We start from the raw sequence: 111,596 nt of genomic DNA, 5'->3' as shown, positions 1-111,596 counted from the left end.
CGCCCTGGTTGGCCCGCATCACCGCCCTGCCCGCTTCGCCCATGCGCTGCGCATCCTGAGGCAGTTCGATCAAGCGCCGCACCGCTTCGGCCAGCCCGTCGGCATCATCAACCTGCTGCAACGCCCCCGCCTCGCGCAACATGGCGCTGATTTCGAGGAAATTGAACACATGTGGCCCCATGAGCACCGGCAATGCCAGTGCCGCTGGCTCCAATGGGTTATGGCCCCCCGTGGCCACCAGGCTGCCGCCGACAAAGGCGATATCGGCCAAGGCGTAGAGGAAAAGCAGCTCGCCCATGGTGTCGCCGAGCAATACGCGGGTCTGAGCTTCGACCGCAGTTCCAACAGAGCGGCGCACAGTGGTGAACTGGGCGGCACACAACGCATGTACCGCATCGAAGCGCTCAGGGTGGCGCGGCACCAAAAGCAATAGCGCATCACCATGTACCTGCAGCAGCTTCTGATGCGCCTGCAGGATCAGAGCGTCCTCACCTTCGTGGGTACTGGCGGCGATCCACACCGGGCGCTGCCCTGCGCCCCATTGTTCGCGCAACGCCTTGGCACGCGGCAACAGTTGATCGTCAATTTTCAGGTCGAACTTGATCGAGCCGGTTACCTGCACGCATTCAGCCCGTGCCCCCAGAACACGAAAACGTTGCGCCTCGGTTTCGGTCTGAACCGCAATCAGGCTCATCTCGGCGAGCATTGGGCGGGTCAGGTTGGCGAAACGCGCATAACCACGGGCCGAGCGCTCGGACAACCGGGCGTTGGCCAGGGCTACCGGAATGCCGCGTTTGGCACACTGGTGAATGTGATTGGGCCACAGCTCGGTTTCCATGATGATGCCCAGCCTGGGCTTCACATGATCGAGAAAACGCCCGGCCGCCCACGGCAGGTCGTAGGGCAGGTAGCAATGCTGGACGCGCGGTTCATTGGCGAACATCGCGCGAATGCGCTCGGAGCCGGTCGGGGTCATGCAGGTAAGCGTGATCGGCAAGTCCGGGTAGGCCTTGAGCAGCTCACGTACCATCGGTGCGGCGGCAATGCTTTCGCCGACCGACACCGCATGCACCCAGATCCCTCCTTGGCGCATGGCCGGCAGGTTGCGGGCAAAGCGCTCACCGATGCGCTGGCCGTAGGCCGGCGCCTTGCGCGCGCGCAGGTACAGGCGCAGCGCAACCAGCGGCAGGCCCAGGTGAAACAGCAAGGTATAGAGAGTTCTGTTCATGGCGGCGGAGTTTACCCGATCGCGCGCAGGTGCACCGCAAAGCGCTCGGCCAACCATTGCGCGGCCGGGCCCAGCGGTTCATCGCGGCGCCAGGCCAGTTCCGCCACCAGCGCTGGCGGGCGCCATTCGCTGTCGAGTTCGACCATGTGCGCCTGGTAGGTTGGATACTGCACCACATGCCGCGGCAACCAGGCCCAACCCAGCCCACGCATCAGCAATTCGGCCATGGCATAGAAGCTGTCGGCGCGCCACACGTGCGGGCTGATCGCCTCCCCGCCGGGATAACCACTTTGCTGCGGGGTGATCAGCAATTGCCGGTGCCGAGCCAGTTGCTGGCGGGTAACCCGGCCCTCGCGCGCCAGCGGGTGGCCGGCCGCGCACACCGTGACCATTTCCACACTGCCCAGGGCTCGCCGCTCAAGCGCTGCCGGGATGCGCTCGTGATGGAAGAACAGCCCCAGGTCGGCACGCCGCTCGGCCAGCTTGCGCGCCACGTCGCCTTGGGCGCCGCTGGCCAGTTGCACCTCCAGATAGGGATACCGGCTGGCCAGTTCGTCGAGGCTGTCGATCACCGGCTGATAAGGCATGGCCTCATCCTGGGCGACCCTGAGCAGTGCTTCCTGGCCACGCATCAGCGCCAGCGCGCGTCCATCCAGGCGCTCGCACTGACGCAACAGTTCACGGGCATCCTCGAGCAACGCTGTACCGTTTTCGGTCAGTTTCGGCTGCCGCCCGCTACTGCGCTCGAACAGCGTGACACCCAGGTCGGCCTCAAGCAGCGCGATGGCATTGCTGATGGCCGACTGCGCCTTGCGCTGTTCGCGGGCCACCGCGGAAAACGAGCGCAATTCGGCAACACGCAGGAAGGTGCGCAGCTGTTCAAGGTTCCATTGCTCGGCCATAAACCTATCTCCAATTCGGATAGGTAATGACTTTACCGCATCTGGGCAACCGCTAGAATGCCGAGCCAGTTACCGGAGGATCCTGCCATGAACGCCTATACCTATCTCGCCATCGCCATCTGCGCCGAAGTCATCGCCACTGCTTCCATGAAGGCGGTCAAGGGGCTGAGCACGCCGTTGCCGTTGCTGCTGATGGTGGTCGGCTATGGGATCGCGTTCTGGATGCTGACCTTGGTGGTGCGCAGCATTCCGGTGGGCATCGCCTATGCGCTCTGGTCCGGGCTGGGCATCGTGCTGATCAGCCTGGCTGCGCTGGTGGTCTATGGGCAGAAGCTGGATGTGCCGGCAATGCTGGGCATGGCCATGATCGTCGGCGGCGTGGTGGTGATTCAACTGTTCTCCAAGACTGCCGGGCACTGAGGCAGGCTGTATACTTGCCAGCTGTCCCAGTCTTCGAGGTACCGCCATGCCATCCGCCATTTCCACTGACGTGCTGATCGTCGGCGCCGGGGTCGCAGGCCTCTGGCTCAATGCCCGCCTGCGTCGCCTGGGTTACTCGACAGTGCTGGTGGAGCGCGCCAGTCTTGGTGGCGAGCAGACCATCAAGTCCCAGGGCATCATTCACGGCGGTACCAAGTATGCCTTGCACGGCGCACTGACCGGCGCCTCGGAAGCCATCGCCGACATGCCGCGGCGCTGGCGCGAAGCGATCAGTGGCAGCGGCGAGCTGGACCTGACCCGCACCCGCCTGCTTTCGGATGCCCATTACCTGTGGTCGCCAGGCACCCTGGCCGGCAACCTGACCAGCTTCTTCGCCAGCAAGGCCGTGCGTGGCCGGGTCGATCAGGTAAAAGGCGAGCAATTGCCGCCGGCCCTGCAGGACCGCGCCTTCAAAGGCAAGGTCTACCGCTTGGCAGAGCTGGTGATCGATGTGCCCAGCCTGCTCGCCAACCTGGCCGAACTGGCCGGTGACAGCCTGCTCGCAGGCGAACATATCGAACCGTTGCGCGAGGGCGACGAACTGGTCGGCCTGCGCGTCGACGCCCGCGAAATCCGCGCCCAGCGCATCGTGCTCAGCGCCGGTGCTGGCACCGCAGAGCTGCTGCATGCCCTGGGCCTGCAGCAACCTGCCATGCAGACCCGGCCATTGCACATGGTCCTGGCCAAGGGGCCAAACCTCAAGCCGCTGTATGCCCACTGCCTGGGCGGTGGACCAAAACCGCGTGTGACCGTCACCACCCACCCTGCCGCAGATGGCCAGTGGGTCTGGTACCTTGGCGGCGATATCGCCGAGGCCGACGGCGTAGCCCGCGAACCCGCCGCGCAGATTGCCGCCGCGCAAAAAGAAATCGCCAGCCTGCTGCCCTGGGTCGATCAAAGCCAGGTGCGCTGGGCGACCCTGCGCGTCGATCGCGCCGAGCCCGCGCAGTCCGGCCTGGTCCGCCCCGACAACGCCTTCCTCGCCGAGCAGCAGCGCCTGCTGGTGGGCTGGCCGACCAAACTCGCATTGGCACCGGACTTCAGTGACCGCGTACTGGCCAGCCTCGAGCGCGATGGTGTGCGCCCGGCGGCACAGGCCGACCTCGCCGGCTTGCCGCGCCCTGCCCTGGGTGTACCCGCCTGGGAGCAACTGCTGCCATGACCTTGCCAACCTTGCATGGCTTGCACCGCCCCCTGGGCAGCACCGGTTTCAAGGTTTCGCCGCTGGGTCTGGGCACGGTCAAGCTGGGCCGCGACCAAGGCGTCAAATACCCCAATGGCTTTACCATTCCCGGTGATGACGAAGCCCGCCTGCTGCTGGCCCAGGCCCGCGAACTGGGTATCAACCTGATCGATACCGCCCCGGCCTATGGGCGCAGTGAAGAGCGCCTTGGGCCGCTGCTGCGCGGCCAGCGTGATGAGTGGGTGATTATCAGCAAGGTGGGTGAAGAGTTCGAAGACGGCCAGTCCAGCTTCAACTTCAGCGCCGCCCACACCCGCCGCTCGGTGGAGCGCAGCCTGCGCCGCCTGGAAACCGACCGCATCGAGCTGGTGCTGGTGCACTCCGATGGCAATGACTTGGAAATCCTCGAGCAGCAGGAGGTCTACCAGACCCTCGCCGAACTCAAGCAGGAAGGCAAGATTCTCGGTTATGGGCTTTCCGGCAAGACCGTCGCCGGTGGCCTGAAGGCGCTGGAACAAGGCGATTGCGCCATGGTCACCTACAACCTCAACGAGCAGGCAGAACGCCCGGTGCTGGACTACGCTGCCGAACACGGCAAGGCCATTCTGGTGAAGAAGGCGTTGGCCAGCGGGCATATCTGCCTTGCCCCTGGGGTCGACCCGGTGCAGGCAAGCTTCGAGCTACTGTTCGCCCACCCGGGCGTGAGCAGTGCTATCGTCGGCACCATCAATGCGTTGCATCTGGCCCACAATGTGGCCACCGTCGCCCGCATCCTGGGCCGGCATTGAGTTGCCACCCAGCCAAGCTGGGCCTGGAGACTGACCCGACGCAAGGAGGAGCCTCGTGGCGCGTACGCTGATCCGCAAGAACCCGAGCAACTTCAAGACACTGCCGCTGCATGTCGAAGCCACCCCCGAAGGCCTGGTTTACCAGAGCATCGGCATGCCCCTGAACTTCGCCCAAACCCAGCAGCGACGGCGCGCCATCCAGCTTGCCGACCAGCAGCGTTTCGTGGTCGAACTGGCCAACCTGGGTGTTTCGGTGCGCCTGACCCTGCATTGGCAGCACCGTGATTACTGGGTGCTGGTGAGGCAACGTCGCCAGGATCGCGGTGACGTGGTACTGAAGCTGATTTCCGGGTATGTCCCCGCCCAGGAACTCAACCTGCCGCTGCACACCGCCGTCCAGGAAGTAGCTGAAGAATGCTTGCTGGAGACCCCGGAAGGCTGGTTGAGCGGGCGCTTCAACGATACCTGGCTGCCAGCACCCTATGCTGCCGCACTGCATTACCGCGAAGCCTTGCCCTTCGTGCTGACGCCCGAGTCGGGGGCTGCCCGCCCGGTGCACTGCGGCAATCTGATGTTGCTGGAACGGCCACGGGCCTATGTGCACTTGCCGACCGCTTCGCTGCAGTTGATCTACGACATGCGCCTGCAGGTACCCAGGGAAGCCAAGAAACTCAGCCTGTTCCACGTCGATGAGCGGCTGGAAGGCGACCAGCTGGTAGCGCGGCTCAACCGCAAGCGGCCGGATCTGTACCTGATGCCGGTACAGGATGGGCAGCCTTTGGCCGAGCTGTACACGCTGAAAAAAGATGAGCTGGTGCCGGCGAGCACCCGCGGGCTGTACCTGGCCGAGAGCTTTGCCAGGCAGGAAGGCTGGGTGGTGGCCGATGAGCGGATTCGCTGGAAGGACTGGGTCAAGCAGCAGGGGCTGGTGGAGCGCAAGGTGGCGCCGGCTTCGCATCTGCAGCGCTTTGGTGACAAAGCTCGCGCACTGCTGGAGCGCGCCCGCACTTCACTTCACAAGTAACAAGCTGGGGCCGCTTTGCGGCCCAGCAATAGATCAGTTCTTGCGGATCTTCTCGACGATGGCCGTGGTCGAGCTGTTCTCGACCAGCCCCAGTACCTTCACGGTTCCGCCATAGGCCTTGACGATATCGGCACCCACCACCTGGTCGATGCCGTAGTCGCCACCCTTGACCAGCACATCCGGCTTGACCTGGCTCAGCAGGTTCTCCGGTGTGCCTTCAGGGAAGCTGATCACCCAGTCCACCGCCCCGAGGCCGGCCAGCACAGCCATGCGCCGATCAACGCTGTTGATCGGACGGCCCGGCCCTTTCAGGCGGCTGACCGACGCATCGTCGTTGACCGCGACGATCAGCCGATCACCCTGCGCCCGCGCCTGCTCCAGATAGGTGACATGCCCGGCGTGCAGAATATCGAAACAGCCGTTGGTGAAGACGATCTTCTCGTTGTGCGCCCGCGCATCGTCGATGGCCAACAGCAGTTGCTCCAGGCCCAGCACACCGCGCTCGGAGCCTTCCTCACGCTGGATCGCCCGGCGCAGCTCCGGGGCGCTGATTGCCGCAGTACCCAGCTTGCCAACCACGATGCCTGCGGCCAGGTTGGCCAGGGCCACGGCGTGCGGCAGGTCTTCGCCTGCAGCAATGGCAGCCGCCAGGGTAGAGATCACGGTATCGCCGGCACCGGTCACATCGAACACTTCGCGCGCCCGGGCTGGCAGGTGCAGCGCAGGCTGGCCGGTGCGCAGCAGGGTCATGCCGTGCTCGCCACGGGTCACCAGCAGCGCCCCAAGGTCCAGGTCCTGCAGCAATTGCAGGCCTTTTGCGACCAGCTCGGCCTCATCGGCGCAACGGCCGACGATGGTCTCGAACTCGCTGAGGTTCGGAGTGATCAGGCTGGCGCCACGGTAGATGGAAAAATCCTTGCCCTTGGGGTCGGCCAGCACCGGGATGCCCTTGGCACGTGCGGCCTGGATCAGGCTCTGGTGGTTCTTCAGCGCGCCCTTGCCATAGTCGGACAGGACCAGGACCTTGACGCCCTCGAGCAACGTGTCGACTTCAGCACCCAGCGACAGCGGGTCGGTGGCGAACGGCTCTTCGAAGTCGATGCGCAGCAATTGCTGGTGACGGCTCATGACCCGCAGCTTGACGATGGTCGGCTGGTGGGCGATGCGCTGGAACACCGAACGCACACCAGCGGCCTGCAGGCTATTGGCGAGGCTGTCGGCAGCTTCGTCCTGGCCGGTGACACCGATCAGCGCGGCTGGCGCGCCGAGGGCGGCGATATTCAAGGCAACGTTGGCCGCGCCGCCGGGGCGATCCTCGATCTGATCGACCTTGACCACCGGTACTGGCGCTTCAGGCGAGATACGCGAAGTACCGCCATGCCAGTAGCGGTCGAGCATGACATCGCCGACCACCAGTACCGGGGCTTGATCGAAACGCGGCATGGACAACTTCATGGGCAACCCATATGAAAATAATGAACAGGGGCAGGATATTAGCACAGGGTAGGCGACGGCTTTACGGCCAGATACACCCTGGAACATTCCCGTGAAAACCGGGGCCGATACGGCCCCGATCAAGGCGGGTCAGGTGATATCGGCCTTGGCCGGCTCATCCAGGCCCATGGCATGCAGCCGGGCATAATGGCCATTGGCTGCGAGCAGTTCGGCATGGGTGCCGCGCTCGACCAGACGGCCCTGGTCCATCACCAGGATCTGGTCGGCCTTCTCGATGGTCGACAGACGGTGCGCGATCACCAGCGTGGTACGGCCCTGCATGACATGATCCAGGGCCGCCTGGATATGCCGCTCGGACTCGGTATCCAGCGCCGAAGTCGCTTCGTCAAGGATCAGCAGCGGTGCATTCTTCAGCAGTGCCCGGGCAATTGCCAGGCGCTGGCGCTGGCCACCTGAGAGCAGCACGCCGTTTTCACCGACTTCGGTGTCGAAGCCTTTTGGCAGGCGGTCGACAAACTCCTTGGCGTAGGCGTCTGCGGCTGCCGCTTCGATATCGGCACGCGGGGCGCCTGCCAGGTCGCCATAGGCAATGTTGTTGGCCACGGTATCGTTGAACAGGGTGACGTGCTGGGTCACCTGGGAAACATGGCGGCGCAGGTTGCGCAGGCGATAGTTCTCGATCTCCACGCCATCGAGCAGGATCTCCCCCTGATCGTGATGGTAGAAGCGCGGGATCAAGGCCGCCAGGGTCGACTTGCCGCTGCCCGAGCGCCCGACCAGGGCGATCATCTGCCCAGGCTCGGCGACAAAGCTGATATCGCTCAGCACTTCGCGCTCGGTGCCAGGGTAAGTGAAGCTCAGGTTACGCACTTCGAGGCGGCCTGCCACACGGTCCTTCTCGACGGTACCGGTGTCGACCTCAGGCTGCTCGTCCAGTTGCTCGAAAATGCTTTCGGCACCGGCCAGGCCTTTCTGGATGGTCGAACTGACTTCCGACAGCTGGCGGATCGGCTTGGGCAGCAGGCCTGCCGCCGTGATGTAGGCCACCAGGTCACCGGCAGTGGAATCACCCCGCAGGAACAGTACCAGGAACATCAGCGCCGCCATGGCGGTGTAGATCACCAATTGCAGCAGCGGCGTGTACAGCGAGCCGGTCTTGGTCATGTGCAGCTGCTTGTCGGTGTTGCTCTGGCTGGCGTTGCCAAAGCGCTGCTGTTCGTAAGCCTCACCGCCAAAGCTGCGGACCACGCGGTAACCCTGGATGGTCTCGGACGCGACGTGCGTCACATCGCCCATGGCGGACTGGATTTTCTTGCTCTGCTTGCGGAATTTCTTGCTGGCAACGCTGACCATCACTGCGATCACCGGCAGGATGGCGACCATCACCAGGGTCAGGTGCCAGTTCATCCACAGCAGGTAACCGAACAGGAACACTACCGTCAGGCCTTCACGGATAACGACCTTGATCGCATCGGTAGCGGCACCGGTGACCATGGTCACGTTGAAGGTAATCCGCGAAATCAGGTGGCCCGAGTTGTGGTTGTCGAAGTAGCGATTGGGCAGCACCAGCAGCTTGTTGAACAGTTCCACGCGCAGGTCATGCACCAGGCACAGGGAAACCTTGGCCAGGAAATAGTTGCCCAGGAACGAGCCCAGCCCCTGCCATGCCGCGATCAGGATGATCAGCAGCGGCACCGCCTGCAGCAACTGCAGGTCGCGCAGGTAAGGGACGTTGGGAAACAGGACCGCTTCCGGGTTGCTCAGCCCATCGACAAAATATTTGAGAATCCCGGCCAGCATGGGCTGAGTCGAAGCAAAGATCACAAAACCGACAATGCTCAGCAGGAAAATGCCGACATAGGGTTTCACGTAGCTCAGCAGCCGGAAGTAGATCCTCAGGCTGGAGGTGTGCTCCGCCGGTAGCGGTGTTTCGGCCATCATCGAGCTCGCTGTTCAGGTTGAACCGGAAATTTTACCACAGGCGTCATTTTCGGCACGCATCCATGGCAACAACATGACCAGCCCGACTGGCAGCCAGCTGACGAACCACTCAGCCCGTGGCGTCGCGGTGAGGCTGGCAGCGTCGAACTGCATGGCCATGGTCGAGTACACCCAGAGGCAAAGCAGGATCTTGCCAAAGGCAGTGTGGCGAGCACGAATAATCTCCGCCAAGGTGAACAACCACACAGCTATCCACAGCAGCATCCCAGGCAACCCGAGCTCAACTGCAACATGGGTAAACATGTTGTGGGTGTGATCGAACTGCATACCTGCAACCTCAACCCTGTAGTAGGCCCCCAGCCCCAGCCCGCCCCATGGGTGCTCACTGATCATGTGCAGTGCCGAGCGGAAAATTTCAGGGCGGAAGGACGAGCCGCGCAGGGCGATCAGTTCATATACGGCGCAAAACGCCAGCCCTGTGGCCGCCACGGCGAGCAGCGCGATGAGCTGACTGTACCTGTTACGGAACCACAGAGGTGCCAGTATCACGGGAATGACCAGTGCCAGCATCGCGCCACGGCTCTGGCTCAAGGCGACAAATGCACCCAGGCAGGCCAGTGCCAACAGCCAGCCCAGGCGCAAGGCGCACTGTCGCGGCCGATCGTAAAGCAGCAGCAACGCAGCTATTCCAACCACATAGGCACCAAGGATCGGGTGTGAAATCTCGCCAATACCTTCCAAGCGCGTAATCAGCGGCATGGCCTGGATGCCATAGAACCTGACAATCGATATCAGCGCGGCAATCGCGAGCAATACAGACCCTATGCGCAGCAACTGACGAATACGGGCCGTCCCCATTTGCCCTATCATTGGGAACGCCAGCAAGAACACCAGAATGTAAACCAGCCGTTTGCCCTCACGCCCGGATTCTTCATTAGTTGACCAGACCAGGCTCAGCGCCCCCCAAGCCAATAGCAACGCCAGCGCCCCCCAAAGCGCAGGCTGTTGCCGCCAGGCATCAGTCAGAATTCGTCTCGCCGACCATGCAATTACCAGAGTAGGCAACCACATGAACACGATCATGCCTTGCTGGTACAGCTTATTGCTGGGAGCCAAGGCAATGGCTGCCAGGAACCAGACAAAACCAATAGCTAGCCAGCCCTTGGCCCAGCTCTTCTGATACAACATCCAAACTCCCCAGTAACGCGAAATGACACCAGACATGGTGCAACAGCTTTATTTTCGGCATTATTGTCAGCCATTTTTGCTTGCAGACGACAAGGCCCTATACATGCAGTGCTCCCGCCTCTCCCAGGTCGACTTCGATCAGCTGACACTTGGAGCCCAGGTGCTAGAGGCAGATAGCCATGGCGCCAAAGTTTACCTGCTCGCAGATGGGAATTTCCTCAAGATATTCCGTAGGAAGCGCCTGATTTCATCTGCGCTGCTCCGACCTTACTCGCAGCGCTTCGTCGACAACGCCGCTCGCCTGAAGCAACTCGGCATCCCTACACTCGAAGTGATCAGCCAGCACAAACTGGATTTGCCCGGCAGAACAGCAGTGCTGTATCGCCCACTGCCGGGACGTACATTGCTGCAGTTATCGCGTGATGCCGGGTTCAGCTGGCATGCCTGGCTGCCCCGGCTTATCGAATTGATCCGTCAATTGCACCGCAGTGGCGTGTACTTCCGGTCGCTGCACCTGGGCAATGTAGTGGTAACACCTGACCAGCGCCTCGGCCTGATCGATGTAGCAGACATGCGTTTTCTGCGCCCGCCATTATCTGCACGGATGATCAGGCGCAATGTGCAACATATGGTGCGATACATCGAGCGAGAGAACCTGGGTGACCGGTTCCCCATCGCCGACTTCCAGGCGGCCCTCCTGGCTCGCTGACTTCACCCACGCAGCAGTTTCTGTGCCCCATCGCAGAACGCCTGCCATGCTGCCTCGGGCGCGAGCGCCTCGCGCTGACGAACGGCCAAGGCCTTTGCGCTAGGTGCATCGCAGCGCTCGATTGCCTTGGCCCAGGCTTCGACATTGCCAACCGGCAGGTAACAACCCTCTTGCTGCAACTGCTCACGAAACACTGGCAACTCGCTGCAAACCACCGGCAGATCCGCCATCACGGCTTCTTGTACCACCAGGCCCAGGCCTTCGGCACGCGACGGCACCAGCAGCCAGTCAAACGCCCGGTAGAGTCGCTGCAAATCGTTGTGGTGCCCGCATAGAAGCACGCGCCCCGTAAGCCCCAGTTCATCAACTTGCGCCTCCAAGCTGGCGCGCAGAGGGCCGTCACCGACAATCACCAGGCGCATGTCCGGCTTGCTGGCTGCACCCTTGGCGAATGCCTTGATAAGCGTTTCAAAGCCTTTGCTTTCCACCAGCCGCCCCACTGCTCCAAGCACCTGACCAGAGGTTTGGGGCAGCGCCAGCATCTGACGAGCCTGCTCGCAACTGAGCAACTTCCTGGCGAAAGCCTGCGGGTCGAATGCCATGCGCAGCGTCTGCACGGGACGACCGATGTCCCGCTCAAGCGACCGCGCCAAAGTCTGCGAGACCGCTGCGATACTCAGTCGGTCTGCAGGCAGCTCGTTCAACAAAAGCACATCATTGGCATTCAGCCGGGTCATGCCATGGAACAGCACCTTGGCCTGCAGCTGCGGGATGCGCTGCAGCACTGGCAGCACCAAGCGTGCGACCCCGACGCCGTCGAGCAAGATCACATCAGCTTGGGCCTCTCTCAGGGCCCTGTACAGACGCATGCGCTGCCAGGGCAGCAACAGGCGCCAAAAGCTCTTGCCCTTAAGTACACGCTGCGGCATGTGCCACACGCGGGCGGGGCTGCGGCCATGGCACAGCTCACCACCGAGCATTAACCAATCACTGATACGGGCGTCAGCTCCCGCATGCGACAGCACCTGTTGGTGAACCTTGTGAATGGACATGTACGGCGAACCGCCTGCCCACATCATGTTGACAATATTCATGGGGGATAGAGCCCCTCTCCCGTGCGAGCCAGGTGGGACTGCAACTTCAATCAACAAGAAATGAAATTTCCATATGGGTAATGGCGCCATCAACCAGCGTCAATGCCAGTCTTACCCTCCACGCAACGTCGGGCAAGCGCCTTTTTCCAGCATAGGCTGGAAATGTTAGACAGATTTGGCACTCTCTTGGACACCCCTGAAATCACGGGTTAGTGCCCAGAATAGCCATGGTTTGAAGCCGTGATCGGCCACGCTTGCGATCAGAAGCCCAGCTTCAGCCGCAAACGTTGCCAACCGGACAACGGCGGGTGGGGCCTGAGCGCCGGGCGCATGTGCTCCACGATGCTCTGCCCGACGGCTGCAAAACTGAAACGCGAAACGGCCAGTTCGCGCCCATTGCTGGCAATCTGCCTAGCCAGTTCGGGATTTTCACGCAAGATACGCAACTTGGCCTGCAGCGTCGGGATGTCGCCATAAAACACGACGTTGTGCATGTCCTGCAGACCCAGCGCGCGGTTCTCTGCTTCGCCCTGGTCGTACGCCAGCAGCACGCAGCCACAGGCCATGGCCTCGAAATTCTTGATCATGTACTCGCCCATACCAACGTCGGCGCTGACAAAGAACTGAATACGGTTGAGTGTGTTGCAGTAGTCCTCACCCGACTTGGTGCGGGTCACCACCAGGTTCTCTACCCGCCCCAGCTCATCCAGCAGCGCCTTGCGCCCGCTGTAGGCGACACTGTTGGTGCTGCCGACGAATGCCAGCTCAATGTCACGCTCACGGCCTTGATCGGCCAGCAGTTGCTCGTCGTAGCCCTTGGGCACGAACACCGCGTCAAAACCTTCCTGGCGCAGGCGCTCGCTGACCATGTAGCCCGAACTGATCACACGTGCCCATGGCAGCTTGCGGTAATGCGCGCTGAACTTGCCGGTGTATTTGCAAGGGATGTAATTCTGGTAGGCGTCGTGCTCCAGAATGACCAGGTTTGGCACCGTACGAATGAAGGCGACCTGACGGATTTCTTGCTTGAAGCGCAGGAAAAAGACAATGCGGTCATAACGTTCGACCTGCACTTCCCGTTTGAAATAACGGCGCAGGTTGCGCTGGTCTTCGCTGGTCAACCAGCGCAGGTCGCATTCACAGTTGGCCGCGACACCATCGTACAGGCGATCGAGGATCGCACGCTGTTCCTTCTGTACTAGAAATAGGACTTTCATTGCTTTCCTTGGGCGCTCTGCGCCATCCCGGTCAGGTTTACAGCTCACGCCGCCAGAACAATTCGTGCCGGCGCACGGCCTTGCGGAAGAACTCGTTCTCTCCGTAAGGCGACGCTCGGCGCCCTGCCAGCCAGCGCTGCAACAACCGGCGCAGGCGACGCTTGAACGGCGCCCGGGGCTGGAGGTCGTGCATCATGCCCAAGGCCATGGCCTTGTCACGCTGGGTAGCTACATCCAACAGCAACACGCACGGCGCCCAGGCCTGCTCGGCGCTCAGTTGCGGCGGCAAGGCCACGCCATCGCCGCTGTCGCCCATTGGCCAGCGGTCGTTGTCATGCAGGTGGTTGGCGTAACACAGCAGCGTCTGCGGCTGACAGGCCAGGCCTTGCAAGGCCTCCATGACTGCTGCCTGGGCACAGACATGATCAGGATGCGGATCGAGCTGCGGATGCGGCATGACCAGCACTTCAGGCTTGGCCATTTCCAGCAGGGCCCGCAGATCAGCCAGCAGGTTGTGCCAGGTTGGCTTACCGTCGCGGTCGGCCGGCAGCGGGAACGGGTTGAACTGGCGGAACGGGCGAATATCGACCATGTCCGCTTCGCGGGACGCGGCAGGCTGATCAGGGGCCGCCTGCATGGCGGGCAGCTGCAGGCAGAAATACCCTAACTGCACGCAGCGGGACTCTGGCACGCCAGCCCAACGCGGTACGGCGATACTGTCCCAAGCGCGCAGGCGACCCTTCAAGCGGGCAGCCTCCGGCTTGCCAAGGCCCATCTGCTGATAGTGTTCGGCCTCGATCTCACCCGCAGTCAGGGTCACGACCCAGGTCTCGTCCGCCTGGCTGTACAAGCCATAAGCAGCCAGCTCGGCATCATCGGCATGCGGCGCGATGACCATCACGCGGCGACGCTGCAGCTCGACGCTGGGGGTTATCCACAGCCGTGGCTCACCCTGCAGCCGGCAATATCGCCCGCGCAGACGTAGCGTGCCCGCCTGCAAAGGTGCGGCCATCCCGGTGAGGTTGAGGAAGCGCAGCCCATCGACACCGCGTTCGAACGTTTGCCGATCATCAGCTTCGCCGCCGAGCAGCTCTACAAGTGGATCGAGGAAACGCCCCAGCCATCCACTTTTCACCCGCACTTCAAGGATCAGGGTCTCATCGCCCTGCAACGCGGTGTCCACCTTGAGCAGCCCATCGTGCAGCACAGCCGGCACTTCGTGGCTCAGTTCGCCGAAGCGGTAGGCGTAATCCTCGCCTGGCGCATAGAACAGGTGGTCGGCGAACCAGGCTTCGTGTGCCGCCCAGAGCAGTGGCAACAGCAACAGCGGCAGCCACCACCAGGTGAAGACGCCCAGCGCCAGCAGCACGGCCAGGCTGGCCAGCAAACCCAGGCGTTTGTTGCGCCGGTGGCGCTTGAGCAACTGCTGCTTGCGACTCACGCCTGGAATACCGGCACAGGGTTGCACCAACGGTCCTTGTACTCCCGGTCGGCACGGCCGAACGAGAAGCGCAGGGGTTTGTTACGCGCACGGGCATCTTCCCAGGCTGCCTGGGTATTGAGGAAGCTCAGCACGCTACCCGGGCTGAAGGCCTTGGTTTCCGGATCGACGCCGCCGTTGATGTATTCGACGCTGATCCACTCGGGGGCCTCGACGCGATACACCAGTTGAATGGCGATCGGCTTGTCATCGAGCATCAGCACCGAGCCGATCAGCAGTTCACGCAGCCGCTCCAGCACATCGGCCATGCGCTCGGCACCGGTGGCCGGGAAGCCCCAGCGGCGCTGGAACAGGTCGCAGTACATGGCAGCGATGTGCTGCGCGCTGAAGTCGCTGATCGGGCGCACCACGCCACCCGCTTCTTCCAGCAGGCGCAATTCGCGGCGCTGGTTGTAGCGGAACTTCTTCGACAGGTCTTCATGGGCACGGGCCATGGCCAGCTGCTCCTTCTGCACCTTCAGGCCACTGAAACGGCCCTGGCTCAGTTCGGACAGGTAGCGTGCGGCATGGCGCAACGGCGCGCCGGCATCTGCTGCCGCCGGCAGGATGATCTCGGCATTGCCAAGGTCGAACAGGGCCTTCTTGCCCGCACGCTTGAGCACGTCTTTGGACAGCGCCAGATGACGGCCCCAGGTCGCAATGGCCGCGGTCAGCTCACCTGCCTGGTACCAGCCCAGATAACGCACGGGAATCTGCGCCAGATCCGCCAGTTGCTCGACCACCAATGGGTGGGTCGCTACGCTGCCACCAAAGCGCGCCCACGCCTCTGCATAGGCTGTCGCGTCGATGACCCGCCAGCCGCGCTCGCGGATGGCTTGAACATGATTGAGCATCAAGCCTTCCCCACCAACTCACGAACTTGTGGCAACTGCCAGAACGCTTCGCGCACAGCCTGGTCGGAAAAACGCTCGTGCAGGCGCCGCAGCATATGCATGGCACAGGCTTCACGTTGCTGTGCATCCAGTGCTGCCAGGTGCCGCAGCGCCTGCGCCAGTTGCGCGGCATCGGCCAGCGGAAACAGCACGCCAACCCCTTCGACCACTTCGCGTGCACCACCACAAGCCGTGGCCAGCACCGGTACGCCGGCGACCATGGCTTCGAGCAGGACCATACCGAACGGTTCATGGTCGGAACTCAAGGCAAAAACATCGAAGGCCCGGAAATAGCGACGGGCGCCCGCCACCTGGCCGAGAAAGTCCACCTGCCCGGCAATGCCAAGCTCGGCAGCCAGCGCCTTGAGCTCGGCCTCCAGGCGGCCCTTGCCAAGGATGGCCAGGCGTGCGCCAGCAGGCAGGCCAGGCAGTGCCTCGGCAAAGCCACGCAGCAAGGTCGCCTGATCCTTATCAGGGTGCAGGCGACCGACATTGCCGACCACCCATGCCTGGGCATCCAGGCCCAACGCCGCACGGGCCTCGGCACGGGGTACCAGGGCAGCTTGCAGGGCGTCGATATCGATACGGTTGTACAGCGTCTGGATTCGTTCGGCAGGCCACTGCGGCAGGCACCGGCGCATGTCGTCACGCACCGCATCCGACACGCCCAGCAGGCTCAGGCGCTTGCTGAACAGGTTGGCGAAAATCCGCCGGCCCTTGCGCTCGTAGTCGCCGAACGCATGGTGCACACCGATCACCGGCAAGCCTGTACCCAGCAGCGCGACATAGATCGGCTTGAAGCGGTGAGCAATGCAGAAGCTGAAATTGCGCTCGGCCGCGATGCGCCGCAGGGCACGAATTGCACCGAGTTTCAGACCACGCACGGCCTTGGAGCTGAATTCGAGAAACAGCACCTCGTCCGACGCACAACCGGCCGCAACCTGCGGGTCGGCGGCGCCAGTGAGGAACACAGTGGTGACCTTGTAGCCGCTGCCCTGGAACAGGCTGGCGTACTGACGGGCGCAGTCGAGGAACGGCCCGTCATAGCCATGGCAGAACTGCAGGATCCGCGCTTCAGAGCGGCTGGTCATAGGCGGCTGCGCCGTCCTTCACGACCAGGATATCTTCCATGATCAGGTACTGCAGGTCCGAACCGAAGAACATGTTCAGCGCATCGGTCGGCGAGCAGATCATCGGCTCGCCACGGCGGTTCAGCGAGGTGTTCAGCGACACACCGTTGCCAGTCAGGTCTTCCAGCGCCTTCATCATGTCGTAGTAACGCGGGTTGTACTCGCGCTTGAGCACCTGGGCTCGCGAAGTACCGTCCTCGTGGACCACTTCCGGCACACGGGTCTTCCACTCTTCAGCCACTTCGAAGGTGAAGGTCATGAACGGCGCCGGGTGGTCGACCTTGATCATCTGCGGGGCGACGGTGTCGAGCATCGACGGGCAGAAAGGTCTCCAACGCTCGCGGAACTTGATCTGGTGGTTGATGCGGTCAGCCACACCTTCGACGCTCGGGCAGCCGATGATCGAACGGCCACCCAGCGCGCGCGGGCCGAACTCCATGCGGCCCTGGAACCAGGCCACCGGGTTGCCATCGACCATGATCTGGGCGATCTGCTGTGGCATGTTGTCGAGCTTGCGCCATTTCGGCTGGTCCGGGTGACGGGCACAGGCGGCGATCACGTCTTCATTGGAGTACGAAGGGCCGAGGTAGACGTGCTCCATCTTCTCGACCGGTACGCCACGGGCGTGGGACACATAGGCGGCCGCACCGACTGCAGTGCCGGCGTCGCCGGAAGCCGGCTGAACGAACAGCTCTTTCACGTCCGGGCGGGCAATGATCTTCTGGTTGAGCTTGACGTTCAGCGCGCAGCCGCCAGCGAAGGCCAGCTTGCCGGTTTCACGCAGGGTATCGCCCAAGTAGTGGTCGATCATCTGCAGCGCCAGCTTCTCGAACAACGCCTGCATGCTGGCCGCGTAGTGGATGTACGGCTCGTCGGCGATGTCGCCTTCGCGCTTGGGGCCCAGCCATTCGATCAGCTTCGGCGAGAAGTAGAAGCCCTTGCCCTTCTCTTTGTAGCGGCGCAGGCCGATGACGTTGGCGTACTCGGTGTTGATCACCAGTTCGCCGTTTTCAAAGCTGGCCAGACGGGAGAAGTCGTACTTGCTGGCATCGCCGTAGGGCGCCATGCCCATGACCTTGAACTCGCCATCGAGCATTTCGAAACCGAGGAATTCGGTGATGGCGCCATACAGGCCACCCAACGAGTCCGGATCGAAGAATTCCTTGATCTTGTGGATCTTGCCGTTTTCGCCGTAGCCGAAGAAGGTGGTGGCGTACTCACCCTTGCCGTCGATGCCAAGGATCGCGGTCTTCTCTTTGAAGCCCGAGCAGTGGTAAGCGCTGGAAGCGTGTGCAAGGTGGTGTTCGACCGGCTCGATCTTGACCTTTTTCGGGTCGAAGCCCAGTTGCTCAAGGCACCAGACGATCTTCTTGCGGTAGCGCTTGTAGCGACGGTTGCCCATCAGGATTGCGTCAAGTGCGCGGTCCGGGGCATACCAATAGCGCTTGGCGTAGTGCCAGCGGGCCTTGCCGAACAGGCTGATCGGGGCGAACGGAATGGCCACCACGTCGACGTCGGACGGCTTGATGCCAGCTTGCTCCAGGCAGAATTTCGCCGACTCGTAGGGCATGCGGTTCTTCGCATGCTTGTCACGCACGAAGCGCTCTTCTTCGGCGGCGGCAATCAGTTTGCCGTCGATGTACAGGGCCGCGGAAGGGTCATGGCTAAGGGCGCCGGACAGGCCAAGAATCGTCAATGCCAAGGGATTAGCCTCTTCATTCGGTAGAGATGCGCCAGCGGCCTCATGGGCGGGTGGCGGCTAAAGGGCGAGATTATAACGCAAACATCGCAGGCTGCGCGGCCGTTGTAGGAGCGGCCTCGTGTCGCGAAAGGGCTGCAAAGCAGCCCCGGCAGTTTCTGCTGCGAAGCTGAAGATCCGGGGGCCGCTTCGCGCCCCTTTCGCGACACGAGGCCGCGCCTACAAGGGCTCGCACGGCCGGCTATTCGGCGATCAGCCAGTCCATGCGGAAGCTGCCGGCCGTCTGCGCCAGCTCCTTGGCCAGCCAGGGCAGCAGTTCGCGCAGCTCTTCTTCCAGCCCCCAAGGCGGGTTGGCGATTGCCAGGCCAGAGCCATTGAGGCCCTGCGGGCTATCCTGATGATGCACATACAGCTCGACCCGCAGCAGCTTCGGCGCGCCGGTACTGGTCAGGTCCTGATAGAAGCGGGTCAGCGAGCGTTGGTCCTTGATCGGGTACCAGATGGCTGCGACGGTCTGGCGCATGCGGCCGATCGCCTCTTTCATCGAGGTGGTGCAGCGCTTGAGCTCGTCGGCCTGCTCGAACGGCGGGTCGATCAGCATGATCGCGCGCTTTTCCTGCACGGGCAGCAAAGCCCGCGGCACATGCCAGCCTTCCCCTAGGTGCACGACCACACGCGGGTCTTTCTTCATGTTCTCTTTGAGCAGCGGCCCGTCTTCCGGGTGCTTTTCGTTGAGCAGTGCACGGTCCTGCTCGCGCATCAGGCGGCGGGCCAGCTCGGGCGAACCCGGGTAATAGCGCAGCTCACCATCGGCATTGAGGCGCTTGATGATACGCAGGTAGTCCGCGGCCATGGCCGGGATGTCATCGCGATTCCACAGGCGCGCGACACCCTCGAGGTATTCGCCGGTGCGGGTCGCCTGGTCGCCTTGCAGGTCGTACAGGCCTAGGCCGGCGTGGGTGTCGATGTAGGCGAACGGCTGCTCCTTGCGCGACATCAGGGCGATGAGGCGGGTCAGCACGATGTGTTTGAGGACGTCGGCATGGTTGCCGGCGTGGAAGGCGTGACGATAGTTCATGGCAACTCCTGCGAAGTCGGCAAGTTTACCTTGCCTTGCGGGCGGAGTCAGGTCCGGACTGCTGATCGGCGGCACCTGCTTCGCGGGTAAACCCGCCCCAGGGACTCCACGGCACTCAAGTGCTGCGCAGCCCCTGTGGGAGCGGGTTTACCCGCGAAGCAGGCGCCGCCGATTCAACGGCAATTACTTGTCGGCGTGGTACGCCGCATCAGCGGTTTCGAAGCGCTGCACCATCGCCTGCGACGGGCTGCCCAGCTTGCTCACCACGATGATGGCGATGCTCGCCAGCAGGAAGCCCGGGATGATTTCGTACAAGCCCCAGGTATCGATCTGCTTCCACAGGATCACTGTCAGCGCACCGACCACGATACCGGCCAGCGCACCATTACGGGTCATGCCCTTCCACAGTACCGAGATCAGCACCACTGGCCCGAAGGCAGCACCGAAGCCGGCCCAGGCGTAGGCCACCAGGCCCAGCACGCGGTTTTCCGGGTTGGCAGCCATGGCGATGGCGATCAGGGCGACGGCCAGCACCATCAGGCGGCCGACCCAGACCAGCTCACCCTGCGAAGCGTTCTTGCGCAGGAATGCCTTGTAGAAGTCCTCGGTCAGGGCACTGGAGCAGACCAGCAGCTGGCAGCTGAGGGTACTCATTACCGCCGCCAGGATGGCCGACAGCAGCACACCGGCGATCCATGGGTTGAACAGGATCTTGGCCAGCTCGATGAACACGCGCTCATGGTTCTCAGTGACCGGGCCCGCCAGGTCAGGGTGTGCCGAGAAGTAGGCGATACCGAAGAAGCCCACGGCGCAGGTGCCGGCCAGGCACAGGATCATCCAGGTCATGGAGATGCGACGGGCGTTGGCAATCGACTTGACCGAGTCGGCGGCCATGAAGCGCGCCAGGATGTGCGGCTGGCCGAAATAGCCCAGGCCCCAACCCATCAGCGAGATGATGCCAACGAAGGTTGCACCCTTGAGCATGTCGAAGTTGGCCGGATTCTGCGCTTCGATAGCGAGGAAGGTAGTATCGAAGCCACCGGTGGAGATCAGCACGATGACCGGCGTGAGGATCAGTGCAAAGATCATCAGCGAGGCTTGCACGGTATCGGTCCAGCTCACTGCCAGGAAACCGCCGACGAAGGTGTAGGCGATGGTTGCTGCAGCACCGGCCCACAGGGCGGTCTCGTACGGCATGCCGAAAGTGCTTTCGAACAGACGGGCACCGGCAACGATGCCAGAGGCGCAATAGATGGTGAAGAACACCAGGATGACGATCGCCGAGATGATCCGCAGCACGCCACTGCTGTCTTCGAAGCGGCTGGAGAAGTAGTCAGGCAAGGTCAGCGCATCACCATTGTGCTCGGTCTGCACGCGCAGACGGCCGGCGACGAACAACCAGTTCAGGTAAGCGCCGACGGTCAGCCCGATAGCGATCCAGGCTTCGGAGAGGCCGGAAAAGTAGATGGCGCCCGGCAGGCCCATCAGCAGCCAGCCACTCATGTCGGAAGCACCGGCAGAGAGCGCGGTGACCACGCTACCCAGGCTGCGCCCACCGAGGATGTAGTCGGAAAGATTGTTGGTGGAGCGATAGGCCGCGAAGCCGATCAGCACCATTGCCGCGATGTAGATCACGAACGTGATCGTGAGTGGATTGCCCATGCGTGTGCCCTGGCGTTTGTTTTTATCTCATGCGCAACCGCCCTCAAGACGGTTGCACCCAGGCGGCGAATGCTATGCAACAACGCAAAGTCGGTGCAACCATTTTTCATTTGCAAGTTGCACCCGGCCGTGCCGTTTCGGAAAAGTCCTCCTCCTTGCTTCTTTTTGGAGCAAAAACGACGTTATCCATAAGAAAATGCACCGTAATGGTTTCTTTTTAGCCTGCAAGAAATATCAACAGACGAGTTGCACCTTTTCCTCAAAAAAATCGGGTTGCACCTGGTTGCACCCAAAAACGGCTACAGCTAATCTTGGCGCAGCTTAAGCCACAACCGTGGCAATAATGAGGATAAGAAAATTGGCGACGACCACCCTTGGGGTCAAACTTGACGACCCGACCCGTGAGCGACTCAAAGCAGCTGCGCAGTCCATCGACCGCACGCCGCACTGGTTGATCAAGCAAGCGATCTTCAACTACCTGGAGAAGCTCGAGGGTGGCGCTACCCTGACCGAACTCAACGGTCACGCCAACAACCTGGCCGATGACGCTGGCGAAGTGCAGCCAGACCACGCCCACCAGTGCTTCCTCGAATTTGCCGAAAGCATCCTGCCGCAGTCGGTATTGCGTTCCGCAATCACTGCCGCCTACCGCCGCCCCGAGCAGGAAGTGGTACCTATGCTGCTGGAGCAGGCGCGCCTGAGCGCCCCGTTGGCCGAAGCCACCAACAAGCTGGCGGCCGGCATCGCGGAAAAGCTACGCAATCAGAAGAGCGCTGGCGGCCGCGCCGGCATCGTTCAGGGCCTCCTCCAGGAGTTTTCCCTGTCGTCCCAGGAAGGCGTTGCCCTGATGTGCCTGGCCGAAGCCCTGCTGCGCATCCCTGACAAAGGCACCCGCGACGCCCTGATCCGCGACAAGATCAGCAACGGCAACTGGCAGCCGCACCTGGGCAACAGCCCGTCGCTGTTCGTCAACGCCGCCACCTGGGGCCTGCTGCTGACCGGCAAACTGGTCTCTACCCACAACGAGGCCGGCCTCACCTCCTCGCTGACCCGCATCATCGGCAAGAGCGGCGAACCGATGATCCGCAAGGGTGTCGACATGGCCATGCGCCTGATGGGTGAGCAGTTCGTGACCGGTGAGACCATCGCCGAAGCCCTGGCCAACGCCAGCCGCTTCGAAGCCAAGGGCTTCCGCTACTCCTACGACATGCTTGGCGAAGCCGCACTGACCGAGCATGACGCACAGAAATACCTGGCGTCCTACGAGCAGGCAATCCACTCGATCGGCAAAGCATCCCATGGCCGCGGCATCTATGAAGGCCCGGGCATCTCGATCAAGCTGTCGGCCCTGCACCCACGCTACAGCCGCGCCCAGTATGAGCGCGTGATGGAAGAGCTGTACCCACGCCTGCTGTCGCTGACCCTGCTGGCCAAGCAGTACGACATCGGCCTGAACATCGACGCCGAGGAAGCCGACCGCCTGGAACTGTCCCTCGACCTGCTTGAGCGCCTGTGCTTCGAGCCAGCCCTGGCTGGCTGGAACGGTATCGGCTTCGTTATCCAGGCCTACCAGAAGCGCTGCCCTTACGTGATTGACTATGTCATCGACCTGGCCAAGCGCAGCCGCCACCGCCTGATGATCCGCCTGGTAAAAGGCGCCTACTGGGACAGCGAAATCAAGCGCGCCCAGGTCGAAGGCCTGGAAGGCTACCCGGTCTACACCCGCAAGGTGTACACCGACGTGTCCTACGTTGCCTGTGCCCGCAAGCTGCTGGCCGTGCCAGAGGCGATCTACCCGCAATTCGCCACCCACAACGCCCACACGCTGTCGGCCATCTACCACATCGCCGGCCAGAACTACTACCCGGGCCAGTACGAGTTCCAGTGCCTGCACGGCATGGGTGAACCGCTGTACGAACAGGTTGTAGGCAAGATCGCCGATGGCAAGCTGAACCGTCCATGCCGTGTGTACGCCCCTGTCGGTACCCACGAAACCCTGCTGGCCTATCTCGTCCGCCGCCTGCTGGAAAACGGTGCCAACACCTCGTTCGTCAACCGTATCGCCGACCACTCGATCTCCATCCAGGAACTGGTCGCCGACCCGGTAACCAGCATCGAACGCATGGGCGCCCAGGAAGGCAGCATCGGCCTGCCGCACCCACGCATCCCGTTGCCGCGCGACCTCTATGGCAGCGACCGCGCCAACTCGGCCGGCATCGACATGGCCAACGAACACCGCCTGGCGTCGCTGTCCTGCGCCATGCTGGCCACTGCCAACAACGACTGGAAAGCCACCCCGCTGCTGGCCTGCGCCGCCAGCGAAGTTGCTGCCGTACCGGTACTCAACCCGGCGGACCACCGCGACGTGGTCGGCCACGTGCAGGAAGCCACCGTTGCCGACGTCGACAATGCCATCCAGTGCGCGCTGAACGCCGCGCCGATCTGGCAGGCCACCCCACCGGCCGAGCGTGCTGCAATTCTCGAACGCACCGCCGACCTGATGGAAGCCGAAATCCAACCGCTGATGGGCCTGCTCATCCGCGAAGCCGGTAAAACCTTCGCCAACGCCATCGCCGAAGTGCGTGAAGCCGTGGACTTCCTGCGCTACTACGCGGTGCAGGCACGCAACGACTTCAGCAACGACGCCCACCGCCCGCTGGGCCCGGTGGTGTGCATCAGTCCGTGGAACTTCCCACTGGCGATCTTCACCGGCCAGGTGGCCGCAGCCCTGGCTGCCGGCAACCCAGTGCTGGCCAAGCCTGCCGAACAGACCCCGCTGATCGCCGCCCAGGCCGTACGCCTGCTGCTGGAGGCCGGTATCCCGGAAGGCGTGCTGCAATTGCTGCCAGGCCGCGGCGAAACCGTCGGCGCCGGCCTGGTCGGTGACGAGCGCGTCAAAGGCGTGATGTTCACCGGCTCCACTGAAGTCGCCCGCCTGCTGCAGCGCAACGTCGCTGGCCGACTGGACAACCAGGGCCGGCCGATCCCGCTGATCGCCGAAACCGGCGGCCAGAACGCGATGATCGTCGACTCCTCGGCGCTGACCGAGCAGGTGGTGATCGACGTGGTGTCCTCAGCTTTCGACAGCGCCGGCCAGCGTTGCTCGGCCCTGCGTGTACTGTGCCTGCAGGAAGACTCCGCCGATCGCGTGATCGAAATGCTCAAGGGCGCCATGGCCGAAAGCCGCCTGGGTTGCCCGGACCGCCTGGCCGTGGACATTGGCCCGGTGATCGACGCCGAAGCCAAGGCCGGTATCGAGAAGCACATCCAGGGCATGCGCGAGAAAGGCCGCGCGGTTTACCAAGTCGCAATCGCCGATGCAGCCGAGATCAAGCGTGGCACCTTCGTGATGCCAACCCTGATCGAGCTGGACAGCTTCGACGAGCTCAAGCGTGAGATTTTCGGCCCGGTGCTGCACGTGGTGCGCTACAACCGTCGCAATCTCGATCAGCTGATCGAACAGATCAACGCCTCGGGCTACGGCCTGACCCTCGGCGTGCACACCCGCATCGACGAGACCATCGCCAAGGTGGTGGAAAACGCCAACGCCGGCAACATGTACGTCAACCGCAACATCGTGGGTGCTGTGGTGGGCGTGCAGCCGTTTGGTGGTGAAGGCCTGTCTGGCACCGGCCCGAAAGCCGGCGGCCCGCTGTACCTGTACCGCCTGCTGTCGACCCGCCCGGCCGACGCGATTGGCCGCCACTTCCAGCAACAGGATGGCGAAGGCAAGCCGGACCGCACCCTGCACGATCAGTTGGTCAAACCGCTGCACGGGCTGAAGGCCTGGGCCGAGAGCAATCAGCTGGCCGACCTGGCGGCGCTGTGCGACCAGTTCGCCAGCCAATCGCAAAGCGGCATCGCCCGCCTGCTGCCAGGCCCGACCGGCGAGCGCAACAGCTACACCATCCTGCCGCGCGAGCACGTGCTGTGCCTGGCGGACAACGAAGTCGATCTGCTGGCGCAACTGGCTGCGGTACTGGCTGTCGGCAGCTCGGCGGTGTGGGCTGACAGTGAACCGGGCAAGGCACTGCGTGCCCGCCTGCCGCGTGAACTGCAGACCAAGATCAAGCTGGTGGCGGACTGGAACAAGGATGACGTGGCGTTCGACGCCGTGATCCACCATGGCGACTCGGACCAACTGCGCAGCGTGTGCCAGCAGGTGGCCAAGCGTGCCGGTGCGATCGTCGGTGTGCACGGGCTGTCCAGTGGTGATCACCAGATTGCGCTGGAGCGGCTGGTGATTGAGCGCGCGGTGAGTGTGAATACTGCGGCTGCCGGTGGTAACGCCAGCCTGATGACCATTGGCTGAGGCCATGGGTCGTTGATGAAAAGGAGAGCCTCGGCTCTCCTTTTTCATTTCACGCCGCGCTCGCGCTTTGCAGGCGCGCCCCTGCGCATGATCGAGCGACAAGCCTGCCCCGTCAGGCGTGGTTTCCAACTGCGTTGCCAAGCCAACTGAAGCGATTCTCGCCTGGCAACACACCCAAAACCACGGAGTACATGATCATGAAAAAACACTTCTACCTTTTCGCTTTCCAGTCGCCCAATACCGCCACTCGCTATGCACCTGTCACAGTAGGCCTACCCCACCCACGCGTTACAGCAAAGACCGTTGAATGGGCTAAAAAGCAAGTCAGGCCAAGCGGATACGTCACAGTACTGGTCAATGTCTCCTATTTGGGAGAGATGACCGATGAAGAGTTCAATAACGCTGAAAATTGATGCATCAGAGCATTGTCACCTCTCTGATAGAGCGGTTTGCTTAGATGCTGATGGTTGGCAGGGCCGGCGCGGTGCATAAAAAACTGACAGTCCCGTCTCTGCCCCCCCAGCACGGCATGGCAAGCACCCGCCCGCCATGCCACCTTCTACACACATATCACTCAAACCTATAAAACTGTCCCACGCTCTCACTGCGGCCCTAGACTCGCCCCAAGCCCGTTCAAGGACCGCCTCCCATGCCCGAGACCCTGCTCAGCCCCCGCAACCTCGCCTTCGAACTCTACGAAGTCCTCGAAGCCGAGGCCCTGACCCAGCGCCCGCGCTTCGCCGAACACAGCCGCGAAACCTTCGACGCGGCATTGGCCACAGCCCGCACCATCGCCGAGAAATTCTTCACCCCGCACAACCGCAAGGCCGACGAAAACGAGCCGCGATACGTAGACGGCCGCGCAGAGCTGATCCCTGAAGTGAAACCCGCCGTAGATGCCTTCCTCGAAGCCGGCTTCCTCAACGCCAACCGCGATTTCGACGTCGGCGGCATGCAATTGCCCAGCCTGGTCTCGCAGGCCTGCTTCGCCCATTTCCAGGCCGCCAACGCTGGCACCACGGCCTACCCGTTCCTGACCATGGGCGCGGCCAACCTGATCGAGAGCTTTGGCACCGACGAGCAGAAGCGCCTTTACCTGCAGCCGATGATCGACGGCCGCTACTTCGGCACCATGGCGTTGACCGAACCACACGCAGGCTCTTCGCTGGCCGATATCCGCACCCGCGCCGAACCCGCCGGCGATGGCACTTATCGCCTCAAAGGCAACAAGATATTCATCTCTGGCGGCGACCACGAGCTGTCGGAGAACATCGTGCACATGGTGCTGGCCAAGCTGCCGGACGCACCGCCTGGCGTTAAAGGTATTTCGCTGTTCATCGTGCCGAAGTATCTGGTCAACGACGACGGCAGCCGCGGCCCACGCAACGATGTGCTGCTGGCTGGACTGTTCCACAAGATGGGCTGGCGCGGTACCACCTCCACCGCACTGAACTTTGGCGACAACGGCCAGTGCGTCGGCTATCTGGTCGGCCAGCCGCATCAGGGCCTGGCGTGCATGTTCCAGATGATGAACGAGGCGCGCATCGGTGTTGGCATGGGTGCAGTGATGCTCGGTTACGCCGGTTACCTGTATTCGCTGGAATACGCTCGCCAAAGGCCACAAGGCCGCCTGGCGGACAACAAGGACCCGCAAAGCCCGGCCGTGCCGATCATCGAGCACACCGACGTAAAACGCATGCTGCTGGCACAGAAGGCCTATGTCGAAGGCGCCTTCGACCTGGGCTTGTACGCTGCGCGACTGTTCGACGACACCCATACTGCCAGCGACGAGAACGTACGCAAACAGGCTCAGGAGCTGCTCGACCTGCTGACCCCGATCGTCAAGTCCTGGCCCTCGGCCTTCTGCCTCAAGGCCAACGAACTGGCAATCCAGATTCTCGGCGGCCACGGCTACACCCGCGAGTACCCAGTGGAGCAGTACTACCGCGACAACCGCCTGAACCCTATCCACGAAGGCACCGAGGGCATCCAGTCACTTGACTTGCTGGGCCGCAAGCTGGCGCAGAACAACGGTGCAGGCCTCAAGCAACTGATCCGGCTGATCGCCGCCACTGCCGAACGCGCCAGCCATCATCCGGGCCTGGACACCCTGCGCCAACCACTGGAGCAACTGGTCAACCGCCTGCAGTCGGTAACGCTTGCCCTGCTCGGCGACCTGGCCCAGGGCAAGATCGCCGGTGCCTTGGCCAACTCTGCCCTGTATCTCAAGGCCTTCGGCCACTGCGTGATCGGCTGGCGCTGGCTGGAACAAGCCATCCACGCCGAACTAGGCCTGCTCAAGGGCAACCCCGTCGACCGCGATTTCTATCTCGGCAAACTGCAGGCCGCTCGTTATTTCCTGACCTGGGAAATTCCTGGCTGCCATAATGAGCTGGCATTGCTCGAGGCGCGCGACGACACGTGCCTTGCCATGCAAGACGGGTGGTTCTAGGGGGAGCCACCGTGAAAACGGAGGCTTGTGCATGTTCGATTCCAGCGCCCTGCTGCGCCAGCGCTTTGCTGCGCTACGCAGCACGGCCGAGTTGTTTTCCCTGCGCCATGTGAAACAGTCGCACCAGGCGCTTTCGGTTCGCCGCAATGTGGCCGAACCTCCACACTTCAGCCAGGACGAGGGCGCCATGCTCACGGTGCGGGTCAATGGCGTGGAGGCCTATGCGGCCACCGCCGACCTGTCACAGGCCGGCCTGCAGCGGGCACTGGAGCAGGCCGAGGCGCTGGCCCGGCAGGTCGCCCGGCACAGCCTGCTCGACCTGCGCGAGCAGCCGGTGACCAACGCCCGTCACGACCATGTTTCGCCCAATTTTGACCAACCCATGCCAAACCTGGCCGACTGCCTTGGCCTGCTCGCCGCCGAATCGGCCAGCGTGCCGAAGGACAGCCGCCTGGCGGACTGGCAGGCCAGCCTGGGCCTGAGCCTGGTCGAGCAGACCTACCTGAACTCAGCCGGCGCAGAATTGCGCCATGCCCAGCGCTTCCTGTTCCCGGGCCTGAGCGTCACCGCCAGCGACGGCCAGGACAGCCAGAGCCGCAGCCTGGGCCGCGACAACTTCGGCCAGCAAGGTGGTTTCGAGATCATCGAACGCTGCGGCCTGGTCGGTGCCGCCCGTCAGGTCGCCGACCAGGCGCTGCAGCTGCTGCTGGCGCCGAACACGCCAAGCGGCCCGCGTGACCTGCTGCTGATGCCCGACCAGATGATGTTGCAGATCCACGAGTCCATCGGCCACCCACTGGAGATGGACCGCATCCTCGGTGACGAGCGCAACTACGCAGGCACCAGCTTCGTCAAAGCCAGTGACTTCGGCCACCTGCAATACGGCTCCCACCTGCTCAACGTGACGTTCGACCCGACCATTGGCGAAGAACTGGCCAGCTACAGCTTCGATGATGACGGCACAGCAGCCAGCAAGCAGTTCCTGATCCGCGATGGCCTGCTGCTGCGCCCGCTGGGCGGCGCACTGTCGCAGTTTCGCTCGGGCCTGGACGGGGTTGCCAACAGCCGCGCCTGCGGCTGGAACCGCGCGCCGATCGACCGCATGGCCAACCTCAACATCGAGCCCGGCGATCAGCCCCTCGACCAGCTGATCCAGGGCATCGAGCACGGCATCCTGATGCGCACCAACCGTTCGTGGTCCATCGACGACGCACGCAACAAGTTCCAGTTCGGCTGCGAGTGGGGCCAGCTGATCGAAAACGGCGAGCTCAAGGGCATCGTCAAGAACCCCAACTACCGCGGCATCTCCGCGCAATTCTGGCGCAACCTGGTGGCGGTCGGCGACCGCAGCACCTTCCAGGTCCTGGGCACGCCCAACTGCGGCAAGGGCGAACCCAACCAGGTGGTGCGGGTCGGGCATGCCTCGCCCGCCTGCGTATTCCGCCAGATCGACGTATTCGGAGGGGACGCCTGATGAAACACCTTTTCCAGACCCTGGTCGCCGCCGTGCAGGATGCCCTGCAACCTGGCGAGCAGTTCACCCTGGGCTTCAGTGCCGAACAGTCGCAGTTCGTGCGCTTCAACCACGCCAAGGTGCGCCAGGCCGGCGAGGTGAGCCAGGCCAGCGCGCAACTGCGGTTGATCCGTGACGGCCGCCAGGCAGAACAGCAGGTGACCCTGAGTGGCGACGCACAACTTGACCTGCAACGCCTGAGCGCAGCCCTGGAGCAGTTGCGCCAGACCCTGCCACTGCTGGCCATCGACCCGTACCTGCGCCTGGATGACAGCGCCTGGCACAACCTCAGCCAGCAGGATCAACCGCTACCCGAGCTGGACCAGGTACTGGGTCTGCTCGACCGCGAGGCTGGCGACCTGGACCTGGTCGGCATCTACGCCGCCGGCCCGATCTGCCGAGGCTTTGCCAGCTCGTTCGGGGCATTCGGCTGGCACCAGGCCAACAGCTTCAATTTCGACTGGAGCCTGTTCCACAGCAATGGCCAGGCCGTGAAAGCCAACTATGCCGGCCAGCAGTGGAGCGCCGACGATTTCACCGCCCGCCTGCGCCAGGCTCGGGAGCAGCTGGGTTTCCTCGGGCGCCCGGCCGTTACCCTGAAACCTGGCAGCTACCGTGCCTACCTGGCGCCTGCGGCGATGGACGAAATCGCCGGCATGCTCTGCTGGGGCGGCTTCTCCGCGCAGGCACTGGCCACGGGCAACAGTGCCCTGCAGCGCCTGTACAACGGCGATGCGCAACTGCACCCGCTGGTCAGTTTCAGCGAGCAGGTCAGCGGCTCGCTGAGCCCGGCATTCTCCGACGAGGGCTCGCCGCGCCTGGATGTACCGTTGATTCAGCAAGGTAAAGCGTTGCAGCGGCTGGTCAGTGCCCGCAGCGCAGCGGAATTCGAGCTGCTGGCCAATGGTGCCGACAGCTACGAATCGCCCTGCGCGCTGAGCCTGGCGCCGGGCAGCTTGCCCAGCGAGCAGGTCCTTGAGCGGCTGGGCACCGGGCTGTACATCAGCAACCTGTGGTACCTGAACTACTCTGACCTGCCAGCGGCACGCATGACCGGGCTGACCCGCTTCGCCACGTTCTGGGTGGAAAACGGCGAGATCCAGGGGCCGGTGAGCACCATGCGCTTCGATGACAGCCTGTACAGCCTGCTTGGCAGCCAGCTGGAGGACCTGACCCAGGAGCGCGAGATGATCCTGTCGACCAGCACCTACGGGCAGCGTAGTACCGGGTCGAGCCATCTGCCGGGGGCGTTGGTCAAAGGGCTGACCCTGACATTGTGATTGGCATTACCGGCCCTTTCGCGGCTAAAGCCGCTGCTACAGGGGATACGCGATTCCTGTAGGAACGGCTTTAGCCGCGAAAGGGCCAGCACAGACAAAAGAGGACGTCATGCCTGATCGTGCACCGTTGGACCCCGTCACCGCCCGCTGGCTGCCCTGGGTGGTGGCCATCGCTTTCTTCATGCAGTCCCTGGACGGCACCATCCTCAACACTGCCCTGCCGGCCATGGCCCGCTCACTGGCCGAAGACCCGCTGCGCATGCAGGGCGTGATCATCGCCTACATGCTCACCGTGGCCCTGCTGATCCCCGCCTCTGGCTGGATTGCCGACCGCTTCGGTACCAAGCGCATCTTCTTCAGCGCCATCCTGCTGTTCAGCTTCGGCTCGCTGCTGTGTGCCACGGCCAACAGTCTCGGTTTCCTGATTTTCGCCCGCATCGTGCAGGGCCTGGGCGGCGCGCTGATGCTGCCGGTCGGGCGCCTGGTGGTGCTGCGCGCCTACCCGCGTACCGAGCTGGTGAGGATCATGAGCTTCATCACCATCCCCGGCCTGCTCGGCCCGCTGCTGGGCCCGACCCTGGGCGGCTGGCTGGTGGAAATCCTCAGCTGGCACTGGATCTTCCTGCTCAACCTGCCAGTGGGTGCGCTGGGCTGCTATGCGGTATGGAAGTTCATCCCCGACCTGCGCGGGGTCGAGCGCACCCGCTTCGACGGCCCCGGTTTCATCCTGTTCGGCGCCGCGATGGTGCTGATCACCATCGCCATGGAAGGCCTGGGCGAGCTGCACCTGCCACACCTGCGGGTGATGTTGCTGCTGTTCGCCGGCATGGCCTGCCTGGCCGCCTACTGGCTGCGCGCCGGGCGCGACCCAGAGCCGCTGTTCTCGCCCAGCCTGTTCCGCGTGCGTACCTTCGCCATCGGCATCCTCGGCAACCTGTTCTCGCGCCTGGGCAGCGGTGCCCTGCCGTTCCTGGTGCCGTTGCTGCTGCAGGTAGCGCTGGGCTATTCGCCGGCCCAGGCCGGCATGAGCATGATTCCGCTGGCCGCCTCGGCGATGCTCGCCAAGTCCGTCGCCCGGCCACTGATCGAGCGCCTGGGCTACCGCATCGTACTGACCGGCAACACCTTGCTGCTGGGCATCCTGCTGGCCAGCCTGGGCCTGGTCGACGAACAGACGCCCTATGCAGTGCTGCTGGTGCAGCTTGCCCTGCTCGGTGCGGTCAACTCCATGCAGTTCACGGCGATGAACACGGTGACCCTGATCGACCTCGACGACGCCAGCGCCAGCAGCGGCAACAGCCTGCTGTCGGTGGTCGCACAGCTGTCGCTAAGCCTCGGCGTGGCCTGCGCCGGTGCCTTGCTCGGCGGTTTCACCGCGGCGGGCAGTGCCGATGGCGTGGAGACCACCTTGGGCGCGTTCCAGCTGACCTTCGTCACCATCGGGGTGATGGCCATGCTGGCGGCAGCGATCTTCCTGCAACTGTCGCCGACGGACGGAAGGCGTGCCCGTCGTCCGGAACAACACATGGAGTCGTAGGGCGAATGGCCATGAGGCTGGTAGACTGTGCGGCATTTTTCGCTTCGCACCGCAGGCCCGCCTCGTGACCACCGAATCCACCGCCTTTGCCACCTTGCCGCTGTCCTCTGCCATGCTGGCCAACCTGGACGCCCTCGGCTATGCCTCGATGACGCCGATCCAGGCCCAGAGCCTGCCGGTCATCCTGCGCGGCCAGGACCTGATCGCCCAGGCCAAGACCGGCAGCGGCAAGACCGCCGCCTTCGGCATCGGCCTGCTCAACCCGATCAACCCGCGCTACTTCGGCTGCCAGGCGCTGGTGCTGTGCCCCACCCGCGAGCTCGCCGACCAGGTGGCCAAGGAGCTGCGCCGCCTGGCCCGCGCCGAGGACAACATCAAGATCCTCACCCTCTGCGGCGGCGTGTCGCTGGGCCCGCAGATTGCCTCGCTGGAACACGGTGCGCACATCATCGTCGGCACGCCGGGGCGCATCCAGCAACACCTGGACAAAGGCACCCTGGTGCTCGACGGCCTGAACACCCTGGTGCTGGACGAAGCCGACCGCATGCTCGACATGGGTTTCTTCGACGCCATCGCCAACATCATCGGCAAGACCCCGTCGCGCCGCCAGACCCTGCTGTTCTCGGCCACCTACCCGGCCGGCATCGAGCAGCTGGCTGCCGACTTCATGCGCAAGCCGCAACAGGTCAAGGTTGAAAGCCTGCACGCCGACAACCAGATCGAGCAGCGTTTCATCGAGATCGACCCGCAGCAGCGTCTGGATGCGGTCACCCGTGTGCTTGGCCACTACCGCCCGCAATCGTGCGTGGCGTTCTGCTTTACCAAGCAGCAGTGCGAGGACGTGGTTGCCCACCTGACCGCCAAGGGCATCGTCGCCCAGGCCCTGCACGGCGACCTGGAACAACGTGACCGCGACCAGGTGCTGACCATGTTCGCCAACCGCAGCAGCTCGGTGCTGGTGGCCACTGACGTGGCGGCCCGCGGCCTGGATATCGATGGCCTGGACATGGTCATCAACGTCGAGCTGGCCCGTGATGCCGAAATCCATGTACACCGCGTGGGCCGTACCGGCCGTGCGGGTGAGAAAGGGGTTGCAGTCAGCCTGGTGGCACCGGCCGAAGGCCACCGTGCCCAGGCCATTGAAGACCTGCAGAAAAGCCCGCTGCGCTGGGACCAGCTGGACAGCCTGAAGAACCAGGGCGGCGCGCCATTGCTGCCGCTGATGAGCACGCTGTGCATCGCCGCCGGGCGCAAGGACAAGCTGCGCCCGGGCGACATTCTGGGTGCGCTGACCGGCGATGCCGGGATCCCGGGCAAGCAGGTGGGCAAGATTGCCATTTTCGACTTCCAGGCGTTCGTTGCCGTGGAGCGGGCGCTGGCCAAGCAGGCCATGCAGCGCTTGAACAGCGGCAAGATCAAGGGCCGGTCCCTTAAAGTCCGCATCATCTAAAAGCTTGGCAAGGTCCCTGTGGGAGCGGGTTTACCCGCGAATGCGATGGTGGGCTCACCGCCGCCTTCGCGGGTAAACCCACTCCCACAGGGTTCAGCGATTCTTTCAAAAAGGTTCACACCGTGCACTCCACCGACGTGATCATCCTCGGCGCCGGCGCCGCCGGCCTGATGTGCGCCCAGCTCAGCGCCCGCCGTGGCCGCCGGGTGCTGCTGCTCGACCACGCCAACAAGCCCGGCAAGAAGATCCTCATGTCCGGCGGCGGGCGCTGCAACTTCACCAACATGTACACCGAACCGAGCAACTTCCTCTCGCATAACGCGCACTTCTGCAAGTCAGCCCTGGCCCGCTACACCCAGTGGGACTTCATCGAGCTGGTCAGCAAGCACGGCGTGCCGTACCACGAGAAGAAGCTCGGCCAGCTGTTCTGCGACAACAAGGCCAGCGACATCCTCGACATGCTCCTGGCCGAGTGCGACGAGGCCGGTGCCGAGATCCGCATGCACACCAGCATCGAGCAGATCGAGAAGACCGAAGCCGGCTACCTGCTGCAGACCAGTGGCGGCCAGTACGCCTGCCAGTCGCTGGTGATCGCCACCGGCGGCCTGTCGATCCCGACCTTGGGCGCCACCGGCTTTGGTTACCAGGTGGCCCGCCAGTTCGGCCACACCCTGCTGCCGACCCGCGCCGGGCTGGTGCCGTTCACCATCACCGAGCCCCAACTCAAGGCACTGTGCACCGAGCTGTCCGGCACCTCGCTGGATTGCACCGCCAGCTGCAACGGCACCAGTTTCCGCGAGAACCTGCTGTTCACCCACCGCGGTCTCAGCGGCCCGGCGATCCTGCAGATCTCGTCGTTCTGGGAAGCCGGCGACACGGTGGAGATCAACCTGCTGCCGGATCGCGATGCACTGAGCTGGCTGCAGCAGGTGCAGGCCGAGCGCGCCAACGCCGAACTGAAGACCGTGCTTGGCGAGGTGTTCACCCGCAAGCTGGCCAACCTGCTGGCCGAGCAGTGGTTCGAATCCCGGCCGATGAAGCAGTACACCCCGGCGGAACTGGCGCAGATCGCCGAGAAACTGGCGAACTGGCAGGTGGTGCCGGCCGGTACCGAAGGCTACCGCACCGCGGAAGTCACCCTCGGTGGCGTGGACACCCGCGAAGTGTCGTCCAAGACCATGGAATCGCTGAAAAGCCCCGGCCTGTACTTCATTGGCGAAGTGCTCGACGTCACTGGACACCTGGGCGGTTTCAATTTCCAGTGGGCCTGGGCATCCGCCAACGCCGCTGCGCAGTTCGTGTAGAGTAGAATCCATTCAGCAGCACGGAACGCTTCTTGCTGGCCCGTGCTCAGCGCCGTAACCGGGGCCACTTCGCGCCCCGGTATCCGGTTCTGAAAGGTATTCCTCTGATCACTGCCTAGCGGGCCATCATGTCATCGAGTTCGTTCCGTCAGTCACTGCGTCGCCTGTGGGGCCAAGACAAGTTCAGCTACAGCATCCGGGTCACCATCGCCCTCACCGGCAGCCTGGCCCTGTGCTGGTACCAGAACGAGATGGCCCTGCTGATTCCACTGTTCCTCGGCATCATCGCCAGTGCCCTGGCCGAGACCGATGACAGCTGGCAGGGCCGCCTCAGCGCCCTGGCCGTCACCCTCACCTGCTTTGCCATCGCCGCACTGGCGGTCGAGTTGCTGTTCCCCTACCCGTGGATCTTCGTCATCGCCCTGGCGCTGGCAGCGTTTGGCCTGACCATGCTCGGCGCCCTTGGCGAGCGCTACGGCGCGATTGCTTCGGCAACGCTGATCACTTCGGTGTACACCATGATCGGCGTGGACCAGCGTGGCGGAATGGTCACCGACTTCTGGCACGAGCCGATGCTGCTGGTGGCGGGCGCGGCCTGGTACGGCCTGCTCTCGGTGCTGTGGCAGGCGCTGTTTTCCAACCAGCCGGTGCAGCAGAGCCTGGCCAAGCTGTTTTTCGAACTTGGCAGCTACCTCAAGCTCAAGGCCAGCCTGTTCGAGCCGATCCGCAACCTTGATGTCGAGGCCCAGCGCCTGGCGCTGGCCCAGCAGAATGGCAAAGTGGTGGCGGCGCTCAACGCGGCCAAGGAAATCATCCTCCACAGGGTCGGCAACAGCCAGCCGAACTCCAAGGTCAGCCGCTACCTCAAGCTGTACTTCCTGGCCCAGGACATCCACGAACGGGTCAGCGCCTCGCACTACCCTTACAACGCCCTGAACGAAGCGTTCTTCCACAGCGATGTGATGTTCCGCTGCCAACGCTTGCTGCGCAAACAAGGTGCATCCTGCCAGGAGCTGGCCCGCTCGATCCGCCTGCGCCAGCCTTTCGTGCTGGCCACGGGTTTCGCCGAAGCACTGGAAGACCTCAACGCCTCGCTTGAACACCTGCGCATCCAGAGCAACCCGGCCTGGCGTGGCCTGCTGCGTTCGCTGCGTGCCCTGGCTGCCAACCTGGCGACCCTCGACCGCCTGCTCAGCGCCGCCAGCAACCCCGACAGCCTGGCTGATGCCAGCGACAGCAGCCTGCTGGACCGCTCGCCACGCACCCTGAAGGACGTATGGACGCGTCTGCGTACCCAGCTGACGCCGACCTCGCTACTGTTCCGCCACGCCCTGCGCCTGCCACTGGCGCTGTCGATCGGTTACGGCATGGTGCACCTGATCCACCCGACCCAAGGTTACTGGATCATCCTCACCACACTGTTCGTCTGCCAGCCCAACTATGGCGCCACCCGGCGCAAGCTGGTGCAGCGGATCTTCGGCACTGCAGTTGGCCTGACCGTCGGCTGGGCGCTGTTCGACCTGTTCCCCAACCCTGTCATCCAGTCGCTGTTCGCCGTGGCTGCGGGCGTGGTGTTCTTCGTCAACCGCACCACCCGCTATACCCTGGCCACGGCTGCGATCACGCTGATGGTGCTGTTCTGCTTCAACCAGATCGGCGATGGCTACGGCCTGTTCCTGCCGCGCCTGTTCGATACCTTGGTCGGCAGCCTGATCGCCATCCTCGCGGTATTCCTGTTCCTCCCCGACTGGCAGGGCCGGCGGCTGAACAAGGCGCTGGCCAACACCCTGGCCTGCGCCAGCGTGTACCTGCGCCAGATCATGCAGCAATACGCCCACGGCAAACGCGACGACCTCGCCTACCGCCTGGCCCGGCGCAACGCCCACAACGCCGATGCGGCGCTGTCGACCACTCTGGCCAACATGCTCATGGAGCCGGGGCATTTCCGCAAGGAAGCCGATGTCGGGTTCCGCTTCCTGGTGCTGTCGCATACCTTGCTCAGTTACCTGTCAGGGCTGGGCGCGCATCGCGATACAGCCTTGCCGGCAGAGGTGCAGGAGCAGTTGATCGATGGCGCAGGGCAAAGTGTGGCCAATAGCCTGGACGAAATTGCCAATGGCCTGGCGGCGCGGCTGCCGGTGGCGATTCACAGTGACGCCGAAGAGGCGCTGGCCAACGCCCTGGAGCAGATGCCGGAAGAACTGGATGAGCATCAGCGCTTGGTACAGACGCAGCTGGCGTTGATCTGCCGGCAGCTGGGGCCTTTGCGCACGCTGGCTGCACACCTGATCAAAGAGGCACCGTCAGCCTGAGTTATTCCTGTTCCGACCTATTCGCGGGTAAACCCGCTCCCACAGGTTCCGCGCTGTCTTCGCCCAGACGCTATCGCCGTGGGAGCGGGTTTACCCGCGAATAGGCCGGAACAGAGAGTCGAGATCAGAAGCCATGCTGGTGTAGCAGCCTTGCATAGCTGCCATCAGCTTTCATCGCCGCGATGGCCTGCTCGAAGCGTTCGACGATCTGCTGGTGATCAGGGTGCTTCAGGCTGACCAGAATATGCAGGGTATTCTCCCCCAGCAGCGGCTCCATCAGCACCACGCCGTCGCGCACCTGCTGCGGTTCGCGCTGCAGGTTGTAGCGCGCCACGTACTCGTCCTCAACTGCCAGCTTTACCCGCCCGGCTGCCAGCATGCGCACGGCGGTCGAGAAATTGCGCACCTCCACCTTATTCAAGCGAGTATCGCCATCAAACGCCGGTGAATAGGCATAGTCGCGCACAACCGCAATGCTGTAAGGATAAAGGTCGGCCTGATGCTTGTAGCGGAACGTGTCGCCCTTGCGCTTGAGCAGGCGAATGCGATTGCTCAGGTAGCCCTCGGAAAACTGCCCGATCTGTTTACGCGCATCGTTATACCAGGCGCTGATCAGCACGTCGTAGCGCCCGTCGCCAATGCCCATCAACGCCCGCGCCCACGGCACTTCCTCGTAGCCGCTGGCATACCCGGCGCGGGCCAGTGCCGTGGTGACCAGGCTGGTAGCCAGACCGCCGCCAGGCATCCCGCTGTCAGTGAACGGTGGCCAGTTGTCGGCTACCAGCCGCAGCCTGGCCTGGCCAAATGCAGGTGCTGCCAGGAGCGCACCCAACAAACCTAACGCGCAAAGCAGTGGCCGCATGCAGAAGTCCTTTTGCAGTGGGAGGCACACGCTGTGGAAGGCGATCGCAGATGAGAGTACACAAAGGCCGCTGTGTGGGGCAGCGGACAATAATGTCATTTAGCCTCTATTTTGGCCGTGACTGGAAAATTTGCGATGATCCGTCATCAATTCCAGGAGTTACCACCATGTCCATCCACTGGCTCTGCAAGCATCACTCCGACCTCGACAAACATGAGCTCTACGCCATTCTGCAACTGCGTACCGCCGTATTCGTGGTCGAACAGCGCTGTGCCTATCAGGAAGTCGATGGCCAGGACCTGGCGGGCGACACCCTGCACCTGATGGGCTGGCAGGATGACAAGCTGGTAGCCTACCTGCGCCTGCTGGACCCGCAGTTGCAGGGTGGCGATGTGGTCATCGGGCGGGTGGTGACTTCACCTGACGCGCGCGAGCTGAAACTCGGGCACCCGCTGCTGATGAAAGGGCTGGAGGCAGCCGGCCACTGCTGGCCTGGGACGCCGGTTTACCTGTCGGCCCAGGCACATCTGCAGGGTTTCTACGCCCGGCACGGTTTCGAGGTGGTGGGCGAGCAATACCTGGAAGACGACATCCCGCATATCGGCATGCGCAAGGTCACGGATACCCCAGTACTTCCCTGATCTGCCGCAGGTGCCGGATGATCCACTGCTTGTCGATCGCTCCCCAGTCATGGATGCGGTAATGCCCGGCATGGTTGCGCGCACCTTCCTGCTGCTCGAACTCGCAGACGATATCCAGGTCGGCGAGCGCGGCGATGGTGTCCTGTGCCGTGCGCCGCGGCATGCCGGTGGCCTCCATCAGCGCCGGCACGCTGGTGGCGGTCTGGCTGTCGATCAACCAGGCCACGTACAGGCGGCGGTAGAAACTGCTCTTGGTCTTGCTCACATCCATGCTGCGTGATCCTTACAGGTTGCCCGGCAACTCCCGATAGGTCAGGTAGACGCGCAGGTCGAATTCCAGTTGGTGGTAAGCCGGCTCCATGTGCTGGCAGAGCTGGTAGAACGCCTTGTTGTGATCGCGCTCGCGCAAGTGCGCCAGTTCGTGCACCACGATCATGCGCAGGAATTCTGGCGCCGCCTCCTTGAACAGCGAGGCAATACGGATTTCCTTCTTCGCCTTGAGCTTGCCGCCCTGCACCCGCGATACCGCGGTATTGAGCCCCAGGGCCCTGTGGGTCAGGTCCAGGCGATTGTCGAACAGCACCTTGTCCAGGTTTGGCGCGCTGCGCAGGTATTGCTGGCGCAGGTCCTGGGCATAGCCGTACAGCGCCTTGTCGCTCTGCACGTCATGGCGGCCGGGGTAGCGGCGCTGCAGATACTCGCCCAGGCGGTCGCTGTCGATCATCTGCCGCACCTGCTCCTGCAGGTGCGGTGGGTAGGCTTGCAAATAGCGTAATACGGTCATGGCATGGCATTCGGCGTAACGAATGCCGATTCTAGCCAATCACGGCCGCAGCCAGGGAAAAATCGCCGGGAAGCCAGTGGCATCAACTGCCGTCATCGGGTGCGCGACCAGAAAGCCCTGCACGTAAGCGCAACCGTTTGCCTTCAGCCACGCAGCCTGGGCCTGTGTTTCGACACCTTCCGCGATCACGGTGATCCCGTAGTCTGCGCACAGGCCGATGACGCTGCGCACCAACGCCGTATCCGCCGCAGAGTCCGGCAGGCGCGCCACCAGATGGCGGTCCAGTTTCAACGTGTCGATAGGCAGGTCGCGCAACATGCGCAGCGAGCAGTCGCCAGCACCGAAATCGTCCAGTGCCACACGTACGCCCAGCCCGCGCAGGCGATGAATCTGTTTGATCGCCGTGTCGATGTTGTACATCAGCGAGGTCTCGGCCACTTCGACTTCCAGTTGCGCCGGGTCGAGCTGGTAACCCTGAATCACCCGCTGCAGTTCATCGATCAGGCTGGGCATGGAAAATTGCGCGCGGCTCAGGCTGATACCCAACACCAGCTCCGGGGCGAAACACTGGCACCAGGCTTGACGCTGCGCGGCCCCCTGGCGGTAGATCCAGCTGGCCAGGCGGTTGATCAGCCGTGCTTCCTCCAGCAAGGGTATGAACAGCCCTGGCGGCACATCGCCAACGCTCGGGTGCTGCCAGCGCAGCAGGGCCTCGAAACCTCGTAGCTTGCCATCGGCAAAGGCCACCTGGGGTTGGTACACGAGGCTGAAATCCTGGACCTCGATGGCATTGCGCACGCTGTCCTCAAGCATCAGCCGTGAGCGGGCGCGGCCGTTTAGTTCCTGATCATAGAAGCGATACTGCTGGCGACCGGCCTGCTTGGCTGCGTACATGGCAGTGTCGGCGGCGCGCAGCAGGCCTTCGACATTGCCGCCACAGTCGGGGTAGGTGGCGATACCGATGCTGACGCCCAGGCACACATCCAGCCCCTCCACCTGCTGCTGGATCGACACCCGCTCAAGCAGCTTCTCGGCATGGCGCCCGGCCTGTTCCGGGTATGGCAAGCCGTCGAACAGCGCGGTGAACTCATCACCGCCCATGCGCGCCAGCAGCGCCTCGCTGCCAAGGCAGTCCTTGATCTGCTCGGCCACCCAGCGCAGCACCCTGTCTCCGGCCTCATGGCCCAACGAGTCATTGATCCGCTTGAAGCCGTCCAGGTCCATGTACATCAGCGCCTGAACCTTGTTCGAGCGCTCGCCGCGCAGTAATACGCCTTCGGCAGCCTGGTAGAACCCGCGGCGGTTGAGCAGCCCGGTCAAGGGGTCGGTCACCGCCTGGTATTCGAGTTGCTGATGCAGGTTGCGCTCCACCGACATGTCCAGCACCGTGACCACCATGGCCTGCTGCTCCGCCGGCAACGGCGCGCATGACAGGGCCACAGGCACCAGCTGCCCACCTGGGAGGCGCAGGTGGGCATCATGGACCCGCACGATCTGCCGCGCGAGGTAGGCGTTGTGGAACTCGGATTCGCTCCACAGGGTGGCGTTGGCCAACTGCAGCAGATCGAGCAGGTTGGCACCCTGCAGTTGCTCGACCGGGGTATGCATCAAGCGCGAGATTGCCGGGTTGGCAAAGCTGATGACGCCCTCGGCATCGACCACCAGGATGCCTTCGGCGGCATTCTCGAGGATCGAGGCATTGAACGCCCGGGCGGCTTCCAGCTCGCACGTCAGCCGCTGCAGCATGCGCCGGTTACGCTGCTGGTCCAGCTGCGCCTGCACCTTGGGCTTGAGTATCTGTGGGTCGAACGGCTTGAACAGATAATCCACAGCACCGCTGGCATAGCCCTTGAGCACGGCAGCATCGGACTGCTCGTTGGCGGTGAGGAAAATGATCGGGGTCAGCCGGGTTCGCTGGCTGCCGCGCATCAGGCGCGCCACTTCGAAACCGTCCATTTCGGGCATCTGCACATCGAGCAGCACCAGATCGACCTCGTGCTCAAGCAACGTACCCAGGGCTTCCATCCCCGAGTTTGCGGTCAATACGTGCCAATCGTTGCGCGCCAGCAAGGCTCGCATGCTAATGAGGTTTTCCGGGTAATCGTCGACCACCAGAAGAACCGACTTGCCTTCCAGTGGTTGAGGGTAAGCGCCATCCATGCTGCTTCTCTTGTTTGACCGACTTCGACGTGCTATTGGATCCGATTAATACTCTAGACCTGCGGATCCGACAAGCAATGCAATCAGATCGCTATCAGTGAATAAGTTTCACGGTAGCCGACTAACGGTAGCCTTGCAGGATTTCGACGCATAAAAAAACCCGCATCGCTGCGGGTTTTTCAGGGCTGCACCTGTGGATCAGTTGACCTTGGCGGCCAGCTCACCTTTCAGATAGCGCTGGAACATGCCTTCCAGGGAGATCGGCTTGATCTTCGAGGCATTGCCGGCAGTGCCGAAAGCTTCGTAACGGGCGATGCACACGTCACGCATGGCCTTCACGGTTTCACCAAAGAACTTGCGTGGGTCGAACTCGCTTGGGTTCTGAGCCATCAGCCGGCGCATGGCACCCGTGGACGCCAGGCGCAGGTCGGTGTCGATGTTGACCTTGCGCACGCCGTGCTTGATACCTTCGACGATCTCTTCGACCGGTACGCCGTAGGTCTCTTTGATGTCGCCGCCGTACTGGTTGATGATCGCCAGCCACTCTTGCGGTACCGAGGAAGAACCGTGCATCACCAGGTGGGTGTTAGGGATGCGTTTGTGGATTTCCTTGATGCGGTCAATGGCCAGCACGTCGCCGGTAGGTGGCTTGGTGAACTTGTAAGCACCGTGGCTGGTACCGATGGCGATGGCCAGGGCGTCCACCTGGGTCTTCTTGACGAAGTCGGCGGCCTCTTCCGGGTCGGTCAGCATCTGGCTGTGGTCCAGCACGCCTTCGGCACCGATGCCGTCTTCTTCACCGGCCATGCCGGTTTCCAGCGAACCCAGGCAGCCCAGCTCGCCTTCCACCGAAACGCCGCAGGCGTGGGCCATGGCCACGGTCTGCTGGGTAACGCGGACGTTGTACTCGTAGTCGGTCGGGGTCTTGCCGTCTTCGCCGAGCGAGCCGTCCATCATCACCGAGCTGAAGCCCAGCTGGATGGAACGCTGGCACACGTCAGGGCTGGTGCCGTGGTCCTGGTGCATGCACACCGGGATGTGCGGGAATTCTTCGATGGCGGCCAGGATCAGGTGGCGCAGGAACGGGGCACCGGCGTATTTGCGGGCGCCGGCCGAAGCCTGGACGATCACCGGGGAGTCGGTCTTGTCGGCCGCTTCCATGATGGCGCGCATCTGCTCGAGGTTGTTGACGTTGAAAGCCGGAACGCCGTAACCGAACTCGGCGGCGTGGTCCAGCATCTGGCGCATGCTAATGAGTGCCATTGTGTATCTCTCTCCCGACAAGCGTCGTTTGTTTCGTGCAAGCCTGCCGCAGGGGCGGTTGCTGTTCAAGTAGTGTGGGCCGCCTGTGCGGCCCGGCCAGTCACGGTGCCTTGCAGCCCCGCCCAATCAGATCGTTGGTTGCCACCCAGTACACCAGGCCTTCTTCGCCCTTGGTGTGGAAGGCCAGCACGCCATCGCTGTACAGCGCGCCAGAGGCGCCCGGCTCGGACTTGAGCCTATAGACCTGGTCGCCGCCGCCGAGACGTACGTCAACCTGGTCCCGTTGAGCATCAGCGAAGCGCCATAGCACTTCGGTCTGAGTGTCGCAAACCCAGCGGGTCCAGTTGTCCGCCGGGGCGGACGGTGCAGGCTGTATCAGCGAGCATCCTGCCAGTGTCGCCAGGGCCATCGAGGCCAGCAGCGCTTTCATTACATATCCTCTAGATGACCACAGAGCGGTCGCTTGGTTGCCTGCCCCGACGAAACACTCGGTGCCGCTACTCGCTTCAAGGGCAACCCGGCGCCTGGCGCTGGTGTTCTTCGTCATACTTTTCCAGGCCTTCCGGGCCTACGCGCTTGTTGATGACCGGCACGGTCTCGGCCTGCCACTCGGACTGGTAGCAACCGCCCTTGGGCGGCTGCGCCGGGTCGGCATCCGACGACGGCCCGCTGGAGCAGGCGCCCAGCAGGCCGGCCAGGATCATCACAGGCAATTGTTTGACCATCAGGCCGCTCCCTTTGCCAGGCGCCACCATTGTCAGGCTTTTGCCCGCTCTTCCAGGATCGCCACGGCTGGCAGCACTTTGCCTTCGACGAACTCGAGGAAAGCACCGCCACCGGTAGAAATGTAGGAGATATCCTTGCTGACGCCATATTTGTCGATAGCGGCCAGGGTGTCGCCACCCCCTGCGATGGAGAACGCAGCGCTTTCGGCGATGGCCTTGGCCAGCACCTTGGTGCCGTTGCCGAACTGATCGAACTCGAACACACCGACCGGGCCGTTCCACAGGATGGTCTTCGACGACTTCAGCAGCTCGGCGAAATTGGCGGCGGTCTGCGGGCCGATATCCAGGATCATGTCGTCGGCAGCTACGTCTGCGATGGCCTTGACGGTCGCTTCGGCAGTTTCGGCGAACTCTTTGGCAACCACGACGTCGACCGGCAGCGGCACGCTGACCTTGGCGGCGATGGCTTTGGCGGTTTCGACCAGGTCAGGCTCGTACAGCGACTTGCCAACCGGGTGGCCGGCAGCAGCCAGGAAGGTGTTGGCGATGCCGCCACCGACGATCAACTGGTCACAGACGCTGCTCAGGCTGTTCAGCACGTCCAGCTTGGTCGACACCTTGGAGCCGGCGACGATGGCCGCCATTGGCTTGGCCGGGGCCTTCAGGGCCTTGCCCAGCGCGTCCAGCTCGGCCGCCAGCAGTGGGCCGGCGGCCGCGACCTTGGCGAACTTGGCCACGCCATGGGTGGAGCCTTCGGCACGGTGAGCGGTACCGAAGGCGTCCATGACGAACACGTCGCACAGGGCGGCGTACTGCTGTGCCAGCTCGTCGGCGTTTTTCTTCTCGCCCTTGTTGAAGCGCACGTTCTCGAACAGCACCAGGTCACCTGCGTTCACTTGAACGCCGCCCAGGTAGTCGGCAACCAGCGGTACTTCGCGGCCCAGTGCCTTGCTCAGGTAGTCGGCAACCGGCTTGAGGCTGTTCTCGGCAGAGAACTCGCCTTCGGTCGGGCGGCCCAGGTGCGAGCAGACCATTACCGCCGCACCCTTTTCCAGGGCCAGCTTGATGGTCGGCAGCGCTGCCAGGATACGCGCATCGCTGGTTACCACACCGTCCTTCACAGGCACGTTGAGGTCTTCGCGGATCAGTACGCGCTTACCTTGCAGGTCGAGGTCGGTCATCTTCAACACGGTCATGAATGCAGTCCTTCAGGGCTGTTTGCTGCGGGTTGGGTGGACGACGTGCAGATAATGTTCGGCAACGTCGAGCATACGGTTGGCGAACCCCCATTCGTTGTCGAACCAAGCCAGCAAGTTCACCAGGCGAGGGCCTGAAACGCGGGTCTGGCTGGCATCGACGATGGCCGAATGCGGGTCATGGTTGAAATCACAGCTGGCGTGAGGCAGCTCGGTGTAGGCCAAAAGGCCTTTGAGCGGGCCGCTCTGCGCGGCCTCGCGCAGCACCCGGTTGACCTCGGCCGCATGGGTGTCGCGGGCGGTTTGCAGGGTGATGTCCAGGCACGAGACGTTGACGGTCGGCACACGTACCGCTTTGGCCTGGATTCGCCCGGCAAGTTCCGGAAGCAGGCGTTCGATGCCGCGCGCCAGACCAGTGGACACCGGGATCACCGACTGGAAGGCCGAGCGCGTACGGCGCAGGTCTTCGTGGTGATAGGCGTCGATCACCGGCTGGTCGTTCATCGCCGAGTGGATGGTGGTGATCTGCACGTACTCGATGCCGAATGCCTGGTCCAGCACGCGCAGCAGCGGTACGCCGCAGTTGGTGGTGCAGGAGGCATTGGACACCAGGCGTTCGCTGCCGGTCAGGCAATGCTGGTTGATGCCATAGACCACGGTGGCATCGACATCGGCCTCGCTGGCCATAGGCTGCGAGAACAACACGCGCGGCGCGCCGGCATCGAGGAAACGCTGGCCATCGGCGCGGGTGTGATAGACACCAGAGCACTCCAGCACCAGATCGACTCCCAGGTCGGCCCAGTCGATGCCTTCAGGGGTGGCGCTGCGCATGACTTTCACGCAGTCGCCATTGATATGCAGACAATCGCCGTCGACCTTCACCTCGCCGGGGAAACGCCCGTGGGTGGAGTCGAAGCGTGTCAGGTATTCGATGCTGGCCTGATCGGCCAGGTCGTTCAGCGCAACGATCTCGAAACCGGCCTTTGCCCCCCGCTCGAACAGTGCGCGCAGGACACAGCGGCCGATGCGGCCGTAACCGTTGAGTGCAACTTTGTAAGGACGCGGGTGGGGCATTGGTGGCTCGCTAACGCATGATGGCTATGGGGGCCGCGTGGCGACCCATCGCGACACAAGGCCGCTCCTGCAAGGTACGGTGTACGCCATACCTTGCAGGAGCGGCCTTGCGTCGCGAAACGAGGGCAACGCCCTCGCCTCGCACAGTCAGAATCAGTCTTCCAGCAGCTCTTCGGCGGTGCCCAGGATGTTTTCCAGGGTGAAGCCGAACTCCTCGAACAGTGCAGCGGCCGGAGCCGACTCTCCGTAGGTGGTCATGCCGATGATACGACCTTCCAGGCCGACGTACTTGTACCAGAAGTCAGCGTGGGCAGCTTCGATGGCGATGCGCGCACCGACTTCCAGCGGCAGTACGGACTGCTTATAGGCGGCGTCCTGGGCGTCGAACACGTTGGTGCTCGGCATCGACACGACGCGGACCTTGCGGCCCTGTTCGGTCAGTTTGTCGAACGCCTGAACGGCCAGGCCCACTTCGGAACCGGTGGCGATCAGAATCAGCTCAGGCTCGCCGGCGCAGTCTTTCAGCACGTAACCGCCACGGCTGATGTCGGCGATCTGCTGGGCGTCGCGGTCCTGGTGCTGCAGGTTCTGACGCGAGAAGATCAGCGCCGATGGGCCGTCCTTGCGCTCCAGGGCGTGCTTCCAGGACACAGCCGATTCGACGGCGTCGGCTGGGCGCCAGGTATCCAGGTTCGGCGTGCTGCGCAGGCTGGTCAGCTGCTCGATCGGCTGGTGAGTCGGACCGTCTTCGCCCAGGCCGATGGAGTCGTGGGTGTAAACGTGGATCACACGCTGCTTCATCAGCGCCGACATACGCACGGCATTGCGGGCGTATTCCATGAACATCAGGAAGGTCGCGCCGTAAGGCACCAGGCCGCCGTGCAGGGCAACGCCGTTCATGATCGCGGTCATGCCGAACTCGCGCACGCCGTAGAACACGTAGTTGCCGCTGGCATCGTTGGCTTCGACGCCCTTGCAACCTTTCCACAGGGTCAGGTTGGAGCCGGCCAGGTCAGCCGAACCGCCGAGGAACTCAGGCAGCATCGGGCCGAAGGCATTGAGTGCGTTCTGGCTGGCCTTGCGGCTGGCGATGGTTTCGCCTTTGGCGGCCACTTCGTTGATGTAGGCCTGGGCCTTCTCGCTGAAGTCGGCCGGCAGCTCGCCGCTTTCACGGCGTTTGAATTCGGCAGCCAGTTCCGGGAAGGCCTTGGCGTACGCGTCGAAACGCTGGTTCCAGTCGGCTTCGGCCTTGGCACCGGCGGCTTTGGCATCCCATTCGGCGTAGATGTCGGCCGGGATTTCGAACGGACCGTGGTTCCAGTTCAGTTCCTTGCGGGCCAGGGCGATTTCGTCGTTGCCCAGCGGTGCACCGTGGCAGTCTTCCTTGCCCTGCTTGTTCGGCGAGCCGAAACCGATGATGGTCTTGCAGCAGATCAGGGTCGGACGGTCGCTCTTGCGCGCGGTGTCGATGGCCATCTTGATTTCGTCGGCATCGTGGCCGTTGACGTTACGGATGACCTGCCAGTTGTACGCTTCGAAACGCGCCGGGGTGTTGTCGGTGAACCAGCCGTGCACTTCGCCATCGATAGAGATGCCGTTGTCGTCGTAGAAGGCGATCAGCTTGTTCAGGCCCAGGGTGCCGGCCAGCGAGGCAACTTCGTGGGAAATGCCTTCCATCATGCAGCCGTCGCCGAGGAACACATACGTGTTGTGGTCGACGATGTTATGGCCGTCACGGTTGAACTGGGCGCCCAGGACCTTCTCTGCCAGAGCAAAGCCCACGGCGTTGGCCAGGCCTTGGCCCAGCGGGCCAGTGGTGGTTTCTACGCCTGGGGTGTAGCCGAACTCGGGGTGGCCCGGGGTGCGGCTGTGCAGCTGGCGGAACGATTTGAGGTCATCGATGGTGACGTCGTAGCCGGTCAGGTGCAGCAGCGAGTAGATCAGCATCGAGCCGTGGCCGTTGGACAGCACGAAGCGGTCACGGTCAGCAAACTTCGGGTTGCTCGGGTTGTGTTTCAGATAGTCGCGCCAAAGCACTTCGGCGATATCCGCCATGCCCATGGGGGCACCTGGGTGGCCGCTGTTGGCCTTTTGCACGGCATCCATGCTGAGGGCACGAATGGCGTTGGCACGTTCACGACGGCTGGGCATCGCTTATCTCCTGGGGCTTGAAAGAGGTGGTGTTACGAAAAAGGCTGCCATTTTCGCCCACTGCGGGGGCCGGGGGCAAACATTAAAGCGGCAAGCGGCAAGCTTTAAGCTGCAAGAAACGCGTGAAACCCGGCGCGAACCGCTCTAAAGCTTGCAGCTTGAAGCGTGAGACTTGCAGCTTGTCGCCAATATCAAAACTTTTTGATATTGATCTTGCGGGGGCAGCCTTGCCTGTCTAGACTGCCGCCCCATGAACCTTCGCGCGCAACCGATCCCTCAGCAAAGCGACACACTGGCCGCCCTGTGCAAGGCCAGTGGCGATGAGCTGCGTCTGAACGTGTTGCGCGCCCTGGCCAGTGATTCGTTCGGCGTGCTGGAGCTGGCGCAGATCTTCGACGTCGGCCAATCGGGCATGAGCCACCATCTCAAGGTGCTGGCCCAGGCCGAGCTGGTGGCCACGCGGCGCGAAGGCAATGCGATCTTCTACCGCCGCGCCCTGCCCGACAGCCAGCGCTTCGGCGGGCGCCTGCACATGGCCCTGCTCGATGAGGTCGACGACCTGACCTTGCCGGAAGATGTGCAGGCGCGTATCGCCCAGGTGCAACAACGCCGCGCCGCCACCAGCCAGGACTTCTTCCTGCGCGTGGAAGAGAAATTCCGCGCCCAGCAAGACCTGATCGCCGGTTTGCCGCAATATCGCGAGAGCCTGCTGGCGCTGCTCGACAAGCTGAACTTCGCGCCGGCCGCCAGCGCGCTGGAAGTCGGCCCTGGCGATGGCGGCTTCCTGCCAGACCTGGCACGGCGCTTTGCCAAGGTCACCGCCCTGGACAACAGCCCGACCATGCTCGAGCTGGCACGGCAGGTCTGCGAACGCGAACGTCTGAGTCATGTAAACCTGCAGTTGGCCGATGCACTGGGTGCAACGGATGTGGAAGCCGACTGCGTTGTGCTGAACATGGTCCTGCACCATTTCAGCGACCCGGCCCTGGCCCTGCGCCAGCTGGCCAAACGGGTGAAGGCGGGCGGCAGCCTGCTGGTCACCGAACTGTGCAGCCATGACCAGGGTTGGGCGCGGGAAGCCTGCGGCGACCTCTGGCTCGGTTTCGAGCAGGACGACCTGGCCCGTTGGGCCACTGCAGCCGGGCTGGCCCCCGGGGACAGCCTCTATGTGGGCTTGCGTAACGGTTTCCAGATCCAGGTCCGCCATTTTCAGCGGACGGCTGGCGACACTCACCATCGGTAAATTTTAGGAACCCGTCGAGATGAGCGAATACTCCCTTTTCACCTCCGAGTCCGTGTCCGAAGGGCATCCGGACAAGATCGCCGACCAGATTTCGGACGCGGTCCTTGATGCCATCATCGCCCAGGACAAATACGCCCGCGTTGCGTGCGAAACCCTGGTCAAGACCGGTGTCGCCATCATCGCCGGCGAAGTCACCACCTCTGCCTGGGTCGACCTGGAAGAGCTGGTGCGCAAGGTCATCATCGACATCGGCTACAACAGCTCCGACGTTGGCTTCGACGGCGCCACCTGCGCCGTGATGAACATCATCGGCAAACAGTCGGTAGACATCGCCCAGGGCGTCGACCGCTCCAAGCCGGAAGACCAGGGCGCGGGCGACCAGGGCCTGATGTTCGGCTACGCCAGCAACGAAACCGACGTGCTGATGCCAGCGCCTATCTGCTTCTCGCACCGTCTGGTCGAGCGCCAGGCCGAAGCACGCAAGTCCGGCCTGCTGCCGTGGCTGCGCCCGGACGCCAAGTCGCAGGTCACCTGCCGCTACGAGAACGGTAAGGTAGTCGGCATCGACGCCATCGTTCTGTCGACCCAGCACAACCCTGAAGTCTCGCAAAAAGACCTGCAGGAAGCGGTGATGGAGCTGATCGTCAAGCACACCCTGCCGGCCGAGCTGCTGCACAAGGGCACCCAGTACCACATCAACCCGACCGGCAACTTCATCATCGGTGGCCCGGTGGGCGACTGCGGCCTGACCGGCCGCAAGATCATCGTCGACTCCTACGGCGGCATGGCCCGTCACGGTGGTGGCGCGTTCTCCGGCAAAGACCCATCCAAGGTCGACCGCTCCGCCGCCTACGCCGGCCGCTACGTGGCCAAGAACATCGTTGCCGCTGGCCTGGCCGAGCGTTGCGAGATCCAGGTGTCCTACGCCATCGGCGTGGCCCAGCCGACCTCCATCTCGATCAACACCTTCGGCACCGGCAAGGTCTCCGACGACAAGATCATCCAGCTGGTGCGCGAGTGCTTCGACCTGCGTCCGTACGCCATCACCAAGATGCTCGACCTGCTGCACCCGATGTACCAGGAAACCGCTGCTTACGGTCACTTCGGCCGCGAACCGCAGCAGAAGACTGTCGGCGACGACACCTTCACCACCTTCACCTGGGAGCGTACCGACCGCGCCCAGTCGCTGCGTGACGCTGCCGGCCTGTAATTCTCCTACAGCGGTATATGAAAGCCCCTGCCGAGTGATCGGCAGGGGCTTTTTCATGACATATCGGCTGACAACTGCGCGGCGCAACGCTCGCTCCCGTTACCTAGGCTGAGGCCGCCCCCCGCCAAGCAAGGAAGCTGGCAATGCCATTGCTGCTCTTTTTCCTGATTTTTCTGTCGTACAACGCGCAAGCCACTGGCTGCCCGAGCTGGTCGGCCGAACGGGCGCGCGCAGAAGTCACCCGCCTGCGCGAGACGGTTCGCCAGTGGGATGACCATTACCATCGGCTGGGCACGTCCCTGGTGCCCGACGAAGTCTATGACCAGAGCCGAATACGCCTGCTGCATCTGCAAGGGTGCTTCGCGCTGGAGAGCGAGCTGGACTCTTTGGCCAGCGCACGCGGGCCAATTGCCCACCCGATCCGCCACACCGGCGTCGACAAGCTGCCAGACGAACAGGCCGTGACCAAATGGATGGACGGCAAGACAGGTGTCTGGCTGCAACCGAAGGTCGATGGCGTCGCGGTGACCCTGGTCTATCGGCAAGGCAGGCTGGTTCAGCTGCTCAGTCGCGGTGACGGCACCCAGGGCCATGACTGGAGTCGACATATCGACGCGCTCGAAGGCATAACCCGGCACCTGCCAAGCCCGCTGGACCTGACCCTGCAAGGGGAGCTTTACATGCGCCTGGCTGAACATGTGCAAGCGCAGGCCGGCAGCGTCAATGCTCGCGCCACTGTCGCGGGGCTGTTGGCGCGCAAGCAGCTGGACCATGAACAAGGCGCAGACATTGGGCTGTTTGTCTGGGATTGGCCGCATGGGCCGAGCGACCAAGGCGAGCGGGTGGCGCAGCTGGCTACGCTGGGTTTCCCCGACAGTCAACGCTTCAGCGTGGCCATCAACCGTGCTGACGAGGCTGCGCACTGGCGCCAGCACTGGTATCGCACTGCCCTGCCCTTTGCCACGGACGGGGTGATCCTGCGCCAGAACTCACGGCCATCCGCCGAACGCTGGCAGGCCAATGCACCTTACTGGATTGCGGCCTGGAAATACCCCTTTAGCCAAGCGTTGACCGAGGTACGTGACGTGCACTTTCGCATCGGCCGCACGGGCAGAATCACGCCCATCCTGAAGCTGCAACCGGTGCATCTCGACGACCGCCGTGTTGCCCAGGTGAGCCTGGGCTCCCTGGCTCGCTGGCAGGCTCTCGACATTCGCCCTGGAGACCAGGTTGCAATAAGCCTGGCGGGGCTGACCATTCCGCGTTTCGAGCAAGTCGTGCACCGCGCCACCGAGCGCCGCACCGTAACAACGCCTGCGCTGGATCAATACGGCCCCCTGACTTGCTGGCAGGCTGATGAACAGTGCGAAGAACAGTTTGTTGCCCGCCTCACCTGGCTCAGTGGCAAACAAGGCCTGGCCATGCCGGGCACTGGGCCCGCAACCTGGCGAAGGCTGGTACAGGCCGGGCTGGTAACGTCGCTGGCAGACTGGCTGGCGCTGGACGCCGAGCGACTGGCTAAGCTACCTGGCATCAGCGAAACCAGCGCCAGGCGCCTGCAACGAAGCTTCGAGGCCGGCCGCAGCAGGCCGTTCGCCCAGTGGGTCAGCGGTCTGGGCGTGCCGATACCACGCAACTCACCGCTCGAAGGCGATTGGGCAGCCCTCGCCAGGCGCTCGGCCGCGCAATGGCAAGCCTTGCCCGGTATGGGTGCAACCCGCGCCAGCCAGTTACAAGCTTTTTTTGCTGAGCAGCCCGTGCAGGCCTTGGCTCAACAGCTGAGTGAACGCGGCATCGAGGGGTTTGCTGATGTTGCCACCCGTGAGAGGCAATGAGTTTTAACAAAATCTGAGGTAGGTAAATGCCACGATTGCCCCAGAAATATCCAACAAGGGTTCCTAAATCGTCAAAAGCAAGGCAGGATTTGCCCCATCTTTTGCTGCCCCGCCCCCTCAAGGAGGCTCTGATGAAATTGATTTCCACCCTGGCTCTGCTGACCACACTTGGACTCGCTGCCGGTGTTGCCCAAGCCGCCCAGCCCGACGCGGGCCTGACCGGTTGCGCCGCCAAGCGCAGTGCCATCGAAAACCAGCTGAAAATCGCCCGCGACCACGGCAACAGCGACCAGGTGGCAGGGCTCGAGGAAGCACTGCGTGGCGTTGACAATTGCACCGACGCCAGCCTGCGCAAAGAGCGCGAGCAGAAAGTGCTCGAGGCTCGTCACGAGGTGGCACAGCGCGAGAAAGACCTGAAAAAGGCCGAGAAAAAAGGCGACGCGGAAAAAATCAACAAGCGCAAGGACAAGCTTGCCGAGTCCCGTAAAGAACTGCAGGAAGCCGTGGACGACCTGGACCGCTGATCTTGCCTGATCGCCTGTTGACCCAGGCGATCAATGATTGCGGAATTCGGTATGGCACGCCTTGCACGCCGCTTCGACCTTGTCCATCGGTGCCTTCAATTGCGCCGCATCCAACGGCTGGGTCCGCGTCACGTCGACCAACTCACCGGTCACGCCCTCGAGTTGCCGGGCAAGGTCATGGAAACGCGCCTGCCGCTCCCACACCTCCGCTCGCGCGCTGCTGTCGCCCTCATCACGCACCTGGGGAAAATGCTGCCACGGCGCGTGGGCCAGGCCATCGAGCTTCAACGCACCATCGGCGAACTTCACCCCATCGAAAGGCAACCGGCCGCGCAACATGCCACCCATGTCTTCGCTGGTCTTGAGCATGTCCTTGAAAATTGCCTTGCGTTTGCCCAGCGGCGAGTTCGGGTCGACCCGGTCACAGGCCGTCAGGGCAAGGGCAGCGAGCAGTACTACGGTCAATCGCTTGAACATCACGGTCACTTCAGCCTACGCAAAGGGCCGGCCAGTATCGCCGGCCGTCGGGCAAAGACCAATAGCCACATAAATAACAAGGGCGAATTTTCATGTTCGCCAGCCATAGGTACCCACTGATGAAATCTGCCCTGCGCCACTTGGCCTGGACACTCCCGGCACTCGCTTTACTGGTCGGCTGCAACGGCGGCGAGAATGCCAAGCCCGAGCCTCACGCCATCGCCACCTATGCCCCGGCCACCTGGAAAGACCTGCCTGCGGTCAGCGATGAAGACCTGATGGCCGGCTTCTATGCCTGGCGCAGCGGCTGCGAGAAGCTCAAGCGCGACCCGGTGTGGGCCGCCACCTGCGAAGCAGCCGGCAGCAACACGGCCAGCGCCGCCCAGATACGTACCTTCCTCGAGCAGAACCTTCAGGTCTATGGCCTGCGTTCCGCCGATAACAACGCCAACGGCCTGATCACCGGTTACTACGAACCCGTCTACCCTGGCAGCCTGAAGCGCACCGAAGCGGCACACGTGGCGGTTTATGGCGTACCCGATGACATGGTCGTGGTCGACCTGGCCAGCGTGTACCCCGAACTCAAGGGCAAGCGCCTGCGTGGCCGCCTGGACGGTCGCGTGCTCAAGCCCTACGACACCGCCGAGGTGATCAGCCGCGAGGGCGTAAAGGCGCCCGTGCTGGCCTGGCTGACCGACCCGATGGACCTGCAGTTCCTGCAGATCCAGGGCTCAGGCCGGGTCCAGCTGGAAGATGGTCGCCAGTTGCGCCTCGGTTATGCCGACCAGAACGGCCACCCCTACCGCCCAATCGGCCGCTGGCTGGTGGAGCAAGGCCAGTTGAAAAAAGAAGACGTGACCATGGGCAGCATCCACGCCTGGGCCATGGCCAACCCTCAGCGTGTGCCGGAACTGCTGGCCAGCAACCCCAGCTACGTCTTTTTCAGTGCCCGCCCGGACAGCAACGAAGGGCCACGCGGCTCGCTGAACGTGCCACTGACAGCCGGCTACAGCGTGGCCATCGACCGCAAGGTGATCCCCCTGGGCAGCTTGCTGTGGCTGTCGACCACACGCCCCGACGGCACGCCGGTGGTGCGCCCGGTGGGTGCTCAGGATACCGGTGGGGCTATTGCTGGCGAAGTGCGAGCGGACCTGTTCTGGGGGACCGGGCCTGAGGCCGGTGAACTGGCGGGCAACATGAAGCAGCAGGGGCAGATCTGGATGCTCTGGCCTAAAGGCAAGCCGCTGCCTGAAGTGCCGAAAGTGCTCTGATATTTGCCGGGTGCTTCGCGGGCAAGCCCGCTCCCACAAGTACTGCACAGGTCTCCAGGCCTGTGGAGACCCTGTGGGAGCGGGTTTACCCGCGAATCAGGCGACTCGGTATCAGACCGATACCCCGAAGAAGGCCACGATGATCGCCAGCCCGGCAAACCACACCAGCGACCGCAAAGCAGCCCAATCGGCCAGGTAGCAGATGATGTACAGCAAACGGCTGGTGATATACATCACCCCCAGCACATCCTGGGTCACCTGCTCGGCATTGCCGACGATATCCGCCACCAATACCGCCGCAGCAAAGGCCGGGAAGGCCTCGTAGCCATTCTGCTGCGCAGCATGGGCACGCCGTGGCAGGCCCGACAAGGTGTCGAGAAAGGCCCGCGGATCATGATTGTCCTTCAGGCCGAAACGGCCGCTGCTCACCTTGGCAATCAAGGCACACAGCGGATTCAACAGCAGCGCGATCAGGATGCACCACAGGGCAACGGTCATGCTCATGACTCCTTGTTCGAAAATGGGTTAGAGCTTCATCACCAGCATGCCCGCCAGGACCAGCCCGCAAGCTAGGAGTCTCGGCCCGCCAAAAGGTTCTTTGAGGTAGCGCATGCCCAGCAGCACCACCAGGATCACACTCAACTCGCGCAAGGCCGCCGCTTCGGCCACCGAGCCCAGGTGCATGGCCCACAGCACTAGTGCGTAACTGAACAGCACGCAAAAGCCCACCGCCAGCCCCAGCCGCCATTGTGTACGCCAGAACAGCACGAACGGCGCCCGCCGCGCCACGCCGGCCAGCAGCGGGAATGGCCAGGCACTGAGCAGCGTCAACCACACCAGGTAGTCCCAGGGTTTACCCCACAACCGCACCGCCTGGCCGTCGAACCAGGTGTAGCAGCCAATGCACAGGCCGATCAGCGCCACCACCGGCAGCATCGACCAAGGCAACCGCTCGCCCCCGCCACCCTGCCACAACAGGCAAGCCATGCCACACGGGATCAGCAGGATGCCGATGATCTGCTGCTGGCTGAGCGACTCACCGGCAAATGCCAGGGTCAGCCCCAGCACCACCAGCGGCGACAGGCCGCGCATCAGAGGATAGACCAGCCCCAGGTCACCGACCCGATAGGCCTGGATCAGCAGAAAGCGGTACACCTGTTCGGCTAGCGCCGACGCCAGCAGCCAAGGCCAGATCCCGGCGGGCGGGAACTCGGTGAAGGCCACGGCGAGCACGGCAAATACCAGCGCCACCACATCCATGCTGGCAATCACCAGCAGGCGCTCGCCGCTGAATTTGATCAGGGTGTTCCAGGTCGCGTGCAGCAGGGCGGCGACCAATACCAGGGAAGTTGCCAGCACGCCTTGGGGTCCTTGTGACGTTTTGAGGGATGAATATATAGCGTTGGGGGGCGAGTTGCCTGTGATGTGTTCGCCGATGGAGATGCAGCGCCCGGCCGCCATAATGCCTCCTCTAGCAGTGAATACCCGGAACGATTTCAACAATCCTGGTCAAATCCTGTGTCCCGAGACCCTCGCCAGATCATCAAAGAACTGCCCGAGTCATTCGGGTAACGACTTGGAAGCCATTGTCACAGGAATCGGGATGCTTGAATTAGTTGCCGCGTTTATCTGCCTCACCACCCTCCTCACCTATGTAAATTACCGTTTCATCGGCCTGCCACCCGCCATCGGCGTGATGGTCACGGCATTGCTGTTCTCCCTGATGTTGCAGGGCCTGAGCCTGATCGGCTTTCCTGGCCTGGAAGAACGCGTCGAAGGCCTGATGAACCAGATCGATTTCAACGACCTGCTGATGCACTGGATGCTGGCGTTCTTGCTGTTCGCCGGCGCACTGCACGTCAACCTCAGCGACCTGCGCAGCTACCGCTGGCCGATCGGCCTGCTGGCCACCCTGGGGGTGCTGATCGCCACCGTGGTGATCGGCTACCTGTCGCACTGGGTTTTCGCCCTGTTCGGCTGGCAGGTGCCACTGATCTATTGCCTGCTGTTCGGCGCACTGATCTCCCCGACCGACCCGATCGCCGTGCTGGGTGCACTGCGTACCGCCAACGCCTCCAAACCCCTGAAGACCACCATCGTGGGTGAATCGTTGTTCAACGACGGTACCGCAGTCGTGGTGTTCACCGTGCTGCTGGGCATCATCCAGCTGGGCGAAACACCGAGCGTCTCCGACACCGCCATCCTGTTCGCGCGCGAGGCCATTGGCGGCGTTTTGTTCGGCGGCGTGATCGGCTATGCCACCTACCGCATGATCAAAAGCGTCGAGCAGTACCAGGTCGAGGTGATGCTGACCCTGGCATTGGTGATCGGCGGTTCGGCAATGTGCTACGAGCTGCACGTTTCGGCGCCGATCGCCATGGTGGTCGCCGGCCTGATCATCGGCAACCTGGGGCGCAACCTGGCGATGAACGACATGACCCGCCGCTACATGGACGGTTTCTGGGAACTGATCGACGACATGCTCAATGCCCTGCTGTTCGCCCTGATCGGTCTGGAGCTGTTGCTGCTTCCGTTCAACTGGCTGCACCTGGCGGCGGGCGGTGTGCTGGCACTGGCCGTGCTGCTGTCGCGCCTGCTGACCGTGGCGCCGGCGATCGTGCTGTTGCGGCGCTGGCGGCCCGTGCCGAAAGGCACCGTACGGGTACTGACCTGGGGTGGACTGCGTGGCGGGGTTTCGGTGGCCCTGGCGCTGTCGCTGCCATTGGGCGAGGAACGTGACCTGCTGCTGTCGATCACCTACATCGTGGTGTTGTCATCGATCCTGGTGCAGGGCTTGAGCATTGGCCGGGTGGTGCGCAAGGTCAGCACACAGCCTTGAGAATGCCGGGGCCGCCTTGCGGCCCAATCGCGACGCAAGGCCGCTCCTACAGAAAATTGCAGTCTCCTGTGGAAGCAGCTTTTGTGTCGCGAAAGGGCTGCAAGGCAGCCCCAGAATAGTCACTCGACCGCGGAGTCCGGGAACTGGTCCTGGACATACTTGATCTCGGTCCGCCCATGGGCTGCCGGCAAACCATCATCGCCCAGGTTGACGAAGACCATCTTGTCGACCGTCAGGATGCTCTTGCGGGTGATCTTGTTGCGCACTTCGCACTTGAGGGTGATCGACGTACGGCCAAACTCGGTGGCAGTGATGCCCAATTCAATGATGTCGCCCTGACGCGAAGCACTGACGAAGTTGATCTCCGACATGTACTTGGTCACCACTCGCTGGTTGCCCAGCTGGACGATGGCATAAATTGCCGCTTCTTCGTCGATCCAGCGCAGCAGGCTGCCGCCGAACAGCGTGCCGTTGGGGTTGAGGTCTTCGGGTTTTACCCATTTGCGGGTGTGAAAGTTCATCTGTACTCCTGACCTGCTTGGCTAACGTGAAGTAATGATGGCAGAGCGGCCGCCAGCGCTCCATTGAACATCGACTATCGTCGCGATAAATCGACAGAAAGCCTTGGGTGTGTCACACAGCCGAGGCTATAATCGCTGCCGTTTCACATGGCTGCCCACAGCGGCACCATGCCCGCCACCCACCCGAGGGGCGCTGCAGCAGGGTCACCCTGTCAGGCTCGGATGGGGCGTTGTCCGCTTCTGCGGACGCTTAACGCACAACGGCGCCCATTCGCATACTACGAATGGAGGCTCTCATGAGCGCTGTAAACACGCCTGCAGGTTTTACCGATTTCAAAGTCGCCGACATCTCCCTGGCCGCCTGGGGCCGTCGCGAAACCATCATCGCCGAATCGGAAATGCCTGCCCTGATGGGCCTGCGTCGCAAGTACCTCGCTGAGCAGCCGCTCAAGGGTGCGAAGATTCTGGGTTGCATCCACATGACCATTCAGACTGCCGTGCTGATCGAAACCCTGGTTGCCCTGGGTGCCGAAGTGCGTTGGTCGTCCTGCAACATCTTCTCCACCCAGGACCAGGCCGCTGCCTCCATCGCTGCCGCCGGCATTCCTGTTTTCGCCTGGAAAGGTGAAACCGAGGAAGAGTACGAGTGGTGCCTGGAGCAGACCATCCTCAAGGATGGCCAGCCATGGGACGCCAACATGATCCTCGACGACGGCGGCGACCTGACCGAGCTGCTGCACAAGAAATACCCGGCCGTCCTGGACCGCGTTCACGGTGTCACCGAAGAAACCACCACTGGCGTGCACCGCCTGCTGGACATGCTGGCCAAAGGCGAGCTGAAAGTCCCGGCGATCAACGTCAACGACTCGGTCACCAAGAGCAAGAACGACAACAAGTACGGCTGCCGTCACAGCCTGAACGATGCCATCAAGCGCGGCACCGACCACCTGCTGTCGGGCAAGCAGGCACTGGTGATCGGCTACGGTGACGTGGGCAAGGGTTCGGCCCAGTCCCTGCGCCAGGAAGGCATGATCGTCAAGGTCACCGAAGTTGACCCGATTTGCGCCATGCAGGCCTGCATGGACGGTTTCGAGCTGGTCTCGCCGTTCATCGACGGTATCAACGACGGCACCGAAGCCAGCATCGACAAGGCACTGCTGGGCAAGATCGACCTGATCGTCACCACCACCGGTAACGTCAACGTCTGCGACGCCAACATGCTCAAGGCCCTGAAGAAGCGCGCCGTGGTCTGCAACATCGGCCACTTCGACAACGAAATCGACACCGCCTTCATGCGCAAGAACTGGGCATGGGAAGAGGTCAAGCCACAGGTGCACAAGATCCACCGTACCGGCGCTGGCGACTTCGACCCGCAGAACGACGACTATCTGATCCTGCTGGCCGAAGGCCGCCTGGTGAACTTGGGTAACGCCACTGGCCACCCAAGCCGCATCATGGACGGTTCGTTCGCCAACCAGGTGCTGGCGCAGATCTTCCTGTTCAAGCAGAAGTACGCTGACCTGTCGGCCGAGAAGAAAGCCGAACGCCTGACCGTTGAAGTGCTGCCGAAGAAACTCGACGAAGAAGTGGCCCTGGAAATGGTCCGCGGCTTCGGTGGCGTGGTCACCCAGCTGACCAAGCAGCAGGCCGACTACATCGGTGTGACCGTCGAAGGCCCGTTCAAGCCGCACGCCTACCGCTACTAAGCGGCAAGCGCCAGGCGGCAAACCGCCTGGCGCTTGTAGTCGTTTAATCTTGATCGATGCCCAAGCCAGGCCGGCCCACACCGCCCTGGCTTTTACTTGCAGCTTGCGGCCCAGGCTTGCAGCTGAGGAAACAGAGATGTCACAAGAACGCCGCTACAGTTTCGAATTTTTCCCGACCAAGACCGATGCCGGTCACGAAAAGCTGATGGGCGTTGCCCGCCAGCTGGCTGCCTATAACCCGGACTTCTTCTCCTGCACCTATGGTGCCGGGGGCTCCACCCGCGATCGCACGCTGAACACCGTGCTGCAGCTGGAAAACGAAGTTAAGGTCCCAGCCGCTCCGCACCTGTCATGCGTCGGCGACACCAAGGACGAGCTGCGCGCCTTGCTGGCCGAGTACAAGGCTGCCGGCATCAAGCGTATCGTCGCCCTGCGTGGCGACCTGCCTTCCGGCATGGGCATGGCCAGTGGTGAACTGCGTTATGCCAGCGACCTGGTCGAGTTCATCCGCCAGGAAACCGGCGATCACTTCCACCTGGAAGTTGCCGCCTATCCGGAAATGCACCCACAGGCGCGCAACTTCGAGGTCGACCTGGGCAACTTCGTGCACAAGGTCAAGGCCGGTGCCGACAGTGCCATCACCCAGTACTTCTTCAACGCCGACAGCTACTTCTACTTCGTCGAACGCGCACAGAAGATGGGTGTGGACATCCCTGTGGTGCCCGGCATCATGCCGATCACCAACTACAGCAAACTGGCACGCTTCTCCGATGCCTGCGGCGCCGAGATCCCGCGCTGGATCCGCAAGCAACTGGAAGCCTATGCCGACGATACCGCCAGCATCCAGGCCTTTGGCGAAGAAGTCATCACCCGCATGTGCGAGCAACTGCTGCAAGGCGGCGCACCGGGCCTGCACTTCTATACCCTTAACCAGGCCGAAGCGAGCCTGGCGATCTGGAACAACCTGAAGCTGCCACGCTGAAACTTTTTGGCACCAACAGATTCAGAAACAATTAAGGCTTTAGTCGTAGACTAGAGCCTTAATTATTCACAGGCTCTGACAGGTGTCGTCTGCAATGCAACATTTCTTGCCATCACGCCCCCAGCTCGTGTACCTGGCATTCGGCCCGGCCACCTATCACCAGGAAGCCTGTTTCAGCATCGTCAGCGCCCTTGCGCATCTGGGAAACAGTGCCAACCCGGCCATCGACATCCAGGTCTATACCGACAATGCCGAGCCGTACGGCAAACTGCCGGTGGCCGTCCATCTGCTAGACGAAGCTACCCGCAAGGCCTGGAACCAGCCCCACGGCTATCACTTCCGCAGCAAGCATGTGCTGATGCGCCAAGTGCTACAGCAGCATCCTCAAGCCGTGCTGATCGACACCGATACTTTCTTCCGCAAGTCGCCGCTGCATCTGTTCCAGCGGGTCAAACCCGGCACACTGTTGTGCAACGCCATCGGCGCGCGCTACGGCGAGAATCAGAAGTGCCTGCTGTACACAAACCTGCTTGGCATTCTCGAATCACGCGGCCTGGCTGACTGCCAGATGCCACTGGTCAACTCGGGCGTGATCGGGCTGTGCGCCGAGGACACCGATGTCCTGGACCGCTCCATTGCCATGATGGACGAGTTCTACCCGTTGGCCCGCACCGCCTACACCCTGGAAGAGTTCTGCCTTGCGGTGGCCGCTTACCGCAAGATGGAGCTTGCCGAATGCACCGACGTCATTCACCACTACTGGAGCCGCAAAGCCCAGTTCCGCGCCAAGATCCAGGCCTGGCTGCGTAAACACGGCGATGCCCCACTGGGCGAGGCGGCGCTGGCCGATGTGGTATTGGTCAACGACCAACTGCCACGCCCACCCACCCTGCAACGTCTGGGTTACAAGGCCTTGAGCCTGACCATGCCCAGCCGGGAGCGGCAGTTCGTGCGCGAACTGCTATATGGCTGCTACCCCTACCCCAACGAGTTCGATCGCGCCTGTGCTTCGGCCTGGTGGGACAAGGCACTGGAAAACCTCAACGAACGCTACGGGCGCATCGAACCCGAGCAGTTGCGCCAGTGCTTGCGCCACCCGAGCCTGCGCCTGTCACTGGGCGGCCGACGCAAGGATATCGAGGCACACCTGCTGCGTTCTTCCCATCGCTGATGGCTGCCACCCGGGGGGGCTATCTTCACTGGCCTTGCCTCTGGTGAGCGCGTAATCTCGCGCCATGCCACACATCGTCCACCTGCTGTGCATCCTGCTGCTCGCCTGCCTGAGCCCGATGGCGCTGGGCGAGCGGCTGCGCCTGGTCAGCGACGACTGGGCACCGTATGTGTATCGCGATGGCGGCCGGGTCAGGGGGATAGATTACGAAGTCACCACCGAAGTGTTCCGCCGCCTGGGTGTCGAGGTGGACTGGCAATTCCTGCCGTGGAAGCGTTGCCTGGCCTTGGTGGAGCAGGGGCTGGCTGACGGGGTGATGGACGTTTTTCAAGTCGAGTCGCGCAAAACGTACCTGGTCTACCCGGCTGAGCCCATGTCCAATGTCGAGTTCGTGCTATATCAGGCCAGCGACCGGCGCCATGCCATCCACCAGCTGAATGACCTTGCCGGCCTGACCGTCGGCACTTCGCCGGGTTACGCCTACGACAAGGCATTCAACGAATCTGCGGATTTCCGCCGCGAAACCGCGCCGAGCCACGAAGCCAACTTCGGCAAGCTCATCCGCGGGCGCATCGATCTGCTGATCACCGACCGCCTGGTCGGGCGGTACCTGCGCCAGCAGCTTGGCCTCGAACAGCAGGTCGAAGAGCTGCCCCTGGTCATCAGCAGTCAGCCGCAATACCTGGGCCTTGCACGCAAACCGGGCCGCGAACAACTGGCACTGGCGTTTACCGAGGAGCTGCGCCGCTTCAAGCAGGAACCGGCATTCGAGGCGATTATCGAACACTACATCGGCGACGCTGGCGATCTTGTCGGCGCCGTTGAGCAGCAGGAAAGCAGCACGCTGCGCTAGCTCTGTTATACTCGGGCCTTCCCGCCCGGCTCACGCCCGGACGCTCGGCCTCGCAACAGGCATCCCGATCGGCATTGACGCACCTTTGCGTCCACCCTCCGCTTCCCGGATGTGCAGTGAAAGCCCAGCTGGACCGGACGCGATCGCATCCCTTAGATGCCCGTCGCGCCAGGCAGAACATCCCAACGGGCCCAGCCCCCACGAGAACAGGATTGCCCATGTCCTTTGCTTCCCTCGGTCTCTCCGAGGCTCTTGTCCGCGCTATCGAGGCAGCGGGCTACACCCAGCCAACCCCGGTGCAACAGCGGGCCATTCCCGCCGTGTTGCAAGGCCGCGACCTGATGGTTGCCGCACAGACCGGTACTGGTAAGACCGGCGGCTTCGCCTTGCCGATCCTCGAGCGCCTGTTCCCGGCCGGCCACCCTGACAAATCCCAGCGGCACGGCCCACGCCAGCCACGCGTGCTGGTCCTGACCCCGACCCGCGAACTCGCCGCCCAGGTTCACGACAGCTTCAAGGTGTACGCCCGCGACCTGCCACTGGTCAGCGCCTGCATCTTCGGCGGTGTCGGCATGAACCCGCAGATCCAGGCCATTGCCAAGGGTGTCGACGTGCTCGTCGCCTGCCCGGGGCGCTTGCTCGACCTGGCCGGCCAAGGCAAGGTCGACCTGGCCCACGTGGAAATCCTGGTCCTCGACGAAGCCGACCGCATGCTCGACATGGGCTTCATCCATGACGTCAAGAAGGTCCTCGCCCGCCTGCCGGCCAAGCGCCAGAACCTGCTGTTCTCGGCAACCTTCTCCAAGGACATCACCGACCTGGCCGACAAGCTCCTGCACAACCCGGAGCGCATCGAGGTCACCCCGCCGAACACCACGGTCGAGCGTATCGAACAGCGCGTCTACCGCCTGCCGGCCAGCCACAAGCGCGCCTTGCTGGCGCACCTGATCACGCTGGGTGCCTGGGAGCAGGTACTGGTGTTCACCCGCACCAAGCACGGCGCCAACCGCCTGGCTGAGTACCTGGAAAAGCACGGCCTGACCGCCGCCGCTATCCACGGTAACAAGAGCCAGAACGCCCGCACCAAGGCACTGGCCGATTTCAAGGCCAACAGCGTGCGCGTGCTGGTGGCCACCGACATCGCCGCCCGTGGTCTGGACATCGATCAGCTGCCCCATGTGGTCAACTTCGAGCTGCCGAACGTCGAGGAAGACTACGTGCACCGCATCGGCCGTACCGGCCGTGCCGGGCGCTCGGGCGAAGCCATCTCCATGGTCGCGCCGGATGAAGAGAAGCTGCTCAAGAGCATCGAGCGGGTCACCAAGCAGAAGATCCCCGATGGCGACTGGATGGGCTTCGATGCCAGCCAGGTAGAGGCCGAAAAGCCTGAGGTGCGCGAGCGCCAGCAGAACAGCGGCCGCGGCGGTCGCAATCAGCAGCAGGCCCGTGGTGAAGGCGGCAAAGATGCCAATGGTGGCCGCAAGGACAAGGGCAAGGACAAAGGAAAGGCCAAGCAGCAGGCTGCGGACAAGCCGGCCGACAAGGAAAAGTCCGGCGACAGGCAGCAAGCGCGCAAGCCGCGTGACAAGAAGCCGCGCCAGCAGCAACAGGCCAGCAACACCCCTGCACCGAAAGTACCTGCCGACCGTGATCCGGAAGAGTTCCTGGACGACGAGATCGACAACTTCGGTAACCGCGCCGACTACGTCAGCCCTTACCAGAACGGTAAAGGCCAAGGCCGCAACCGCCGTCCAGGCGGCGCAGGTCAAGGCCAGGGCCAAAGCCAAGGCAGCGGCCAGCGCAGCAACAACGGCGGTGGCCAAGGCCAGGGCCGCAATGCGGGCGGACAACAGCGCAGCGCCAGCGGCGACAAGCGTCCGCGCAACAACAATGGTGGCGGTGCCCGTCGCGACAACAATGGCGGTGGCCGTAACCGCTCGGCTGGCCGTGACGATGCCTCTCGCCAGGAGCCGGCAGTACGCAGCACGCGCGAACAGCACCAGCCGGTGATCATCCGCAAGGAATCCAAGCTCGATCGTTACCCAACGCCCGAGCAACTGGACGACCTGCCGAGCCGCCCTCGCGGTGAGCGTCCTGCACTGCTCACCCGCAAGGGCTGAGCCGAGCATCAGGCATAAAAAAACGCCGCCCAATGGGCGGCGTTTTTATTGCCTGAGCAATGTTTACTTCTGCTTCACGCCTTCGACACTGATGTCCAGGTCCAGGGTCTGCGAAGTCGGGCCTGGGCCTTTGATACCGAAGTCGTTCAGGTTCAGGGTGGTGGTAGCGTTGAAGCCAGCGCGCTCGCCGCCCCACGGGTCTTTGCCCTCACCGTTGAAGGTAGCCTTGAAGGTTACCGGCTTGGTCACGCCGTGCAGGGTCAGGTCGCCGGTCACGTCTGCAGTCTTGGCACCGGTCGATTTGACGGCGGTGGAGACGAACTTGGCATCCGGGTATTTGCTGACGTCCAGGAAGTCCTTGCTGGCGATGTGCTTGTCGCGCTCGGCATGGTTCGACCAGACACTTGCGGTCTTCAGGTCGACGTTGATCTTGCTGGCCTCAGGCTTGGCGCTGTCCCAGGAGAAGTCGCCGCTGAAGTCCTTGAACGTACCGTGGATGAAGCTGTAGCCCAGGTGGCTGATCTTCCAGTCGACGAACGCGTGCTGGCCTTCCTTGTCGATCTTGTACTCGGCGGCCATGGCCTGGCCGGCGGAGAACAGAGCGGTACCGAGCGCCAGAGCGGCAAAAGTCTTTTTCAACATCCTTACTTCCTTCCTTTGCAATTGAGGTTGAGAGTCAAGCTTTGCGGCCCAGCATGCGGGTCAGGGTCGCGTCACGGTCGATGAAATGGTGTTTCAGGGCGGCCAGGGCGTGCAGCACGGCGAAGATCACCAGGCCCCATGCCAGCCACAAATGAATGACGCCAGCCAGGTCCGCCTGATCAGGCAGGTCACTGATCAGCGCCGGCACGTCGAACAGGCCGAATACCGGGATGCCGACACCGTCGGCAGTGGAAATCAGGTATCCGGCGATCATTACCGCAAACAGCCCCAGGTACAGTGCCAGATGCCCCAGCTTGGCCGCCACGCGAGTGAGTGCCCCGTGGTTGGCCGGCGCCGGTGGTGGCGGGCTGATGAGACGCCAGACCACGCGCAACAACATCACCGCCAGCAATACCAGGCCGATGCTCTTGTGCAGGTCAGGGCCGGCCTTGCGCCAAGGGTCGTAGTAGTCGAGACCGACCATCCACAGCCCCAGGCCGAACAGGCCGAAAACTGCCAAGGCAACGCCCCAGTGCAGGACGATGCTGACCACGCCATAGCGAGAAGGTGAATTGCGCAGTTGCATGATGACGTGGTTCCCCGTGAAAGCTGTGCACAGACTAACGCGTAACGTATCGAATAAAAGATTAAAAAATTGCTTTGGATTATCGAGAAATCCGATATTTAGTGTGCGAGTTTCCTATTAAGGAAACATTAACAATAGTCGGAGAGTTAGACGTTTCCAGTACCGGCCTCTTCGAGGGCAAGCCCGCTTCCACCTGTCCGGCGCACGTCTTGAGATAGGCGCAGCACTTGTGGAAGCAGGTTTACCCGCGAAGAAGCCGGAGCAGGAATCAACCTGCTTTGGCCTGGCTATCGGTCACAGGCTTCTTGGCAGGCGCGGACTTGGCCGTGGCCTTTTTTGTCTCGACCGCCTTTTGCGCCTGCTTGGCCGCAGGCTTGGCTGCGGGCTTGTGCGCCGGTGCGTGCTTGGCGGGTGCAGCTTTGGTCGCGGCGGGCTTGGCCGGTTCTTCCTTGGCAACTTCTGCAGGTGCAGGGGTAGCAGGGGCGGCTGCAGGAGCAGGCGCCGGTGCGACTTCCTCGACCTTGGCAGTGGGTGCTGCCTTCACTTCAGGCTTGTCAGCGCCACCAAACAGGCGCGAGAAGAACCCGCCGCTGTCTTTCTTCGCCACCGCTGCGCCCGCCGTCGCCGCTGCCGCAACGGTTGCGGCCTTGGCCGGGTCGAATGACTTGCCAGCGAGCAGGTCCTGCACCTGGCTGGCAGCGCGCTGGCCACTGCGCAGAGCCCCTTCGAGGGTACCCGGATAGAGCGCATCGGTGTGCTCACCGGCAAAGGTGATGCGCTGCACCGGGCGTTCCCACAGGCGCCAGTACTTGCTGATCTGCCCCGGGCCATAAGCCAGATAAGCACCACCGGTGCCGGCATCGACGCTGTAACGCTTGACCTCGTAACCGGTGAATGCGCCACGGGCCTGTGGATAGAAGGCATGCAGGCGGATCAGGACCTGATCGACCATCTGCTTGTCGCCAAAGGCCTGCAGCAGGCGCGCATTGTCGCCCGACAGGTTGATCACCACATTGGCGCCGCCCTTGAGCGCCGGCTCGATCCACAGCATGCCGAGGCCGGCGTTACTGAAGATCTCGCCCGACATGCGCGCGCGGCTTTCCCATACAGGCTGCTTGAACTTGAGCATCAGCTGGTCGCGCCAGCCATAGTTGGTGCCTCTGAGGGCTGCCACATGCTGAGTGTCCAGGCCCGGGGTGATCTGGATCTTGGCAAGCGCCCGCAACGGCACCGCCATCACCAGGTAATCGGCCTTGTAGTCCGTGCTACCGACCTTGACCGTGACACCGTCTTTGTCCTGCACGATCGCAGAGACCGGCGAGCTGGTCTTGATGGTCTTGAGCTGCTTGACGAATGCCTGGGCCAGCACCGGGCTGCCGCCAGGCAGCCGCGCGGCACGCAGATCGCGGTCGCTGACCCCACGGTAGACGCGGTTCTGCTGGGCGAAATAGAGCAGCGACAGGCGCGATGGCTCGTCGTAACGGGTACGGATCTGCTGGTTGATCAGCTGACGTGCGGTGGACGGCAGTTGCAGCTTGTCGAGCCAGGTGGCCACGTTTATCTGGTCGAGGGCGAACAGGGTGCTGGTCGCCTGCGGGTTGAGCGGGTCGTCGATCGAGCGGGCCAGGTCGTCGAGGGTCTTCTCGTAGCGTTTGAGCGCCTCGGCGGTAGCGGGTTGCTTGGTGGCCAGGTCGGTGCCGCTGAAGTACTCACCGTCGATCAGGTAACCCGGTGTACGCACGAACTCTGGCGCGGGCAGTGTTTCAAGCTTGAAACGGTCAAGGTACTGGTTGAGCACCGGCTGAGCCTTGGCGTTGCCAATCCACTCGCTGGTGGCCAGGCCCGAACGCCCACCCATGCCCGACTTGGCCTCCAGCAGGGTGACCTGCCAGCCTTTGTTCTGCAGCTCGTAGGCCGCGGTCAGCCCTGCCAGGCCGCCACCGACCACGATTGCCGACGGTGTCTTGTCCTTTGCCAGCGCGGCGCCGCTGGACACACCGATCAATACCAACGCGCACAGGCGCACCCAAGCAGCAGCCATGTCGGCGAACTCCCAGTTGAAATTGCAGGGATGAGAAGAGGCAGGCATGCCCCGAGAGACGATGCGCTAAGAATACGTCAGGTATTCGGACCCTGCCAGCACAGCGACATCAAGTGCCTTTGGCAACTGGCATTTTTGTCACTAGCCTGGCCTCTGGCCACTAGGTGGAGCTGACGGAGATAGCTGAAAAACCGACAAAAGGAACGGCACAACGACCTTTGAGGAGCATTTTGCCGATTTCAGGTTGGGCCCGGTTTCCACACGGCCCTATCATCAGGTCATCGACGGCCCATTTCGGCGCCTGACCATTTCCACATCTCAGGCCGGCACCGTCCACATCCGCAAGCTGCAAGGGACCCGCACCAGCCCTCATTGACCACTAGCGGTTGTCCTGCCCCCTGGCTTTGCTTAGGCTTACGCGGTCAAAGCAGGCAGCAAAGCCAGGAGAAGCGCCGATGGGCCTCAACGATCAGTGGATGCAACGCGACCTCAAGGTCCTGTGGCACCCCTGCACCCAGATGAAAGACCACGAGCAACTGCCGCTGATCCCAATCAGACGTGGTGAAGGCGTATGGCTTGAAGACTTCGATGGCAAGCGCTACCTGGATGCCGTGAGCAGCTGGTGGGTCAACGTGTTCGGCCACGCCAACCCGCGCATCAACCAGCGCATCAAGGACCAGGTCGACCAGCTGGAACACGTGATCCTCGCTGGTTTCAGCCACCAGCCGGTAATCGAGCTGTCCGAGCGCCTGGTAGCCATGACACCGGCCGGCCTGGACCGGGTGTTCTATGCCGACAATGGCTCGTCGTGCATCGAAGTGGCGCTGAAGATGAGCTTCCATTACTGGCAGAACATCGGCAAACCGGCAAAAAAGCGCTTTGTCACGCTGACCAACAGCTACCACGGCGAAACCATTGCCGCGATGTCGGTGGGTGACGTGCCACTGTTCACCGAAACCTACAAGGCACTGCTGCTCGACACCCTCAAGGTGCCAAGCCCGGACTGCTACCTGCGCCCCGAGGGCATGGGCTGGGAAGAGCACTCGCGCAACATGTTTGCTGCGATGGAGCAGACCCTCGCCGAGCACCACGAAACCCTCTCGGCGGTGATCATCGAACCGCTGATCCAGGGCGCCGGTGGCATGCGCATGTATCACCCGGTATACCTCAAGCTGCTGCGCGAAGCCTGCGACCGCTATGACGTGCACCTGATCCACGACGAGATCGCCGTCGGTTTCGGCCGTACCGGCACCCTGTTCGCCTGTGAGCAGGCCGGCATCCGCCCAGACTTCCTGTGCCTGTCCAAGGCCCTGACCGGTGGCTACCTGCCGCTGGCTGCCTGCCTGACTACCGAGAAGGTGTACCAGGCGTTCTACGACGACTATCCGACCCTGCGCGCGTTCCTTCACTCGCACAGCTACACCGGCAACCCGCTTGCCTGCGCCGCCGCCCTGGCGACGCTGGACATCTTTGAACAGGACAACGTGATTGAGGCCAACAAGGCCTTGGCCACGCGCATGGCCAGCGCCACTGCGCACCTTGCCGATCATGCCCACGTCGCCGAAATTCGCCAGACCGGCATGGCCCTGGCCATCGAGATGGTCCAGGACAAGGCCACCAAGGCCGCCTATCCGTGGCAGGAGCGCCGTGGCCTGAAAGTGTTCGAACACGCCCTGACCCGCGGCGCCCTGTTGCGCCCGTTGGGCAGCGTGGTGTACTTCCTCCCGCCGTACGTGATCACCCCGGAGCAGATCGACTTCCTGGCCGAAGTGGCCAGCGAAGGCATCGACATCGCCACCCGCAACAGCGTCAGCGTTGCCGTACCGGCCAACTTCCACCCCGACTTCCGCGACCCAGGCTGAGTCCCGGCACCTGCGCCATCCTCTGTAGGAGCGGCCTTGTGTCGCGAAAGGGCCGCAAAGCGGCCCCGGCAAGTTTTGCTGCGAAACTGAAAACCTGGGGCCGCTTTGCAGCCCTTTCGCGACACAAGGCCGCGCCTACAGGGGACGATGTCCCTTCCCCATTCCGAGCTGAACCATGAGACTGTCCCGCTTCTTCATCGACGCCCCCCTGAGCCTTGGCGAGCATGACTTGCCCGAAGCCCAGGCCCACTACATCGGCCGCGTCCTGCGCATGGCCCCCGGCGACGCCGTGCAACTGTTCGACGGCAGTGGCCAGGAATTTCTCGGCCAGTTGCTCGAGGTCGGCAAGAAGACCGTGCGTGTCAGCCTCGATCAGGCCCTCGCCGGCCAACCCGACTCGCCGCTGCACGTGCATCTCGGCCAGGGCCTGTCCCGTGGCGAGCGCATGGACTGGGCAATCCAGAAGGCCACCGAGCTTGGCGCCAATGCAATCACCCCGATCGTCAGCGAACGCTGTGAAGTGCGCCTGAAAGATGAGCGTGCCGACAAGCGCCTGGCCCACTGGCGCCAGGTGGCGATCAGTGCCTGTGAACAATGCGGCCGTTCGACCCTGCCGGTCATTCACCCGCCAGTGACCTTGGCCGAGTGGCTCAAGGGCAGCGACGCCGACCTCAAGCTGGTCCTGCACCCGGTCGCCGAACCGCTGACCAGCCACGACAAGCCGGCAACGCTGGCCTTCCTGATCGGCCCGGAAGGCGGCCTGAGCGACGCGGAAGTCGAGCAGGCCAAGGCCGCTGGCTTCCATGCTGCACGCCTCGGCCCGCGGGTCTTGCGCACCGAGACCGCGCCAGTGGTGGCGCTGTCGGTGGCGCAGCAGTTGTGGGGCGATTTCTAACGCACGTACAGCGACACCGCCACGAAGTGCATGAGGCTGCCGGCAATCACGAACAGGTGCCAGATGCCGTGCCAGTGGCGGAAGCGGCTGTCGAAGGCGAAGAAGATGATGCCGACGGTATAGAACACGCCGCCGGCCGCCAGCCAGGCGAAGCCCGCAGTACCGAGGCTTTGCAGCAATGGCTTGACCGCCACCAGCACGATCCAGCCCATCACTGCATAAATGATGATCGACAGGATGCGCGCCTCCGAGCGCGGCTTGATCTCCTGCAACATGCCGATCACCGCCAGCCCCCAGACCACGCCGAACAGGCTCCAGCCCCAGGGCCCACGCAGGCTGACCAGGCAAAATGGCGTGTAGCTGCCAGCGATCAACAGGTAGATCGACAGGTGATCGAGCTTGCGCATGATCACCTTCGCCCGCCCGCGGGTGCTGTGGTAGAGCGTGGAAATGCTGTAGAGCAACAGCAAGGTGCTGCCGTAGATGGAGAAGCTGACGATCTTCCAGGGGTCGCCCTGCAGGCCCGCGACGACGATCAGCCAGATGCCACCGATACAGGCCAGGACAGCACCGACCAGGTGGGTCCAGGCATTGAAGCGTTCACCGTAGTACATGCAAACATAGACCTCCTGATCCGAGCTGGGTTCCTATTCCGGCCCTTTCGCGGCAGTTCGACGCCTCGCTAAACCCTCTCCCAAAGGAATTGCACAGGCTTCAAAGGCAGTGCAATTACTGTGGGAGCGGGTTCACCCGCGAAAGGGCCATCAGCCCGTGCATCCTACCCAAGGGCAGGTTGCAGTTCCGCGTCACGCACCAACCGTTCCAGCCCGACCAGGTCCGGCACCCGCGCCACTTGTTCCCCCACCTGCACGGCGGCCAGCTCCAGGCTGCCCAGCGGCACATCCACATAGTTGAGCTGATTATCGAGCTTGCACGAGCGGGGGATGTCCTGCAGCAGCACCGCCAGATAGCGCAGGCCGGTATCCCCCAGCGCATTGAGCACCACGATCCGCGCGCGCTCGCCGCACGGTGTTTCACCACCACAGGCTGCCTCGAAGCCGATCAACGGCAAATGTTGCTGGCGCCAGTCGATCCAGCCCAGGTGCCAGGCTGGGTCGCCCGGATCGCACACCAGGTTACGCTGGCCGATCAGCTCGACCACTGCGACGTTGGGCAACACCAAGGTGCGGTCGCCCAACGGCAACAGCAGGCCGGTAAGGCTGCTGCGCTGCCCTGCAATCAGTTCAAGCATGGCGATGGCTCCAGTGGGCGATGCTCTGCAGCAGCACCGACTCCTGATAAGGTTTGCCCAGGTAATCGTTGACGCCAATGGCCATGGCCCGGTCGCGATGCTTCTGCCCGGTGCGTGAAGTGATCATGATGATCGGCAGGTCTTTCAGGCGCTCGTCGCGGCGAATTCGGGTGGCCACTTCGAAACCGTCCATACGCGGCATCTCGATGTCCAGCAACAGCACGTCCGGCCGGTGCTCTTCCAGCAGGGCCATGGCATCGACACCATCCTTGGCGGTCATCACGTTCATGCCATGGCGCTCCAGTAGCCGGCTGGTGACCTTGCGCACGGTGACCGAGTCGTCCACCACCATCACCAGCGTAGCCCTTCGCGGTGCCGGGCCGAACAAGGTGCGCTGCACCCCACTGCCACCGGGCAGGCGTGCCAACCGCCGCTGCTGGCCGCGCAGCTGCCCCAGCAGGTCAAGGATCAGCACCACCCGGCCATCACCGAGCAAGGTCGCACCCGAGAGCCCCGCCACCGCGGCAAACTGCGGGCCGAGGCTCTTGACCACGATTTCACGGCTCGGCGACAGGCTGTCCACCTGGATAGCGAACGACTGCTCCTGGGAATGCACAAGCAACACCGGCAACGGCACGCTCTGCCCCAGCAGCACGGGGCGCGGCAGACCTTGCAGCAGCTCGCCCAGGTAACGCAAAGCGTACTCATGGCCGCCGTAGACATATCGCGGGGTATCCAGTTGGTAACAGGCGGCCAGTTCAGCCGGCGGTACACGCACAATACCCTCAATGGTGTTGAGCGGAATGGCGTACTGCTCTTCGCCCAGGTGCACCATCAAGGCGCGGTTGATCGACACGGTGAACGGCAAGCGGATCAGGAAGCGTGCGCCCTTGCCCAAGGCCGACTCGATGGTCATCGAACCGCCCAGTTGCTTGACCTCTTCATGCACCACGTCCATACCCAGGCCGCGCCCGGAAATCTGGGTGATCTTCTCGGCCGTGGAAAAGCCCGGGCGCAGGATGAATTGCAGGATCTCGTGGTCGCTCAGCTGTGCCTGAGGGTCCAGCAGGCCGCGTTTGATCGCCTTGCGCCGCACTGCTTCCAACGGTACACCGGCGCCATCGTCGGTCATCTCGATGACGATGTCGGCGCCTTCATGCAGCAGGTTCAGGTGAATGGTGCCCTGCTCCGGCTTGCCCGCGGCCAGGCGTACCTCACGGGCTTCCAGGCCATGGTCGACGGCATTGCGCAGCATGTGCTCCAAGGGCGCGACCATGCGTTCGAGCACGCTGCGGTCCAGCTCGCCCTCGGCATTGCCGACCACCAGCTCGACTTGCTTGCCCAGCTCGCTGGCCACCTGGCGCACCACCCGCTGCAAGCGCGGCACCAGGCGTTCGAATGGCACCATCAGGGTCGCGGTCAGGCCTTCCTGCAACTGGCTGTTCACGCGCGCCTGTTGCTGCAGCAGGCTATACGCCTCCTGGGCACGCTGGGTCAGGGTTTCCTTGAGGTCGAGCAGGTCGGAGGCCGACTCGAACAGTGCCCGCGACAATTGCTGCAACTGTGAATGGCGGTCCATTTCCAGCGGGTCGAAGTCTTCGTAGGCGTCCCCCTCGAACGCCTGCCGGCTACTGATCCGCCCCTGTGTCTCGATGTCCAGGCGCAGCAGCTGGTCGCGCATGCGCTCCAGCGTGGTTTCCATCTCGTTGAGGGCGAACTGGGCGTCATTGACCTGCTGTTCGATACGGCCGCGAATGATCGAATGCTCGCCGGCCAGGTTGCCCAGGTCGTCGAGCAGTTCGGCGTCGACCTTGACCATGTCGCCAGGCGCCCGCTCCGGTGCCGCGGCCGGTGTTTCGGCCGGTGCGGTGTCGGCCGGGGCCTGGCCGGCAGCACTGTCGGTCAGGGCGGCGCTGCTGAAGTTGCGAATGTAGTCGATCAGCGCGGTAGCGGCGTGCAACGGCTGGCCCAGGCGCACCGCGTCGAGCATGTGCGCCAGGCGGTCATGGCAGTTCTGCAGCAGCGCGAACAGCGGCCCGCTCGGCGGCAAACGCCCGGCGGCGAGCAGTTCGTAGAGAAATTCCAGTTCATGGGCCAGGTCGCCGATGGCGGTAATCTCGACCATGCGCGCACCACCCTTGAGGGTGTGCAGGTCACGCAACAGGTTCTCCACCTCCACGCCGTTGCGCGGGTCAGCCTGCCAGCGTGCCAGGGCAGCGGCGGCGCTTTCGACGATGTCCGAGCTTTCTTCAAGGAAGACTTCCAGCAGCTCCTTGTCGCCCGGGCTTTCCGCCTCATCGGCCAGCTCCGGCAAATCAGACAGAGGCGTAACGGTGTCGCGGCTCACCAGGCCAGTAGCATCCGGCGCCAAGGCGCCATCCAGCAGACCGCGCAAGGCATCGACGCAATCAGGTCGCGGGCTGACGTCCTGCCCTGCAGCCACCTCGTCGAGCATGTCCAGCATGGCTTCGTGGGCTTGCTGCGCAACGGCGAAGAAGCGCGGGCTGGCGCCCAGGCTGCCCTCCTCCACGGCGCCGTAGAGGTCGAGCAGCGCCTCGCAGACTGCATCCATCTGCCACAGGTCGGCCAGGTGCGCGGCGTGGCCAAGGCTGGTCAGCTCATCGAGCAAGGTATCCAGTGGTTCGCGCTGCCCTGGCTGCTGCTGCCAGCGCGACAGCAAAGATTCGGCATCCAGCAGGGTATCCATGGCCTGGACCAGGAAGCTGGCGATCAACTGTGGGTCGCGCTTGCCATGGCGGGGCTGCTGGTGTTCGGCATGCAGACTGGCCAGGCGCAAATCCACCGCTTCGCCAACCTGCTCGATCAATTGGGCCGCCCCCGGGATGGCGGCCAGCGGCGCACTGCCAAGCTGCCCCAAGCCCTGCTGGAACAGGCCATGAGCCGTTTGCAGCCATTGCATCTCCGCCGCCTGCAACGGTAGCTGGTGGCCCCGGTACTCGCGTACCAGGCGGTCGAAGGCGGTGGCCAGTTCGGCGATCGGCATGACCCCGGCCATGGCTGCACTGCCCTTGAGGGTGTGCAGGGCGCGTTGCAGGCTGTCGCTGACTTCGCTGCCCTGGTCGCCTGCGCCCTGCAGGAAGCCTTCGAGGCTGGCCAGGTGGCCCTGGGCTTCGTTGCGGAAGATATCCAGCAGCTGCGGGTCCAGGCCATCGATGTCGGCGCTGACGGGCGTGTCATTCTCGGCCAGGGCGTGCAGGTGACTCGCCAGCTGTTCGATCTCGGTCAACTGCGGTAACTGGCCAGCGGCAAAATCGGCCAGCAGGTCCGGCAGGTGGACGAATACCTGCTGCAGCGCAACTGCGCCCTCCGGGGTCAGGGCGATGCGCCCCTCCAGTACCCGGTTGAGCAGGTGCTCCCCTCCCCAGGCCAGCTCGGCCACCGCCTCGGCATGCACCATGCGCCCGCTGCCCTTGAGCGTGTGCAGGTCACGGCGCACTTCGATCAGGGCATCGCGCAGACGGTTGTCGGCACGCCAGCGCAACCAGTGCCGCTCGATCTCAGGCAACAATTCGCCGGCTTCTTCGAGAAACACCTCACGCAATTCATCATCGACGCCATCACTGCCGTCCTGCGCGTCGGCCGGGCCCGCATGGGTGCACTGCACGCCCAGTGCCGTCAGGCTGGCACGGGCCATGTCGAGGAACGGCTGGGCATCGGCCAGTGGGTCGGCGACCCTCCATTGCAGGTAGCACTCGGCGGCGCTGAGGGCGTCGGCCAGGTGGGCCAGTTCATCCGCCGGCGGCTCCACGTCCAGGTGTTGCAGCCAACCTTGCACATAGCCCGCGCACCCTGCCAAGACCTCGGCAGCAGCTGGCAGCATCAGCATCGCCAGGGCGCCGCGCACCTGTTGCAAAAGGCCCGGAAGCGGCTGCAGGCGTTGCCTCGGCCAGCCGGACTCCAGGCAATCGCCGATCAGGTCCTTGGCCTGCTGCAACACCGATAGCGACTCATTCAGCACCAGCTGGCGGATCTCAGCCAGGTCGGAACCGGGCAGGCCGCCTTGCCCGCTTTCTTCCGGCAGGACCATGCCGTTGAGCGTAGCCTCCACATACAACAGGGCACCGGCCACATCCATCGATACCGCGTCGTCTACCTCGCGTTCGCCCTGGGCCAGGTTCTGCAGCGCCAGCACCTGGTCGATGATCACCCGCCGGGGTTGCTGGAAGCCCAGAACTGCCAGGGTGTCGGCCACATGCCGCAGGGGCGCGAGCAGCGCCTCCAGGTCTTCATTGTGTTGGCGGTCGCCGCGCACGAACTGGTCCAGCCGTTCCTTGATCCGTACCAGGTCGTCACACAATGCGCTGACCACCGAGCGCAAGGCATCGCGCCCGGGCCCGGCCTGCATCTGTTCGCGCCAGTTGCCCAGCGACAGGTCGAGGTTGGCCAGGTCATCGGAGCCGGCAAAGCGCTGCGCGGCGCCGCTGATCAAGCTGGCCTGAGCCAAGGGCTCGACGCCACGGCAGGCGCGCAGCTGGTTGAGCAGCGGCAGCATCACCAGTGGCAGGTCATGACGCGCACCGCGCAACCGTTCCAGGTAGGACGGCAGTTGCTCCAGGCCGCGGAACAGCGGCCCCAGGCAGTCACCGCGGGGGCTCACCTGGCCCTCGGCCAAGGCCTTGGCCAACCACTCCAGCTCTTCGGCCAAGCGCGTGGCACCGCGCAGCTCAAGCATGCGCAGGCAGCCATGTACCTGGTGCAGGTTATCCACCACGAAGGCCAGCATCGACAAATCGTTGGTTTCACCGGCAAAGCGCTCCAGGGCCTGACGGGCCTGGCTCAGGCAATCGAAGATGGCGGCGCGGGTCCAGGCCAAGGCTACGGTATCGTGGCGCTCGGGGCTTGTGGCGGCAGGAGCCATGGCTTTTCCTCAGCGGCGCTCGGCGGGTGCCGGCAGGGTGAAACCAGAGACCGAGCGGCGCATCTCGCTGGCCATCCGTGCCAGGTGGCGGATGCTGTCGGCGGTGGCGCCGGAACCGGCGGAGGTCTGTGCGGTGATCTGCTGGATCACCGCCATGGTGTGGGAAATCTGCCCGGCAGACGATGTCTGCAACTGGGCTGCGTCAGAGATGCTGTGGATAAGTTCGGCGAGGTTCTGCGATACACCTTCGATCTCGGCCAGCGCCACACCAGCATCCTGGGCCAGGCGCGCACCGCGCACCACCTCGGCGGTGGTCTGCTCCATGGAGATCACCGCCTCGTTGGTGTCCGCCTGAATGGTCCGCACCAGCGCTTCGATCTGCCGGGTCGCCGAGGACGAGCGCTCGGCCAGGCGCTGCACTTCGTCGGCGACCACGGCAAAGCCACGGCCAGCTTCACCCGCCAACGAGGCCTGAATCGCCGCATTCAGCGCGAGGATATTGGTCTGGTCGGCAATATCATCGATCAGGCTGACAATGTCGCCAATTTCCTGGGAAGACTCGCCCAGGCGCTTGATTCGCTTGGCGGTGTCCTGAATCTGCTCACGGATATTGTCCATGCCGTTGATGGTGTTGTGCACCACCTCGTTACCCTTGTTGGCGATTGCCACCGAGCGCTCGGCGACCTTGGCCGACTCATAGGCATGTGCGGAAACCCGGTCGATCGATTCGACCATGTCACCGACTGCTTCCGACGCCTCGCTGATCTGTTCGGCCTGGTGCTCCGAGGCCTTGGCCAGCTGGCGTGCGGTGTTCTGCGTGTCCTGCACGGCAGCCGCAACCTGCTCGGCACTGTGGTTGATGGTGGCCACCAGATCGCGCAGCTGGTCGACGGAGTAGTTGATCGAGTCGGCGATGGCACCGGTGAAATCTTCGGTCACCGAGACGGTGACGGTCAGGTCGCCGTCGGCCAGCTCTTCGATCTCATCCAGCAAGCGCATGATCGCTTGCTGGTTACGCTCGTTCTTTTCTGCGGTTTCATGCAACTGGCGGTGGGTAGTGCGTACCATCACCAGGCCGATCAGGATGATCGATGCCAGCGCCAGCAGGCCCAGCGCGTAACCACCTACGGTATCCAGGGTGCGGCCACTGGCCAGGTTTTCGAAACCGTTGGCCAGGTGCGAGGCCTCATCGAGCAAGGTCTGCGACAGACTGAAGATGTTGCCGGCCGCTTCGCGTACGCGGAACAGCTCGGGCGAGGTTTCGAGGATTTCATCGACGGAACCGGCCACGAACTGGAACAACTCGGCAATTTCTGCCAGGCGGGCGCGGGCGTCTGCGTCCTCGACGCGGGTCACCTGGATGGCCGGGTTGCCGCCCAGCATGCCCTCGAGCACCTGGCCGAAGCGGCTGGCATCGCGGCCGAAGGTATCGGCAGCCTGCGCCGCCGTGTCATCGCCAGCCAGTACCGTGTTGACCGAACCGAGAATACGCTCGGCCAGCAGCAACTGGCGCTGGGCTACCACCACCTGGTTGGCCGGGGCGCCGCTTTGCAGCAGGATCTCGACCACTTTCTCGTACTCGACCTGCAGCTGCGGCACGGTTTCGGCGAGGGTCGCCGCCACCTGGTGCAGCGACAGCACGGTCTGTTCGCTGGCAAGAATGGTGTCGGTGTTCTTGCGCAGGTTTTCCCAGTCCTGGCGCACGGCTTCCATTTCATCGCGCACCGCAGCGGGCGCCGCAGGCAGGCCGGTGGACTTGTCGCCTTCGCGCAGGTAGCTCCAGCGCCGCTCGAAATCGTTGCGCGCATCCGACAGCAGCTTGAACGCCAGGGCCTTGCCCGCCGCCGCCTCGGTGGCATTCTTGGCGATGCGCTGGGACAACACCCGCAACTCGCCGGCATGGCCGATGTACTGCTTGTCGTGATTGGCCTGGGTGTTGAGGTAGGCGAAGTTGGCGAACAACAGGATGATCGACAGAATCAGGATCACGAACAGCACGGTGATCTGCACGATGCTGCGTGTGCGTGGGGTCATGCTGGCGGGGGCGACTGGGGTGGCCGGCTTGTTCACGTTCGAAAGTCCTATAGCGCCACGTCAAGAAAGCCCGGCGCCTGGGCCAGGGCGAAGGGGCTGAAGATCGCCCAGTTGCGTTCCCGCGGGAAGTGCCCCTGCACGAAGCGGGCGGCAGCTCGCAGCAGCGGCTGCGGTGGCGACAGCTCCAGGCTGCTCAGGGCGAAATGCTGCAGGCCCAGCACCTCGTCGACCAGCAGGCCCACGAACAGGTCCTCATGGTCCAGTACCAGCACCCGCCGCTGCTTGCCTGGCGCAGCAGGGCCAAGGCCGAAGAAGCTGCTCAGGTCCATCACCGGCAACAGCCGGCCACGCAGGTTGGCAACGCCACACACCCACGGCTGCACACCAGGCACACGGCTGCTGCGCGGCTCGCGCAGCACCTCGGCGACCTCACCCATGGGGGCGACGAACCACTGCCCGGCGATACGAAAGCCGATGCCGCTCCATTGCTGCAGGCGGGTATCCTGCGGTGGCTGGTCGGCCACCAGCAGGCGGCAGCGCCGGTCGATGTCCAGCAACAGCTCGAAGGCAGTCAGCGACGCCCCCTGCGGGCGGGTGGTCAAGCGCCCAGTACTTCTTTGAGCTTGGCGATCAACGCGTCTTCTTCCACAGGTTTGGTCAGGAAGTCGCGGGCGCCCTGGCGCGTGGCCCAGATACGGTCGGTATCCTGGTCCTTGGTGGTTACCACCACCACGGGGATGGCGCTGGTTTCCGGGTCCTTGCTGAGCTGGCGGGTGGCCTGGAAGCCGTTCATGCCAGGCATGACGATGTCCATCAGCACCGCATCCGGCTTCTCCTGGCGGGCCAGGGCCACACCGTCGGCACCGTTGTTGGCCTTGAGCACCTGGTGACCGTGCTTTTCCAGCCATTCGGTCAATCTGTACATCTCTGTCGGCGAGTCGTCGACAATCAGAACTCGGGCCATGCTGTTTCCCCATCAGGAAATTGAAGGCCGCGCCAGCGCGGCGCGGTCAGGGTGCGGGTTGTTCGGGCACGGCGAAACCAGGTACATGGGCCCTGATCGCGTCGAGCAGTTCTTCCTTGCTGAATGGTTTGGTCAGGAACTGGTCGGAACCGACCACCCGGCCGCGGGCCTTGTCGAACAGGCCGTCGCGAGACGACAGGAGAATCACCGGGATGTCCTTGAAGGCACTGTTGTGCTTGATCACCGCACAGGTCTGATAACCGTCCAGACGGGGCATCAGCACATCGACGAAGATGATCTGTGGCTGGTGATCGATGATCTTGGCCAGGGCATCGAAGCCGTCACTGGCGGTGATCACCTCGCAGCCCGCTTCGCCGAGCAACATCTGCGCGGTGCGGCGGATCGTGCGGGAATCGTCGATCACCATCACCTTCAGGGGCTGTTCCATAAGTCGCGCTACCATCGCTGCACAGTGTGGGCAGCAAGCCACTGATGGCTTGCAGCTTGAAGCTGAGGGCATTTTTAGCACACTCCGGGGGTCCGTTCCATCTGCCGCCCCCTTGACCCAGGGCGCTCACAGCGCCACCCTGAGCCACTTTTCCATCGATTCACCGCGGCCACGGGCCGCCAAGAGGAACCACCCCATGAGCGTTCGCCTCGGCATTGTCATGGACCCGATCGCGTCCATCTCCTACAAGAAGGACAGCTCGCTGGCCATGTTGCTGGCCGCCCAGGCCCGCGGCTGGGAACTGTTCTACATGGAGCAGCGCGACCTGTACCAGGCGCAGGGCAAGGCCCGCGCCCGCATGCGCCCGCTGAACGTGTTCGCCGACCCGGCGCGCTGGTTCGAGCTGGGTGACGAGCAGGACAGCCCGCTGGCCGACCTGGACGTGATCCTGATGCGCAAGGACCCGCCGTTCGACATGGAGTTCGTCTACAGCACCTACCTGCTGGAACAGGCCGAGGCCGAAGGCGTACTGGTGGTCAACCGCCCGCAGAGCCTGCGCGACTGCAACGAAAAACTGTTCGCCACGCTGTTCCCGCAGTGCACGCCGCCGACCCTGGTCAGCCGTCGCCCGGACATCATCCGCCAGTTCGCCGCCGAGCACGGTGACGTGATCCTCAAGCCGCTGGACGGCATGGGCGGCACCTCGATCTTCCGCCACCGGGCAGGTGACCCCAACCTGTCAGTGATTCTGGAAACCCTGACCGCACTGGGCGCCCAGCAGATCATGGCGCAGGCTTACCTGCCGGCGATCAAGGACGGCGACAAGCGCATCCTGATGATCGACGGCGAGCCGGTCGACTACTGCCTGGCGCGCATTCCGGCCAGCGGCGAGACGCGCGGCAACCTGGCCGCCGGTGGCCGCGGCGAAGCCCGCCCGCTGAGCGAGCGCGACCGCTGGATCGCCGCCCAGGTCGGCCCGACCCTGCGCGAAAAGGGCCTGCTGTTCGTGGGCCTGGACGTGATCGGCGACTATCTCACCGAAATCAACGTCACCAGCCCCACCTGCATCCGCGAGATCGACGCCGCCTTCAACACCGATATCGGTGGCAAGCTGATGGATGCCATTGATCGCAAGCTCAAGGCGCGCTGACCGCCGACGCGAAGCAAATGCGCGGAGTGGGGTATGATGCCGGTCCTTTTCGACTGACCTGCTGCCCCGCCCTGCGGTTGCTGGATACCTGATGACGCTGCCTGCCGACATCCCCGCCGATTTGCTGCCACCGCGCATTCGCCCGGTGGACCGGCTTGGTTTTACCCTGTTCCTGGCTGCCCTGGTGCACCTGGCGCTGATCCTTGGCGTCGGCTTTACCGTGGTCAAACCGGCTGAAATCCGCCAGACCATGGACATCACCCTGGCCACCTTCAAAAGCGAGAAAGCGCCAAAGAAGGCTGATTACCAGGCTCAGGACAACCAACAGGGCAGCGGCACCCTGGAAAAGAAAGCGGTCCCCACCACCACCGAGGTGGCGCCGTTCCAGGACAGCAAGATCAACAAGGTCACTCCCCCCCCTGCGGCCAAACCCGAAGTAGCCCCACCGCCTACGCCAGAGAAGTCCGCGGTGGCGACCAAGGCCCAGAAAGCGCAGAAGGTCGAGCCCAAACCGAAGGAAAGCAAGCCACAGCCCAAGCCGGCGGCGGCCACGCCAGACTTCGACAGCTCGCAGCTGTCGAGCCAGATCGCCAGCCTGGAGGCGGAGCTTTCCAACGAACAGCAGATGTACGCCAAGCGCCCGCGCATTCACCGCCTGAATGCAGCTTCGACCATGCGCGACAAGGGCGCCTGGTACAAGGAAGAGTGGCGCAAGAAGGTCGAGCGGGTCGGTAACCTGAACTACCCCGACGAGGCACGCCGGCAGCAGATCTACGGCAATTTGCGGATGTTGGTGTCGATCAACCGCGATGGCTCGCTGTATGAGGTGCTGGTGCTGGAGTCGTCCGGGCAGCCTGTACTGGACCAGGCGGCGCAGCGCATCGTGCGGCTCGCGGCGCCATTTGCACCGTTTACCGGGGACCTGGCCGAGTTCGACCGGCTGGAGATCATCCGCACCTGGCGCTTTGCCCGCGGCGACCGCCTGTCCAGTAACTGATCTGAAATTGGCGGGGCTGCTTAGCGGCCCTTTCGCGACACAAGGCCGCTCCCCAGAAACCGCGCGAGCCCTGTGGGAGCGGCCTTGTGTCGCCAAAGGGCTGCACAGCAGCCCCAAAACAGCCAAGCCGAGCACCTTGTCAGCCTCGCTACCTGGCGCCACACTATCCCCCATGAAAACCCTCAGCCCGAGCTACCTCAAGCATCAGTTCCTGATCGCCATGCCGCACATGGCTGATCCGAACTTTGCCCAGACCCTCACGTACATCGTCGAGCACAATGCCAATGGCGCCATGGGCCTGGTGGTCAACCGACCACAGGAGCTGAACCTGGCCGACATTCTCGAGCAGTTGCGCCCGAACGAGGTACCTCCAGCCAGCACCTTGCAGGTCCCCATCTACCAGGGTGGCCCGGTGCAGACCGACCGCGGTTTTGTCCTGCACAGCGGCGAATGCAGCTATCAGGCTACCGTCGAGCTGCAAGGCCTGTCGCTGTCCACCTCGCAGGACGTGCTGTTCGCCATCGCCGAAGGCGCCGGGCCACAAAAAAGCTTGATCACGCTCGGTTATGCCGGCTGGGAAGCGGGCCAGCTGGAAGCTGAACTGGCCGATAACGCCTGGCTCAACTGCCCGTTCGACCCGGACATCCTCTTCGCCATGGCCAGCGAACAGCGCCTGGGCGCTGCAGCCCGCAGCCTGGGCATCAACCTCAGCCTGCTGACCAGCCAGGCGGGGCACGCCTGATGGCCGAGCTACGTCTATTGTTGGGGTTCGACTACGGCAGCAAACAGATCGGTGTGGCCGTCGGCCAGGTGATTACCGGCCAGGCCCGCGAGCTTTGCGTGCTCAAGGCGCAAAACGGTGTACCGGACTGGAATCAGGTTGAGAAGCTGATCAAGGAATGGAAGCCCGATGCCATTGTCGTCGGCCTGCCGCTGAACATGGATGGCACGCCCAGCGACATGAGCGAGCGCGCCGAAAAGTTTGCCCGCCGCCTCAATGGCCGCTTCAACCTGCCGGTGCACACGCACGACGAACGCCTGACCACCTTCGAAGCCAAGGGCGAGCAGATGGCCCGTGGCGGCCGCCACGGCAGCTACCGTGACAACCCGGTCGACGCCATTGCCGCAGCCCTGCTGCTGCAAGGCTGGCTGGAGGCCAATACCTGATCTTTCCGCGTTTACGTCGGGGCAATCACAACGCCCCCGGCGCCCCAGGAGATACGCAATGAGCCTACCCAATCCCGCCGACCTGATCCGGCAGATGGCTGTCGACCTTCGCGCCCATCTGGCCCGCCGCGCCATCACCGAGCCGCGCTTCATCGGCATCCGCACTGGCGGTGTCTGGGTTGCCCAGGCCCTGCAGCAGGAAATGGCCGACCAGTCCCCACTCGGCACCCTGGACGTGTCGTTCTATCGCGATGACTTCAGCCAGAACGGCCTGCACCCACAGGTGCGCCCGTCGGAGCTGCCGTTCGAGGTCGAAGGCCAGCACCTGGTGCTGATCGACGATGTGCTGATGAGCGGTCGCACCATCCGCGCCGCACTCAACGAACTGTTCGATTACGGCCGCCCGGCCAGCGTTACCCTGGTCTGCCTGCTCGACCTGGATGCCGGTGAACTGCCCATCCGCCCCAATGTGCTCGGCGCCACCCTGTCGCTGGCTGCCAATGAACGGGTAAAATTGACCGGCCCCGCACCGCTCGCCCTCGAGCGCCAGGACCTCGCCACTGCTTCCGCCCTTTAAGAGTCCCCTCGCGATGACGCCAATCGACGCCAAGCGCCCGCTGCAGCTCAATGATCAGGGCCAGCTACGCCATTTCCTCTCGCTCGACGGTTTGCCCCGCGAACTGCTCACCGAGATCCTCGACACCGCCGACTCGTTCCTTGAAGTCGGCGCCCGGGCCGTGAAGAAAGTCCCGTTGCTGCGCGGCAAGACCGTGTGCAACGTGTTCTTCGAGAACTCGACCCGTACCCGCACCACCTTCGAACTGGCTGCCCAGCGCCTGTCGGCCGACGTGATCAGCCTGAACGTGTCGACGTCCTCGACCAGCAAGGGCGAGACGCTGTTCGACACCCTGCGCAACCTCGAAGCCATGGCCGCCGACATGTTCGTCGTGCGCCACTCCGATTCCGGCGCCGCGCACTTCATCGCCGAGCACGTGTGCCCGGACGTCGCCGTGATCAACGGCGGTGACGGCCGCCACGCGCACCCGACCCAGGGCATGCTCGACATGCTGACCATCCGTCGCCACAAGGGCAGCTTCGAGAACCTCTCGGTAGCGATCGTCGGCGACATCCTGCACTCGCGCGTGGCCCGCTCCGACATGCTCGCGCTCAAAGCACTGGGCTGCCCGGACATCCGCGTGATCGGCCCGAAAACCCTGATCCCGATTGGCATCGAGCAATACGGCGTGAAGGTCTACACCGACCTCGCCGAAGGCCTGAAAGACGTCGACGTGGTGATCATGCTGCGCCTGCAGCGTGAGCGCATGGCGGGCGGCCTGCTGCCCAGCGAAGGCGAGTTCTACCGCCTGTTCGGCCTGACCACCGCGCGCCTGGCCGGCGCCAAGCCCGATGCCATCGTCATGCACCCAGGCCCGATCAACCGCGGTGTGGAGATCGAATCGGCGGTGGCCGACGGCAAACACTCGGTGATTCTCAACCAGGTCACCTACGGCATCGCCGTGCGCATGGCCGTGCTGTCCATGGCCATGAGCGGGCAGAACGCGCAACGTCAATTCGACCAGGAGAACGCCCTGTGACCATCAGTATTCTTGGCGCCCGGGTCATCGACCCTGTCAGCGGCCTGGACCAGGTCACCGACCTGCACCTGGACGGCGGGCGCATTGCCGCCATCGGTGCCGCCCCGGCCGGCTTCAGCGCCAGCCGCACCATCGCCGCTGACGGCCTGATCGCCGCGCCCGGCCTGGTCGACCTCGGCGTCTCCCTGCGCGAGCCGGGCTACAGCCGCAAGGGCTCCATCGCCAGTGAAACCCGCGCCGCCGTGGCCGGTGGCGTCACCAGCCTGTGCTGCCCGCCGCAGACCAAGCCGGTGCTGGACACCTCGGCAGTGGCCGAGCTGATCCTCGACCGCGCCCGCGAAGCCGCCAACAGCAAGGTCTACCCAATCGGCGCCCTGACCAAGGGCCTTGAAGGCGAACAGCTGGCTGAACTGGTTGCCCTGCGCGACACCGGCTGCGTGGCCTTTGGCAATGGCCTGAAAGAAATCCCCAACAACCGTACCCTGGCCCGAGCCCTGGAATACGCCGCCACCTTCGACCTGACCGTGGTGTTCCACTCCCAGGACCGCGACCTGGCCCAGGGCGGCCTGGCACATGAGGGCGCCATGGCCAGCTTCCTCGGCCTGCCCGGCATTCCCGAGACCGCCGAAACCGTGGCCCTGGCGCGCAACCTGCTGCTGGTGGAACAGACCGGGGTGCGTGCGCACTTCACCCAGATCACCAGCGCCCGTGGTGCACGACTGATCGAGCAGGCCCAGCAGCTGGGCCTGCCGGTGACGGCAGACGTGGCGCTGTACCAGCTGATCCTCACCGACGAATCGCTGCGCGAGTTCTCCAGCCTGTACCACGTGCAGCCGCCACTGCGCACCGCTGCCGACCGCGACGGCCTGCGCGCAGCGGTGAAATCGGGGGTCATTCAGGCGATCTCGAGCCACCACCAGCCCCATGAGCGCGATGCCAAGCTGGCACCGTTCGGCGCCACCGAACCGGGCATCAGCAGCGTCGAACTGCTGCTGCCGCTGGCAATGACCCTGGTCGAGGACGGCCTGCTCGACCTGCCAACCCTGCTCGCCCGCCTGAGCAGCGGCCCGGCCAAGGCCATGCGCCTGCCGGCCGGCGAACTGAAAGTCGGCGGCGCGGCCGACCTGGTGCTGTTCGATCCCAAGGCCTCGACGATTGCCGGTGAGCAATGGCTGTCGCGCGGCGAAAACTGCCCATTCATCGGCCACTGCCTGCCGGCTGCCGTGCGTTATACCTTGGTCGATGGGCACATCTGCCACGAGGCCTGAGTAGGGCCCTTCGCGGGTAAACCCGCTCCCACAGGGACCCTGCTGCCCTCAGGCGCAGCACTATACCTGTGGGAGCGGGTTTACCCGCGAAGGAAGCAATGCAGATATTCCTGCCAAGCGCGACCATTCATCCCCCGCGGTTGAAATCTTCCTCCCCACCCCCATATGAGTCTGCATCAGGCAATTTTGCCCCGCTGCGTGGAGACTCTCCCCTTGACCACCATCGTTTCTGTCCGCCGTAACGGCAAAGTCGTCATGGGCGGCGACGGCCAGGTATCCCTCGGCAACACCGTAATGAAAGGCAACGCCAAGAAGGTCCGTCGCCTGTACAACGGCGAAGTGATCGCCGGTTTCGCCGGTGCTACCGCCGATGCATTCACCCTGTTCGAGCGCTTCGAAGCCCAACTGCAGAAACATTCCGGTCACCTGGTGCGTGCAGCTGTCGAGCTGGCCAAAGAGTGGCGTACCGACCGCTCCCTGAGCCGCCTGGAAGCCATGCTGGCCGTAGCCAACAAAGACGCATCGCTGATCATCACCGGCAACGGTGACGTGGTCGAGCCGGAAGACGGCCTGATCGCCATGGGTTCCGGTGGTGGCTATGCCCAGGCCGCGGCCCGCGCCCTGCTGAACAAGACCGACCTGTCGGCCCGGGAAATCACCGAGGCTGCCCTGAACATCGCCGGTGACATCTGCGTGTTCACCAACCACAACCTGACCATCGAGGAGCAGGACCTGGCCGAGTGATCAGCTGTTCTGGCGTCCCGCTCGCAGCGGGACTTTTCCACGCCGAACACTCCGCCTCAGGACCGTATTGATCATGTCCATGACCCCCCGCGAGATCGTCCACGAACTCAACCGCCACATCATCGGCCAGGACGACGCCAAGCGCGCCGTTGCCATCGCCCTGCGCAACCGCTGGCGGCGGATGCAGCTCCCCGCCGAGCTGCGTGCCGAAGTGACGCCGAAGAACATCCTGATGATCGGCCCGACCGGCGTCGGCAAGACCGAAATCGCCCGCCGCCTGGCCAAGCTGGCCAACGCGCCGTTCCTCAAGGTCGAAGCGACCAAGTTCACCGAAGTCGGCTACGTCGGCCGCGACGTCGAGTCGATCATCCGTGACCTGGCCGATGCCGCGCTGAAAATGCTGCGCGAGCAGGAAATCGTCCGCGTACGCCACCGTGCCGAAGACGCCGCCGAAGACCGCATCCTCGACGCCCTGCTGCCGCAGGCGCGGGTCAGCAGCTTCAGCGAGGAAGCCGCGCAGACCAGCACCGATTCCAACACCCGCCAGCTGTTCCGCAAGCGCCTGCGCGAAGGCCAGCTGGACGACAAGGAAATCGAGATCGAAGTCGCCGAGAACATGGGCGTCGAAATCGCCGCGCCACCCGGCATGGAAGAGATGACCAACCAGCTGCAAAGCCTGTTCGCCAACATGGGCAAGGGCAAGCGCAAGACCCGCAAGCTGAAGGTCAAGGAAGCACTGAAGATGGTGCGTGACGAAGAAGCCAGCCGCCTGGTCAACGAGGAAGAACTCAAGGGCAAGGCCCTGGAAGCAGTCGAGCAGCACGGCATCGTGTTCATCGACGAAATCGACAAGGTGGCCAAGCGTGGCAATGTCGGCGGCGCCGATGTATCCCGTGAAGGCGTGCAGCGCGACCTGCTGCCGCTGATCGAAGGCTGTACCGTCAACACCAAGCTGGGCATGGTCAAGACCGACCACATCCTGTTCATCGCCTCCGGTGCGTTCCACCTGAGCAAGCCAAGCGACCTGGTGCCAGAGCTGCAAGGCCGCCTGCCGATTCGTGTAGAGCTCAAGGCGCTGACCCCGGAAGACTTCGAGCGCATCCTCCAAGAGCCGCACGCCTCGCTGACCGAGCAGTACAGTGCGCTGCTGAAGACCGAAGGCCTGAACATCGAGTTCGCCGCCGACGGTATCAAGCGCCTGGCCGAAATCGCCTACCAGGTCAACGAGAAGACCGAGAACATCGGTGCTCGCCGCCTGCACACCCTGCTTGAGCGCCTGCTCGAAGAGGTGTCGTTCAGTGCCGGTGACCTGGCCAGCACCCACGACGAAGCACCGATTCTCATCGATGCGGCGTATGTGAATGGCCACCTGGGTGAGCTGGCACAGAACGAAGACCTGTCGCGCTACATCCTGTAAGACCGCAGGGGGCCGCTTTGCGGCCCTTTCGCGACACGAGGCCGCTCCTACAGGGGAACGCAAACTCCTGTAGGAGCGGCCTCGTGTCGCGAAAGGGCTGCGCAGCAGCCCCCTTGCACAATGGCCTGAATCACTCGAAGCTTGCACCATCAGCTCTCAAGAGACTCCAGACCATGGCTCGCCTGCCCACCGCCATCAACCTGCACAAAGCCTCCAAGACCCTCAGCCTCACCTACGCCCCCGGCGAGGTATATCAGCTGCCCGCCGAATTCCTGCGCGTGCACTCGCCTTCCGCCGAAGTCCAGGGGCACGGCAATCCCATCCTGCAATTTGGCAAGATCAACGTCGGCCTGGCCGGCCTGGAACCTGCTGGCCAATATGCACTGAAATTGACCTTCGACGACGGCCATGACAGCGGCCTGTTCACCTGGGAGTACCTCGAGCAACTGTGCCTGCGCCAGGAGCAGCTATGGGCCGAGTACCTCGATGAGCTGCACAAGGCCGGCAAGTCCCGCGACCCGGCCGAATCGGTGGTCAAACTCATGCTCTAGCTCAAGCTCAAGCTTCCCAGGCTTTAGAGCGCATTTTCTAATCTCATCTGTTTGAATGCCTTACAGACAACTCTTCAACGGGTTGTCTTGCGCATTACATGAAAGTCGGGTAACCAATGGAGCTGGCAAGTTCCCTGCATCGCCTTCAGGGCAATCAGGCACTGGCCGGTATGTAGAGGTCGCGAGCGAAAGCAGGCTGTCTTCACACGCAGAATCCCCCGCAGCTCATCGCCGAATGCATCCGGCCCGCAGCACCGCTGTTCCTTATCACTGGTCACCCGAGTAGTGGTACCGGGCTGTCCGCTGTGCATTGCGCCACAGCAATCCGGTACTCGTCTCAGGACAACGGAGCGTCGTAGATGAGTAACAAGAACAACGATGAGTTGCAGCGGCAAGCCTCGGAAAACACCCTGGGGCTGAACCCGGTCATCGGCATCCGCCGCAAGGACCTGCTGAGCTCTGCGCGTACCGTGCTGCGTCAGGCCCTGCGCCAGCCGCTGCACAGTGCCAAACATGTGGCGCACTTCGGCCTTGAGCTGAAGAACGTGCTGCTGGGCAAGTCCAACCTCGCCCCGGAAGGCGACGACCGTCGCTTCCAGGACCCGGCCTGGAGCAACAACCCGCTTTACCGCCGTTACCTGCAGACTTACCTGGCCTGGCGCAAGGAGCTGCAGGAGTGGATCGGCAACAGCGACCTGTCGCCCCAGGACATCAGCCGTGGCCAGTTCGTCATCAACCTGATGACCGAAGCCATGGCGCCGACCAACACCCTGTCCAACCCGGCGGCGGTCAAGCGCTTCTTCGAAACCGGCGGCAAGAGCCTGCTGGACGGCCTGTCCAACCTGGCCAAGGACGTGGTCAACAACGGCGGCATGCCCAGCCAGGTCAACATGGACGCGTTCGAGGTCGGCAAGAACCTCGGCACCAGCGAAGGCGCCGTGGTCTACCGCAACGATGTGCTGGAGCTGATCCAGTACAGCCCCATCACCGAGCAGGTGCATGCCCGCCCGCTGCTGGTGGTGCCCCCGCAGATCAACAAGTTCTACGTCTTCGACCTGAGCCCGGAAAAGAGCCTGGCGCGCTTCTGCCTGCGTTCGCAGCAACAGACCTTCATCATCAGCTGGCGCAACCCGACCAAGGCCCAGCGTGAATGGGGCCTGTCGACCTACATCGATGCCCTCAAGGAAGCGGTCGACGCGGTACTGGCGATCACCGGCAGCAAGGACCTGAACATGCTCGGCGCCTGCTCCGGTGGCATCACCTGCACCGCTCTGGTCGGCCACTACGCCGCGCTGGGCGAGCAGAAAGTCAACGCCCTGACCCTGCTGGTCAGCGTGCTGGACACCACCATGGACACCGAGGTCGCGCTGTTCGTCGATGAGCAGACGCTCGAGGCTGCCAAGCGCCACTCCTACCAGTCCGGGGTGCTTGAAGGCAGCGACATGGCCAAGGTGTTCGCCTGGATGCGGCCCAACGACCTGATCTGGAACTACTGGGTCAACAACTACCTGCTCGGCAACGAGCCACCGGTGTTCGACATCCTGTTCTGGAACAACGACACCACGCGCTTGCCCGCCGCCTTCCACGGCGACCTGATCGAGCTGTTCAAGAACAACCCGCTGATCCGCCCGGATGCCCTGGAAGTGTGCGGCACTGCCATCGACCTGAAGAAAGTCCAGTGCGACATCTTCAGCGTCGCCGGCACCTCCGACCATATCACCCCGTGGCAGTCGTGCTACCGCTCGGCGCACCTGTTCGGCGGCAAGATCGAGTTCGTGCTGTCCAACAGCGGCCACATCCAGAGCATTCTCAACCCGCCAGGCAACCCCAAGGCCCGCTTCATGACCGGCGCCGACCGCCCGGGCGACCCGGTGGCCTGGCAGGAGAACGCCGAAAAGCATGCCGACTCCTGGTGGCTGCACTGGCAAACCTGGCTGGGCGAACGCGCCGGCGAGCTGAAAAAGGCCCCGACGCGCCTGGGCAACCGCGCCTATGCCGCCGGCGAGGCTGCACCGGGGACTTACGTCCACGAGCGTTGAGTCGCAATGCCGTGGCGCGCGGAGCGTGCCACGGTGCATTATCAAGCCACAGAGCCACGCGCATGCCGCTACCCTACATATTCCGCACCGTCGAGCTGGACGACCAATCCATCCGTACCGCGGTGCGCCCGGGCAAGCCGCACCTGACGCCGCTGCTGATCTTCAATGGCATCGGCGCCAACCTGGAGCTGGTGTTCCCGTTCATCGAGGCACTGGACCCGGACCTGGAAGTCATCGCCTTCGACGTCCCCGGCGTGGGTGGCTCGTCCACCCCGCGCCACCCTTACCGCTTTCCCGGCCTGGCCAAGCTGACCGCACGCATGCTCGACTACCTGGACTACGGCCAGGTCAATGTCATCGGCGTGTCCTGGGGCGGCGCCCTGGCCCAACAGTTTGCCCATGACTACCCCGAGCGCTGCAAGAAGCTGGTGCTGGCAGCCACCGCTGCAGGTGCAGTGATGGTGCCGGGCAAGCCCAAGGTGCTGTGGATGATGGCCAGCCCAAGGCGCTACGTGCAGCCATCGCATGTCATCCGTATCGCGCCGATGATCTATGGCGGCGGTTTCCGCCGCGACCCGGAGCTGGCCATGCACCATGCGGCCAAGGTGCGCTCGGGCGGCAAGCTGGGCTACTACTGGCAGCTGTTTGCCGGGCTGGGCTGGACCAGCATTCACTGGCTGCACAAGATCCAGCAGCCAACCCTGGTGCTGGCCGGCGACGACGACCCGCTGATCCCGCTGATCAACATGCGCCTGCTGGCCTGGCGAATTCCCAATGCCCAGCTACACATTATCGACGACGGTCATCTGTTCCTGATCACCCGGGCCGAGGCCGTCGCCCCCATCATCATGAAGTTTCTCCAGCAAGAACGTCAGCGCGCGGTCATGCATCCCAGTCCGGCCTCTGGTGGCTGAATTGTTGCTTGCTGTTGCAAGAGCACAACTGATGAGTACGACCGTGGCCTGACAAGGGAGTTGTTGCCATGAAAGAAAAGCCGGCCAAAGGAACGTCAACGCTCCCCGCCACCAGCATGAATGTGCAGAACGCCATCCTTGGCGTGCGCGGTCGCGACCTGATTTCCACCTTGCGCAGCGTAGGCCGCCATGGCTTGCTCAACCCGCTGCACACCGCCCGCCACCTGGTGGCCCTGGGCGGCCAGCTGGGCCGGGTGATGCTCGGCGACACGCCCTATCAGCCGAGCGCGCGTGATGCACGTTTCAGCGATCCTACGTGGAGCCAGAACCCGTTCTACCGGCGCGGCCTGCAGGCCTACCTGGCCTGGCAGAAACAGACCCGCCTGTGGATCGAGGAAAGCCACCTGGACGACGATGACCGGGCCCGTGCGCATTTTCTGTTCAACCTGATCAACGACGCCCTGGCACCGAGCAACTCGCTGCTCAACCCGCTGGCGGTCAAGGAACTGTTCAACACCGGCGGGCAGAGCCTGGTGCGGGGCGTTGCTCACTTGCTCGACGACTTGCGCCACAACGACGGCCTGCCGCGTCAGGTCGATGAGCGCGCCTTCGAAGTCGGCGGCAATCTGGCTGCCACCCCCGGCGCCGTGGTGTTTCGCAACGAACTGCTGGAGCTGATCCAGTACAAGCCGATGAGCGAAAAACAACATGCCCGGCCTGTGCTGGTGGTGCCGCCACAGATCAACAAGTTCTACATCTTCGACATGCAACCGACCAACAGCTTCGTCCAGTACATGCTGAAGAACGGCCTGCAGGTGTTCATGGTCAGCTGGCGCAACCCCGACCCACGCCACCGTGAGTGGGGCCTTTCGAGTTATGTACAGGCGCTGGAAGAAGCGCTCAACGCCTGCCGCAGCATCAGCGGCAACCGCGACCCGAACCTGATGGGGGCCTGCGCCGGCGGGCTGACCATGGCCGCGCTGCAGGGCCACCTGCAAGCCAAGCACCAGCTGCGCCGGATACGTAGCGCCACTTACCTGGTCAGCCTGCTCGACAGCAAGTTCGACAGCCCTGCAAGCCTGTTCGCCGACGAGCAGACCATCGAGGCGGCCAAGCGTCGCTCGTACCAGCGCGGCGTGCTGGACGGCGGCGAGGTGGCACGGATCTTTGCCTGGATGCGGCCCAACGACTTGATCTGGAATTACTGGGTCAACAACTACCTGCTCGGCAAGACCCCGCCGGCCTTCGACATTCTCTACTGGAACGCCGACAGCACACGCCTGCCAGCCGCCCTGCATGGCGACCTGCTGGACTTCTTCAAGGTCAACCCGCTGACCCACCCCGCAGGCCTGGAGGTGTGCGGCACACCGATCGATCTCAAGCAGGTCGACCTCGACAGCTTCACCGTGGCTGGCAGCAACGATCACATCACGCCATGGGACGCGGTCTATCGCTCGGCCTTGCTGCTCGGTGGCGACCGGCAGTTCGTGCTGGCCAACAGCGGGCACATCCAGAGCATCATCAACCCACCCGGCAACCCCAAGGCGTATTACCTGGAGAACCCCAAGCTCTCGAGCGACCCACGCGCCTGGTTCCATGACGCACAGCGCCGCGACGGCAGCTGGTGGCCGCTGTGGCTGGAGTGGATCACGCCACGTTCCGGCCCGCTCAAGGCACCACGCACGGAGCTGGGCAACGCGACCTATCCACCGCTGGACCCTGCGCCAGGCACCTATGTCCTGACCCGATGAGCAAGCCGACTGGATGAAGACCCGCGACCGTATCCTTGAATGCGCCCTGCAGCTGTTCAACTCACAGGGCGAACCGAATGTATCGACACTGGAGATCGCCAACGAACTGGGCATCAGCCCGGGCAACCTGTACTACCACTTCCATGGCAAGGAACCCTTGATTCATGGGCTGTTCGACCGCTTCGAGGAAGCGCTGATGCCGTTGCTCGACCCACCCCTGGAGGTGCGCCTGGAGGCCGAGGATTACTGGCTGTTCCTGCACCTGATCGTCGAGCGCATGGCGCAGTACCGTTTTCTGTTCCAGGACCTGTCCAACCTGACCGGGCGCCTGCCCAAGCTGGCACGGGGCATGCGCAGCCTGATCAATGCGCTCAAGCGTACGCTGGCGGCACTGCTGGCCAGCCTCAAGGGCCAGGGGCAAGTGGTCAGTGAGACGCAAGCGTTGGGGCAACTGGTGGAACAGATCACCCTGACCTTGATGTTCTCGCTGGACTACCAGCGGGTGCTGGGGCGCGAGGGCGATGTGGGGATCGTGGTGTATCAGGTGATGATGCTGGTGGCGCCGCATCTGCAGGAGCAGGCACGGGCGGCGGCCGAGGAGTTAGCGGTGCGGTATCTGGAGGGGTAAGCCAGTAGGAGATGTATTGCTGCACCGCCGCCTTCGCGGGTAAACCCGCTCCTACAAGGGACAGCGCTGATGCTTGATCCGGCGCTATATCTGTGGGAGCGGGTTTACCCGCGAAGGGCGTTACACCGCTATCAGAGCAGAGACCCGGTGCTGGCCGGAGCCGAAGGCGGGTTGCTGGCCGGGGCCGCAGTAGGCGCCGGTGCTGCGGTAGCGGCCGGAGCGGCACTGGCCACCGGTGCTGCCGGCTTGGCGGCCGCTGGTTTGGCCGGGGCCTTCTTCACTGCTGGCTTCTTCGCTGCGGCAGGCTTGGCTGCAACAGGCTTGGCAGCCGGTTTTGCCGCTGCCTTGGCCGCTGGTTTGGCCGCTGGTTTGGCAGCAGGCTTGGCCGCTGCAGTTTTAGCTGCAGGTTTAGCCGCCGCCGTTTTAGCTGCTGGCTTGGCCAATGGCTTGGCCGCTGCCTTGCTCGCCGCCGGCTTGGCCGCTGCGGAACGCGAGGAGATCGGGGTGACCGAGGCGCCGGTCAGCTTCTCGATCTGCTTGGTCAAGCTGTCGACCTGCTGGTGCAGGGCCTTGATCTCGTTGCGGCTCGGTACGCCCAGACGCGAGATGGCGCTGTTCAGGCGCTTGTCGAAGGCCTCTTCGAGTTCGCTCCACTTGCCCAGTGCACGGTCCTTCACGCCAGACACACGCGACGTGGTCGAGGACTTGGCGCTTTCTGCCACGTCTTCAGCGGTTTTCTTGGCTTGCTTCTCGGCCTTCTCGCCATCCTTCACCAGCGAGTCGAACAGCTTCGGCCCGTCCTGGTCGACCTTCGAATAGATACCCAGCCCCGCCAGCCAGATCTTACGGGAGTACTTCTCGATCCCGCCGATCCAGGAGCTGCCTTCTTTGTCGGAATTCTTCTTGCCAGCCATCCTGCTCTCCTTATGGTTTGTGCGCGACGCGCTCGAGCAGCTCATGCAGCTGTTCAAGCTTGATGGACAACGCCTCAACGTCATGTTTAGACGGAATGCCAAGGCGATTCAAGGCGCGACCTACCCGTGCGTCGAAAGCTTTTTCGATCTTGTCGAGTTGAATTTCGACCTTGCCACGTACGCGACTGACTTCTTGGGTCGCTTCGTCGATCTGGTTGTTGGCGGCATCCAGCTCTTTGTCGATGCGCTTCTTGCCCCGTTTCTCGACACCTTCACCGGCCTTCACCAGTTCCTGAAAGTAGTCGGAACCTTCCTGACCGACCCGCGCATAAGCGCCGATGCCCGCCAGCCAGATCTTGCGCGCGTAGCCGCGCACCTCGCCCAAGGTGCTCTGGGCTTCGTCTTTCTTCTTCACATTCACTTTGGCCATGTTCTGTACCTCATGCTCATGAGTGGAGGGAGGAACCGCCCATGGAGGTTGGGCTTGTGCACAAGGTAGGGAAGAAAATTAGAAACCTCACCCTAAGGTGTTGCTTGCCCTATTCATCTACCGCGGGCAGCGCGCACCGACACGCTAGCGTCGTCACCTCCACTTGACCGGAGCCGATGCCATGACCGAAACCCCCACCGCCCGCGAAGAAACGTTCAAGCAAAAGGTCGCAGCCTGTTTCGCAGAACGCCCGAAGCTGCGCGATGTTCTGTCCCACGAAGGGTTCAAGGTGCTCATCGACCATTACCCATGGATAAGCAGTAACCACCCTCAGCTGACATCGCTCGATGACTTCGTCATCCTCCCCTCTCTGGACGGTGTTACTGCGCAGCGTGCGCTGCTGGATGTGCTGCTGGATCACCTCCTCGCAGGCAGCCGCCTTCAGTTGACCGCCGCGGACCTGCCAAGCATCGCCCCACCTCGGGTTTTTCACGCACAGGAGCAAGGTACGGACAAGGCCAGACATCCCGAGATCACCTTGGACCTGGCCAGGCTCAACGATGGCCTGGAGAGCCTGCTGGGTGCATGGCTGGAGCAGTTCCAGCACGCCCAGATCGGTTTCTGGAACGGCCTCGACGAAGCCAGCCAAGTCAGTCGCATGCGCTGGCTTGAGCACACCATCCAGGCCGCACTGCTCTGCAATCTGCAAAATCAGGGGCTGGACGCAGCTGGCAGGGCCACCCTGTACGCCCTGCTCGCCGATATTCCCGAAGGCATTTCCATCTGTACGGTGAATGTGAATCTGACGACAGCGGGCAACAACTTGCCTGTGACCCTGCCGGATCTGCTGCTGTCCACGACCCAAGGTCCGCAAGGACGGGTCCTGTGGTGCAAGCCAGGTGGCAAGGTTCGCAGCTTTACCAACCTGCCGGCCTTTACCCGCGCACTCAAGGAAGAACTGGCGCAGCGCTATCAGTTCGATGGACTGACGTGGGGCCAGACTGCTGTTGTGGGAAACCCATTTGCCTTCCAGGCCAGGCAGCTGCTCAACACGCTGCTCGACAACATCAGGCGTTTGCGTCTTGGGCACCTGACCTCGATCAGCGACCTGCAAAACCAGCTACACCAGCTGACTGACCCAAGCGCGTACTTCCTCAACCAGGCACACGCGGCACAAGGCCTGCCCAGTGTCGGCCTGCCGGCCTGGCTATCCACCGCTGATGCCGGCAGCCGCTACGCCTACCACACGGCATTGCTCGAGCTTGCCGCACGCCAGGGGCAGTCCAAGGGTTCGACATCACTCGGCGATATCGACGACCTCCAGCGCTATGCCAACCGCCGCCTGCGCGAGGAACTGCAAAGCCGCTACCCGACAATCGCGCAGCATGACCCCGACCAGGTACTCATCAGCGTTTCACAGGCCATCATCGGCAGCAGCGTCCAAGGCTCGCAGTCGCTGCACGTGCGAGACGAAAGCCTGACCGACCTGGCCATCTCCCGATTGCACCTGGGCGCTGGCGAAGTGATGACCGGAGTCACCGTTCCCGGCGGCGTAAACTCCGACGCATGGTTGAGCCTCGAACAGATCAGGGCACTGATTCACGAAGTCGACGTCGGCGGCCAGTACCCCCATTACCTGGAGGCTATCGTCGCTGTTGAACCACGCAGGCAAGAGCGGATCCGCCAACACGCCAGGGAATGGCGAGGCAACCTGCTATTCAGTACCCTCAAGGCCAACATCCAGGGGCAGCTGAGCGAACCCGCGAGCAATGCGCTGCTGGCGTTCTGCCAAGGCAGTAATGATGCCCAGCCACTGCATATCGCCCCCCTGGCTTTTCTGTGTGCCCCCGGCACTTCGGTCAGTGACAAAGCCCACGGCATGTTCTTGATCAAGCTTCCCGCCAGCCATGGCTGGGTGCTGTACCGACCGTTCTATGCCGACCAGAATCTGCTGCAGTTCACCGATCTCGATCAGATGATGGTCGCCATCCGCCGCGACGGTGAGTTACAGCAAAGCACCCTGGAATGGCTGAATGACGACGTACGCGAGGTCTACGCGAACGGCGGCTTCACTCACCCCCACCTGCACCCGAGGCTGGAAGCGCTGGCCGGCCTGCTGGGCGGTGAAAGCCTGGTGGTGGACAAGCTCATCGAGCAACTCAGGCAACCGGTCGCAGCCCAATTCGCCCCTTGGTCGACCGACCTGGACACCCACCTGTTCGAAGCCAGAATCGAAGCTATGCGCCTGGCCGCGTTGCGCAGCAGCCTGTCCAACGCGCAAGAGAAATCGGCATTGGTCAGCCAGGTTGCAGGGTCACTCTTCAACACCGTCAGCCTGCTTTGGCACGGCCCCCTGGCCAGCCTGACGTGGCTGATACTGGCGCTCTCGGCCGCCAAGGATGACCTGTCGGCGCTGGCCAACGGGACCGACGAAGCACGGATTGTGGCAGCGACCGACCTTCTGACCGACCTGGCCATGCTCCTGGCCCACCGCAATGCGCCCACTGTCACCGATCACCCGTCGGCGCCGCCACTTCGCTTCGTCGAACCGTCCGAACCGGAAATTACCAGCGAAGAAACGCCGGCGCAGGAACAAAGCCCCGCACCCGTGCGGCTTTACAGCTGGCACGACAACCAGCGCGTGGGCAACCTGTCACCGTCAGCTCGACAAGCGCTGATCGGGCTTCAGGCCAGTCGCTCGCTGGAGGGGCTGACGCCCCTATCCAGGGGACGCCTGCGTGGTCTGTATGAAATCGCCGGCCGCCATTTCGTGAAGCTGCAAGGGGCGTCATACGAGGTACAGGAGACCTGGGGCGGCATACAGATTGTCGGCCCCGAGCAAAGCAATGACGAGTGGGTTTCACAATGGCAGGGCGCGCCCGACAACTATCACATCGTTGGCCGTGAACGCAGCCGAGGCCCTTGGCTGGCACGCTGGAATGGCGAGTGGGCAATCAACCTGAAGCTCGCTGGAGGCATGCCCAGGACCAGCAAGTCAATCAATGCTGAAAACCAACAGCGTTATAACCAACTGCGCGAAACCGCTTCGCGCAATATCGAAGAGCTAGCGAAGCTGAAGCCCTTGATGGAGCGCAACCGCCAGCGACTCACCGACTATGATGATCTTGCCACGGACTACAGCCTGGCGCTCCTGGCCCTGCCGGCGCAAGCACGTACAAACCCGCCAGCGGCACTGTTGTTGCAAAAACAGGAGCTGCTGGCCCGACGCAGGCAACTTGTCACCGAGCTCCGGGCTTCGGCCCTCTTCCTGGAGAAGCAGGGCGCAGTGCTGGAAGCAAACGTGCGCACCTACATGGAACTGACTGAACCACGCTTCCTCCGGCTCGACGCCACCGGCACCAACGCCAGGCGGTACAGCACGTGGCTCGAGGCCGCCATCGAAAACGACATCGTGTTGTGCCGCCGCCTGCTGGAACAGGTCGACCATGAACAACTGGTCGCGCAGGCCAATAAGCTGCACCGATTGCCGCAGGGTGCCGAGCAGCTACAACGCTATGTCGACTATCGAACCTGCGTGCAAAATTCACTCCAGGCCACGCGCCGACTGCTCGTGGTCAGCCAGCGGCTGGACCGGGCCATACCGGAAGCACTGGAAAACCCCAAGGTCGACTATGCGGACAAAGCCGGCAAACTCGACCGGGTCATCAAGCAGCGTACCTACTCGACGCTGGTAATACGTGCGCAGCTACTCAGCGACCTGGCCTACCTGACCGTGGACAAGACAGTGCTGACGCCTGAAGCGGCCGACAACCTGCTGCCATTGCGGGAGGTACTCAGCAACAACGAATTGAGCCGTACGATCTGGAGCCACGATGGCCTGGCCATGGCCGAGGTATCTCCCGAGGACAAGACCGAGGTGCTGGACGACATCTTGCGCAGGTATCGCGCGATCCTCGACAAGGCCCACTACATGCAATCTTTCAGCGCTCCGGCGCTGGACCGGACAATCCTGGATGAGTACATCACCGAGTTGAACACATTGGTCAACACGACCGAGGCGCAACTGAGCACTGCGCTGGCCGACCTTGATAAAGGTATCCTGCCACCGCCGCCACGGGCACTGCACCGTGCCACGCCAGGCAGGCGTACGGTGATCCGGGTAGGGCGCCGCCCGGCGCTGGTGGAGGCACAAGGCGACCACGCGGTCCAACGCAACCCGATCAACCAGCAACCGGCGGGCAATTACGAACGCAGCGGTAACGAATGGCACGAACAGACCACCCGACCGCGTGCCGCCGAGCCCGACTTGGCACAGCTTCGCCAGGATGCCAGGCAGCTGTTGGCGCAGGTCGATGAGAAAATCGCCTTCGCGGCACGCTATGCAGACCAGCCCAATAGCCTGAATGACTTCCTGGACTGGCCGATCAACGACATGGAGGAGTTGTCACAGCGATTGGCCAGCATCGACAGCGACCTGGTCAGCCAGCTGCGCCAGGCGGTGGCAAGGGTCGGCGAACGGAAGCAGCAACTGCTCACCAACGCCTACCTGAACACCCGACATCCAGACAGCACCGCCTTGCGCTATCTGCTGGAGCAGCGGCGAGTCTCGATTGCACCGAGCGTCATCCGCAGGCCGCTTCGCCACGCCAACGACTACCTCGATGTGTATGAGATCAGGGACACACAAGCACCGCGTGCAGTGCTGTGGGAAGCACACTTCCACTACCGTAGCCCGGATGCCAAAGCCCATGACTTCGTCAAAGGGCACCTCAAATTCCGGGCCCCCCGTGAAAAAGGCCGAGACGCCAGCCTGGAACTGGCGCCCAACGCCAAGGAACGTATCGCCATCTACCGGGGCGACCTGCGCCTGGCCCAGATCGCAGACATCATTCCGTTCCCGCCTGCATCACGGTAGACGCCAAATGGCGGCAACCCTCACGCCAGCGCCTTGTCCAGCGCCCGCTCGATCTCGCTCTTGATGGTGCCGCCCATCATGGACAGCATCATGCCGAGTTTCAGTTCGACGCGGATGCTGTCCTCGCCAATGTGCACGCTGCCGTTGGCGCCGCTGCGTGCCACATCGACCCGGTCACCGTTCCAGGTGGCCTTGAGGTCGTATTCGCGGCTGAGCTTGTCGACCAGCGCTTCGGCCTTGGCGCGGGCGGCATCGCGGCCGAGGGAGTGTTTGCGTTCGACGCTGATCTGGGTCATGCGGGTGTTCCTGGGTATGTAGACATAATCTGCATTATGCCCGCCCCTGCCCCAAGGCACACCCCGCCAAGACAAATCCGCCCGTTCGCCCTAGAATGGCGGTAATTTTTTCCGGTGAAGCGATATGAACGACCAGCGCAAAGGCGACCACGCCGAACCCACCACCCATTTCGGCTACCAGGACGTCCCTGAAAGCCAGAAGGCGAAGAAAGTCGCCGAAGTGTTCCACTCTGTGGCCGCCAAGTACGACCTGATGAACGACGTGCTCTCCGGCGGCATGCACCGCCTGTGGAAGCGGTTCACCATCGAGCTGTCGGGCGTGCGCGCCGGCAACCGCGTGCTGGACATCGCTGGCGGCACTGGCGACCTCGCCGCCAAGTTCTCGCGCCTGGTCGGCCCGACGGGCCAGGTGGTGCTCGCCGACATCAACGATTCGATGCTCAAGGTCGGCCGTGACCGCCTGCTCGACCGCGGCGTGGCTGGCAACATCGAGTTCGTCCAGGCCGACGCCGAAAAGCTGCCGTTCCCGGACAACCACTTCGACTGCGTGACCATCGCCTTCGGCCTGCGCAACGTCACCCACAAGGACCAAGCCATCCGCTCGATGCTGCGCGTGCTCAAGCCGGGCGGGCGCCTGTTGATCCTGGAGTTCTCCAAACCGACCAACAAGCTGATGTCCAAGGCCTACGATGCCTACTCGTTCGCCTTTATGCCGCTGGCCGGCAAGCTGATCACCAATGACGCCGAGAGCTACCGTTACCTCGCCGAGTCGATCCGCATGCACCCCGACCAGGAAACCCTGAAAAGCATGATGGTCGAGGCCGGTTTCGACCGCGTCACCTACCACAACATGACCAGCGGTATCGTTGCCGTGCACCGGGGAATCAAGCCCTGATGCTGCTGGCCGGGCTGCTCGCCAGTGTCGAACATGGCCTGAACCGCGTCCTGCGCATGGACAGCACGGCTCTGCCGCGCCTGGCCGCGCTTGAGGGCAAGGTCATCGAGATCGACTGCCGCCAACCGGCCCTGCAGGTGTTCATCCTGCCCGATGAAGAAGGCCTGATGCTTGCCGCCCACTGGGAGGGCGAGGTCGACTGCAGCCTGCGCGCCCCAGCCGGCAGCCTGGTGCAACTGGCCGTGGCCAGGGACAAGACTGCCGTGTTGCACAGCCCGCAGGTCGAACTGCATGGTGACAGCGCCGTGCTGCTCGACCTGTTCGGCGTGCTGCAGGACCTGGAGCTGGACTGGGAACACGAACTGCAGCGCTGGCTTGGCCCGGTCGCCACGGCAATGCTCGCCGGCCACATCCGCTTGCGCGCACGCTGGACCCGCCAAGGCCTGGCACGGTTCAGCCAGAACCTGTCGGAATACCTGGCCGAGGAATCACGCACCCTGGTGGGCCAGCGTGAAGCCGAAGCCGCTTTCAGCCAGCTCGACACCCTCAAGCTCGACATCGAACGCCTCGAGGCGCGCCTGCTGCGCCTCTCCCGATCCCTTGATACCAGCGATAACGCATGAAGCTGCTCGCCGTCCGCCGTCTTTTTCGCATCCAGCGCGTGGTAATCCGCTACCGTCTCGATGACCTGTTGTTCGATCAGCCCCTGCTGCCCTGGTGGCTGGCCAGCCTGCGCCTGCTGATGCCATGGCGCTGGCTGCCGCGCAAACCCTCCGAACTCAGCCGTGGTGCACGCCTGCGCCTGGCGCTGCAGGACCTGGGGCCGATCTTCATCAAGTTCGGCCAGTTGCTGTCCACGCGCCGCGACCTGCTGCCCACCGACATCGCCGACGAGCTAATGCTGCTGCAGGACCGCGTACCGCCGTTCGACCCGAAACAAGCCGTGGCGATGATCGAAGATCAGCTCGGCGCCAAGGTTGGCGAAGTGTTCAGCCGCTTCGACGTCGAGCCGCTGGCCTCGGCCTCGGTGGCCCAGGTGCATGCCGCCCGCCTCAAAAGCGGCGAAGAGGTCGTGGTCAAGGTGGTACGCCCGGGCCTGAAGCCGGTCATCGCCCAGGACCTGGCCTGGCTGTTCCTCATCGCCAAGGCCGCCGAGCGCGCCTCGGCCGACGCTCGCCGCCTGCACCCTGTGGAAATCGTCGGCGACTACGAAAAGACCATCTACGACGAGCTCGACCTGCTGCGCGAGGCGGCCAACGCCAGCCAGCTGCGGCGTAATTTCGAAGGTTCCGAGCTGATGTACGTGCCCCAGGTGTACTGGGACCTGTGCCGGCCGAAAGTGCTGGTAATGGAGCGGATCTACGGCGTGCCGGTGACCGACATGGCGACCTTGGCCGACCAGCGTACCGACATGAAGATGCTGGCCGAGCGTGGTGTCGAGGTGTTCTTTACCCAGGTGTTCCGCGACAGCTTCTTCCACGCCGACATGCACCCGGGCAACATCTTCGTCAGCACGGTCAAGCCGTGGAGCCCGCAGTACATCGCCATCGACTGCGGCATCGTCGGCAGCCTCACTGCCGAGGACCAGGACTACCTGGCGCGCAACCTGATCGCTTTCTTCAAGCGCGACTACCGCCGCGTCGCCCAGTTGCACATCGACTCGGGCTGGGTACCGGCACATACCAAGGTCAATGAGTTCGAAGCGGCAATTCGTACCGTGTGCGAGCCGATCTTCGAAAAACCGTTAAAGGATATTTCCTTCGGCCAGGTGCTGATGCGCCTGTTCCAGACCGCACGGCGCTTCAACATGGAAGTCCAGCCACAGCTGGTACTGCTGCAGAAGACCCTGCTCAACATCGAAGGCCTCGGCCGTCAGCTGTACCCGGACCTGGACCTATGGAGCACCGCCAAGCCGTTCCTGGAACGCTGGATGCGCGAGCGCATGAGCCCCAAGGCCGTGTTCGGCAACATCCATGGGCAGGTCGAGCAGCTGCCGCACCTGGCCGGCATGGCCCGCGACCTGCTTGAGCGCCTGTCGCAGCCGCATCTGAAAGACCCGCACCTGCCGGAACGCCGTCGCCAAGGCGACCGCTGGGCGCTGCGCCTGCTCGGTGCCGGCTTGCTCGGTGGCGGTGCGGTACTGGCCACCGGTGCCGCCGACGCTGCCAGCCTGGCTGCCCCGGCCGCCTGGCCAGCCTGGCTGATGCTGGCTGCAGGCCTTTACCTGATCGTGCGCCAATAGCCAGCCGCGCTGCTGGCTGGCACACTAGCGCAAAGGGCCCGGTACAGGACGGGCCCGCTTTGGAGTCGACGATGAAAGACTGGCTGGACGAGATCAAGTGGAACAGCGATGGCCTGGTACCGGCGATCGCGCAGGACCACAAGACCGGACGCGTGCTGATGATGGCCTGGATGAACCGCGAATCGTTGGCGCTGACTGCCGCCGAACAACGCGCCATCTACTGGTCGCGTTCCCGTGGCAAGCTGTGGCGCAAGGGCGAAGAGTCTGGCCATGTGCAAAAGCTGCATGAAATGCGCCTGGACTGCGATGCCGACGTGATCATCCTGATGGTCGAACAACTGGGCCATATCGCTTGCCATACTGGCCGTGAAAGCTGCTTCTACCGCGTCTACGAAGACGGCCAGTGGAAAACCGTCGACCCGGTTCTGAAAGACCCGCATGCCATCTACAGCGCAGGACACTGACATGAGCGACACCCTAAACCGCCTGGCCGAAGTGCTCGAAGCGCGCAAACACGCAGCGCCCGACAGCTCCTACGTGGCCAGCCTGTACCACAAGGGCCTGAACAAGATCCTCGAAAAGCTCGGCGAAGAGTCGGTGGAGACCATTATCGCGGCCAAAGACGCCGCCGTGAGCAAGGATTGCAGTGATGTCATCTATGAAACCGCAGACTTGTGGTTCCATAGCCTGGTCATGCTCAGCGCGCTGGGCCAGCACCCACAGGCCGTGCTAGATGAACTGGAGCGCCGCTTTGGCTTGTCCGGGCATGATGAGAAGGCCGCACGGCAGCCATCTGCCTGATGTATTTCTGGGGGCGCTGTGCGCTCCTTTCGCCACGCAAGGCTGCTCCCACAAGGGACCGGCGTAACGCGGACCTTGTGGGAGCGGCCGTGTGTCGCGAAAGGGCTGCAAAGCAGCCCCAGAAGGTTCACTGACAATTTTCAGGAGTACGAAATGGGTATTTTTGACTGGAAACACTGGATCGTCCTGCTGGTCGTCGTGGTCCTGGTGTTCGGCACCAAGAAACTGAAGAACTTCGGCAGTGACCTGGGCGAATCGATCAAGGGCTTCCGCAAGGCCATGAACGACGAAGAAAACAAGCCGGCCGAACAGGCCCCTCCGCCAGCCCAGCCTGTCCCCCCCGTGCAGAACACTGCCCAGCAACCACAGGGCCACACCATCGAGGGCCAGGCCCAGCCGGTCCAAGAGCCGCAGCGGAAAGACTGACCCATGTTCGGCATCAGCTTCAGCGAGCTGCTGCTCGTCGGCCTGGTCGCCCTGTTGGTGCTCGGCCCCGAGCGCCTGCCTGGCGCCGCGCGTACCGCGGGGCTGTGGATCGGGCGCCTGAAACGCAGCTTCAATGCAATCAAGAGGGAGGTCGAGCGCGAAATCGGCGCCGACGACATCCGCCGCCAGTTGCATAACGAGCACATCTTGCAGATGGAAGAGGAAGCCAAGCGCATCCTCAACCCGCAGATGCCGCCGGCACAGCCGCCAGTCGCCACGCAGCCTGCCGCTGCGCCAACGCCGGCACCGCCGACCACCACGCCTGAACCGCCCGAACAGCCCCAACCGCCGCGAGCCCCATGAGCGAAAATCCGGAACACGACCAGCCAATGCCGCTGGTCTCGCACCTGACCGAACTGCGTACCCGCCTGCTGCGCTGCGTGGGGGTCATCTTCCTGATCTTTGCCGGGCTGTTTTCCTTCGCCCAGCAGATCTACACCTTGGTGTCGGCGCCGCTGCGCGAGCACTTGCCAGCCAATGCGACGATGATCGCCACCGACGTGGCCTCGCCGTTCCTGACGCCGTTCAAGCTGACCATGATCGTTTCGCTGTTCCTGGCGATCCCGTTCATTCTTCAGCAGATCTGGGGCTTCATCGCGCCAGGCCTGTACCGCCATGAAAAACGCATCGCCATTCCGTTGCTGGTGTCGAGCATCCTGCTGTTCTACGCCGGCATGGCCTTCGCCTATTTCCTGGTGTTCCCACTGATGTTCAAGTTCTTCGCCGCTGCCACCCCGGCAGGCGTGGCGATGATGACCGACATCGCCAATTACCTCGACTTCGTCATGACACTGTTCTTTGCCTTCGGTGTCGCTTTCGAGATCCCGGTGGCTGTGGTGCTGCTGGTGTGGATCGGCGTGGTCGACGTGAAGTACCTGAAAAAGGTCCGTCCGTACGTGATCATCGGCTGCTTCGTGGTCGGCATGATCCTCACCCCGCCGGACATCTTCTCGCAAACCCTGCTCGCAGTGCCGATGTGGCTGCTGTTCGAGATTGGCGTGCTGTGCGGCAGCCTGATCCGCAAGCGCAGCCATGCCGACGACGAAGCCACCAACGACCACAACGACCAGCCGCCAGCGACCCAGCCGTGAACCTGTTACTCCTTGAAGAGGCCGACTTCGTCTCGGCCGACCGCGTCGTCCTCGCTGATCGGCGTTTCACCCACATGCAGGATATTCACCGCGTCGCGGTGGGCGACACCCTGCGCGTGGGCCGCATCAACGGCCTGATGGGCAAGGCCACGGTGCAGCGCCTGGAAAAACACGAAGCCGAACTGGAAGTCACTTTCGACCAGCAGCCGCCGGCCAAGCTGCCGCTGACTCTGGTGCTGGCCGTGCCGCGACCGAAGATGCTGCGTCGGCTGTTCCAGACCGTGGCGACCCTGGGTGTGCCGCGGCTGATCCTGGTCAACAGCTACAAGGTCGAGAAAAGCTTCTGGCAAACGCCTTTTCTCAACCCTGAAACCATTCGCGAGAACCTCATTCTCGGCCTGGAGCAGGCCCGTGACACGGTGCTGCCCGAGGTGATCATCGAGAAGCGCTTCAAACCGTTCGTCGAAGACCGCCTGCCTGCCATCGCCGATGGCACCCTCGGCCTGGTCGGCCACCCGGGCCCCTACCCGGCCTGCCCACGCGCGGTCGAAGGGCCAGTCACCCTGGCGATCGGGCCCGAAGGTGGCTGGATCCCCTACGAAGTGGAGTTGCTCGGCAAGGCTGGCCTGGCACCCGTTCAGCTGGGTGATCGCATTTTGCGTGTGGAAACTGCTGTAACTGCCTTGCTCTCAAGGATTTTCTGACGAGCGGGTCAACTTCTCCCTATCAAGTTTCCCCGGCGCAAGCCGATGGTGTTGGCAACACTACAATAATCAGTGCTGCCACACTGCCGGGGAGTCGAACATGTACCAATGGTTTTCCCAATCGCTGGGCAATGTAAGCGTCAATCGCAAATTGGGGCTGGGCTTTGGCCTGGTGTTGTTACTGACCCTGGCCATCACCTTCACCGGTTGGCAGGGCCTGGACAGCGTCACCGAGCGCGGCGACAAGCTGGGCAACATTTCGGTGATCCACCAGTACACTCAGGAGCTGCGCATCGCCCGCCAGCACTACCAGCGTGACCGCAACGATGCGGCCATCGCAGAGCTGGAAAAGGCCCTGGGCAACCTCGAACGCCAGATCACCTTCATGCTCGGGCAAATCGAGCAACCCACTGACCGCCAGCGCCTGCAACAGCAACAAGCTGCCGTCAGCCAATACCTGCAGGCCTTCAACGACCTCAAGCAAACCGCTCAACGCCGCGACGCCGCTCGCGGCGTACTGGGTGACAGCGCCGACAAGGCCGTCGAGCTGATCAACCGGGTGCAACAGCGCCTGCTGCAGGGCGGCGATATCACCCAGTACCAAAATGCCGTGGAAGTCAGTGCACTGGTGCAACAGGCTCGCTTCCAGGTGCGCGGCTATACCTACAGCGGCAACGCCGAGTACCAGCAGACTGCACTGAAGGCCATCGACCAGGCCCTCACCGAACTCAAGGCACTGCCCGCCAGGTTGCCGGCCGAATACGCTGCCAGCCTTGACGATTCGGCCACAGCACTGGCCGCCTACCGCGACGCCGTAAACCAGTTCGCCACGGCCCAAGGCGCCAGCGAACAGGCGCTGCAACGCATGACCGATCAAGGGTCGGTACTGCTGCAGACCAGCGAGGCGATGACCATTTCGCAGACCGAAGTACGCGATGCCGGTACGCGCCAGGCGAAGATCATGCTCGGCAGTGCTACCGCACTGGCCTTGGTGCTGGGCCTGCTCGCAGCCTGGGCCATCACCCGGCAGATCATCATTCCCCTGCGACAGACCTTGGCTGCCGCCGAGCGCGTGGCCAACGGCGACTTGCGCCAGGACCTGCATTCGACCCGCCGCGACGAACTCGGCCAGCTTCAAGCCAGCATGCAGCGCATGACCCAAGGCCTGCGCGAGCTGATCGGCGGCATAGGCGATGGCGTGACACAGATCGCCAGCGCCGCAGAAGAGCTGTCGGCAGTAACCGAGCAGACCAGCGCCGGGGTCAACAATCAAAAGGTCGAGACCGATCAGGTAGCGACCGCGATGAACGAAATGGCGGCCACCGTGCATGAAGTGGCGCGTAATGCCGAGCAGGCCTCGGAAGCCGCCGCCATGGCCGACCAGCAGGCACGCGAGGGTGATCGCGTGGTCAGCGAGGCGGTCGCGCAAATCGAGCGCCTGGCCGGCGAGGTGGTCAACTCCAGCGAAGCGATGAACCAGCTCAAGGCTGAGAGCGACAAGATCGGCAGTGTGCTCGACGTGATCAAGTCGGTGGCCCAGCAGACCAACTTGCTGGCACTCAATGCCGCCATCGAAGCGGCACGTGCGGGTGAAGCGGGGCGTGGCTTTGCGGTGGTAGCTGACGAGGTACGCAGCCTGGCCCAGCGCACCCAGCAGTCCACAGAAGAAATCGAAGAACTGATCGCCGGCCTGCAAAGCGGCACCCAGCGCGTGGCCAGCGTGATGGACGCCAGCCGTCAGCTGACCGACAGCAGCGTCGAATTGACCCGCCGCGCCGGCAGCTCGCTGGAAACCATCACCCACACGGTTTCGTCGATCCAGGCCATGAATCAGCAGATCGCCACTGCGGCGGAGCAGCAGAGTGCTACTGCCGAAGAGATCAACCGCAGCGTGATGAATGTTCGGGATATTTCCGACCAGACTTCCGCTGCAAGTGAGGAGACAGCCAGCTCCAGCGTCGAGCTGGCTCGGCTGGGTACTCACCTGCAAGGGCTGGTTGGGCGGTTCAGACTTTGATACCTCACTGTCTGCGCTGAATTTTCCTACATAAGTTTCAGGTCAAGTCCTACAGGCCCTCCGCCGATTGGCAGGGATGAGATGCCGGCACTACGCCAGCACCCCATCCCTACCAACTGGACGGAGACCCGCCATGTTCGGCTACCTCAATCACAGGCTCGGCAACATCAGTGTCGGCGCCAAGCTCGCCTTGGGCTTCGCCGTAGTCCTCGCGCTCACTCTGGCCACCACGGTCAGCGGCTGGCGCGCCCTGGACGACGCCATCAGCCGCTCGGAACAACTCAGTGAAATCGGCCAGATCAATGATCTGGTCAAAGACCTGCGCGCCGAGCGCATCACCTATCGAGTACTGGCCGACGACGCCAGCAGGGCGCAGATCGCCGGTATTCTGCAGCAACTGGATGCCCTGCTGACCACCCTTGAGCAGCGCAGCAGCGTCGATGAGTCACGCCAGATGCTGACCCAGAAACTGCAGCTACTGCAGCGCCTGCGCGAGAACTTCGCAGCCCTGCAGCGCACCGTCGAAGAGCGTCGAGCGCTTCGCACAAGCATGCAGGAGCAAGAGCAGAAACTGAACGACGTCATCGACGCCCTGCAGACCCAGACCCTGCTCAAGATGCCTGCTGACAGCCAGGGCGGCGTGCTTGGCCTGATGGAAACCCTGAGCCGCCAGGTCGACACCGCCAACCAGCAGAGCCTGGTGCCAGCCTACACCTTCGTGCCGCTCACGGACTTCGCCAAAGTCGGCGATACCGCCTTGAACTCCGCCGATGCCAGTCTCGGCCAGTTGCTCAAGGGTCTTGCCCCGCTAGGCCTGCCACGCACGCTGACAGAACAGCCAGGCATCGAGCTGGGCAAGTACCGCACCAGCCTTGAGCAGTATCGCCGCACGGCACTGCAAGTCGAACAGCTTCAGAACGATATGGAACAGATGGGCAAGGAGCTCAGGGCGGCCAGCCTGGAACTGGCCGAAAGGAAGGTAGAGCAACGCGACAACGAGGCCATCGCCGCCCGCTCCTTGCTCACCAGCGTGGCACTGCTGGCCCTGGTCGTGGGTATCGTCGCTGGCTGGCTGATCACCCAGCAGATCACTCAACCGCTGCGCCAGACACTGGCATTGGCCGCGCGTATTGCCAAAGGTGACCTGAGCCAGCTCGAGCCAGTGCAGCGCCGCGACGAAATGGGGCAGTTGCAGACCCGCATGGGCGAGATGACCGTGAGCCTGCGCGAGCTGATCGGCGGGATCGACCAAGGGGTCGGCCAGCTTTCCCTGGCCGCCTCGCAGCTGGCAGCCAGCAGTGAGGACACCAAGCTGCGCATCAACCAGCAGCGCGAGGAGACCGACCAGGTAGCCACCGCCATGAACCAGATGAGCGCCACGGTACAAGAGGTTGCGCAGAATGCTGAACACGCCTCGTTGGCGGCGACAAACGCCGACCAGCAGGCGCAACTGGGTGACCAGGTGGTGGCCGAAGCCATCGGCCGCATCGAACAGCTGGCGCGGCAGATGGACGATTGCCTGGGCGCCATGCAGCACCTGGCCAGCGAAAGCCAGCGCATCGGCAGCATCCTCGATGTGATCAAGTCAGTGTCGGAGCAGACCAACCTGCTGGCATTGAACGCGGCCATCGAAGCCGCCAGGGCGGGCGAAGCGGGCCGAGGTTTTGCCGTGGTCGCCGACGAGGTGCGCGGGCTGGCGCAGCGCACCCAGCAGTCCACTGAGGAAATCGAGCAACTGATCAACAGCCTGCACAGCGGCACCGACGAGGTCACCCGCCTGCTCGACGACAGCAAGCAGCTGACCGAACAGAGCGTCGATCTGAGCCGCAGGGCCGGGCAGGCCCTGGCGCAGATTACCGACACGGTTTCGAGCATACAGGGGATGAACCAGCAGATTGCCACGGCCAGCGAGGAACAGAGCGTGGTGGCCGAGCAAATCAACCGAAGTGTGCTGAATGTGCGAGATGTGTCTGATCAGACCAGTGCGGCCAGTGAGCAGACGGCCACTTCGAGTGGGGAGCTGGAGCAGTTGGGGCGGCAACTACGGGGGATGGTGGGACGGTTCAGCCTTTAAGACCGAGCCGTCCTCTTCGCGGGTAAA

Annotated in this window: 94 protein-coding genes, 1 pseudogene and 1 riboswitch; of the genes and pseudogenes, 55 read left to right on the top strand and 40 right to left on the bottom strand. The window is 63.3% G+C overall.

All coding sequences use genetic code 11. The annotated features are described in order from the left end of the window. Together waaA and APH27_RS10035 are read right to left on the bottom strand one after the other, a co-directional pair. On the bottom strand, positions 1–1,228 hold a 1,228-nt coding region (waaA, locus tag APH27_RS10040; protein WP_060484697.1), incomplete at its 3' end, for a lipid IV(A) 3-deoxy-D-manno-octulosonic acid transferase. Between the two features lie 11 nt (positions 1,229–1,239). Further along, positions 1,240–2,130 carry a LysR family transcriptional regulator gene (locus APH27_RS10035; RefSeq protein ID WP_027920717.1) on the bottom strand — a complete coding sequence of 297 codons (891 nt, stop codon included), beginning with the start codon at positions 2,128–2,130 and terminating at the stop codon, positions 1,240–1,242. A gap of 87 nt (positions 2,131–2,217) precedes the next feature. Here APH27_RS10035 and APH27_RS10030 point away from each other — a divergent pair, with 87 nt between their 5' ends. From APH27_RS10030 to APH27_RS10015, 4 genes are read left to right on the top strand one after another with little or no spacing between them, the layout of a single operon-like run. After that, complete coding sequence (locus tag APH27_RS10030; protein ID WP_027920716.1) at positions 2,218–2,550, top strand: multidrug efflux SMR transporter; 333 nt, start codon at positions 2,218–2,220, stop codon at positions 2,548–2,550. 46 nt (positions 2,551–2,596) lie between these two features. After that, entirely contained in the window at positions 2,597–3,772 is a 1,176-nt protein-coding gene (locus tag APH27_RS10025) for an FAD-binding oxidoreductase (protein WP_027920715.1), read from the top strand. Next, positions 3,769–4,581 (top strand): aldo/keto reductase, encoded by an 813-nt coding sequence (locus APH27_RS10020; RefSeq protein ID WP_060484695.1) that lies wholly within the window; start codon positions 3,769–3,771, stop codon positions 4,579–4,581. Before APH27_RS10025 ends, APH27_RS10020 begins: the two co-directional genes overlap by 4 nt. Positions 4,582–4,636: 55 nt before the next feature. Beyond that, entirely contained in the window at positions 4,637–5,605 is a 969-nt protein-coding gene (locus tag APH27_RS10015) for a hypothetical protein (RefSeq protein ID WP_027920713.1), read from the top strand. 33 nt (positions 5,606–5,638) lie between these two features. Here the strand turns inward: APH27_RS10015 and hldE are convergent, their stop codons facing one another. From hldE to APH27_RS10000, 3 genes are all read right to left on the bottom strand, one after another. Then, on the bottom strand, positions 5,639–7,060 hold the full coding sequence (gene hldE, locus APH27_RS10010; RefSeq protein ID WP_060484694.1) for a bifunctional D-glycero-beta-D-manno-heptose-7-phosphate kinase/D-glycero-beta-D-manno-heptose 1-phosphate adenylyltransferase HldE: 1,422 nt from the start codon (positions 7,058–7,060) through the stop codon (positions 5,639–5,641). Positions 7,061–7,189: 129 nt separating this feature from the next. Continuing rightward, positions 7,190–8,998: a lipid A export permease/ATP-binding protein MsbA gene (msbA, locus tag APH27_RS10005; protein WP_027920711.1), complete on the bottom strand. Its 1,809-nt coding sequence runs from the start codon at positions 8,996–8,998 to the stop codon at positions 7,190–7,192. 15 nt (positions 8,999–9,013) lie between these two features. Next, a complete protein-coding gene (locus APH27_RS10000; protein ID WP_027920710.1) occupies positions 9,014–10,189 on the bottom strand; it encodes an O-antigen ligase in 1,176 nt (391 codons plus the stop codon). A 103-nt stretch (positions 10,190–10,292) separates the two neighbouring features. On the opposite strand from APH27_RS10000, the gene APH27_RS09995 reads away from it, so the two are divergent. After that, positions 10,293–10,898 carry a hypothetical protein gene (locus APH27_RS09995; RefSeq protein ID WP_027920709.1) on the top strand — a complete coding sequence of 202 codons (606 nt, stop codon included), beginning with the start codon at positions 10,293–10,295 and terminating at the stop codon, positions 10,896–10,898. A gap of 2 nt (positions 10,899–10,900) precedes the next feature. Here APH27_RS09995 and APH27_RS09990 read toward each other — a convergent pair whose 3' ends face one another. From APH27_RS09990 to putP, 8 genes are all read right to left on the bottom strand, one after another. Beyond that, on the bottom strand, positions 10,901–11,992 hold the full coding sequence (locus tag APH27_RS09990; RefSeq protein ID WP_060484693.1) for a glycosyltransferase: 1,092 nt from the start codon (positions 11,990–11,992) through the stop codon (positions 10,901–10,903). 260 nt (positions 11,993–12,252) lie between these two features. Continuing rightward, positions 12,253–13,209, bottom strand: coding sequence for a glycosyltransferase (locus APH27_RS09985; protein WP_027920707.1), 957 nt, complete (start codon positions 13,207–13,209; stop codon positions 12,253–12,255). Positions 13,210–13,246: 37 nt separating this feature from the next. Further along, positions 13,247–14,650: a PIG-L deacetylase family protein gene (locus tag APH27_RS09980; RefSeq protein ID WP_060484692.1), complete on the bottom strand. Its 1,404-nt coding sequence runs from the start codon at positions 14,648–14,650 to the stop codon at positions 13,247–13,249. Beyond that, positions 14,647–15,543, bottom strand: a complete 897-nt coding sequence (locus tag APH27_RS09975) for an antimicrobial resistance protein Mig-14 (RefSeq protein ID WP_060484691.1) — start codon at positions 15,541–15,543, stop codon at positions 14,647–14,649. Before APH27_RS09975 ends, APH27_RS09980 begins: the two co-directional genes overlap by 4 nt. Further along, positions 15,543–16,673: a glycosyltransferase gene (locus APH27_RS09970; RefSeq protein ID WP_027920704.1), complete on the bottom strand. Its 1,131-nt coding sequence runs from the start codon at positions 16,671–16,673 to the stop codon at positions 15,543–15,545. Before APH27_RS09970 ends, APH27_RS09975 begins: the two co-directional genes overlap by 1 nt. After that, positions 16,657–18,414, bottom strand: a complete 1,758-nt coding sequence (locus tag APH27_RS09965; protein ID WP_016501928.1) for a carbamoyltransferase — start codon at positions 18,412–18,414, stop codon at positions 16,657–16,659. The genes APH27_RS09970 and APH27_RS09965 overlap by 17 nt, the downstream gene beginning before the upstream one ends. A gap of 238 nt (positions 18,415–18,652) precedes the next feature. Continuing rightward, a complete protein-coding gene (locus APH27_RS09960; protein WP_060484690.1) occupies positions 18,653–19,489 on the bottom strand; it encodes a 23S rRNA (adenine(2030)-N(6))-methyltransferase RlmJ in 837 nt (278 codons plus the stop codon). 183 nt (positions 19,490–19,672) lie between these two features. Next, entirely contained in the window at positions 19,673–21,151 is a 1,479-nt protein-coding gene (gene putP / locus APH27_RS09955; protein ID WP_027920702.1) for a sodium/proline symporter PutP, read from the bottom strand. A 358-nt stretch (positions 21,152–21,509) separates the two neighbouring features. Between putP and putA the strand changes: the two genes are divergently transcribed. The 9 genes from putA to yccS all read left to right on the top strand — a co-directional run bounded on the left by putA (position 21,510) and on the right by yccS (position 37,311). Continuing rightward, positions 21,510–25,463: a trifunctional transcriptional regulator/proline dehydrogenase/L-glutamate gamma-semialdehyde dehydrogenase gene (putA, locus tag APH27_RS09950; protein WP_060484689.1), complete on the top strand. Its 3,954-nt coding sequence runs from the start codon at positions 21,510–21,512 to the stop codon at positions 25,461–25,463. A gap of 197 nt (positions 25,464–25,660) precedes the next feature. Next, complete coding sequence (locus APH27_RS26370) at positions 25,661–25,876, top strand: hypothetical protein (RefSeq protein ID WP_143512521.1); 216 nt, start codon at positions 25,661–25,663, stop codon at positions 25,874–25,876. A 236-nt stretch (positions 25,877–26,112) separates the two neighbouring features. After that, positions 26,113–27,915, top strand: a complete 1,803-nt coding sequence (locus tag APH27_RS09945) for an acyl-CoA dehydrogenase (RefSeq protein ID WP_060484688.1) — start codon at positions 26,113–26,115, stop codon at positions 27,913–27,915. Positions 27,916–27,946: 31 nt separating this feature from the next. Next, complete coding sequence (locus tag APH27_RS09940; protein ID WP_060484687.1) at positions 27,947–29,389, top strand: TldD/PmbA family protein; 1,443 nt, start codon at positions 27,947–27,949, stop codon at positions 29,387–29,389. Then, entirely contained in the window at positions 29,389–30,708 is a 1,320-nt protein-coding gene (locus APH27_RS09935; protein WP_027920698.1) for a TldD/PmbA family protein, read from the top strand. The genes APH27_RS09940 and APH27_RS09935 overlap by 1 nt, the downstream gene beginning before the upstream one ends. A gap of 109 nt (positions 30,709–30,817) precedes the next feature. Then, positions 30,818–32,245: a multidrug transporter subunit MdtD gene (gene mdtD / locus APH27_RS09930; RefSeq protein ID WP_027920697.1), complete on the top strand. Its 1,428-nt coding sequence runs from the start codon at positions 30,818–30,820 to the stop codon at positions 32,243–32,245. Between the two features lie 112 nt (positions 32,246–32,357). Then, a complete protein-coding gene (gene dbpA, locus APH27_RS09925) occupies positions 32,358–33,695 on the top strand; it encodes an ATP-dependent RNA helicase DbpA (protein WP_256250573.1) in 1,338 nt (445 codons plus the stop codon). Positions 33,696–33,817: 122 nt separating this feature from the next. After that, positions 33,818–34,999 carry an NAD(P)/FAD-dependent oxidoreductase gene (locus tag APH27_RS09920; protein ID WP_027920695.1) on the top strand — a complete coding sequence of 394 codons (1,182 nt, stop codon included), beginning with the start codon at positions 33,818–33,820 and terminating at the stop codon, positions 34,997–34,999. Between the two features lie 128 nt (positions 35,000–35,127). Next, the gene (gene yccS, locus APH27_RS09915; protein ID WP_027920694.1) at positions 35,128–37,311 is read left to right on the top strand and encodes a YccS family putative transporter; all 2,184 of its coding nucleotides are present in this window, start codon (positions 35,128–35,130) and stop codon (positions 37,309–37,311) included. Between the two features lie 124 nt (positions 37,312–37,435). Here the strand turns inward: yccS and APH27_RS09910 are convergent, their stop codons facing one another. Further along, on the bottom strand, positions 37,436–38,173 hold the full coding sequence (locus APH27_RS09910) for an ABC transporter substrate-binding protein (protein WP_060484685.1): 738 nt from the start codon (positions 38,171–38,173) through the stop codon (positions 37,436–37,438). A gap of 167 nt (positions 38,174–38,340) precedes the next feature. On the opposite strand from APH27_RS09910, the gene APH27_RS09905 reads away from it, so the two are divergent. Beyond that, on the top strand, positions 38,341–38,814 hold the full coding sequence (locus APH27_RS09905; RefSeq protein ID WP_027920692.1) for a GNAT family N-acetyltransferase: 474 nt from the start codon (positions 38,341–38,343) through the stop codon (positions 38,812–38,814). Here APH27_RS09905 and APH27_RS09900 read toward each other — a convergent pair. From APH27_RS09900 to tkt, 9 genes are all read right to left on the bottom strand, one after another. Then, positions 38,789–39,085, bottom strand: a complete 297-nt coding sequence (locus APH27_RS09900; protein WP_012312450.1) for a helix-turn-helix domain-containing protein — start codon at positions 39,083–39,085, stop codon at positions 38,789–38,791. The two genes, APH27_RS09905 and APH27_RS09900, sit on opposite strands and share 26 nt — an antisense overlap. Before the next feature lie 12 nt (positions 39,086–39,097). After that, the gene (locus APH27_RS09895; RefSeq protein WP_027920691.1) at positions 39,098–39,598 is read right to left on the bottom strand and encodes a M48 family metallopeptidase; all 501 of its coding nucleotides are present in this window, start codon (positions 39,596–39,598) and stop codon (positions 39,098–39,100) included. A 39-nt stretch (positions 39,599–39,637) separates the two neighbouring features. Continuing rightward, positions 39,638–41,758 (bottom strand): bifunctional diguanylate cyclase/phosphodiesterase, encoded by a 2,121-nt coding sequence (locus APH27_RS09890; RefSeq protein ID WP_060484684.1) that lies wholly within the window; start codon positions 41,756–41,758, stop codon positions 39,638–39,640. A gap of 198 nt (positions 41,759–41,956) precedes the next feature. Then, positions 41,957–43,021 carry a class II fructose-bisphosphate aldolase gene (gene fba, locus APH27_RS09885; protein WP_008093958.1) on the bottom strand — a complete coding sequence of 355 codons (1,065 nt, stop codon included), beginning with the start codon at positions 43,019–43,021 and terminating at the stop codon, positions 41,957–41,959. A gap of 100 nt (positions 43,022–43,121) precedes the next feature. After that, positions 43,122–43,451, bottom strand: coding sequence for an MliC family protein (locus tag APH27_RS09880; RefSeq protein WP_027920689.1), 330 nt, complete (start codon positions 43,449–43,451; stop codon positions 43,122–43,124). Positions 43,452–43,527: 76 nt separating this feature from the next. Next, positions 43,528–43,746 carry a hypothetical protein gene (locus tag APH27_RS09875; RefSeq protein WP_027920688.1) on the bottom strand — a complete coding sequence of 73 codons (219 nt, stop codon included), beginning with the start codon at positions 43,744–43,746 and terminating at the stop codon, positions 43,528–43,530. Between the two features lie 32 nt (positions 43,747–43,778). Then, complete coding sequence (locus APH27_RS09870; protein WP_027920687.1) at positions 43,779–44,942, bottom strand: phosphoglycerate kinase; 1,164 nt, start codon at positions 44,940–44,942, stop codon at positions 43,779–43,781. A 12-nt stretch (positions 44,943–44,954) separates the two neighbouring features. Then, complete coding sequence (gene epd / locus APH27_RS09865) at positions 44,955–46,016, bottom strand: erythrose-4-phosphate dehydrogenase (RefSeq protein WP_027920686.1); 1,062 nt, start codon at positions 46,014–46,016, stop codon at positions 44,955–44,957. A gap of 153 nt (positions 46,017–46,169) precedes the next feature. Then, positions 46,170–48,167 carry a transketolase gene (tkt, locus tag APH27_RS09860; RefSeq protein ID WP_060484683.1) on the bottom strand — a complete coding sequence of 666 codons (1,998 nt, stop codon included), beginning with the start codon at positions 48,165–48,167 and terminating at the stop codon, positions 46,170–46,172. A gap of 250 nt (positions 48,168–48,417) precedes the next feature. Between tkt and APH27_RS09855 the strand changes: the two genes are divergently transcribed. The 4 genes from APH27_RS09855 (at position 48,418) to APH27_RS09840 (ending at position 52,979) form a co-directional block, all read left to right on the top strand. After that, the gene (locus APH27_RS09855; RefSeq protein ID WP_027920684.1) at positions 48,418–49,410 is read left to right on the top strand and encodes a metalloregulator ArsR/SmtB family transcription factor; all 993 of its coding nucleotides are present in this window, start codon (positions 48,418–48,420) and stop codon (positions 49,408–49,410) included. A 19-nt stretch (positions 49,411–49,429) separates the two neighbouring features. After that, positions 49,430–50,620, top strand: coding sequence for a methionine adenosyltransferase (gene metK / locus APH27_RS09850; RefSeq protein WP_060484682.1), 1,191 nt, complete (start codon positions 49,430–49,432; stop codon positions 50,618–50,620). 143 nt (positions 50,621–50,763) lie between these two features. Further along, the gene (gene ligB, locus APH27_RS09845; RefSeq protein ID WP_060484681.1) at positions 50,764–52,455 is read left to right on the top strand and encodes an NAD-dependent DNA ligase LigB; all 1,692 of its coding nucleotides are present in this window, start codon (positions 50,764–50,766) and stop codon (positions 52,453–52,455) included. 131 nt (positions 52,456–52,586) lie between these two features. Beyond that, a complete protein-coding gene (locus APH27_RS09840) occupies positions 52,587–52,979 on the top strand; it encodes a DUF1090 domain-containing protein (RefSeq protein WP_027920681.1) in 393 nt (130 codons plus the stop codon). Between the two features lie 30 nt (positions 52,980–53,009). Here the strand turns inward: APH27_RS09840 and APH27_RS09835 are convergent, their stop codons facing one another. Then, on the bottom strand, positions 53,010–53,456 hold the full coding sequence (locus APH27_RS09835) for a cytochrome c (RefSeq protein WP_027920680.1): 447 nt from the start codon (positions 53,454–53,456) through the stop codon (positions 53,010–53,012). Between the two features lie 119 nt (positions 53,457–53,575). Here APH27_RS09835 and APH27_RS09830 point away from each other — a divergent pair, with 119 nt between their 5' ends. Next, a complete protein-coding gene (locus tag APH27_RS09830; protein ID WP_060484680.1) occupies positions 53,576–54,727 on the top strand; it encodes a murein transglycosylase A in 1,152 nt (383 codons plus the stop codon). A 111-nt stretch (positions 54,728–54,838) separates the two neighbouring features. On the opposite strand, the gene APH27_RS09825 is transcribed toward APH27_RS09830, so the two are convergent. Continuing rightward, entirely contained in the window at positions 54,839–55,225 is a 387-nt protein-coding gene (locus tag APH27_RS09825) for an MAPEG family protein (RefSeq protein ID WP_060484679.1), read from the bottom strand. A gap of 27 nt (positions 55,226–55,252) precedes the next feature. Then, positions 55,253–56,086 (bottom strand): EamA family transporter, encoded by an 834-nt coding sequence (locus APH27_RS09820; protein ID WP_027920677.1) that lies wholly within the window; start codon positions 56,084–56,086, stop codon positions 55,253–55,255. A gap of 244 nt (positions 56,087–56,330) precedes the next feature. Here APH27_RS09820 and APH27_RS09815 point away from each other — a divergent pair, with 244 nt between their 5' ends. Further along, the gene (locus APH27_RS09815; protein WP_027920676.1) at positions 56,331–57,566 is read left to right on the top strand and encodes a sodium:proton antiporter; all 1,236 of its coding nucleotides are present in this window, start codon (positions 56,331–56,333) and stop codon (positions 57,564–57,566) included. Between the two features lie 119 nt (positions 57,567–57,685). Here the strand turns inward: APH27_RS09815 and APH27_RS09810 are convergent, their stop codons facing one another. Further along, positions 57,686–58,087, bottom strand: a complete 402-nt coding sequence (locus tag APH27_RS09810) for an acyl-CoA thioesterase (RefSeq protein ID WP_027920675.1) — start codon at positions 58,085–58,087, stop codon at positions 57,686–57,688. Positions 58,088–58,266: 179 nt separating this feature from the next. Continuing rightward, a riboswitch (S-adenosyl-L-homocysteine riboswitch) is annotated at positions 58,267–58,363 on the top strand. 20 nt (positions 58,364–58,383) lie between these two features. On the opposite strand from APH27_RS09810, the gene ahcY reads away from it, so the two are divergent. From ahcY to APH27_RS09785, 5 genes are all read left to right on the top strand, one after another. After that, on the top strand, positions 58,384–59,793 hold the full coding sequence (gene ahcY, locus APH27_RS09805) for an adenosylhomocysteinase (protein ID WP_027920674.1): 1,410 nt from the start codon (positions 58,384–58,386) through the stop codon (positions 59,791–59,793). 136 nt (positions 59,794–59,929) lie between these two features. Further along, a complete protein-coding gene (gene metF, locus APH27_RS09800) occupies positions 59,930–60,775 on the top strand; it encodes a methylenetetrahydrofolate reductase [NAD(P)H] (RefSeq protein ID WP_027920673.1) in 846 nt (281 codons plus the stop codon). Between the two features lie 94 nt (positions 60,776–60,869). Next, positions 60,870–61,946, top strand: coding sequence for a hypothetical protein (locus tag APH27_RS09795; protein ID WP_060484678.1), 1,077 nt, complete (start codon positions 60,870–60,872; stop codon positions 61,944–61,946). Between the two features lie 64 nt (positions 61,947–62,010). Then, positions 62,011–62,799: an ABC transporter substrate-binding protein gene (locus tag APH27_RS09790; protein ID WP_027920671.1), complete on the top strand. Its 789-nt coding sequence runs from the start codon at positions 62,011–62,013 to the stop codon at positions 62,797–62,799. 218 nt (positions 62,800–63,017) lie between these two features. Then, complete coding sequence (locus tag APH27_RS09785) at positions 63,018–64,919, top strand: DEAD/DEAH box helicase (protein ID WP_027920670.1); 1,902 nt, start codon at positions 63,018–63,020, stop codon at positions 64,917–64,919. Between the two features lie 63 nt (positions 64,920–64,982). Here the strand turns inward: APH27_RS09785 and APH27_RS09780 are convergent, their stop codons facing one another. The 3 genes from APH27_RS09780 to APH27_RS09770 all read right to left on the bottom strand — a co-directional run bounded on the left by APH27_RS09780 (position 64,983) and on the right by APH27_RS09770 (position 68,188). Beyond that, on the bottom strand, positions 64,983–65,561 hold the full coding sequence (locus tag APH27_RS09780) for a YceI family protein (RefSeq protein ID WP_027920669.1): 579 nt from the start codon (positions 65,559–65,561) through the stop codon (positions 64,983–64,985). A 34-nt stretch (positions 65,562–65,595) separates the two neighbouring features. After that, complete coding sequence (locus APH27_RS09775) at positions 65,596–66,147, bottom strand: cytochrome b (RefSeq protein WP_027920668.1); 552 nt, start codon at positions 66,145–66,147, stop codon at positions 65,596–65,598. Positions 66,148–66,415: 268 nt separating this feature from the next. Continuing rightward, positions 66,416–68,188, bottom strand: coding sequence for a flavin monoamine oxidase family protein (locus tag APH27_RS09770; protein ID WP_060484677.1), 1,773 nt, complete (start codon positions 68,186–68,188; stop codon positions 66,416–66,418). A gap of 455 nt (positions 68,189–68,643) precedes the next feature. On the opposite strand from APH27_RS09770, the gene APH27_RS09765 reads away from it, so the two are divergent. Both APH27_RS09765 and APH27_RS09760 read left to right on the top strand, forming a co-directional pair. Beyond that, on the top strand, positions 68,644–70,050 hold the full coding sequence (locus APH27_RS09765) for an adenosylmethionine--8-amino-7-oxononanoate transaminase (RefSeq protein WP_027920666.1): 1,407 nt from the start codon (positions 68,644–68,646) through the stop codon (positions 70,048–70,050). A gap of 175 nt (positions 70,051–70,225) precedes the next feature. Further along, complete coding sequence (locus APH27_RS09760) at positions 70,226–70,945, top strand: 16S rRNA (uracil(1498)-N(3))-methyltransferase (protein ID WP_027920665.1); 720 nt, start codon at positions 70,226–70,228, stop codon at positions 70,943–70,945. On the opposite strand, the gene APH27_RS09755 is transcribed toward APH27_RS09760, so the two are convergent. The 7 genes from APH27_RS09755 to APH27_RS09725 form a co-directional block, all read right to left on the bottom strand. Beyond that, entirely contained in the window at positions 70,942–71,559 is a 618-nt protein-coding gene (locus tag APH27_RS09755; protein WP_027920664.1) for a hemolysin III family protein, read from the bottom strand. The genes APH27_RS09760 and APH27_RS09755 overlap by 4 nt on opposite strands. A 164-nt stretch (positions 71,560–71,723) precedes the next feature. Further along, positions 71,724–72,197: a chemotaxis protein CheW gene (locus tag APH27_RS09750; RefSeq protein ID WP_027920663.1), complete on the bottom strand. Its 474-nt coding sequence runs from the start codon at positions 72,195–72,197 to the stop codon at positions 71,724–71,726. Next, positions 72,190–77,076: an Hpt domain-containing protein gene (locus tag APH27_RS09745; RefSeq protein ID WP_060484676.1), complete on the bottom strand. Its 4,887-nt coding sequence runs from the start codon at positions 77,074–77,076 to the stop codon at positions 72,190–72,192. The genes APH27_RS09750 and APH27_RS09745 overlap by 8 nt, the downstream gene beginning before the upstream one ends. A 9-nt stretch (positions 77,077–77,085) precedes the next feature. Beyond that, positions 77,086–79,110 carry a methyl-accepting chemotaxis protein gene (locus tag APH27_RS09740; protein WP_256208141.1) on the bottom strand — a complete coding sequence of 675 codons (2,025 nt, stop codon included), beginning with the start codon at positions 79,108–79,110 and terminating at the stop codon, positions 77,086–77,088. Positions 79,111–79,157: 47 nt separating this feature from the next. Further along, complete coding sequence (locus APH27_RS09735; protein ID WP_008094837.1) at positions 79,158–79,712, bottom strand: chemotaxis protein CheW; 555 nt, start codon at positions 79,710–79,712, stop codon at positions 79,158–79,160. Then, complete coding sequence (gene pilH / locus APH27_RS09730; RefSeq protein WP_027920660.1) at positions 79,709–80,074, bottom strand: twitching motility response regulator PilH; 366 nt, start codon at positions 80,072–80,074, stop codon at positions 79,709–79,711. Before pilH ends, APH27_RS09735 begins: the two co-directional genes overlap by 4 nt. Before the next feature lie 46 nt (positions 80,075–80,120). Beyond that, positions 80,121–80,522: a PleD family two-component system response regulator gene (locus tag APH27_RS09725; protein ID WP_027920659.1), complete on the bottom strand. Its 402-nt coding sequence runs from the start codon at positions 80,520–80,522 to the stop codon at positions 80,121–80,123. A gap of 196 nt (positions 80,523–80,718) precedes the next feature. On the opposite strand from APH27_RS09725, the gene gshB reads away from it, so the two are divergent. The 14 genes from gshB (at position 80,719) to APH27_RS09655 (ending at position 94,743) form a co-directional block, all read left to right on the top strand. Further along, positions 80,719–81,672: a glutathione synthase gene (gshB, locus tag APH27_RS09720; protein WP_027920658.1), complete on the top strand. Its 954-nt coding sequence runs from the start codon at positions 80,719–80,721 to the stop codon at positions 81,670–81,672. 91 nt (positions 81,673–81,763) lie between these two features. Continuing rightward, positions 81,764–82,669 (top strand): energy transducer TonB, encoded by a 906-nt coding sequence (locus tag APH27_RS09715; RefSeq protein WP_060484675.1) that lies wholly within the window; start codon positions 81,764–81,766, stop codon positions 82,667–82,669. Positions 82,670–82,841: 172 nt separating this feature from the next. Further along, positions 82,842–83,411 carry a YqgE/AlgH family protein gene (locus tag APH27_RS09710; protein WP_027920656.1) on the top strand — a complete coding sequence of 190 codons (570 nt, stop codon included), beginning with the start codon at positions 82,842–82,844 and terminating at the stop codon, positions 83,409–83,411. Beyond that, the gene (ruvX, locus tag APH27_RS09705) at positions 83,411–83,836 is read left to right on the top strand and encodes a Holliday junction resolvase RuvX (RefSeq protein ID WP_023378332.1); all 426 of its coding nucleotides are present in this window, start codon (positions 83,411–83,413) and stop codon (positions 83,834–83,836) included. The genes APH27_RS09710 and ruvX overlap by 1 nt, the downstream gene beginning before the upstream one ends. Before the next feature lie 58 nt (positions 83,837–83,894). Continuing rightward, a complete protein-coding gene (gene pyrR / locus APH27_RS09700) occupies positions 83,895–84,413 on the top strand; it encodes a bifunctional pyr operon transcriptional regulator/uracil phosphoribosyltransferase PyrR (RefSeq protein ID WP_060484674.1) in 519 nt (172 codons plus the stop codon). Between the two features lie 13 nt (positions 84,414–84,426). Next, positions 84,427–85,431, top strand: a complete 1,005-nt coding sequence (locus tag APH27_RS09695) for an aspartate carbamoyltransferase catalytic subunit (RefSeq protein WP_027920654.1) — start codon at positions 84,427–84,429, stop codon at positions 85,429–85,431. Further along, complete coding sequence (locus APH27_RS09690; protein WP_060484673.1) at positions 85,428–86,699, top strand: dihydroorotase; 1,272 nt, start codon at positions 85,428–85,430, stop codon at positions 86,697–86,699. Before APH27_RS09695 ends, APH27_RS09690 begins: the two co-directional genes overlap by 4 nt. 213 nt (positions 86,700–86,912) lie before the next feature. Further along, positions 86,913–87,443, top strand: coding sequence for an ATP-dependent protease subunit HslV (hslV, locus tag APH27_RS09685; protein WP_027920652.1), 531 nt, complete (start codon positions 86,913–86,915; stop codon positions 87,441–87,443). A 73-nt stretch (positions 87,444–87,516) separates the two neighbouring features. Beyond that, on the top strand, positions 87,517–88,860 hold the full coding sequence (hslU, locus tag APH27_RS09680) for an ATP-dependent protease ATPase subunit HslU (protein WP_027920651.1): 1,344 nt from the start codon (positions 87,517–87,519) through the stop codon (positions 88,858–88,860). A gap of 173 nt (positions 88,861–89,033) precedes the next feature. Further along, complete coding sequence (locus APH27_RS09675) at positions 89,034–89,411, top strand: gamma-butyrobetaine hydroxylase-like domain-containing protein (RefSeq protein ID WP_027920650.1); 378 nt, start codon at positions 89,034–89,036, stop codon at positions 89,409–89,411. A 359-nt stretch (positions 89,412–89,770) separates the two neighbouring features. After that, positions 89,771–91,450: a class II poly(R)-hydroxyalkanoic acid synthase gene (gene phaC, locus APH27_RS09670; protein WP_060484672.1), complete on the top strand. Its 1,680-nt coding sequence runs from the start codon at positions 89,771–89,773 to the stop codon at positions 91,448–91,450. Between the two features lie 62 nt (positions 91,451–91,512). Further along, positions 91,513–92,364: a poly(3-hydroxyalkanoate) depolymerase gene (gene phaZ, locus APH27_RS09665; protein WP_027920648.1), complete on the top strand. Its 852-nt coding sequence runs from the start codon at positions 91,513–91,515 to the stop codon at positions 92,362–92,364. A gap of 68 nt (positions 92,365–92,432) precedes the next feature. Continuing rightward, positions 92,433–94,115, top strand: a complete 1,683-nt coding sequence (gene phaC, locus APH27_RS09660) for a class II poly(R)-hydroxyalkanoic acid synthase (protein WP_060484671.1) — start codon at positions 92,433–92,435, stop codon at positions 94,113–94,115. Between the two features lie 13 nt (positions 94,116–94,128). Further along, positions 94,129–94,743, top strand: coding sequence for a TetR/AcrR family transcriptional regulator (locus APH27_RS09655; RefSeq protein ID WP_060484670.1), 615 nt, complete (start codon positions 94,129–94,131; stop codon positions 94,741–94,743). A gap of 131 nt (positions 94,744–94,874) precedes the next feature. Here APH27_RS09655 and APH27_RS09650 read toward each other — a convergent pair whose 3' ends face one another. Together APH27_RS09650 and APH27_RS09645 are read right to left on the bottom strand one after the other, a co-directional pair. Then, a complete protein-coding gene (locus APH27_RS09650) occupies positions 94,875–95,657 on the bottom strand; it encodes a phasin family protein (protein ID WP_060484669.1) in 783 nt (260 codons plus the stop codon). Positions 95,658–95,667: 10 nt separating this feature from the next. Beyond that, positions 95,668–96,087, bottom strand: coding sequence for a phasin family protein (locus tag APH27_RS09645; protein WP_027920644.1), 420 nt, complete (start codon positions 96,085–96,087; stop codon positions 95,668–95,670). A 181-nt stretch (positions 96,088–96,268) separates the two neighbouring features. Between APH27_RS09645 and APH27_RS09640 the strand changes: the two genes are divergently transcribed. Further along, positions 96,269–100,963 (top strand): DUF6543 domain-containing protein, encoded by a 4,695-nt coding sequence (locus tag APH27_RS09640; RefSeq protein ID WP_256250572.1) that lies wholly within the window; start codon positions 96,269–96,271, stop codon positions 100,961–100,963. Positions 100,964–100,983: 20 nt separating this feature from the next. Here the strand turns inward: APH27_RS09640 and APH27_RS09635 are convergent, their stop codons facing one another. Beyond that, entirely contained in the window at positions 100,984–101,259 is a 276-nt protein-coding gene (locus tag APH27_RS09635) for a polyhydroxyalkanoic acid system family protein (RefSeq protein WP_027920642.1), read from the bottom strand. Positions 101,260–101,383: 124 nt separating this feature from the next. Here APH27_RS09635 and ubiE point away from each other — a divergent pair, with 124 nt between their 5' ends. The 12 genes and pseudogenes from ubiE (at position 101,384) to APH27_RS27125 (ending at position 111,569) form a co-directional block, all read left to right on the top strand. Then, positions 101,384–102,154: a bifunctional demethylmenaquinone methyltransferase/2-methoxy-6-polyprenyl-1,4-benzoquinol methylase UbiE gene (gene ubiE / locus APH27_RS09630; RefSeq protein ID WP_060484668.1), complete on the top strand. Its 771-nt coding sequence runs from the start codon at positions 101,384–101,386 to the stop codon at positions 102,152–102,154. After that, positions 102,154–102,777 (top strand): SCP2 domain-containing protein, encoded by a 624-nt coding sequence (locus tag APH27_RS09625; RefSeq protein WP_027920640.1) that lies wholly within the window; start codon positions 102,154–102,156, stop codon positions 102,775–102,777. Before ubiE ends, APH27_RS09625 begins: the two co-directional genes overlap by 1 nt. After that, positions 102,774–104,396 (top strand): ubiquinone biosynthesis regulatory protein kinase UbiB, encoded by a 1,623-nt coding sequence (gene ubiB, locus APH27_RS09620; protein ID WP_060484667.1) that lies wholly within the window; start codon positions 102,774–102,776, stop codon positions 104,394–104,396. The genes APH27_RS09625 and ubiB overlap by 4 nt, the downstream gene beginning before the upstream one ends. Positions 104,397–104,467: 71 nt before the next feature. Next, positions 104,468–104,860, top strand: a complete 393-nt coding sequence (gene hisI, locus APH27_RS09615; RefSeq protein WP_023378315.1) for a phosphoribosyl-AMP cyclohydrolase — start codon at positions 104,468–104,470, stop codon at positions 104,858–104,860. A 1-nt stretch (position 104,861) separates the two neighbouring features. Then, entirely contained in the window at positions 104,862–105,197 is a 336-nt protein-coding gene (locus APH27_RS09610; protein ID WP_060484666.1) for a phosphoribosyl-ATP diphosphatase, read from the top strand. 153 nt (positions 105,198–105,350) lie between these two features. Beyond that, positions 105,351–105,623 (top strand): twin-arginine translocase TatA/TatE family subunit, encoded by a 273-nt coding sequence (locus APH27_RS09605; RefSeq protein ID WP_027920637.1) that lies wholly within the window; start codon positions 105,351–105,353, stop codon positions 105,621–105,623. A gap of 3 nt (positions 105,624–105,626) precedes the next feature. Further along, a complete protein-coding gene (gene tatB / locus APH27_RS09600) occupies positions 105,627–105,986 on the top strand; it encodes a Sec-independent protein translocase protein TatB (protein WP_060484665.1) in 360 nt (119 codons plus the stop codon). Continuing rightward, on the top strand, positions 105,983–106,774 hold the full coding sequence (gene tatC / locus APH27_RS09595) for a twin-arginine translocase subunit TatC (RefSeq protein ID WP_027920635.1): 792 nt from the start codon (positions 105,983–105,985) through the stop codon (positions 106,772–106,774). The genes tatB and tatC overlap by 4 nt, the downstream gene beginning before the upstream one ends. Continuing rightward, positions 106,771–107,478, top strand: coding sequence for a 16S rRNA (uracil(1498)-N(3))-methyltransferase (locus APH27_RS09590; RefSeq protein ID WP_027920634.1), 708 nt, complete (start codon positions 106,771–106,773; stop codon positions 107,476–107,478). Before tatC ends, APH27_RS09590 begins: the two co-directional genes overlap by 4 nt. A gap of 100 nt (positions 107,479–107,578) precedes the next feature. Beyond that, complete coding sequence (locus APH27_RS09585) at positions 107,579–109,495, top strand: methyl-accepting chemotaxis protein (RefSeq protein WP_027920633.1); 1,917 nt, start codon at positions 107,579–107,581, stop codon at positions 109,493–109,495. A 76-nt stretch (positions 109,496–109,571) separates the two neighbouring features. Beyond that, positions 109,572–110,666: pseudogene (locus APH27_RS27130) on the top strand (methyl-accepting chemotaxis protein); the annotation flags it as partial. 9 nt (positions 110,667–110,675) lie between these two features. Beyond that, positions 110,676–111,569 (top strand): methyl-accepting chemotaxis protein, encoded by an 894-nt coding sequence (locus APH27_RS27125; RefSeq protein WP_371262706.1) that lies wholly within the window; start codon positions 110,676–110,678, stop codon positions 111,567–111,569. The last annotated feature ends 27 nt before the right edge of the window (positions 111,570–111,596 follow it).

This window comes from Pseudomonas sp. NBRC 111123 (assembly GCF_001320205.1).
GTDB classification, from domain to species: Bacteria; Pseudomonadota; Gammaproteobacteria; order Pseudomonadales; family Pseudomonadaceae; genus Aquipseudomonas; species Aquipseudomonas putida_J.
Note: the sequence above shows the minus strand (reverse complement) of the source record. Positions and strands in the feature narration are given on the sequence as shown.

What these genes read in the sequence shown, in the direction of transcription:
- APH27_RS09725 (WP_027920659.1), bottom strand. Translation starts at nt 80,522, where the DNA reads ATGGAACAGCCCCTGAAGGTGATGGTGATCGACGATTCCCGCACGATC.
- APH27_RS09985 (WP_027920707.1), bottom strand. Translation starts at nt 13,209, where the DNA reads ATGAAAGTCCTATTTCTAGTACAGAAGGAACAGCGTGCGATCCTCGAT.
- hisI (WP_023378315.1), top strand. Translation starts at nt 104,468, where the DNA reads ATGAAAGACTGGCTGGACGAGATCAAGTGGAACAGCGATGGCCTGGTA.
- APH27_RS09855 (WP_027920684.1), top strand. Translation starts at nt 48,418, where the DNA reads ATGAACCTTCGCGCGCAACCGATCCCTCAGCAAAGCGACACACTGGCC.
- APH27_RS09715 (WP_060484675.1), top strand. Translation starts at nt 81,764, where the DNA reads ATGACGCTGCCTGCCGACATCCCCGCCGATTTGCTGCCACCGCGCATT.
- APH27_RS09810 (WP_027920675.1), bottom strand. Translation starts at nt 58,087, where the DNA reads ATGAACTTTCACACCCGCAAATGGGTAAAACCCGAAGACCTCAACCCC.
- APH27_RS09780 (WP_027920669.1), bottom strand. Translation starts at nt 65,561, where the DNA reads ATGTTGAAAAAGACTTTTGCCGCTCTGGCGCTCGGTACCGCTCTGTTC.
- tatC (WP_027920635.1), top strand. Translation starts at nt 105,983, where the DNA reads ATGAGCGAAAATCCGGAACACGACCAGCCAATGCCGCTGGTCTCGCAC.
- APH27_RS09655 (WP_060484670.1), top strand. Translation starts at nt 94,129, where the DNA reads ATGAAGACCCGCGACCGTATCCTTGAATGCGCCCTGCAGCTGTTCAAC.
- APH27_RS09910 (WP_060484685.1), bottom strand. Translation starts at nt 38,173, where the DNA reads ATGCGGCCACTGCTTTGCGCGTTAGGTTTGTTGGGTGCGCTCCTGGCA.
- tkt (WP_060484683.1), bottom strand. Translation starts at nt 48,167, where the DNA reads ATGCCCAGCCGTCGTGAACGTGCCAACGCCATTCGTGCCCTCAGCATG.
- APH27_RS09695 (WP_027920654.1), top strand. Translation starts at nt 84,427, where the DNA reads ATGACGCCAATCGACGCCAAGCGCCCGCTGCAGCTCAATGATCAGGGC.
- pilH (WP_027920660.1), bottom strand. Translation starts at nt 80,074, where the DNA reads ATGGCCCGAGTTCTGATTGTCGACGACTCGCCGACAGAGATGTACAGA.
- gshB (WP_027920658.1), top strand. Translation starts at nt 80,719, where the DNA reads ATGAGCGTTCGCCTCGGCATTGTCATGGACCCGATCGCGTCCATCTCC.
- APH27_RS09940 (WP_060484687.1), top strand. Translation starts at nt 27,947, where the DNA reads ATGTTCGATTCCAGCGCCCTGCTGCGCCAGCGCTTTGCTGCGCTACGC.
- APH27_RS09900 (WP_012312450.1), bottom strand. Translation starts at nt 39,085, where the DNA reads ATGGATGTGAGCAAGACCAAGAGCAGTTTCTACCGCCGCCTGTACGTG.
- APH27_RS09650 (WP_060484669.1), bottom strand. Translation starts at nt 95,657, where the DNA reads ATGGCTGGCAAGAAGAATTCCGACAAAGAAGGCAGCTCCTGGATCGGC.
- phaZ (WP_027920648.1), top strand. Translation starts at nt 91,513, where the DNA reads ATGCCGCTACCCTACATATTCCGCACCGTCGAGCTGGACGACCAATCC.
- ahcY (WP_027920674.1), top strand. Translation starts at nt 58,384, where the DNA reads ATGAGCGCTGTAAACACGCCTGCAGGTTTTACCGATTTCAAAGTCGCC.
- ligB (WP_060484681.1), top strand. Translation starts at nt 50,764, where the DNA reads ATGCCATTGCTGCTCTTTTTCCTGATTTTTCTGTCGTACAACGCGCAA.
- APH27_RS09755 (WP_027920664.1), bottom strand. Translation starts at nt 71,559, where the DNA reads ATGTACTACGGTGAACGCTTCAATGCCTGGACCCACCTGGTCGGTGCT.
- APH27_RS09795 (WP_060484678.1), top strand. Translation starts at nt 60,870, where the DNA reads ATGCAACATTTCTTGCCATCACGCCCCCAGCTCGTGTACCTGGCATTC.
- APH27_RS09770 (WP_060484677.1), bottom strand. Translation starts at nt 68,188, where the DNA reads ATGGCTGCTGCTTGGGTGCGCCTGTGCGCGTTGGTATTGATCGGTGTG.
- APH27_RS09790 (WP_027920671.1), top strand. Translation starts at nt 62,011, where the DNA reads ATGCCACACATCGTCCACCTGCTGTGCATCCTGCTGCTCGCCTGCCTG.
- APH27_RS09895 (WP_027920691.1), bottom strand. Translation starts at nt 39,598, where the DNA reads ATGACCGTATTACGCTATTTGCAAGCCTACCCACCGCACCTGCAGGAG.
- APH27_RS09745 (WP_060484676.1), bottom strand. Translation starts at nt 77,076, where the DNA reads ATGGCTCCTGCCGCCACAAGCCCCGAGCGCCACGATACCGTAGCCTTG.
- APH27_RS09740 (WP_256208141.1), bottom strand. Translation starts at nt 79,110, where the DNA reads ATGACCCCACGCACACGCAGCATCGTGCAGATCACCGTGCTGTTCGTG.
- APH27_RS09905 (WP_027920692.1), top strand. Translation starts at nt 38,341, where the DNA reads ATGTCCATCCACTGGCTCTGCAAGCATCACTCCGACCTCGACAAACAT.
- metF (WP_027920673.1), top strand. Translation starts at nt 59,930, where the DNA reads ATGTCACAAGAACGCCGCTACAGTTTCGAATTTTTCCCGACCAAGACC.
- APH27_RS09635 (WP_027920642.1), bottom strand. Translation starts at nt 101,259, where the DNA reads ATGACCCAGATCAGCGTCGAACGCAAACACTCCCTCGGCCGCGATGCC.
- APH27_RS09840 (WP_027920681.1), top strand. Translation starts at nt 52,587, where the DNA reads ATGAAATTGATTTCCACCCTGGCTCTGCTGACCACACTTGGACTCGCT.
- APH27_RS27125 (WP_371262706.1), top strand. Translation starts at nt 110,676, where the DNA reads ATGGGGCAGTTGCAGACCCGCATGGGCGAGATGACCGTGAGCCTGCGC.
- APH27_RS09610 (WP_060484666.1), top strand. Translation starts at nt 104,862, where the DNA reads ATGAGCGACACCCTAAACCGCCTGGCCGAAGTGCTCGAAGCGCGCAAA.
- phaC (WP_060484672.1), top strand. Translation starts at nt 89,771, where the DNA reads ATGAGTAACAAGAACAACGATGAGTTGCAGCGGCAAGCCTCGGAAAAC.
- pyrR (WP_060484674.1), top strand. Translation starts at nt 83,895, where the DNA reads ATGAGCCTACCCAATCCCGCCGACCTGATCCGGCAGATGGCTGTCGAC.
- APH27_RS09815 (WP_027920676.1), top strand. Translation starts at nt 56,331, where the DNA reads ATGCTTGAATTAGTTGCCGCGTTTATCTGCCTCACCACCCTCCTCACC.
- APH27_RS09645 (WP_027920644.1), bottom strand. Translation starts at nt 96,087, where the DNA reads ATGGCCAAAGTGAATGTGAAGAAGAAAGACGAAGCCCAGAGCACCTTG.
- APH27_RS09835 (WP_027920680.1), bottom strand. Translation starts at nt 53,456, where the DNA reads ATGTTCAAGCGATTGACCGTAGTACTGCTCGCTGCCCTTGCCCTGACG.
- hslU (WP_027920651.1), top strand. Translation starts at nt 87,517, where the DNA reads ATGTCCATGACCCCCCGCGAGATCGTCCACGAACTCAACCGCCACATC.
- ubiE (WP_060484668.1), top strand. Translation starts at nt 101,384, where the DNA reads ATGAACGACCAGCGCAAAGGCGACCACGCCGAACCCACCACCCATTTC.
- APH27_RS09625 (WP_027920640.1), top strand. Translation starts at nt 102,154, where the DNA reads ATGCTGCTGGCCGGGCTGCTCGCCAGTGTCGAACATGGCCTGAACCGC.
- APH27_RS09830 (WP_060484680.1), top strand. Translation starts at nt 53,576, where the DNA reads ATGAAATCTGCCCTGCGCCACTTGGCCTGGACACTCCCGGCACTCGCT.
- APH27_RS09870 (WP_027920687.1), bottom strand. Translation starts at nt 44,942, where the DNA reads ATGACCGTGTTGAAGATGACCGACCTCGACCTGCAAGGTAAGCGCGTA.
- APH27_RS09605 (WP_027920637.1), top strand. Translation starts at nt 105,351, where the DNA reads ATGGGTATTTTTGACTGGAAACACTGGATCGTCCTGCTGGTCGTCGTG.
- APH27_RS09975 (WP_060484691.1), bottom strand. Translation starts at nt 15,543, where the DNA reads ATGCTCAATCATGTTCAAGCCATCCGCGAGCGCGGCTGGCGGGTCATC.
- APH27_RS09760 (WP_027920665.1), top strand. Translation starts at nt 70,226, where the DNA reads ATGAGACTGTCCCGCTTCTTCATCGACGCCCCCCTGAGCCTTGGCGAG.
- APH27_RS09585 (WP_027920633.1), top strand. Translation starts at nt 107,579, where the DNA reads ATGTACCAATGGTTTTCCCAATCGCTGGGCAATGTAAGCGTCAATCGC.
- APH27_RS09785 (WP_027920670.1), top strand. Translation starts at nt 63,018, where the DNA reads ATGTCCTTTGCTTCCCTCGGTCTCTCCGAGGCTCTTGTCCGCGCTATC.
- APH27_RS09875 (WP_027920688.1), bottom strand. Translation starts at nt 43,746, where the DNA reads ATGGTCAAACAATTGCCTGTGATGATCCTGGCCGGCCTGCTGGGCGCC.
- mdtD (WP_027920697.1), top strand. Translation starts at nt 30,818, where the DNA reads ATGCCTGATCGTGCACCGTTGGACCCCGTCACCGCCCGCTGGCTGCCC.
- ubiB (WP_060484667.1), top strand. Translation starts at nt 102,774, where the DNA reads ATGAAGCTGCTCGCCGTCCGCCGTCTTTTTCGCATCCAGCGCGTGGTA.
- APH27_RS09880 (WP_027920689.1), bottom strand. Translation starts at nt 43,451, where the DNA reads ATGAAAGCGCTGCTGGCCTCGATGGCCCTGGCGACACTGGCAGGATGC.
- APH27_RS09765 (WP_027920666.1), top strand. Translation starts at nt 68,644, where the DNA reads ATGGGCCTCAACGATCAGTGGATGCAACGCGACCTCAAGGTCCTGTGG.
- APH27_RS09890 (WP_060484684.1), bottom strand. Translation starts at nt 41,758, where the DNA reads ATGGATGGCGCTTACCCTCAACCACTGGAAGGCAAGTCGGTTCTTCTG.
- yccS (WP_027920694.1), top strand. Translation starts at nt 35,128, where the DNA reads ATGTCATCGAGTTCGTTCCGTCAGTCACTGCGTCGCCTGTGGGGCCAA.
- APH27_RS09710 (WP_027920656.1), top strand. Translation starts at nt 82,842, where the DNA reads ATGAAAACCCTCAGCCCGAGCTACCTCAAGCATCAGTTCCTGATCGCC.
- APH27_RS26370 (WP_143512521.1), top strand. Translation starts at nt 25,661, where the DNA reads ATGAAAAAACACTTCTACCTTTTCGCTTTCCAGTCGCCCAATACCGCC.
- ruvX (WP_023378332.1), top strand. Translation starts at nt 83,411, where the DNA reads ATGGCCGAGCTACGTCTATTGTTGGGGTTCGACTACGGCAGCAAACAG.
- APH27_RS10030 (WP_027920716.1), top strand. Translation starts at nt 2,218, where the DNA reads ATGAACGCCTATACCTATCTCGCCATCGCCATCTGCGCCGAAGTCATC.
- APH27_RS09750 (WP_027920663.1), bottom strand. Translation starts at nt 72,197, where the DNA reads ATGCTTGAACTGATTGCAGGGCAGCGCAGCAGCCTTACCGGCCTGCTG.
- APH27_RS09995 (WP_027920709.1), top strand. Translation starts at nt 10,293, where the DNA reads ATGCAGTGCTCCCGCCTCTCCCAGGTCGACTTCGATCAGCTGACACTT.
- dbpA (WP_256250573.1), top strand. Translation starts at nt 32,358, where the DNA reads ATGCTGGCCAACCTGGACGCCCTCGGCTATGCCTCGATGACGCCGATC.
- APH27_RS09640 (WP_256250572.1), top strand. Translation starts at nt 96,269, where the DNA reads ATGACCGAAACCCCCACCGCCCGCGAAGAAACGTTCAAGCAAAAGGTC.
- APH27_RS09775 (WP_027920668.1), bottom strand. Translation starts at nt 66,147, where the DNA reads ATGCAACTGCGCAATTCACCTTCTCGCTATGGCGTGGTCAGCATCGTC.
- APH27_RS10000 (WP_027920710.1), bottom strand. Translation starts at nt 10,189, where the DNA reads ATGTTGTATCAGAAGAGCTGGGCCAAGGGCTGGCTAGCTATTGGTTTT.
- APH27_RS09825 (WP_060484679.1), bottom strand. Translation starts at nt 55,225, where the DNA reads ATGACCGTTGCCCTGTGGTGCATCCTGATCGCGCTGCTGTTGAATCCG.
- hldE (WP_060484694.1), bottom strand. Translation starts at nt 7,060, where the DNA reads ATGAAGTTGTCCATGCCGCGTTTCGATCAAGCCCCGGTACTGGTGGTC.
- APH27_RS09960 (WP_060484690.1), bottom strand. Translation starts at nt 19,489, where the DNA reads ATGAACTATCGTCACGCCTTCCACGCCGGCAACCATGCCGACGTCCTC.
- APH27_RS10025 (WP_027920715.1), top strand. Translation starts at nt 2,597, where the DNA reads ATGCCATCCGCCATTTCCACTGACGTGCTGATCGTCGGCGCCGGGGTC.
- APH27_RS09675 (WP_027920650.1), top strand. Translation starts at nt 89,034, where the DNA reads ATGGCTCGCCTGCCCACCGCCATCAACCTGCACAAAGCCTCCAAGACC.
- fba (WP_008093958.1), bottom strand. Translation starts at nt 43,021, where the DNA reads ATGGCACTCATTAGCATGCGCCAGATGCTGGACCACGCCGCCGAGTTC.
- phaC (WP_060484671.1), top strand. Translation starts at nt 92,433, where the DNA reads ATGAAAGAAAAGCCGGCCAAAGGAACGTCAACGCTCCCCGCCACCAGC.
- APH27_RS09990 (WP_060484693.1), bottom strand. Translation starts at nt 11,992, where the DNA reads ATGAATATTGTCAACATGATGTGGGCAGGCGGTTCGCCGTACATGTCC.
- APH27_RS10035 (WP_027920717.1), bottom strand. Translation starts at nt 2,130, where the DNA reads ATGGCCGAGCAATGGAACCTTGAACAGCTGCGCACCTTCCTGCGTGTT.
- putP (WP_027920702.1), bottom strand. Translation starts at nt 21,151, where the DNA reads ATGGGCAATCCACTCACGATCACGTTCGTGATCTACATCGCGGCAATG.
- metK (WP_060484682.1), top strand. Translation starts at nt 49,430, where the DNA reads ATGAGCGAATACTCCCTTTTCACCTCCGAGTCCGTGTCCGAAGGGCAT.
- APH27_RS09970 (WP_027920704.1), bottom strand. Translation starts at nt 16,673, where the DNA reads ATGACCAGCCGCTCTGAAGCGCGGATCCTGCAGTTCTGCCATGGCTAT.
- tatB (WP_060484665.1), top strand. Translation starts at nt 105,627, where the DNA reads ATGTTCGGCATCAGCTTCAGCGAGCTGCTGCTCGTCGGCCTGGTCGCC.
- epd (WP_027920686.1), bottom strand. Translation starts at nt 46,016, where the DNA reads ATGCCCCACCCGCGTCCTTACAAAGTTGCACTCAACGGTTACGGCCGC.
- APH27_RS09945 (WP_060484688.1), top strand. Translation starts at nt 26,113, where the DNA reads ATGCCCGAGACCCTGCTCAGCCCCCGCAACCTCGCCTTCGAACTCTAC.
- APH27_RS09935 (WP_027920698.1), top strand. Translation starts at nt 29,389, where the DNA reads ATGAAACACCTTTTCCAGACCCTGGTCGCCGCCGTGCAGGATGCCCTG.
- APH27_RS10020 (WP_060484695.1), top strand. Translation starts at nt 3,769, where the DNA reads ATGACCTTGCCAACCTTGCATGGCTTGCACCGCCCCCTGGGCAGCACC.
- msbA (WP_027920711.1), bottom strand. Translation starts at nt 8,998, where the DNA reads ATGGCCGAAACACCGCTACCGGCGGAGCACACCTCCAGCCTGAGGATC.